General features: G+C 37.6%; 119 protein-coding genes, 3 pseudogenes and 1 riboswitch (2 of these 123 cut by a window edge). Of the genes and pseudogenes, 48 read left to right on the top strand and 74 right to left on the bottom strand.

Annotated features, from left to right (window positions below; all coding sequences use genetic code 11):
- Positions 1-435 carry the 3' portion of a HAMP domain-containing sensor histidine kinase gene (locus ACHZEU_RS00895; protein WP_279495202.1) on the top strand. It extends 825 nt beyond the left edge of the window, so the window shows 435 of its 1,260 coding nt (coding positions 826-1,260); its start codon lies beyond the left edge, outside the window; it ends in the stop codon at positions 433-435.
- A 115-nt stretch (positions 436-550) separates the two neighbouring features.
- Here ACHZEU_RS00895 and ACHZEU_RS00890 read toward each other — a convergent pair whose 3' ends face one another.
- The 11 genes from ACHZEU_RS00890 to ACHZEU_RS00840 all read right to left on the bottom strand — a co-directional run bounded on the left by ACHZEU_RS00890 (position 551) and on the right by ACHZEU_RS00840 (position 9,928).
- Positions 551-1,105 carry a ferric reductase-like transmembrane domain-containing protein gene (locus ACHZEU_RS00890; protein ID WP_103118258.1) on the bottom strand — a complete coding sequence of 185 codons (555 nt, stop codon included), beginning with the start codon at positions 1,103-1,105 and terminating at the stop codon, positions 551-553.
- Positions 1,095-1,976, bottom strand: a complete 882-nt coding sequence (locus ACHZEU_RS00885; protein ID WP_279495203.1) for an FAD:protein FMN transferase — start codon at positions 1,974-1,976, stop codon at positions 1,095-1,097. Before ACHZEU_RS00885 ends, ACHZEU_RS00890 begins: the two co-directional genes overlap by 11 nt.
- Before the next feature lie 52 nt (positions 1,977-2,028).
- Positions 2,029-2,286, bottom strand: coding sequence for a hypothetical protein (locus ACHZEU_RS00880; RefSeq protein ID WP_279495204.1), 258 nt, complete (start codon positions 2,284-2,286; stop codon positions 2,029-2,031).
- Between the two features lie 17 nt (positions 2,287-2,303).
- On the bottom strand, positions 2,304-2,948 hold the full coding sequence (locus ACHZEU_RS00875; RefSeq protein WP_279495205.1) for a copper amine oxidase N-terminal domain-containing protein: 645 nt from the start codon (positions 2,946-2,948) through the stop codon (positions 2,304-2,306).
- A gap of 324 nt (positions 2,949-3,272) precedes the next feature.
- Complete coding sequence (locus ACHZEU_RS00870) at positions 3,273-4,478, bottom strand: EAL-associated domain-containing protein (RefSeq protein ID WP_036076413.1); 1,206 nt, start codon at positions 4,476-4,478, stop codon at positions 3,273-3,275.
- Positions 4,479-4,921: 443 nt separating this feature from the next.
- Positions 4,922-6,025 (bottom strand): hypothetical protein, encoded by a 1,104-nt coding sequence (locus tag ACHZEU_RS00865; RefSeq protein WP_404803906.1) that lies wholly within the window; start codon positions 6,023-6,025, stop codon positions 4,922-4,924.
- Between the two features lie 14 nt (positions 6,026-6,039).
- Positions 6,040-7,371, bottom strand: a complete 1,332-nt coding sequence (locus ACHZEU_RS00860) for an SPFH domain-containing protein (protein WP_404803905.1) — start codon at positions 7,369-7,371, stop codon at positions 6,040-6,042.
- Positions 7,372-7,533: 162 nt separating this feature from the next.
- Complete coding sequence (locus ACHZEU_RS00855; RefSeq protein WP_048392583.1) at positions 7,534-7,908, bottom strand: DUF423 domain-containing protein; 375 nt, start codon at positions 7,906-7,908, stop codon at positions 7,534-7,536.
- Positions 7,909-7,919: 11 nt separating this feature from the next.
- Positions 7,920-8,345 (bottom strand): thioesterase family protein, encoded by a 426-nt coding sequence (locus ACHZEU_RS00850; RefSeq protein WP_004225136.1) that lies wholly within the window; start codon positions 8,343-8,345, stop codon positions 7,920-7,922.
- Between the two features lie 721 nt (positions 8,346-9,066).
- On the bottom strand, positions 9,067-9,570 hold the full coding sequence (locus ACHZEU_RS00845) for a hypothetical protein (protein ID WP_053075697.1): 504 nt from the start codon (positions 9,568-9,570) through the stop codon (positions 9,067-9,069).
- 172 nt (positions 9,571-9,742) lie between these two features.
- Positions 9,743-9,928 (bottom strand): hypothetical protein, encoded by a 186-nt coding sequence (locus tag ACHZEU_RS00840; RefSeq protein WP_404803904.1) that lies wholly within the window; start codon positions 9,926-9,928, stop codon positions 9,743-9,745.
- A gap of 472 nt (positions 9,929-10,400) precedes the next feature.
- On the opposite strand from ACHZEU_RS00840, the gene catA reads away from it, so the two are divergent.
- Positions 10,401-11,051: a type A chloramphenicol O-acetyltransferase gene (catA, locus tag ACHZEU_RS00835; protein ID WP_054550359.1), complete on the top strand. Its 651-nt coding sequence runs from the start codon at positions 10,401-10,403 to the stop codon at positions 11,049-11,051.
- Positions 11,052-11,567: 516 nt separating this feature from the next.
- Here catA and ACHZEU_RS00830 read toward each other — a convergent pair.
- The 3 genes from ACHZEU_RS00830 to ACHZEU_RS00820 all read right to left on the bottom strand — a co-directional run bounded on the left by ACHZEU_RS00830 (position 11,568) and on the right by ACHZEU_RS00820 (position 14,647).
- Positions 11,568-11,756: a hypothetical protein gene (locus tag ACHZEU_RS00830; RefSeq protein ID WP_054550360.1), complete on the bottom strand. Its 189-nt coding sequence runs from the start codon at positions 11,754-11,756 to the stop codon at positions 11,568-11,570.
- A 210-nt stretch (positions 11,757-11,966) separates the two neighbouring features.
- Positions 11,967-13,325 (bottom strand): aspartate aminotransferase family protein, encoded by a 1,359-nt coding sequence (locus tag ACHZEU_RS00825; protein WP_054550361.1) that lies wholly within the window; start codon positions 13,323-13,325, stop codon positions 11,967-11,969.
- A gap of 641 nt (positions 13,326-13,966) precedes the next feature.
- Positions 13,967-14,647: a TraR/DksA C4-type zinc finger protein gene (locus tag ACHZEU_RS00820; RefSeq protein WP_103119087.1), complete on the bottom strand. Its 681-nt coding sequence runs from the start codon at positions 14,645-14,647 to the stop codon at positions 13,967-13,969.
- Between the two features lie 235 nt (positions 14,648-14,882).
- Here ACHZEU_RS00820 and ACHZEU_RS00815 point away from each other — a divergent pair, with 235 nt between their 5' ends.
- Both ACHZEU_RS00815 and ACHZEU_RS00810 read left to right on the top strand, forming a co-directional pair.
- Complete coding sequence (locus ACHZEU_RS00815) at positions 14,883-15,512, top strand: LysE family translocator (protein WP_048392575.1); 630 nt, start codon at positions 14,883-14,885, stop codon at positions 15,510-15,512.
- Between the two features lie 73 nt (positions 15,513-15,585).
- The gene (locus tag ACHZEU_RS00810) at positions 15,586-16,818 is read left to right on the top strand and encodes an MFS transporter (protein WP_279495210.1); all 1,233 of its coding nucleotides are present in this window, start codon (positions 15,586-15,588) and stop codon (positions 16,816-16,818) included.
- Positions 16,819-17,227: 409 nt separating this feature from the next.
- On the opposite strand, the gene ACHZEU_RS00805 is transcribed toward ACHZEU_RS00810, so the two are convergent.
- Positions 17,228-17,356, bottom strand: a complete 129-nt coding sequence (locus tag ACHZEU_RS00805) for a hypothetical protein (protein WP_279495212.1) — start codon at positions 17,354-17,356, stop codon at positions 17,228-17,230.
- A 377-nt stretch (positions 17,357-17,733) separates the two neighbouring features.
- On the opposite strand from ACHZEU_RS00805, the gene ACHZEU_RS00800 reads away from it, so the two are divergent.
- From ACHZEU_RS00800 to ACHZEU_RS00780, 5 genes are all read left to right on the top strand, one after another.
- Entirely contained in the window at positions 17,734-18,072 is a 339-nt protein-coding gene (locus ACHZEU_RS00800; RefSeq protein ID WP_048392571.1) for a hypothetical protein, read from the top strand.
- A gap of 285 nt (positions 18,073-18,357) precedes the next feature.
- Positions 18,358-18,747 (top strand): hypothetical protein, encoded by a 390-nt coding sequence (locus ACHZEU_RS00795; RefSeq protein ID WP_048392570.1) that lies wholly within the window; start codon positions 18,358-18,360, stop codon positions 18,745-18,747.
- Positions 18,748-19,034: 287 nt separating this feature from the next.
- Positions 19,035-20,159 carry a site-specific integrase gene (locus ACHZEU_RS00790; protein WP_259950421.1) on the top strand — a complete coding sequence of 375 codons (1,125 nt, stop codon included), beginning with the start codon at positions 19,035-19,037 and terminating at the stop codon, positions 20,157-20,159.
- Between the two features lie 14 nt (positions 20,160-20,173).
- Entirely contained in the window at positions 20,174-20,773 is a 600-nt protein-coding gene (locus tag ACHZEU_RS00785) for a hypothetical protein (RefSeq protein WP_279495213.1), read from the top strand.
- A gap of 826 nt (positions 20,774-21,599) precedes the next feature.
- Positions 21,600-21,782 carry a hypothetical protein gene (locus ACHZEU_RS00780; RefSeq protein ID WP_269898312.1) on the top strand — a complete coding sequence of 61 codons (183 nt, stop codon included), beginning with the start codon at positions 21,600-21,602 and terminating at the stop codon, positions 21,780-21,782.
- 125 nt (positions 21,783-21,907) lie between these two features.
- On the opposite strand, the gene ACHZEU_RS00775 is transcribed toward ACHZEU_RS00780, so the two are convergent.
- Together ACHZEU_RS00775 and ACHZEU_RS00770 are read right to left on the bottom strand one after the other, a co-directional pair.
- A complete protein-coding gene (locus ACHZEU_RS00775; protein WP_279495214.1) occupies positions 21,908-26,035 on the bottom strand; it encodes a chitobiase/beta-hexosaminidase C-terminal domain-containing protein in 4,128 nt (1,375 codons plus the stop codon).
- Between the two features lie 749 nt (positions 26,036-26,784).
- A complete protein-coding gene (locus tag ACHZEU_RS00770) occupies positions 26,785-27,294 on the bottom strand; it encodes a ClbS/DfsB family four-helix bundle protein (RefSeq protein ID WP_115673276.1) in 510 nt (169 codons plus the stop codon).
- A 247-nt stretch (positions 27,295-27,541) separates the two neighbouring features.
- On the opposite strand from ACHZEU_RS00770, the gene ACHZEU_RS00765 reads away from it, so the two are divergent.
- Together ACHZEU_RS00765 and ACHZEU_RS00760 are read left to right on the top strand one after the other, a co-directional pair.
- A complete protein-coding gene (locus ACHZEU_RS00765; RefSeq protein ID WP_048392560.1) occupies positions 27,542-27,745 on the top strand; it encodes a hypothetical protein in 204 nt (67 codons plus the stop codon).
- Positions 27,746-27,919: 174 nt separating this feature from the next.
- A complete protein-coding gene (locus ACHZEU_RS00760) occupies positions 27,920-28,381 on the top strand; it encodes a DinB family protein (RefSeq protein ID WP_048392558.1) in 462 nt (153 codons plus the stop codon).
- A gap of 463 nt (positions 28,382-28,844) precedes the next feature.
- Here ACHZEU_RS00760 and ACHZEU_RS00755 read toward each other — a convergent pair whose 3' ends face one another.
- A complete protein-coding gene (locus tag ACHZEU_RS00755; protein ID WP_279495215.1) occupies positions 28,845-29,006 on the bottom strand; it encodes a hypothetical protein in 162 nt (53 codons plus the stop codon).
- A 398-nt stretch (positions 29,007-29,404) separates the two neighbouring features.
- Between ACHZEU_RS00755 and ACHZEU_RS00750 the strand changes: the two genes are divergently transcribed.
- The 3 genes from ACHZEU_RS00750 (at position 29,405) to ACHZEU_RS00740 (ending at position 32,626) form a co-directional block, all read left to right on the top strand.
- Positions 29,405-30,829, top strand: coding sequence for a VanZ family protein (locus ACHZEU_RS00750; RefSeq protein ID WP_404803903.1), 1,425 nt, complete (start codon positions 29,405-29,407; stop codon positions 30,827-30,829).
- Positions 30,830-31,072: 243 nt separating this feature from the next.
- Positions 31,073-31,597 (top strand): hypothetical protein, encoded by a 525-nt coding sequence (locus ACHZEU_RS00745; RefSeq protein ID WP_404803902.1) that lies wholly within the window; start codon positions 31,073-31,075, stop codon positions 31,595-31,597.
- Positions 31,598-31,891: 294 nt separating this feature from the next.
- Positions 31,892-32,626, top strand: a complete 735-nt coding sequence (locus ACHZEU_RS00740; RefSeq protein WP_048392554.1) for a bifunctional 2-polyprenyl-6-hydroxyphenol methylase/3-demethylubiquinol 3-O-methyltransferase UbiG — start codon at positions 31,892-31,894, stop codon at positions 32,624-32,626.
- A gap of 1,382 nt (positions 32,627-34,008) precedes the next feature.
- Here ACHZEU_RS00740 and ACHZEU_RS00735 read toward each other — a convergent pair.
- Positions 34,009-34,443 carry a hypothetical protein gene (locus tag ACHZEU_RS00735; protein ID WP_404803901.1) on the bottom strand — a complete coding sequence of 145 codons (435 nt, stop codon included), beginning with the start codon at positions 34,441-34,443 and terminating at the stop codon, positions 34,009-34,011.
- 134 nt (positions 34,444-34,577) lie between these two features.
- Between ACHZEU_RS00735 and ACHZEU_RS00730 the strand changes: the two genes are divergently transcribed.
- On the top strand, positions 34,578-35,492 hold the full coding sequence (locus tag ACHZEU_RS00730) for a class I SAM-dependent methyltransferase (RefSeq protein ID WP_404803900.1): 915 nt from the start codon (positions 34,578-34,580) through the stop codon (positions 35,490-35,492).
- A 161-nt stretch (positions 35,493-35,653) separates the two neighbouring features.
- Here ACHZEU_RS00730 and ACHZEU_RS00725 read toward each other — a convergent pair whose 3' ends face one another.
- On the bottom strand, positions 35,654-36,037 hold the full coding sequence (locus ACHZEU_RS00725; RefSeq protein ID WP_054550489.1) for a VOC family protein: 384 nt from the start codon (positions 36,035-36,037) through the stop codon (positions 35,654-35,656).
- Positions 36,038-36,215: 178 nt separating this feature from the next.
- On the opposite strand from ACHZEU_RS00725, the gene ACHZEU_RS00720 reads away from it, so the two are divergent.
- Complete coding sequence (locus ACHZEU_RS00720; RefSeq protein ID WP_404803899.1) at positions 36,216-37,373, top strand: Ger(x)C family spore germination protein; 1,158 nt, start codon at positions 36,216-36,218, stop codon at positions 37,371-37,373.
- Between the two features lie 47 nt (positions 37,374-37,420).
- On the opposite strand, the gene ACHZEU_RS00715 is transcribed toward ACHZEU_RS00720, so the two are convergent.
- Positions 37,421-38,176, bottom strand: a complete 756-nt coding sequence (locus ACHZEU_RS00715) for a bifunctional 2-polyprenyl-6-hydroxyphenol methylase/3-demethylubiquinol 3-O-methyltransferase UbiG (RefSeq protein WP_279495218.1) — start codon at positions 38,174-38,176, stop codon at positions 37,421-37,423.
- 267 nt (positions 38,177-38,443) lie between these two features.
- On the opposite strand from ACHZEU_RS00715, the gene ACHZEU_RS00710 reads away from it, so the two are divergent.
- Together ACHZEU_RS00710 and ACHZEU_RS00705 are read left to right on the top strand one after the other, a co-directional pair.
- Entirely contained in the window at positions 38,444-39,310 is an 867-nt protein-coding gene (locus ACHZEU_RS00710; protein ID WP_404804558.1) for an effector binding domain-containing protein, read from the top strand.
- A 16-nt stretch (positions 39,311-39,326) separates the two neighbouring features.
- Positions 39,327-39,902, top strand: a complete 576-nt coding sequence (locus ACHZEU_RS00705; RefSeq protein WP_048392543.1) for a GNAT family N-acetyltransferase — start codon at positions 39,327-39,329, stop codon at positions 39,900-39,902.
- A gap of 647 nt (positions 39,903-40,549) precedes the next feature.
- On the opposite strand, the gene ACHZEU_RS00700 is transcribed toward ACHZEU_RS00705, so the two are convergent.
- Entirely contained in the window at positions 40,550-41,392 is an 843-nt protein-coding gene (locus ACHZEU_RS00700; protein WP_404803898.1) for an alpha/beta fold hydrolase, read from the bottom strand.
- A 185-nt stretch (positions 41,393-41,577) separates the two neighbouring features.
- Here ACHZEU_RS00700 and ACHZEU_RS00695 point away from each other — a divergent pair, with 185 nt between their 5' ends.
- Both ACHZEU_RS00695 and ACHZEU_RS00690 read left to right on the top strand, forming a co-directional pair.
- Positions 41,578-42,021, top strand: a complete 444-nt coding sequence (locus ACHZEU_RS00695) for an SMI1/KNR4 family protein (RefSeq protein WP_404803897.1) — start codon at positions 41,578-41,580, stop codon at positions 42,019-42,021.
- A 30-nt stretch (positions 42,022-42,051) separates the two neighbouring features.
- On the top strand, positions 42,052-42,537 hold the full coding sequence (locus tag ACHZEU_RS00690; RefSeq protein WP_319839267.1) for a tetratricopeptide repeat protein: 486 nt from the start codon (positions 42,052-42,054) through the stop codon (positions 42,535-42,537).
- 36 nt (positions 42,538-42,573) lie between these two features.
- Here the strand turns inward: ACHZEU_RS00690 and ACHZEU_RS00685 are convergent, their stop codons facing one another.
- From ACHZEU_RS00685 to ACHZEU_RS00665, 5 genes are all read right to left on the bottom strand, one after another.
- Positions 42,574-42,753, bottom strand: coding sequence for a DUF3955 domain-containing protein (locus tag ACHZEU_RS00685; protein ID WP_404804557.1), 180 nt, complete (start codon positions 42,751-42,753; stop codon positions 42,574-42,576).
- Between the two features lie 326 nt (positions 42,754-43,079).
- Positions 43,080-44,123, bottom strand: a complete 1,044-nt coding sequence (locus ACHZEU_RS00680; RefSeq protein WP_404803896.1) for a phosphotransferase family protein — start codon at positions 44,121-44,123, stop codon at positions 43,080-43,082.
- Positions 44,124-44,136: 13 nt separating this feature from the next.
- On the bottom strand, positions 44,137-44,913 hold the full coding sequence (locus tag ACHZEU_RS00675) for an SDR family oxidoreductase (protein WP_048392531.1): 777 nt from the start codon (positions 44,911-44,913) through the stop codon (positions 44,137-44,139).
- A complete protein-coding gene (locus ACHZEU_RS00670; protein ID WP_404803895.1) occupies positions 44,910-46,145 on the bottom strand; it encodes an acyl-CoA dehydrogenase family protein in 1,236 nt (411 codons plus the stop codon). Before ACHZEU_RS00670 ends, ACHZEU_RS00675 begins: the two co-directional genes overlap by 4 nt.
- Positions 46,146-46,295: 150 nt before the next feature.
- Complete coding sequence (locus tag ACHZEU_RS00665; RefSeq protein WP_404803894.1) at positions 46,296-47,183, bottom strand: LysR family transcriptional regulator; 888 nt, start codon at positions 47,181-47,183, stop codon at positions 46,296-46,298.
- A gap of 140 nt (positions 47,184-47,323) precedes the next feature.
- On the opposite strand from ACHZEU_RS00665, the gene hutG reads away from it, so the two are divergent.
- Both hutG and gltS read left to right on the top strand, forming a co-directional pair.
- Positions 47,324-48,289, top strand: coding sequence for a formimidoylglutamase (gene hutG, locus ACHZEU_RS00660; RefSeq protein ID WP_054550383.1), 966 nt, complete (start codon positions 47,324-47,326; stop codon positions 48,287-48,289).
- Positions 48,286-49,470 carry a sodium/glutamate symporter gene (gene gltS, locus ACHZEU_RS00655; protein WP_016993292.1) on the top strand — a complete coding sequence of 395 codons (1,185 nt, stop codon included), beginning with the start codon at positions 48,286-48,288 and terminating at the stop codon, positions 49,468-49,470. The genes hutG and gltS overlap by 4 nt, the downstream gene beginning before the upstream one ends.
- A gap of 48 nt (positions 49,471-49,518) precedes the next feature.
- Here the strand turns inward: gltS and ACHZEU_RS00650 are convergent, their stop codons facing one another.
- The 6 genes and pseudogenes from ACHZEU_RS00650 to ACHZEU_RS00625 all read right to left on the bottom strand — a co-directional run bounded on the left by ACHZEU_RS00650 (position 49,519) and on the right by ACHZEU_RS00625 (position 55,752).
- Positions 49,519-50,781 carry a polysaccharide deacetylase family protein gene (locus tag ACHZEU_RS00650; protein ID WP_404803893.1) on the bottom strand — a complete coding sequence of 421 codons (1,263 nt, stop codon included), beginning with the start codon at positions 50,779-50,781 and terminating at the stop codon, positions 49,519-49,521.
- A gap of 487 nt (positions 50,782-51,268) precedes the next feature.
- Positions 51,269-52,105: pseudogene (locus ACHZEU_RS00645) on the bottom strand (D-alanyl-D-alanine carboxypeptidase family protein).
- A 78-nt stretch (positions 52,106-52,183) separates the two neighbouring features.
- A complete protein-coding gene (locus ACHZEU_RS00640) occupies positions 52,184-52,801 on the bottom strand; it encodes a histidine phosphatase family protein (protein ID WP_016993289.1) in 618 nt (205 codons plus the stop codon).
- 44 nt (positions 52,802-52,845) lie between these two features.
- Positions 52,846-53,265 carry a DUF3995 domain-containing protein gene (locus ACHZEU_RS00635; protein ID WP_404803892.1) on the bottom strand — a complete coding sequence of 140 codons (420 nt, stop codon included), beginning with the start codon at positions 53,263-53,265 and terminating at the stop codon, positions 52,846-52,848.
- A 90-nt stretch (positions 53,266-53,355) separates the two neighbouring features.
- Positions 53,356-53,865 carry a TetR/AcrR family transcriptional regulator gene (locus tag ACHZEU_RS00630; protein ID WP_404803891.1) on the bottom strand — a complete coding sequence of 170 codons (510 nt, stop codon included), beginning with the start codon at positions 53,863-53,865 and terminating at the stop codon, positions 53,356-53,358.
- A gap of 198 nt (positions 53,866-54,063) precedes the next feature.
- The gene (locus ACHZEU_RS00625) at positions 54,064-55,752 is read right to left on the bottom strand and encodes an AAA family ATPase (protein ID WP_066037260.1); all 1,689 of its coding nucleotides are present in this window, start codon (positions 55,750-55,752) and stop codon (positions 54,064-54,066) included.
- Positions 55,753-55,845: 93 nt separating this feature from the next.
- Between ACHZEU_RS00625 and ACHZEU_RS00620 the strand changes: the two genes are divergently transcribed.
- A complete protein-coding gene (locus ACHZEU_RS00620) occupies positions 55,846-56,277 on the top strand; it encodes a hypothetical protein (protein ID WP_048392515.1) in 432 nt (143 codons plus the stop codon).
- Between the two features lie 32 nt (positions 56,278-56,309).
- Here the strand turns inward: ACHZEU_RS00620 and ACHZEU_RS00615 are convergent, their stop codons facing one another.
- The 4 genes from ACHZEU_RS00615 to ACHZEU_RS00600 form a co-directional block, all read right to left on the bottom strand.
- Positions 56,310-57,254: a helix-turn-helix transcriptional regulator gene (locus ACHZEU_RS00615; RefSeq protein ID WP_404803890.1), complete on the bottom strand. Its 945-nt coding sequence runs from the start codon at positions 57,252-57,254 to the stop codon at positions 56,310-56,312.
- 373 nt (positions 57,255-57,627) lie between these two features.
- Entirely contained in the window at positions 57,628-57,942 is a 315-nt protein-coding gene (locus tag ACHZEU_RS00610) for a YbjQ family protein (RefSeq protein WP_004225046.1), read from the bottom strand.
- Complete coding sequence (locus ACHZEU_RS00605) at positions 57,942-58,433, bottom strand: nucleoside 2-deoxyribosyltransferase (RefSeq protein ID WP_404803889.1); 492 nt, start codon at positions 58,431-58,433, stop codon at positions 57,942-57,944. The genes ACHZEU_RS00610 and ACHZEU_RS00605 overlap by 1 nt, the downstream gene beginning before the upstream one ends.
- 12 nt (positions 58,434-58,445) lie before the next feature.
- Complete coding sequence (locus ACHZEU_RS00600; protein ID WP_257960815.1) at positions 58,446-58,880, bottom strand: GNAT family N-acetyltransferase; 435 nt, start codon at positions 58,878-58,880, stop codon at positions 58,446-58,448.
- A 183-nt stretch (positions 58,881-59,063) separates the two neighbouring features.
- Between ACHZEU_RS00600 and ACHZEU_RS00595 the strand changes: the two genes are divergently transcribed.
- Together ACHZEU_RS00595 and ACHZEU_RS00590 are read left to right on the top strand one after the other, a co-directional pair.
- Entirely contained in the window at positions 59,064-60,230 is a 1,167-nt protein-coding gene (locus tag ACHZEU_RS00595) for an immunity 26/phosphotriesterase HocA family protein (RefSeq protein WP_404803888.1), read from the top strand.
- A gap of 116 nt (positions 60,231-60,346) precedes the next feature.
- A complete protein-coding gene (locus tag ACHZEU_RS00590; protein ID WP_048392508.1) occupies positions 60,347-61,381 on the top strand; it encodes a YdcF family protein in 1,035 nt (344 codons plus the stop codon).
- Between the two features lie 61 nt (positions 61,382-61,442).
- Here ACHZEU_RS00590 and ACHZEU_RS00585 read toward each other — a convergent pair whose 3' ends face one another.
- The 9 genes from ACHZEU_RS00585 to ACHZEU_RS00545 all read right to left on the bottom strand — a co-directional run bounded on the left by ACHZEU_RS00585 (position 61,443) and on the right by ACHZEU_RS00545 (position 70,078).
- The gene (locus tag ACHZEU_RS00585) at positions 61,443-61,910 is read right to left on the bottom strand and encodes a hypothetical protein (RefSeq protein WP_103118297.1); all 468 of its coding nucleotides are present in this window, start codon (positions 61,908-61,910) and stop codon (positions 61,443-61,445) included.
- Between the two features lie 21 nt (positions 61,911-61,931).
- A complete protein-coding gene (locus ACHZEU_RS00580) occupies positions 61,932-62,375 on the bottom strand; it encodes a DUF4259 domain-containing protein (protein WP_404803887.1) in 444 nt (147 codons plus the stop codon).
- A gap of 153 nt (positions 62,376-62,528) precedes the next feature.
- Complete coding sequence (locus ACHZEU_RS00575) at positions 62,529-63,329, bottom strand: hypothetical protein (protein ID WP_404803886.1); 801 nt, start codon at positions 63,327-63,329, stop codon at positions 62,529-62,531.
- Between the two features lie 13 nt (positions 63,330-63,342).
- The gene (locus tag ACHZEU_RS00570) at positions 63,343-64,038 is read right to left on the bottom strand and encodes a DUF4274 domain-containing protein (RefSeq protein ID WP_404803885.1); all 696 of its coding nucleotides are present in this window, start codon (positions 64,036-64,038) and stop codon (positions 63,343-63,345) included.
- Between the two features lie 13 nt (positions 64,039-64,051).
- On the bottom strand, positions 64,052-65,713 hold the full coding sequence (locus tag ACHZEU_RS00565; RefSeq protein ID WP_404803884.1) for a DUF6138 family protein: 1,662 nt from the start codon (positions 65,711-65,713) through the stop codon (positions 64,052-64,054).
- 66 nt (positions 65,714-65,779) lie between these two features.
- Positions 65,780-66,841 (bottom strand): suppressor of fused domain protein, encoded by a 1,062-nt coding sequence (locus ACHZEU_RS00560; protein ID WP_404803883.1) that lies wholly within the window; start codon positions 66,839-66,841, stop codon positions 65,780-65,782.
- Positions 66,842-67,212: 371 nt separating this feature from the next.
- A complete protein-coding gene (locus ACHZEU_RS00555) occupies positions 67,213-67,761 on the bottom strand; it encodes a hypothetical protein (RefSeq protein ID WP_404803882.1) in 549 nt (182 codons plus the stop codon).
- 876 nt (positions 67,762-68,637) lie between these two features.
- Positions 68,638-69,360: an SDR family oxidoreductase gene (locus ACHZEU_RS00550; RefSeq protein WP_066037249.1), complete on the bottom strand. Its 723-nt coding sequence runs from the start codon at positions 69,358-69,360 to the stop codon at positions 68,638-68,640.
- A 547-nt stretch (positions 69,361-69,907) separates the two neighbouring features.
- Positions 69,908-70,078, bottom strand: coding sequence for a hypothetical protein (locus ACHZEU_RS00545; protein WP_167444824.1), 171 nt, complete (start codon positions 70,076-70,078; stop codon positions 69,908-69,910).
- A gap of 92 nt (positions 70,079-70,170) precedes the next feature.
- Here ACHZEU_RS00545 and ACHZEU_RS00540 point away from each other — a divergent pair, with 92 nt between their 5' ends.
- Complete coding sequence (locus tag ACHZEU_RS00540; RefSeq protein ID WP_036076497.1) at positions 70,171-71,157, top strand: SDR family oxidoreductase; 987 nt, start codon at positions 70,171-70,173, stop codon at positions 71,155-71,157.
- 532 nt (positions 71,158-71,689) lie between these two features.
- Here the strand turns inward: ACHZEU_RS00540 and ACHZEU_RS00535 are convergent.
- Positions 71,690-72,670: a DUF2268 domain-containing putative Zn-dependent protease gene (locus ACHZEU_RS00535; RefSeq protein ID WP_404803881.1), complete on the bottom strand. Its 981-nt coding sequence runs from the start codon at positions 72,668-72,670 to the stop codon at positions 71,690-71,692.
- Positions 72,671-72,869: 199 nt separating this feature from the next.
- Here ACHZEU_RS00535 and ACHZEU_RS00530 point away from each other — a divergent pair, with 199 nt between their 5' ends.
- From ACHZEU_RS00530 to ACHZEU_RS00505, 6 genes are all read left to right on the top strand, one after another.
- On the top strand, positions 72,870-73,094 hold the full coding sequence (locus ACHZEU_RS00530; protein WP_404803880.1) for a hypothetical protein: 225 nt from the start codon (positions 72,870-72,872) through the stop codon (positions 73,092-73,094).
- A gap of 251 nt (positions 73,095-73,345) precedes the next feature.
- A complete protein-coding gene (locus ACHZEU_RS00525) occupies positions 73,346-73,471 on the top strand; it encodes a YjcZ family sporulation protein (RefSeq protein WP_103118307.1) in 126 nt (41 codons plus the stop codon).
- Between the two features lie 361 nt (positions 73,472-73,832).
- Positions 73,833-74,117, top strand: coding sequence for a hypothetical protein (locus tag ACHZEU_RS00520; RefSeq protein WP_036076476.1), 285 nt, complete (start codon positions 73,833-73,835; stop codon positions 74,115-74,117).
- Positions 74,118-74,204: 87 nt separating this feature from the next.
- Positions 74,205-74,681 carry a GNAT family N-acetyltransferase gene (locus tag ACHZEU_RS00515; protein ID WP_048392488.1) on the top strand — a complete coding sequence of 159 codons (477 nt, stop codon included), beginning with the start codon at positions 74,205-74,207 and terminating at the stop codon, positions 74,679-74,681.
- A 206-nt stretch (positions 74,682-74,887) separates the two neighbouring features.
- Positions 74,888-75,367: a hypothetical protein gene (locus ACHZEU_RS00510; protein WP_404803879.1), complete on the top strand. Its 480-nt coding sequence runs from the start codon at positions 74,888-74,890 to the stop codon at positions 75,365-75,367.
- Positions 75,368-75,375: 8 nt separating this feature from the next.
- Positions 75,376-75,627: a hypothetical protein gene (locus ACHZEU_RS00505; RefSeq protein WP_404803878.1), complete on the top strand. Its 252-nt coding sequence runs from the start codon at positions 75,376-75,378 to the stop codon at positions 75,625-75,627.
- Positions 75,628-75,688: 61 nt separating this feature from the next.
- Here the strand turns inward: ACHZEU_RS00505 and ACHZEU_RS00500 are convergent, their stop codons facing one another.
- The 4 genes from ACHZEU_RS00500 to ACHZEU_RS00485 are packed head-to-tail and all read right to left on the bottom strand — an operon-like array spanning position 75,689 to position 77,851.
- Positions 75,689-76,042 carry a hypothetical protein gene (locus ACHZEU_RS00500; protein WP_009370358.1) on the bottom strand — a complete coding sequence of 118 codons (354 nt, stop codon included), beginning with the start codon at positions 76,040-76,042 and terminating at the stop codon, positions 75,689-75,691.
- On the bottom strand, positions 76,026-76,361 hold the full coding sequence (locus tag ACHZEU_RS00495; protein ID WP_009370357.1) for a YolD-like family protein: 336 nt from the start codon (positions 76,359-76,361) through the stop codon (positions 76,026-76,028). Before ACHZEU_RS00495 ends, ACHZEU_RS00500 begins: the two co-directional genes overlap by 17 nt.
- Positions 76,362-76,373: 12 nt before the next feature.
- Positions 76,374-77,633, bottom strand: coding sequence for a DNA polymerase thumb domain-containing protein (locus tag ACHZEU_RS00490; protein WP_404803877.1), 1,260 nt, complete (start codon positions 77,631-77,633; stop codon positions 76,374-76,376).
- Positions 77,630-77,851: a transcriptional regulator gene (locus tag ACHZEU_RS00485; protein ID WP_048392481.1), complete on the bottom strand. Its 222-nt coding sequence runs from the start codon at positions 77,849-77,851 to the stop codon at positions 77,630-77,632. The genes ACHZEU_RS00490 and ACHZEU_RS00485 overlap by 4 nt, the downstream gene beginning before the upstream one ends.
- Positions 77,852-78,055: 204 nt before the next feature.
- Between ACHZEU_RS00485 and ACHZEU_RS00480 the strand changes: the two genes are divergently transcribed.
- Both ACHZEU_RS00480 and ACHZEU_RS00475 read left to right on the top strand, forming a co-directional pair.
- Positions 78,056-78,715: a cupin domain-containing protein gene (locus ACHZEU_RS00480; protein ID WP_404803876.1), complete on the top strand. Its 660-nt coding sequence runs from the start codon at positions 78,056-78,058 to the stop codon at positions 78,713-78,715.
- 97 nt (positions 78,716-78,812) lie between these two features.
- On the top strand, positions 78,813-79,295 hold the full coding sequence (locus ACHZEU_RS00475; RefSeq protein WP_048392480.1) for a DUF3231 family protein: 483 nt from the start codon (positions 78,813-78,815) through the stop codon (positions 79,293-79,295).
- Positions 79,296-79,343: 48 nt separating this feature from the next.
- Here the strand turns inward: ACHZEU_RS00475 and ACHZEU_RS00470 are convergent, their stop codons facing one another.
- The 5 genes from ACHZEU_RS00470 to ACHZEU_RS00450 all read right to left on the bottom strand — a co-directional run bounded on the left by ACHZEU_RS00470 (position 79,344) and on the right by ACHZEU_RS00450 (position 86,074).
- Positions 79,344-81,950, bottom strand: a complete 2,607-nt coding sequence (locus tag ACHZEU_RS00470) for a cation-translocating P-type ATPase (RefSeq protein ID WP_404803875.1) — start codon at positions 81,948-81,950, stop codon at positions 79,344-79,346.
- Between the two features lie 252 nt (positions 81,951-82,202).
- Complete coding sequence (locus ACHZEU_RS00465; RefSeq protein ID WP_404803874.1) at positions 82,203-83,393, bottom strand: MFS transporter; 1,191 nt, start codon at positions 83,391-83,393, stop codon at positions 82,203-82,205.
- A 73-nt stretch (positions 83,394-83,466) separates the two neighbouring features.
- Positions 83,467-83,566: riboswitch (purine riboswitch) on the bottom strand.
- Between the two features lie 399 nt (positions 83,567-83,965).
- Complete coding sequence (gene lepB, locus ACHZEU_RS00460) at positions 83,966-84,526, bottom strand: signal peptidase I (protein ID WP_048392477.1); 561 nt, start codon at positions 84,524-84,526, stop codon at positions 83,966-83,968.
- A 150-nt stretch (positions 84,527-84,676) separates the two neighbouring features.
- Complete coding sequence (locus ACHZEU_RS00455) at positions 84,677-84,787, bottom strand: hypothetical protein (protein ID WP_004230560.1); 111 nt, start codon at positions 84,785-84,787, stop codon at positions 84,677-84,679.
- A 351-nt stretch (positions 84,788-85,138) separates the two neighbouring features.
- The gene (locus ACHZEU_RS00450; protein ID WP_048392475.1) at positions 85,139-86,074 is read right to left on the bottom strand and encodes an LCP family protein; all 936 of its coding nucleotides are present in this window, start codon (positions 86,072-86,074) and stop codon (positions 85,139-85,141) included.
- A 292-nt stretch (positions 86,075-86,366) separates the two neighbouring features.
- On the opposite strand from ACHZEU_RS00450, the gene ACHZEU_RS00445 reads away from it, so the two are divergent.
- Both ACHZEU_RS00445 and ACHZEU_RS00440 read left to right on the top strand, forming a co-directional pair.
- A complete protein-coding gene (locus tag ACHZEU_RS00445; RefSeq protein WP_404803873.1) occupies positions 86,367-87,455 on the top strand; it encodes a M24 family metallopeptidase in 1,089 nt (362 codons plus the stop codon).
- Positions 87,456-87,468: 13 nt separating this feature from the next.
- Entirely contained in the window at positions 87,469-88,668 is a 1,200-nt protein-coding gene (locus tag ACHZEU_RS00440; protein WP_115673304.1) for an aminotransferase class V-fold PLP-dependent enzyme, read from the top strand.
- 27 nt (positions 88,669-88,695) lie between these two features.
- On the opposite strand, the gene ACHZEU_RS00435 is transcribed toward ACHZEU_RS00440, so the two are convergent.
- The 5 genes from ACHZEU_RS00435 to ACHZEU_RS00415 form a co-directional block, all read right to left on the bottom strand.
- Positions 88,696-89,469: an IclR family transcriptional regulator gene (locus ACHZEU_RS00435; RefSeq protein WP_404803872.1), complete on the bottom strand. Its 774-nt coding sequence runs from the start codon at positions 89,467-89,469 to the stop codon at positions 88,696-88,698.
- Between the two features lie 396 nt (positions 89,470-89,865).
- Entirely contained in the window at positions 89,866-90,294 is a 429-nt protein-coding gene (locus tag ACHZEU_RS00430; protein ID WP_004230567.1) for a MarR family winged helix-turn-helix transcriptional regulator, read from the bottom strand.
- Positions 90,295-90,319: 25 nt separating this feature from the next.
- Positions 90,320-91,075, bottom strand: coding sequence for an SDR family NAD(P)-dependent oxidoreductase (locus ACHZEU_RS00425; RefSeq protein ID WP_036077242.1), 756 nt, complete (start codon positions 91,073-91,075; stop codon positions 90,320-90,322).
- Positions 91,076-91,249: 174 nt separating this feature from the next.
- Positions 91,250-92,251, bottom strand: a complete 1,002-nt coding sequence (locus tag ACHZEU_RS00420; RefSeq protein ID WP_404803871.1) for an anti sigma factor C-terminal domain-containing protein — start codon at positions 92,249-92,251, stop codon at positions 91,250-91,252.
- Positions 92,244-92,747, bottom strand: coding sequence for an RNA polymerase sigma factor (locus ACHZEU_RS00415; protein ID WP_115673306.1), 504 nt, complete (start codon positions 92,745-92,747; stop codon positions 92,244-92,246). Before ACHZEU_RS00415 ends, ACHZEU_RS00420 begins: the two co-directional genes overlap by 8 nt.
- 195 nt (positions 92,748-92,942) lie before the next feature.
- On the opposite strand from ACHZEU_RS00415, the gene ACHZEU_RS00410 reads away from it, so the two are divergent.
- Positions 92,943-93,311, top strand: coding sequence for a hypothetical protein (locus ACHZEU_RS00410; RefSeq protein ID WP_048392470.1), 369 nt, complete (start codon positions 92,943-92,945; stop codon positions 93,309-93,311).
- 44 nt (positions 93,312-93,355) lie between these two features.
- On the opposite strand, the gene ACHZEU_RS00405 is transcribed toward ACHZEU_RS00410, so the two are convergent.
- On the bottom strand, positions 93,356-95,089 hold the full coding sequence (locus ACHZEU_RS00405; RefSeq protein ID WP_404803870.1) for an ABC transporter ATP-binding protein: 1,734 nt from the start codon (positions 95,087-95,089) through the stop codon (positions 93,356-93,358).
- Complete coding sequence (locus ACHZEU_RS00400; protein WP_404803869.1) at positions 95,086-96,828, bottom strand: ABC transporter ATP-binding protein; 1,743 nt, start codon at positions 96,826-96,828, stop codon at positions 95,086-95,088. The genes ACHZEU_RS00405 and ACHZEU_RS00400 overlap by 4 nt, the downstream gene beginning before the upstream one ends.
- A 917-nt stretch (positions 96,829-97,745) precedes the next feature.
- Here ACHZEU_RS00400 and crcB (ACHZEU_RS00395) point away from each other — a divergent pair.
- Genes crcB (ACHZEU_RS00395) through ACHZEU_RS00385 form a run of 3 tightly spaced genes read left to right on the top strand, consistent with a single transcriptional unit; the run spans position 97,746 to position 98,796 of the window.
- Positions 97,746-98,108, top strand: a complete 363-nt coding sequence (gene crcB / locus ACHZEU_RS00395; RefSeq protein WP_404803868.1) for a fluoride efflux transporter CrcB — start codon at positions 97,746-97,748, stop codon at positions 98,106-98,108.
- Positions 98,105-98,434: a fluoride efflux transporter CrcB gene (gene crcB, locus ACHZEU_RS00390; RefSeq protein WP_054550415.1), complete on the top strand. Its 330-nt coding sequence runs from the start codon at positions 98,105-98,107 to the stop codon at positions 98,432-98,434. The genes crcB (ACHZEU_RS00395) and crcB (ACHZEU_RS00390) overlap by 4 nt, the downstream gene beginning before the upstream one ends.
- A gap of 14 nt (positions 98,435-98,448) precedes the next feature.
- Positions 98,449-98,796: a hypothetical protein gene (locus ACHZEU_RS00385; protein WP_048392463.1), complete on the top strand. Its 348-nt coding sequence runs from the start codon at positions 98,449-98,451 to the stop codon at positions 98,794-98,796.
- A 30-nt stretch (positions 98,797-98,826) separates the two neighbouring features.
- Here the strand turns inward: ACHZEU_RS00385 and ACHZEU_RS00380 are convergent, their stop codons facing one another.
- The 3 genes from ACHZEU_RS00380 to ACHZEU_RS00370 all read right to left on the bottom strand — a co-directional run bounded on the left by ACHZEU_RS00380 (position 98,827) and on the right by ACHZEU_RS00370 (position 101,365).
- Positions 98,827-99,528: an NAD-dependent deacylase gene (locus ACHZEU_RS00380; RefSeq protein ID WP_259951143.1), complete on the bottom strand. Its 702-nt coding sequence runs from the start codon at positions 99,526-99,528 to the stop codon at positions 98,827-98,829.
- Between the two features lie 54 nt (positions 99,529-99,582).
- Positions 99,583-100,209, bottom strand: coding sequence for a trimeric intracellular cation channel family protein (locus ACHZEU_RS00375; protein WP_259951155.1), 627 nt, complete (start codon positions 100,207-100,209; stop codon positions 99,583-99,585).
- A gap of 229 nt (positions 100,210-100,438) precedes the next feature.
- Complete coding sequence (locus ACHZEU_RS00370; RefSeq protein ID WP_004230582.1) at positions 100,439-101,365, bottom strand: helix-turn-helix transcriptional regulator; 927 nt, start codon at positions 101,363-101,365, stop codon at positions 100,439-100,441.
- A 162-nt stretch (positions 101,366-101,527) separates the two neighbouring features.
- On the opposite strand from ACHZEU_RS00370, the gene modA reads away from it, so the two are divergent.
- On the top strand, positions 101,528-102,307 hold the full coding sequence (modA, locus tag ACHZEU_RS00365; RefSeq protein WP_048392458.1) for a molybdate ABC transporter substrate-binding protein: 780 nt from the start codon (positions 101,528-101,530) through the stop codon (positions 102,305-102,307).
- Positions 102,308-102,310: 3 nt separating this feature from the next.
- Positions 102,311-102,967, top strand: coding sequence for a molybdate ABC transporter permease subunit (modB, locus tag ACHZEU_RS00360; RefSeq protein ID WP_279495265.1), 657 nt, complete (start codon positions 102,311-102,313; stop codon positions 102,965-102,967).
- Positions 102,968-103,004: 37 nt separating this feature from the next.
- Here the strand turns inward: modB and moaD are convergent, their stop codons facing one another.
- The 5 genes and pseudogenes from moaD to ACHZEU_RS00335 form a co-directional block, all read right to left on the bottom strand.
- Positions 103,005-103,238, bottom strand: a complete 234-nt coding sequence (gene moaD, locus ACHZEU_RS00355) for a molybdopterin converting factor subunit 1 (protein WP_004230585.1) — start codon at positions 103,236-103,238, stop codon at positions 103,005-103,007.
- A pseudogene (locus tag ACHZEU_RS00350) lies at positions 103,235-103,711 on the bottom strand (molybdenum cofactor biosynthesis protein MoaE). Before ACHZEU_RS00350 ends, moaD begins: the two are co-directional and overlap by 4 nt.
- Positions 103,708-104,226 carry a molybdopterin-guanine dinucleotide biosynthesis protein B gene (mobB, locus tag ACHZEU_RS00345; protein WP_112118438.1) on the bottom strand — a complete coding sequence of 173 codons (519 nt, stop codon included), beginning with the start codon at positions 104,224-104,226 and terminating at the stop codon, positions 103,708-103,710. The pseudogene ACHZEU_RS00350 and the gene mobB overlap by 4 nt, the downstream one beginning before the upstream one ends.
- A complete protein-coding gene (gene glp / locus ACHZEU_RS00340) occupies positions 104,196-105,485 on the bottom strand; it encodes a gephyrin-like molybdotransferase Glp (protein ID WP_288584816.1) in 1,290 nt (429 codons plus the stop codon). The genes mobB and glp overlap by 31 nt, the downstream gene beginning before the upstream one ends.
- Before the next feature lie 12 nt (positions 105,486-105,497).
- On the bottom strand, positions 105,498-106,514 hold the full coding sequence (locus ACHZEU_RS00335) for a thiazole biosynthesis adenylyltransferase ThiF (protein WP_288584813.1): 1,017 nt from the start codon (positions 106,512-106,514) through the stop codon (positions 105,498-105,500).
- Positions 106,515-106,621: 107 nt separating this feature from the next.
- On the opposite strand from ACHZEU_RS00335, the gene ACHZEU_RS00330 reads away from it, so the two are divergent.
- Genes ACHZEU_RS00330 through moaC form a run of 3 tightly spaced genes read left to right on the top strand, consistent with a single transcriptional unit; the run spans position 106,622 to position 108,178 of the window.
- Positions 106,622-107,116, top strand: coding sequence for a molybdenum cofactor biosynthesis protein B (locus tag ACHZEU_RS00330; protein ID WP_404803867.1), 495 nt, complete (start codon positions 106,622-106,624; stop codon positions 107,114-107,116).
- Positions 107,113-107,703 (top strand): molybdenum cofactor guanylyltransferase, encoded by a 591-nt coding sequence (locus tag ACHZEU_RS00325; RefSeq protein WP_054550426.1) that lies wholly within the window; start codon positions 107,113-107,115, stop codon positions 107,701-107,703. The genes ACHZEU_RS00330 and ACHZEU_RS00325 overlap by 4 nt, the downstream gene beginning before the upstream one ends.
- The gene (gene moaC / locus ACHZEU_RS00320; protein WP_404803866.1) at positions 107,696-108,178 is read left to right on the top strand and encodes a cyclic pyranopterin monophosphate synthase MoaC; all 483 of its coding nucleotides are present in this window, start codon (positions 107,696-107,698) and stop codon (positions 108,176-108,178) included. The genes ACHZEU_RS00325 and moaC overlap by 8 nt, the downstream gene beginning before the upstream one ends.
- Positions 108,179-108,228: 50 nt before the next feature.
- Here moaC and moaA read toward each other — a convergent pair whose 3' ends face one another.
- The 3 genes from moaA to ACHZEU_RS00305 are packed head-to-tail and all read right to left on the bottom strand — an operon-like array spanning position 108,229 to position 110,421.
- On the bottom strand, positions 108,229-109,245 hold the full coding sequence (moaA, locus tag ACHZEU_RS00315) for a GTP 3',8-cyclase MoaA (protein WP_054550427.1): 1,017 nt from the start codon (positions 109,243-109,245) through the stop codon (positions 108,229-108,231).
- Positions 109,246-110,061, bottom strand: coding sequence for a formate dehydrogenase accessory sulfurtransferase FdhD (gene fdhD, locus ACHZEU_RS00310; RefSeq protein ID WP_004230594.1), 816 nt, complete (start codon positions 110,059-110,061; stop codon positions 109,246-109,248).
- Positions 110,062-110,073: 12 nt separating this feature from the next.
- Positions 110,074-110,421: a DUF2294 domain-containing protein gene (locus ACHZEU_RS00305; protein WP_004230595.1), complete on the bottom strand. Its 348-nt coding sequence runs from the start codon at positions 110,419-110,421 to the stop codon at positions 110,074-110,076.
- 574 nt (positions 110,422-110,995) lie between these two features.
- Between ACHZEU_RS00305 and fdhF the strand changes: the two genes are divergently transcribed.
- The 3 genes and pseudogenes from fdhF to ACHZEU_RS00290 form a co-directional block, all read left to right on the top strand.
- On the top strand, positions 110,996-113,932 hold the full coding sequence (gene fdhF, locus ACHZEU_RS00300) for a formate dehydrogenase subunit alpha (RefSeq protein ID WP_404803865.1): 2,937 nt from the start codon (positions 110,996-110,998) through the stop codon (positions 113,930-113,932).
- 4 nt (positions 113,933-113,936) lie between these two features.
- Positions 113,937-114,416 (top strand): DUF1641 domain-containing protein, encoded by a 480-nt coding sequence (locus tag ACHZEU_RS00295; protein WP_404803864.1) that lies wholly within the window; start codon positions 113,937-113,939, stop codon positions 114,414-114,416.
- A 12-nt stretch (positions 114,417-114,428) separates the two neighbouring features.
- Positions 114,429-115,343: pseudogene (locus ACHZEU_RS00290) on the top strand (Mrp/NBP35 family ATP-binding protein); it runs 132 nt beyond the window's last position.

Raw genomic sequence — 115,343 nt, 5'->3', positions numbered from 1 at the left:
CTAACGATTAGTAGGAAGTTTAAAAGAGCGTTACCGAAATCAATCGTTTTCGAAACAGAAATCCAACCTGATGTTGAATTTATTGGAAATTCAAATAATATAACTGAATTAATTTATATATTATTAGATAATGCCGCTCAGTACACACAAAGAGGATCAATCTATCTAAAGCTTTTACAAACTGATAAAATGATATATATCTACATTGAAGATACAGGCATTGGGATTTCTAAGGAAGACCTCCCTTTTATTTTTGATAGATTTTTCCGGAGTGATGCTGTGAGAAACAGAAACGGAACAGGACTAGGACTTGCTATAGCTGATTCTATTGTTCAAGATCACGGAGGAACACTCACAGTTCAAAGCGAATTGGAAAAAGGTACAACATTTTGTATTCAATTTCCTCTTTATACTAAATCGTTACATGATGGATAAACCATAGAATGGCATTACATGTATCAGTAGTGCCATTCAACTAGTTTATTTTTTTGAGCTACTTTGGCAGTCTAGCTAACATGGAGAAACTGCCTTTCATCCATTCATGCACCGCTTACTTGCTAACCCCTTGCTTTTGATCTTTCTTCTTAAATCCATCACTCATCAATCTTACAAGTAGTGCGGTAATTATAACCATTACCGTACTGCTATAAAATAAAATTACCAACATTTGATTAGAGTCAGTACCAATGAATAGCCCATGAATAAGTGATAATATCCAAGCAGGTAAAACAAGAAAATGTATCTTCTTCCAAAGTGAAAAGTTCATTTTATTTATCCATATATCTGATGTTAAAAGAACTATTAAAAATAAATAAAAAGCTATGGTTCCTAGCCCAGACAACAATGCCTGATAGTTAGCGCTAAAAGGTAATACGATTTCAGAAATAGTATAGGGTTCGTATTGATCAATCATTAGTAAAAGTAAATGTACAATAACAGTTATAAATCCCATCCATCCACTCATTTGATGTAATTGAAAGTATAAGTTTTTATTGGACTTGAGAGTAGAAGATTTCCTTAGTAAACCAAAAAAAATTGACATACTGAAGTAAAAATAACTTAAAAGCCCTAATAATCGAATCCATTCCCAAGTACTAAATAACATCTAATTTTTCTCCTCCTTTCAGCCAATATATACTTCCATCATCTTTTGCTATTAAGCAAGCACAAGGCATCTGTAGTTTGTCAAACCATACTTGTAATTCTTGTTCATTTAATAAAAAAGCCAGTTTTGTTGCCACTTCTGCTTGACATAATGAGTTTGTTATTATCGTTGTTTGAAGGATTGGGCTAATGATTACCTCTCCGGTTCTTCCATCTAATAAGTGATGCTTTTCTTTCCCCTGCTGTTTCCAACTTCTGAATATACGATTCGATGTGGCAATTGCTCCGTTTTGAATTCTAATTGAACTGATCTCTTCGTGTATATGAAATGGATGAGCAATCCCAATGGTCCATGTCTTTTTGCCTGGCGACCACATTTTCATATCTCCACCACCATCTACAATTCCAAACTCTGGAGAAACCTGTCTAAGCCAATCAGCTATTTTTTCAACTACGTATCCTTTGGCAAATCCACCTAAATCAATTAATTGATTATCCGTTTTTAAAACTTCATTGTGATCCAAAAAAAGAAATGGCTTATTTGTTTTTTTTTCTATTTGTATTGGCTTATACGTTGATTCTTGAAAAGGAAAGGATCGATCATACCCATGTTGTTCTAAATGTAATTTTAAATACGGAGAAAATATATTATTAGTTAATGTATAATAGTTGTCTGCTGCTTTTAAACAATCATATAATGCAGGAGAAATTCTACCTATTTCTCCTACCTTTAGTTGATTAATTTGATTTAACTCATTATTTGGCTCAAATCTCGACCACTCTCTTGCAACGTGTTGCAACCATTTCACCACTTTGTCTTTCCAATCCATTTTTTGCGTTCCAGCAATTTCAATATAAAAGTTTGTATTCATCGTGTTTAATGAAAGGGTATCCAAGCAACTTCAACTCCACTTCAAACTAAGTTTAGGATCGTTTGGTAGTTCGATCGGTACGAATTTTATTTTGTTGTAGTTGATTCACTCCAACAATTTCAAAATTTGTCCAATCTAATTGAACAAGTTCCTTTTCTCGGTCTGACATTTTTTTTGATTGTTCATTTGTCAAATTTAGATCAGCTATGTTTATATCTGATGGAAAATTATTAAATTGCGTTAATAGTAAAGAAGATAATATTACTCCAGAAGTGCCTAATATCCATTTAGCTTTCTTTTGATCTTTCATTCAATCATCTCCCTTTTTTATTTTAATAACTTCAATACAACAGCGTTATTCATTTCTTGCCATTCAGCCACATAGCCCAAACCATTTGAAATTACACTAATTGGAACATATATATTATCATTCAAGTAAAATGTAACAGCTGGTATCGGTGTTTTTATCTCGTTATAGTACACTACATTTGTCCCCGCACGAAAAATTAGTTCTGTACCAGCTTTATTAATTTCTAATATTTTACTATCATCATAATTAACTACTTTTGCACCTAAAAGTTCAGCAACAATTTTACCTGGCACATATATTTCACCATCTAAAGGAATCAAGTAAAGTGACACTGTATTATTATTATTTTCTAGTTTTAATTGAATTTCTTTTGCTTCTTTTAGGGGTAACTCTCCTTTATTTACATAAGTCGATCTTGTCCAAATATTCCATGTATTACTATTTGTTTCAGGGTCTCTTTGGTCATAATATTCATATTCATCCTCTTCTTTATAATAATCATAATCATCATCTTCCTCGTCATCATCATAATCATCATTGTGCTTTTTATGAACATCACCCTCGTATTTTTTATAATCTTCTTCATCATCCGCATTTGCTATGTTGGCATCAAGAAATGGCCAAATTAAACTAATAATTAGCAGTATTTTGATAATCCTCATTTTTTCAGCTCCTTTATGATATTTCCATCTTAATTAAGCTAAATGAAAAAATACTGAAAAAACAAAATCATTCATTACAAATTTAACAAATGTATAGACTGCCATTTTTGTTTCGATAGAGAAAGTTAATTTTCTATGAGAACTTAAATAGCATTCTTGATTGAAATCAAAAAAAATTGCCTTCTGCAAATATAGAAGGCAACTTCAGTATTTTACTAGGCTTTTAGGATTCTCCCCCATAATACCTAATACATTTAATTAAAATAAATAGATCGAATTGCAATTTGTACCCATGAAATGTTGTCACTAAAGAAATTACTAATATTATCTAAAGATTTTATGCTCATAAAGATAGTCATAGGAAAGGTCAACAAACAAATATTCATGCTCGTTGATGGCAATGGAGAATGTTCTTGTAATTTCTCCTGTTTCAATATCCCGATACAATTCAGAGATTTCCCCACTTTGATCGTTGCGCATTTTGATAATCGTTTGAAGGAAATAAGGGCGCCAGCTCCAATTTTTATTGATGGCACGTGGCTGTAGCTCCCAGTTCCCATCAATTCGCATAACGTTAGGCGTTAACTGGAACCCATCCTCATTACAAATATAGAGACGGAAGGAGTAGTTATCCAATAATTCAGCTAAATACTCTAAATGGGAGACATTGTCGCTTGTTGGTTTCACACGGTGAACAATCGCCTCTAATTCCTCCCTTAATTTTTTCAACTGCAAATATTGCGCCTCCAGCATTTTCTTTTCGGAAGTAATAAATTGCTGGCATTCTTTTTTAAAACGTTCCTTTAATATATCCTTATCGACAAAAGTCATAGCTGGATTTGCTAGGTATGGCCCTTGATAAAATCTACCGCCATTTTTCCAAGCAAATTGTAGCTGATAAACCGTTTCAATATCTTCAAATAATAGATTCGCTCCAATTTTATAAGCTAGGCTACCAATGGCAGAAATCATGTCCGATTGAGCGGACCAAGAATCGTAATTTAAATCACGTGTATTGACCTTTAAGATATGTGGTGCCAATAGCGCAATATGCTCTAAATGACTTTCGGCTCCTACTTCCTGAACGGCAATTTTTACCCCAAACGTCGTAAAATAGCGTAGGGCGTGATGTAATTTGTTAATATCCCCTATAAAACGATGCTCTGATACCACAAGTACGATACGCTGTAAATCTTTTTCCTCTATATATTGTTGGATAATATTAAAATGACTTTCACCAAAATCTTGCATCAATAAATTTGGATTGCTTGGGATATAAATATCAATTTCTGGTGCAATTTCATCAATTTTGGCTAATGCCGCATGTAAAATTTTATGTTCCATATCAATTCGATATTCTTCTGGAATATCTTCATTGTTGACAAAATCCTTTAAATTAATTTGCTGACCTTGAATTTGTAGATATCCGGAAATTTCGTAGGCAATCACCGTATGCGCATCTGCGCTAAATATCGGTTGATAATACCCATGTATTTGATCTAAATTTGTTAACACTTCAATTGCGTCCATCATCGAAACCTCCAATATGAATAACGTTTTCATTGTTATTCAAAAATAACATTACATTTATCATGACTAGCTTAAAAAATGCTCTCTGACTGTATAATAAGTTGTTTAAAGTAAAATCGCAACTTCACTTCTCATCATTAATGGAAATCCGTCCTAATTTTTAACCACCATAATTGCATTATTTCTAACGACTTTCCTACATAGTAGGTTGCTTGTTACACCATCTTGCAACGTTATGCTTTTGTCCAACCAAGGCTGTTCTGATATTTTACTCTCCCTTTAATCTATGCAACTTGACGCAATGACAGCCGTGATAATGGATGATGATTATCCTATACCAGTCAATTAATTCAGTCATTTACCCAGTATTTAAGGACAATTTTATGAAAAAAACAGTATCCCAAAAGGACAATAAGAGGCTCCTACTGGCATACTGTTTATTATTATTCAGACATAAAGAAATACCAAATCAGAGCGATTACTGCTAATGATAAAATAACTGCAATTGTCACCCGAAGCGGTGAAATAGGGGCATTACCACCAACTCGACCCGTTTGTCCATTCACCATAAAGCGGTAAATCTTCTCCTTATAGCGGAAAGAAGATAACCAAATCGGTAACATTAAATATTTGTATGTAATATCATCATGGTTTGTGGAAAAGCGTAGATTGGATACTACATCCGCCCTATTTTCCCAACGGATKTTGGATGTAATCTGCGCATGGAGGTGATCATGGATTTCACTTTTTGCTTGGCTCCAGYCATCCTKCAAACCAACACTGTAACGCTCTGATAAAAATCCAGCTACATATTGAGGTTTATAGGCCTTATTATTAAGAAGATTAAATNGTTCAATTTTTCGCATCATATCTCGATCATAGCGTGTTGTGGCACTCACTAAATGATCGTCTATAAATTCCTGATAAAACCCWCTTGTTGAATACCAATCCGTTTCAGTATGCGTTTTACCATCTTTATCCGTAACCGTTCGATGTCGTCCATATCTTGCGGAGTATCTGGAGCTTGTTTTTGAATCAAACGTCCAATACGGGAGGTATACCCCTTTAAAGGCATCAKGCTTTGCACTTATTTTGGCAGCCTTTGGTGTAAACCATCGACCTTTGATCCATTTCTGAAAATGTTCTCCTGCCTGCTTATCCGTTACTTCAAAAGCACATACGCCATTGGGAGCAAGCGTATTTTCAGCGCTCGCTTCCATGACCTGATTTGAGCCGCAGTAAGGACAACTGTCAGCGACCTGCAGAGCATCATAAATTGTCTCGGCCGCGCAAGCTTTACAAATAACTGTTTTCTTCTCCACGCCCCAATTGAAATTCCCACGTTCCTCTGCTTTTAAGAAGTCCATTTCCTGTGCAACCTTTTCCTCTTCTTGCTCAGGGGTTGCAATTTCAGATTCAAATCCACAATACGGACAAGTCAGCTTACCTGTAGCAGGATTAAACTCAATTGATKCACTACAGGATGGACATTCCGCATCMAAGTCAAGCTTTACTTGTTTGACATGTTCAACTTCTTGCGTTGACATAGGTCATCATCTCCTTACTTGACATCCTTTTCATCAAAAACATCGCCGCATTCTGGACAGAATTTAGGCGGATTGGCAGGGTCCTCTGGTGCCCACCCACATTTATCGCATGCATAGAGTAAAGCACCAGCTGGTTTTTTAGAGCCACACTCGCTACAAAACTTTCCTTTATTCACCGCTCCACATGTACATGTCCAGCCCTCTTCCGCTGGTTTTGCTGCGCCGCAATTTGAACAGAATTTCCCTGTGTTGTCATGACCACATGCACATGTCCATGTACCAGATGCTTTGGCTGATTGATTTTGCATGGCAGCCTGAGCCATTTGCGCTTGCTTATTTTGCTCATTCATTTGATAAAGCTGACCAGCATTGACCCCACCTGCTTGTGCAGCCATATTCATCCCCATAAAGCCTGCCATAGCGCCACCATCATTGTTAGCAGCTGCAATCATCGCTTCTGCCTGAGCGCCTGTTAAATGGGCAGCAGCCATACCTGGATCACGCATAACCGCATTGCGTTGTAGTTSTTTTATCATKGCTTCGTCTTCCTCAKAMBCCTTTAGGKTACTAATCCCAAATGACACAACAGCTAAACCACGTGTAGCAAGCCACTTTTCTGATAATACCTTATTGAGTGCGTCTGCTAACGCAACCGTATGCGCAGGTATTTCACTATAACGAACGCCACTTGCTGAAATTTGTGCAAAGGCTGGCTGTAACGCTGTCATTAATTCTGATTTTAACTGGCTATCAATGGCCTCTCGCGTATATTCACGCTCTACATTTCCACATACATTTGTATAGAATAATAATGGATCAATGATTCTATAAGAATACTCACCATGACAACGAATGGCAATGTCGATATCTAATCCGATATTACGATCAATAACACGGAATGGAATTGGTGCGGGAGTACCATATTTATTGCCAACAATCTCCTTTTTATTAAAATAATAAACTCGCTGATCTTTAGCAGGTTCTCCACCAAATGTAAAACGCTTGCCTATCTGTTTAAATGTTTCCATAATGCCATGAGATAAATCTGAGCCATACATAATCGAAGGCTCTGTAGATGTATCATAGACATATTCCCCAGCTTCTGAAGAAAACTCTACAACCTTCCCCTGTTCAACAATCATCATACATTGCCCTTCATTGATGGCAATAATCGAGCCATTGCTAATAATGTTGTCATTTCCTTTATTTGAACCTCGTTTAGAAGTGCGTTTAATACCCTTAGTTACTAGAACATCTGAGGATAATGCCTCACAATAAAAATATTCACGCCATTGATCCTCTAAAACACCTGTTAATGCCCCTACGCCTGCTTTCAATAAACCCATAAATATTCCCACCTTCACATTGATGTTTAGCTTATTTTAACATCTCTTCATACTATGTAATACGCAAAATCAGACAAATTGTTTCATTTTCTTCCTATCAACAAAAAAACGAGAAGCGCCAATGATATAAATCATCAAAACGTTCTCGTTACTTTTTCTGTATTAGGATAAGGCAGCTATTATAACAAGCACCCACGCAATAATAAATAACATGCCACCAATTGGCGTAATCGCACCTAGCTTTTTCACACCTGTCACAGCTAGCACATATAGACTACCAGAGAAGAATACAATCCCTGTAAACATTAAGTAACCTGCCCAAGAAAGCAAACTAGAGCTTCCTAAAAATGCCTCATTGGATAGTATTCCAAGGGCTAGAATCCCTAAAGCATGATACATCTGATATTGCACAGCCGTTTCCCAAATGGCTGCATAGTGCGGTGAGGCAAACTTATCCTTGAGTGCATGTGCACCAAAAGCACCTAAAACAACACCAAGAGCTGCCAAAATAGCGCCTAAAGCTATAAACATTTCCATCTATTGTTCTCCTATTTTGCCTCGACGGCAATTTCTTTATATTTGGCATCCCAAGCTGGGTCAATCTTACTTAATGATACCGGTCGCAATGTATCCTTATGCGCAAGAATATGTACGGATTGAGCTGTGGCTGCTACCGTGCCATCCTCATGTAAAATTTCATAGCCATACGTCGTTCGTAAACGATCATGCTTTTCTACCCAAGTGCGCACCGTCGCCACTTGTCCATAATGCATGGCTGCTTTATACGAAATCGATAAATCCATCACTGGCGATACATAGCCATCTTTTTCTAAGGCAGCATACTCAAAGCCTGCATCACTTACAAGCTGGGTACGCCCAATTTCCATCCAAATAATATAGTTCGCATGGTACACCACGCCCATCTGGTCTGTCTCTGCGTACCGTATTTCAATCTGTTTCTCACTCACAAACATTTTCTTCACCTCGTCCTACATTATAGCGCAAAAGTGTTGATTTGGTGGGGTTTTTGCTCTACTGATTATAAAAAGTTAATAAATTGTAATTTGAAAAAATTTGAAATTAGATTCAGAAAAATATTTAGTAAAAAATGTTGGTTTCCGTTTTTACCCGTTGTGCCCCATTTATTTGGGGTACACTGGGATACAAAAATTTAAAAATAAAAGATACTGGGCAGGTACTGGAAATCAAAAATGTAATTTTTTTTAACAATGGAATTCGAAGCAAAAAAAGTTTTAGTTTATAAGTTTTCGATAAATATGATTGAGAAAAACCACTCACCACTTTATTAGAACTGCCCCGTAATAATTAAACATCAATCTAACTTTACGGGGCAGTTCACACACAGAGTTGTCTTTTATTCATTTATTATTTTATTGACTATCCAAAAATTGTAAAAAAGGCAATAAAAAACATCATTGCGAAAGAACCTATAGCAATTACTACATTTCCATATGACAGCAATTCACTCGCACTTTTCCATCCTTCTAAATAGACCCATGACAAAAGTAAACATACCTATATTAGCAAACACACTTGTTAACAGCTTTCCTACCCAATCTTCCTTCTTTGCAAAGGTTGAATGTGCAATGCGAGATGATATAATTACAATAGTTATTAGACTAACATAGAAAAAAATCCATAAATCTCCAATATATCATTTGGGTGCACAATCCATTAGATACATCCTTCACTTTGCATGAAATCTTCAATCTTTTTCCGTACTACTGCTGGGGAAATTAGTTGAATATGTTCCCCTTTATCGTCACATGTAAAAATTCCTTTGAAAACTTCAGGCATAACGTCGTACTGTTTTTTTAACTGTTCATTAAATTTTTTGAAACAGTCATATTGATATTTTTCCAATAAATAAGGTATTAGAAAAGATGAACGCAAGATTTCGTATTCCTGATAATTATATGGTGTACTTTCTGGTTGCCTTTTTAAGATTTCCAACATCTTTTTCATTAAAATCGCAACTTCTTCTTCGCTTGCATAGGCAGCATATCCTCTAATCGCAGTTAGCCGCATATCCAAATATCTCTCTTTTTTATATACTTTGAGAAAAAAGTCCTTTCCGTTCTCAGGCAAGTCAAATACTATTTGTTTTAATAATACATTACGTTTAGCTATATCCTTTGTATTAAAATATATTTCCATTATTGAATTTCTTTTGTCCATATTTCACACATCCATTCCTAAGCTACGAAGTTACATTTTGTTTTTTAACAATACGGTACGAAATAGTTACTATATTTCTGTTATGTCAAGCGTACCATTTCCAACATGTCTTTACGATTTTAAGCGTTAATTTTCAATATCGTTTTTAACATAAATATCTAAAAACTTATTCCTAGGAATAACTACTTCCTATCCTAAATTGTTGACTCCATTCCTCGTAACTTACGAATGGTACTACAACACGTGGAGGCTTCACCTCTTTGTACGCCTTATTAAAAGCTTGTTTGTAAGTTAACCCTAAATCAGACATATAAGCATCAATACGAACAGCCAATTGCTTTTGGTAGGTATCGTCCATGTAGTCTCTGCCTCATCGATACTCTGGTAACTTGCCATTCCATATATATTTTGTGCCATCGACACTGACTATCCATCGATKCAATGCCCCATACCTTGGTGTTTGTTTCCTTTACCATAATGTTAGTAGCCATCTAGCTTTCTATGTGACTTACGAACCCTTGTATCAAGTGATGACATCCAGACTTTAGTGAGCCGTTTTAATTGTACTAATACTATTATCTATTGTGTTTTTCGGCGAAGAAATATTAGAATTTTTCAAAGATGCCCTTCCTGAAGACGATTTCTCATATTGTGCAGTAGTTTTTTGATTAGCAGTTTAAGCTCGCTATGCTAATCTAAATTAATAATCGAAACCGTAATAATATGTTAAGATTAACTTATATAAAATTAAAGGAATGATCTTATGAAAAAAGCAGTCAAATTAGCTTCCTAAAATTATCTAGATTTTAAATTTTAGGAGGCTTTATAAGATGAAATTCAATAAAATTGATATTAATAATTGGGAACGAAAAGAAATTTTCAATCATTTCTTAAATCAACAAACGAGCTTTAGCATCACCAGAAATATTGATATTACTGAACTTTATAAAATTACAAAAGATAAGGGATATAAATTCTATCCTGTATTCATCTTTTTAATTACTCACGTGGCAAATTCAAATAAACATTTTAGAATGAACTTTAATTCTGCTGGAGAGTTTGGCTACTGGGATAAGGTAGTCCCAATGTATACTATCTTTGATAAGACATCAGAGTTATTTTCAGCCATTTATACAAATACAGATGAAGGTTTTAAAAAGTTTTATGAGAACTATATTTCCGATACAGAGAAGTACAATGGTACAGGAAAACTGTTTCCTAAAACACCGATACCTGAAAATGTCGTCAATATTTCTATGATTCCATGGACTTCTTTTACTGGTTTTAACTTAAACGTGAATAATAGCCCAAATTATTGTTTGCCGATAATCACTGCAGGTAGGTTTATCAATAAAACTAGTAATATTTATTTACCTTTATCCTTGCAGGTTCATCATTCTGTCTGCGATGGTTACCATGCAGCTCTATTTATGGATAGATTTCAGACTCTTGTAGAAAATAAACTAGAGTTTCTTATATAAAGAAAACACGAAACACTGACTAATCTCTTTTAGTTGGTGTTTTTTACTAACCTGTAGGAAAACAGGGTAGTATTATGTGCCTTATTTTGTGTTCCTTGTATCTGATTATTGTCTTTCTGCTTTCCTTCTATATCCACTCAAGTTACTGAACAATATCTTTCTAGTAATCGATTAACCAATTGAGTTCAATGCTCCTTGCATCTGCGTTTTCGCATAGCCAATCATTGTTTTAAGGTTTTCCAATTCCCTTTCAACTTTCAGGCGGTTACCCTTTTCATTTTCATACATTTCAAGTATTTATTCTTTTGTATTTTCCTGCTTGCCCAATTTAGTGATCTGTAAGAATCCCTAAACTGTTCAAACGTGTATTTCCTATCGTTCTTTATAGCGTCTGCCAGTAAAAAAACAGAATAAAAAGCCACTCAAAATGAATGGCTCAATCACAAACTTAGTATTAAATTCTCGGACTAAAAATTATTACTTATCTTGCCAACAATTTTGTTAGTGGCACTACATTTATTGTAATCGCTCTAAATCCTGATATTCTTTCATATAAGGACCATCTTCTGCAACAAATGAATGATACAATGCCTTTACTGCGAAATTTTTCTCTAAACCCATTTCAGATTTTAGCTTTTTTAATTCATCATGCAATGTTCGATGTTCATTTATAAGCTTTAGCATAACTGTCTTATTATATTTCATTACATCCGTCCTTTTTATTTACAACATGAAAGCTATAATACACTATTTTCACTTATAATCGCAAGAACAGCCTTGAACACCCCCACCTCCATCGTCATTTGTTTGTTTTGGAATGTTTACATCAAGTTTCTTTATATAATAAAAACACCTCATATGAGATGTTTAGTTGCTTCAATCTAGTAAATTGTATAAATTCTTCATAAATCTATATTACTGTCCTAAAATCTCCTGGATAGATTGTTCTAAAATATCCATAGCCAGTTCTAATTCATGTTCCTTAATGATAAGTGGTGGAGTGAGAGTAAGCACATTTCCTTGGGATACTTTAAAGCTTAATCCCTTTTCCATACATTTATACATTACTTGCTCTGCTTCAGATATAGCTTTTTCTTTCGAATTTCGGTTTAATACTAATTCTACTCCGTATAAAAGACCGATTCCTCGAACATCACCTATAATTTCATACTGTTCTTGCATCTTTTCAAGACGTATCCTCATATAATTTCCTAATTGATTAGCCTTATCAATTAATTTAAACTCCTCGATATAATTAAGAGTAGCCAATGCTGCTGCACAACCTAATGAACTTTTTTCATGAGTGTAATGACCAAGTGCAATATCTTGGGCAACATCAAGTTCTCCTTTTACCAGCATCGCTGCCATTGGAAAAACGCCTCCACCCAATCCTTTTCCCAATAATACAATATCTGGAATAACTCCAAAGTTTTCAAAAGTGAACATTTTACCTGTTCGCCCTAAAGCTGTTGGAATTTCATCAAAAATCAATAATATATTGTTCCTATCACAAATATTACGTAAACGTTGATAGTACTCTTTTGGTGGGATATGCACGTCTGTACAACGAACAGGCTCTAAAATAATTGCACCGATTTCATTTTCTCTTTCAAGTATATACTCAAGATAGTCAAGAGATTTAAATCTACCATTGTCATCATCAAACAAACCACGATATGAATTGTAAGGAGCTATATGCAGACTCCCTGGCATTAAAGGACCCATACCGTTACGGAAAAGTGCTTCTCCTCCAACTGAAATAGCGTCTAAAGAAGCACCGTGAAATGAATCCCACATAGAAATAGTTTTAAATTTGCCTGTTACCTTTCTAACAAGTTTTAAAGCCATTCCAACAGCTGAAGTTCCCCCAGGAGTCAACAGTACTTTATTTAAACTTTCTGGTGCAATATCAACTAATTTTTTTGCTAGCTGGATCGCAACTTTATTTGTATAACGTCTTGGTGAGAATGGAAGGATATCTAACTGCTCTTTTACTGCTTGAATAACATATTCATTACCATAACCTATTTGATGAACATTATTTCCATGAAAATCCATATACTTTCTTCCATCTATATCCTCTATGTAAATTCCATAGCTTTTTTCAATAATATTTAAACAAGGAGTAGAAAGAGATTGATGTAAATAATACTTGGAATCATCGTTTAAAAGCTCAAATGATTCTTTGCTCAAGTGTTTTCCTTGCCATAAAGTACGAGTTTTTGTTAAATTAATGTCCCCTTCTGTTCTTAAAACTTCAATGTTTTTTTCCATTATTTCTTCTCCTCTCATTATAGGTAATTAATTTTTTTACTTAAACAAAATAACATTTGTTTTTTAATTAGATATTAATATCTTGTAAATCTTTTCACCTAATAACATTTAGACGTAGTTGTTGTGAATCAATAATAATAATCTATGCTCAAAGAACACCGTTGAATCAAAGGGGGGGAAAATTTGGTCGAATTTCCAAATAAGAAAGTAAAGTTCCCTGAGCACTAGCTTCAACTTTAAGCATTGGTAATAATTTGCTCTCAAAACCACACCAAACACTGACCTCTCGACTCGAAGTGTTTTGGCTGTATGACGCAGTTTTCAAAGCAAAAGAAAAAGCCTCCATCATAAGATGAAAGCTTAAATATTATAGTAATCCTCTTGGCAAGAGCTCACTTGTAACTCGTGATAGAGCGACACCACGTTATATGCCATACTCCAAACAGAATTATGGAGTGCAGGTCGATCGTTGGTCTGTCTTTCCCTAATATTGAGGTTATTGAAAATACCACATGACCTACCTCCGAGTTTACATCCTATTTTTCTTATTACAAAACATGCTGCAAGTTTTGCATTTGTTCAAAACATTTTATTAAAGCATTCATTTATAACAATTGCGCCTATCTTTTTGAATCCCACATTTAATCCTCTAAATAATCAAACTTTCTCGCGTGTTCTACTTCCTGAATGGAAACTTGACGTGTTAATTCATCTGTTTCAGAGATATGGTATGAATCCCATTCGTCATTAACGGCAATTTCTTCAGGATCTTCATATAATTCATCATAATCTTCAAAATCTCCTTCAAAATCGGAAGGTGTTTCAGAAGTTCCATATTTTGCTACAACTTGAAACATATCTTCATAATCATGAATATCATCCTTGTCATCACGGCCAGCAAAAGAATTGTCAACTGGAGGAAGCATCACTTGCTCTTCAACCGGTCGATCTGTTGGAACGTCTTTTGCAGTATGTTCAATACAAAAAGAGGTATAAGGCAGTGCCACCAATCGATCATATGGGATATCTTGTTGACAAACTTCACATACGCCATAGGTACCATCCTCAATCTTTTGTAAGGCCGTATTTACTTTTGCTAACTCATCATTGTCATGGACTTTTAACGCCATATCTTTTTCACGCTCGTATAATTCGGTACCCAGATCTGCTGGATGATTATCGATTGTGGACAACTCATCAACAGAATCCCGTAAACTACCTCGTTCTAAATATTCATCATCTGTATCCATTCTTCGTTGGAGCGAGTGTTTTTGCTCAATTAACATATTTTTTAGCTTTGATATCTTCTTCTCATTTAGAATAGTCATCACGTCCTTTTCATTATTATGAACGAATTTGATTGAATTATTTGTTTTAAAGGATAAATTTAAAGACAAAAACGAAACTATATTCTTTGATAAATATGCTATATATAATTAGTTTAGCGTGCGATAAGGACATATTAAATCCGCATGTTTTTTATGCCCTTTTAGATTGTCCTAAAAGTTATTGCCTTCGAATAAAATGCAATTACATTTGATTATTGGAGGCTATTTTATGGATTCTATATTTACTTTTATCTTTTTAGGCATATCAATGGCTGCAACAATTGGACCTGTTAAGACTGTCCTATTGAATACAGGTTTAAAAAATGGCTTTTTTCATGCATGGTTTTTTAGTCTTGGTGCCATAGCGACTGACATTATCTATATGTTTATCGTATATTTTGGAATTGGCCAATTTATCAATTCCATCTGGTTAAAAACAATCCTTTGGTCCTTCGGCTGTTTTGTTCTTTTGTACACCGGTATCGAAAATTTACTGTCGCTACATAAAATTGAGATGGATTCGAAAACAGGGAAAAGGACACGACTGAGACAATCCCTCATGACTGGATTTTTCATGTCTTTTTTGAATCCGCTAACCATCCTTTTCTGGCTGGGAATATACGGCTCCATACTCGCAAAAACGGCTGGTATCTCAACAGGGTATGAAATCATTTTGGTGAGTATTGCCATTTTAATGGGCATTATTTTTGTAGATTTTATTTATGCCTTTTTATCCAGTGTCGCTCGAAAATTATTATCTATACAGCTTTTGAAAACGGTCTCTTTTATCTCAGCCTTATTAATGATTGGCTTCGGGATCTACTTTGGGATGCAGGCTTACCAAGTGTTATTCCAATAAACTCACCGACAGCGCATAAAATAAACACGAAAGGAAACCATACCTTTAAAAGAATATTAGTCGAGGTGTGGTAATGGACCAAGAGAAGGTTAATGTAAGTGTCTGGTGTATTGTAAGTTTGACTTCTATTCCGCTCATCATGACACTTGGAAATTCAATGCTTATTCCCGTGCTCCCTATACTGGAGGATAAGGTCGGGATCACATCATTTCAGTCGAGCATGATCATAACAAGCTATTCAGTCGCAGCTATTTTTCTGATCCCCGTAGCTGGCTATTTATCGGACCGCTTCGGCAGAAGAATGGTCATATTACCAAGCTTAATATTAGCTTTAATCGGTGGTCTGATTGCTGGATTTGCTTCATGGAAAATGGATGACCCCTACGCAATGATTATCGCTGGAAGAATTATTCAGGGAATTGGGGCCGCTGGTGCAATGCCAATCGTATTGCCTCTTGTAGGTGACCTTTACCAGGATGATGACGAAAAAATAAGTTCTACATTAGGGATAATTGAAACGTCTAATACGTTTGGGAAAGTGTTAAGTCCCATTTTAGGATCAATATTTGCTGCGTTTTTATGGTTCCTTCCCTTCTTTTCCATTTCAGCGCTTAGTTTGATTTCGATTGTACTTATTTTTTTCTTCGTTAAAGCTCCTAAAGATGATGATGAACCATTGAAGCTCAAAGAGTTTTTACGGAATACAAAAAAAGTTTTCAAGGAGGAAGGTAAATGGTTATATACCGTATTCCTTAACGGGGTCCTTGTGATGCTCATATTATTTAGTATGCTATTTTTCTTGTCAGAAAATCTGGAAAAAGTTCATGATATAAAAGGGATTAAAAAAGGGTTTGTCCTGGCCATCCCACTTTTATTACTTTGTATAGCTTCATTTATATCTGGTCGAAAAATTAAAGGAAACATAGGAAGGATTAAAAAAATAATCATTGCCTCCTTGATTGCAATGTCTGTCAGTATTGTCTTTGTTGGGTTTACAAGTAAAAAACTGATTCTTTTATTAGTAGTTACGAGTATAGTGGGGATTGCTATTGGTGCACTATTGCCCGCACTTGACACAATTATTACTGACAATATTAGAAAAGAGTTAAGAGGAACCGTATCCTCTTTTTACAGCTCAGCACGATTTATAGGCGTTGCAGCAGGCCCTCCTATTATGTCTCTCGTCATGAAAAATTATCTCAATGCCAGCTATATTACGGCAGGTGTATTAGGATTTATTCTCCTGTTTGTTGTCTTAAAGTTTATCAAAGTAGAGGATATTGAAAAAAACAATGAAATGGCATAAAAATAAAGAGCTTTAGACTGAATGACCTTATTTGAAAGCACATTGTTTATCCAGATCTCATACTAAAATAATTCCGCTTAAAAATACTTTTAGAAATAACTTATAAGAAGTAGTCTCTCGGCTACTTCATCATTTGTTGTCGTACTGGATAATTTCATGAGCTTCCAATAGCGCGTATGCTATCCCATCAAGCAATCTCTGAAGTACTTCAACCTCTCAATCCCCATGCACTATCGAAATTTGCTTTTGCACCTTTTCCTTAATTCGATAATTTAATGAATATATACGACATTGTAATTCCTGTATACAACGGTTGTGCCCACATGCCTTTGGTAATGTTGATTCAATCACTCCAATTTAGCTATTGTTATCAGCTTTCGTTATTGGCTACCTTGCTTCCTCGATTGTTTCAGCCATCTTTAGTAACTGTAACTGTTGTTTGCCCTGTTACATAGTTTCGTCCTCCTAAGTTACGATATACTACGTTTACTAGATTGACTTTAAAGGCATCAACCAATTCGAGCTGTAGCGTCTGCAAACACTACGGCTTTTTTATGTATCTTTAATTGCAAATTAATAATTGAGTGTATCTCACACCCTTATTCGTTTGTGGTGCTAGTTGACCGTCACGGCCTCTCTCATGTTAGAGTCACTACCAATCCAGTGACACTAGTTCACTAGTTTCTTTCCTCAGATTGTTCAATAGCTCCACTATTCAATGTTCTACTAAGGTGCTATGTCATGAGATATAGGTTAACCTTCACTTACATACTTCGCATTACTTACTAAACCAATCCACACTTTTCTTAAATTTATAGATATGATTAATAAGACTAGAGAGTATACAGAATACTTCATACTATGAAAATATAATCTGCAGATTATACAAATTTTGTTTATTTGGAGGTGAAATAAATGAGTTTAACTACTGGCCCAATTGAAAATACAGGAAATCAACCAGCTAATGCAGCTAGTGTTCGTGTCAAAATTCTTAACCTTACGGGAGGTTTATTAACTGGCGTAGTAAGAGTTTTTCGACTAGATGGGTCAAGACAATTATTATCAACAACTCCTTTTGCCGCTATTGCGAATGGTTCTACCTTTGTAACGCCTGGTGTAGTTGGAGCTCAATATGAAGTTGAAATTATTCCAAATCAAAATGGTGGAATATATAGTGTTTATGGACGAACAGCTTCAGGTGTAATTATTGCTGCCCAACGGTTTGTGAACTCAGAATTAACACAGATTCTTTAGAATTTAATGTTAAGATTATAAAAGCCCTATACCAGTGTATAGGGCTTTCCATATTCATTCATTTACCTCCAGCTTATCACTCCTTACAGCACATTTTCTTTCTGACATGAACTTCAAATTGTCCAGCTAATCCCCATTCATATCCGAAATTGTAAATCTATCTCACCCTACTATTAGCTTCTAATGACTTCAGACCAGAAACTATTCTTCACTCCCCCTCCTTAATGTCCAAACAACTGTATTTGATATGAATAAGATATTTAGAGAATAGGAGGTGAATATAAAATGGCATCATTTGAAATAGGGGCGAGAGGTCTTTTCAATTTTCGAAACGAACGCTTTTTCGTATTAGTTGAAGATGAAATTACAATTCCAGAAAAAGGTGTGGAGATTGATCCAGTTAATATCTATGAGATTGACCAACAAACTTTCGATTTTATCAGAGATGAAGGAGATACACCTCTAGTTGTACCACGTTTTAATCTTCCTCCTGTACCACCTGGATTTGAATTAGAACGAAAATGTATTTTTACAGTCGATAATTCATACTTTGTGATCTATGAATTAGAAAATGGCACTGATAACTTTGTTATTTTAAGAATCAGTGCAGCTTTATTTAACTCATTGAGAAATTCTGGTGTTCGTGAATGTATTCCTCAAAATTTTATTAATTAATAAAAAAATTATTATATTTATAGTAATGTTCAGCAAGAATCCTCTTCCTTGCTGAACATTTTATTCATTAAATAGACTAAACTAATAAGAGGATAATATGTTCAATATATGAGCATATATCCTCTTTTTCAATACATATTAGATTTATTAACTCGATTTAAAAATATTAGTCTAATATGTATATAATATAAGTGAACATACATTTGTTTTTGTGGTTATTATATTCCATATCGAAATATAATCTGTTAGAAAATGAGCGTTACTATTACTTTTTAGGGGGAAGTGCTATGAGAGTTCAGGAGGTTATTTTAGAAAATAACATTAAGCGATATATATTACTCGACCAAGAAGGAATTCCCGTACTAGTAGCCATGAAATACATAAAGTATTTAGATAAGACGGGGAAAAGCTCTAATACGCAGAAATCGTATTGTTATTCCTTAAAGCATTTTTTTACCTATTTGAAAGAAGTGAACAAAGATTATAAACATATTCGATTAGAGGATTTGGTGGACTTTGTGGGGTGGTTAAGAAGTCCTTACGGAAATTCCAAAGTCGCTCCGATTAAACAAGAAATAGCAATACGAGCAGAAACAACTGTTAACCATACCATCACAGTTATAGCAAACTTTTATGACTATTTATTTCGAAATGAAGAAGTACAAAATGACATGATGGAAAAGTTAATGAAACAAGTGTTCACTGGAGGTAACACACGTTACAAAAGCTTCTTACACCATATTACTAAAGATAAGCCCTCCGCAAGAAACGTACTTAAATTAAATGAACCACGTAAAAAAGTAAATACACTAACGAAGGAACAAGTACAACAAGTATTGCAAGCAACTACGAATATCCGAGATAAGTTCCTGATTCAATTGTTATATGAAACGGGATTTCGTATTGGTGAAGCTATAGGTCTCTTTATGGAGGATTTTAAATTTGACTTTCAAAAAGGACATCGAATTCGCCTTGTTGAGCGAGGGGAATTGGAGAATGGCGCTAAGTTAAAAACCGGAGAAAGAGAGATATACGTGTCACAATCCTTAATGGATTTATACGATGATTATTTGTACGAAGTGTTGGATGAATTAGATTTAGATTCAAACTTTGTTTTTGTGAAAATACGAGGTGGAAATGTCGGGAAACCAATGGATTATTTGGATGTAGAATCTCTATTTAAGCGTTTAAAAAAGAAAACAGGAATAAAAAAGCTACACCCTCACCTATTTCGGCATACACACGCTACAATTTACTATCAGCAAACAAAGGATATCAAACAAGTGCAAGAACGATTAGGACACGCTCATATCCAAACAACAATGAACTTATATTTACATCCTTCTGACGAAGATATTCGAGAAGATTGGAATAAGGCACAATCTGCATTTAACCTAAAGAAAAATGACTAAAAGGAGTTACTTAGATGAAACAAATGAAGATTATTGGATCAGAAGAAATAGGATTTCATGAAGGCTTAGAAAGTGAACTTTCAACTTATTTTGATAAAGTAATACACGAGGATGGCTCGGTTTTGGTTGAACAAATAAGTAATCCCTATTTCCTCGTCAATGACAAATGGAAAATCAACGATATAGGTAAAATTAAACAATTTAAAGAAGAGGTAGAGAACTATAAGCATTCAAACCAAAATGTTCATTTTCGATTCAATAATCCTTTGGTTAACTTAGAAGTGAAATATGTCTATTACCAACATTTATTTAACGATTATTGGTCAATCACGTATGCCTTTGTAAATCAACCGCCATTAAGACGAGTGACGGAGTTCATAAACGAAAAGTACCCCAAACTATCATCAATGTTGGAATTGGATATTGAAAAAGCAGAACGAGAGTATATATTTTGGTTGAATGAAAAAGGAATCCAAACTCAACAAATAAGAAGAAGAAAGCTCCAGAAAGACGATATAGGTAAATCTCCCGTTGCACGTTTTCTGAGAACTATTTATACAGCCCTTTTGTTGAATAAAATGACTAACATTTATAAAGGTCTTTATTATTTTTGAAAAGACTTTATTAAAGTACATTAAGATTCGATATTTTAAATAGATAAAGACCAAACATATTAGTCATATAAAATATGTTTGGTCCATTAATTTATTTAATTTTTTTCGATTTTAGTCTTGATAATACTCAAAGTGTACAGTAAAGTTTCTTTGTTTTTATGACACTCACCAATAAACATAGAATAGGTTAACTAAAAATACATTTTGTGTTAACCTATATACATACCATTATTTGGAGGTGTGTGTGTTGACTGACAAAAATAAAATATTACTTAGTTCGGTTGGCAGTTTGGCTTTATTTACTTTAGGAGGATACAGGATATTCACTAACAACTTAGAAGTTATGTCCATACTAGTAGCCTATATTTTCTTTATTTGTGGAGTTATAGGCTTTGTTTTTAATGTAGTAAGGTTGTCAAAAACTCCACGTACTTAGCATTGCTTCGTTGCAATGCTTTTTTCGTTTCCCATAGTCATTCATTCTTTCATCTGCACAAAATATTGATTTGGTCGAGTTTTGATCTAAGGAAATTGGAACGTTGAAAAAAAGAGGGATCCTTTTCTTGATGGTTAAGATAAATAGTGATTTTTCTAATATATTCACTACCATCTAAACTTCTATAAATCCTTTTAAGTGGGGTATACTTATAAATAGTTTTATGCATTAAGCATGAGTAGTTACTCTTATAGATACAATGCGTCCCTCATTTACCTCCAACTGAAATAATTGTATTGAAAGAAAGGTTGGATGCTAATCTTTGATAAAAAGAAACTGCTTTGGGAGTGGAGTAAAAATTAGTGCTTATTTAAATAAGGGGATGATAGATTGAAATATATTTCTGCTTTGATTGGATTTATTTTTATTTCCTTTGGCAGTTTACTAATGAATATCACTGAAAATGGAGAGACATTTACAAATGTAACATTAAGGATTTCAGGGTTCTTTGCTTTAATTATCGGTTTAAAATTTATTTTTCCTAATATGGGCTTTATAAAAAGTAAAAAATAACCAAGTAATCATATGGACACTTGGTTATTTTTTGATTAATGAACAACTTTTCAGTGTTATAGGTTAATTAGCAAACAACCCAGCACCAAATCAATATAGACTAGTGCTGGATTGTTTTTTAGATACTACTTAAATTCAATTTCCTCTGCCGAAGCCCCTTTAGTATACGTAATGGTCGCTCCATCAGGTAAATTTCGTATTTCTTTTACATTTTTTCCTTCGATAATAATTTCACCAATTTTCGTACCTTTAAAGTCAATAATCGCATTTCCTTTTTTTGGACTAATCGTTACTGTTTTATCCGCAAATCCTTCCCCATGGAATTCAGCATATTCACTAAATACCGCAATTCCATTTTTAATATTCGTATTTTTCCCTAACGATAGCGAAATGCTTGGGCGATTCATGATCAGTTTACCTGTTTTGTAGTTATCAAAATTGTATACATTTTCAGGTGTTATTGGTGTTGGTATTTCCTCATTGTCTGCTTTCAAATCAATTTGAACTAATACTGGGTCATGATCTGATGCACGGCCTTGTGCTTCTGTAAAGTTCGCATTTATATGAATCAAGTCAATTTCTGTAACGTCAGCAAGCTTATTCGAAACTAAAATATGATCCAACACTTGATTGTTTCCTTGGAAGAAGTACGTAAAACGATCTTGCTCCGGGGCTTTATCTATCATATTCGTTAAAACATCACCCTTTAACGTTTGAAGAGCTGGTGTGAATTCAAAGTCATTCATGTCCCCTGCTACAATGATATTTAAATCTGGATTAATGGCAAGTCCTTCATCGATAAAATCATTGATGGCTTGAGCAAGCTGAATACGTTTCTTTACTGATTCTAGCACTGGTGGCTGAGTTGGTCCCCAAAGTGAACCATCTCCACCTTTAGAGTTTAGGTGAGCTCCGATAATCACTACACGTTCTTTCTGGAATTCAAATTCGGCTGCAATTGGTTTTCGTGTATCTACAAATTTTGATGGATCAACAAAGCCAGGATTTAAAGCGAGACTTCCATCTGCTGTCCACGTATTGGTTTGGTCACCCATCCCTTTTATACCTGACACTAATGAAACACGTTCTGGATTATATAGGTAACCTACACGAATATTACCGCCAGGTGCACCACCTACTGTATTGTTAATTGGCATGACATCAATCCAATCATACGCAGGACCACCCGCAGCTTTAATTGCATGAATTAATCGCATATAGCTTTCCGATGCATCCGCATTTCCTGAATCAGTTTGTCCATCATTATCTTGAACTTCGACTAATGTAATAATATCTGGTGATTTCATATTATTCACAAATGTCCCTGCAATTCTGGCTACTTTTTCGTTTGTTGTATTGGCAGGATTATTTGAAAAGTTTTCGATATTATAGGAAGCGATATTTAACTTGTCCGCTACTGGTTCAAGATGCGTCACTTCTTGCTGAAGATTCGCTTTTGTCACTTCTGGGAAGACTTTATTTGTGTTCAGTCGATAGCCATCTGTAAAATTCTCTACAAATCCGATAAGGGCATCATTAAAACGATCACCTGAATCATAATTTTTACCAGCTACCCCTTCAAGCATAATTTTTTCTGGGTTATAATCATCGGCCGCTATATTTAAACCACCATTCACATTGAATGTATTATTAGTTGTGCTCGGTACAACAATTGGAGAATCATTATTATAAATCGGTCCTATTACTCTCGCATCCGGGAATGATACCAGCATATACTCGATAGATTCCCAAAAATCGATGCCATCTTCTTGTGGGTCAAAAATTGCAAAACTATCATTATCGATAATTTTATTTGGTGGCAACAGATCCTCCCCTATCACAAGGGCTTCTGGAGTTCCTGCTATACCTGTTTTTGTAATATTTGTTGCTGCAATTTGTGTATCTGTCAATCGAGAGTTGCCACCCGCCTCAACTACATTTCCTGAAACGTTAATAACGTCCCCTACTGCTACATTATGTCCTGTCTTATTTACTTTGATAGCAGTTGATTTTACGCCATCAAATGACGACTCGTTTTCTTGCATAATAAAGCTAGTTGAATTTAAAACGAATGTTACAATTCCCGCCACATCATTTACTGTTAAATCGACATATGGTGATTTATGGCTTGCCCCTTGAATATCGCTAATCTTGGCATTTTTAGTATCAATAATTTCATAAACAAATGTAGCAATTGCACTGTTCGTTAATCCTTCTTTCACTGCAATCGCTTTAAGCGTCATTGGTTTATTAACAAGGATTTCCTCTGTATACTTTGCACTAGCTGTTGTTGGCGTTGAGCCATCCACTGTGTAATAAATCGTTGCTCCTTCCGTCATTGTAGAAAGGGAGACTTTCGTGCCAGCTGTTACGCCCCCGACGTGAGAAGCTTTGATATCCTGCACCTTTGTTACATCTTCAATAACGCGAAGAGGGAGCAATTGATGGTTTGTATATTGACCAACAATCCCTGTAATTTCCCCATAAGTTTTTCCACTCACTAAACCAGAATCTCTTGTTTTATCGTAAATAGCAAATGGGCCTACTTCGTCAGTACCTGTAAAGTTTTGACCCGAACCAGTAATAGTAACATTTTTAATTGTAACTAGTTTCGATTCATTGTCTTCCGCAACCTCATTACTTTTAATAAGATGTGGCTCTGGTATTGTCGAAGGAACAGGCATACCAACAAGTGAAATATTCGTTAATTGCTTTAGACCGCTATATTCATCTACTCGTCCTTGCACCGTCACTCGATCACCGACATTTGCGGCAAGACTATCCACAGGATAAATGGCTATCGCCGCCCCATCTTCATCTTGAATGTGCGCTGTAGCCGTTTCTAATTTTGCTGTCACGATCCCTGATACGATAACAGTTTGCCCGATTTCTTTATTACGAGCTTCCGTAATAGATATAACAGTTGGCTCTTCTTTAACCGTATAATCAAAGGATGCAATGTCACTATCGTCTAGGCCTGTTGCAGTAGCAAATGCTTTTATAGTCATGGCTTCATTTATAACAATCCCCGCTGCTGCATCATAAACCTCACTAGCTACTGACGGTTCAGAACCATCGATTGTGTAATAGATGGTTGCATTTGGGGTATTTGTAGATAATGTTACTTTCGTTCCTGCATAAACTTCGCCTGTTGCTGGTAAAGCCTTAATATTCTCTACTTGTGTTGGCTCATAGTTTGATACTAATTGGAAGCTTTCCGCGCTTAACGTTTTTAATTGATAGGTCCCGTTAAAAATTGACGCAATCCCTGTCACTGTGATGACATCATTGTTATTGAAACCATCTGCTTCAAACTGAGAGAACTGATAGCCTGTACGGTTATCATGGCGAATTAACAGCTCGTTATTTGCTGCATCGACTGCTTTAAATTCAAATGTACCATACGTACCAGATGGCGCTAAATCTTTAATCTTCACATTTTCAAGTGTGATTAATCTTCCTTGTGTGCTATCATCCGCAATCGGTAAATTTACTGTCTGCGGTGTAGGTGCCGTCCCTGTAGAAATCCGTTCAATTGTCGGTGAATTAAATTGAACTTCTCCACTATATAAACTAGTTTTCCCTGTGATGCCGACAATATCTCCAACAGCTAAGCTCCCTGCTTCTGCAGAACTAGAGAAGACATATACCCCTGCTGTCTCATCCTGTACATAGAAGGCCTTGCCTCCCCAGCTACCAGGTAATGTCGTAACCGTCCCTTGAATTTGAACTGTGCGGTCTGTTCCAACAGCTGCACGAGCTTCGGCAATTGTTGCTGTCTCGGGAGGATTTGGTTCAGTAGTATCGTCCCCAACAAACTCCATTGAAGTTGGTGATTTTAGCCCTGCATGGTTGCCAAAATATTTTTCCAGTGAACCTGTTATTCTAACTTTTTTCCCAAGATTACTTGGGTTAGTAAATAATCCAAAATTGGCTCTATAGGAGCTTGGTAATTGAATATACAGCATTTTCGTGACATCTGTTTCATCTGGTGTATCAGCAATCGCAATATTTGTGTCACTATCTGCTATCACAGAATAAGAAGTTTCACTTTTGGCGAACCCTACTATATATCCCTCTACAGTAACATTACTCTTTACTGCGGTTGGATCAAATTGATTGACCGCTTCCCCCACTCCAATTGCTTCTGTCGTTTCGGCCTTTACAACTGTGAAGTAAGGTGAAATCATAGAGATTACAAGTAAAAATGATAACGCTATTTTGGTAACGACATTACATTCATATTTCTTCATTCGCTTAGCTCCTTATGATTTTAGTCTAAAATAATCTTTTCCTTAGGTTTTACATGGAAGTTATTATTCAATTACTGTGTTCCCTACAACGGTTAACCCATCTAAAGAGAGGGTTACATTCGGTGCATAAATGATTAAATCTCCCGAAATAGTACCTGTACTACCAGTGCAATCGGTGTTACTACAACCGCTGAAGCTGTTAATGCGTTCAAATACTTGGATTTCCCCACCTACTCATACTTTGCGTAATCCCTCCCTATTCCTGTTTAGTAAAGATAAGTTTTAAATCCTCTTAACAAAATTATCGGTAATTATCAAACAATACCAAAATATTGTTTAACATAATAATTTTAACAGAAAAATAATAAATACTTTGTTATTTAATATGAATATTCTAAATTCTATGTAAAATAGTACATATTTATCTTTTACAATAGTCATTCGAATAGTAGTTTTATATTATGTAATTACATTTTCGTATGAGCTAATGTACCAGCTCAGTTCCGGCGGCATAAAAAAACTTCACTACTTTTGTAGAGAAGGACTGACATGACACCATAATAGCAGCTCGCTGAAAGATTGTTGCTTGATTGATTCCCTTCCACCTCCTTCATATGAAGCATCGAGATACAGTAAAACGTACCATAACCCATCGCACTTGTTGTCATAGTGGATAATAAAAAGCCCTCCATTTGTGGAAGGCTAAAGTCAATTCGTTTGGTTTGTTATAGTAAGGAACATCTAATCTTTTAAAGGTTCATCTTCTTCCATTTTCGAATTTTGGTTCTGAAATTTGTAAATGGAGCAACTGAGTTAATATGAACCCACTTCCAAACGGGCCAATTAGCTTGTGTTTTTGCCCATCGTCTTTGATCAACTTCAAATAATTCCTTTTCTGAAAGGGTATTTAACCACTCACATAAATGATTGACAGCTTCATTAAGCATTGCTTGTTGTTCCTTCAAAGAGTACTCTCCGTATTGTTTATAAAAAGAGTTATACAATCCACTTAGATTATTCCATTTATAGCCTTCTGCAGGTGTATGTACTTCTTCGCACTTTTGTTCTTTTTGCTCCCAGTGAAGCAAAAGATTTATCCAACCAAGTTGATAAGAAAGATTTTCAGATGGCGTTTTATCAACTTCTTTAATCCGTTTGTTTTTCAAGATTTCTGGTATATCATGAAATTCGGCAATATATTTTTTATACTTTTCGTTAATCGTACTAATCAATTCTTCTTTGTTGGCATACTGTCTCACTCTATTTCCGTCCCTTCCACCTATTTCTTAAGTTCAGTCTAACATAACGCGAATACGCTAATTTTGAAATTTTTTTTAAAAAAGTTGTTATATGGTAAGTGTTACCTTCTATTTTTTCGGTGGATGTATAAGTAACCAAAATTTACACACACTAACCTTGAGTGTATTACCCATAACGAGTGAAACAGAGGGTTTTATTACGTTCTTCTTTTCTTATGTGTGATGATTAATAATAGAGGTGCTTGAAGTGACTACATTCGGAAAATGCTTATATATCGCATTCTTCATCATTATTTTTTTATTTACAACCATTTGGAATTATATTAAAAATGGTCATTGGGCTTTGCTAGAAAATTTATTCTTTGCCTTTTGGGTGGCCAGTTTCTTATTCATGGCATTACTACTTAGAAGTAAAAAAGAAGAATCGGAAAAAGCTGAAAATAGAAGCTGATTTGCCTGATTTAACTAGTGTTAAAATCCGCATCTATATTTGCTGTAGCTCTAATAAGCTGCAGCTTTTTTATTGTTGCATTCATAAAAGCTAGTCAGAACTACTATTTTATCGGTATATTAAAACTTAAAATGTTATACTATTCAATAAATTACTTTGAAGAAAGGAACGTGAATGATGGAGGCTAAGACCATTTTGTTAGATCAACTTTTAGCTAATGCAAATGACCCAAGTTGGTATATCTCATTTTCTGAAGTCGTAGAAGGGTTATCTGAAGCAGAAGCCTTTTGGAAACCCGATTCTTCTAGCCATAGTATGGCTGAAATTGTCCAGCATCTAATCTACTGGAATGAAATTTGGCAAATACGGTATCGAGAAAATCAAGTGAAGGCTCCTTCGCAAACAAATAATGCGAATACGTTTCTAGTTAAAGAGGAGGTAACTTTCTATGAATTAAAAGAAAAGTTATTACATATCCTACTTACGTGGCAAGAATTAATTGAGGAAGAGCAACTTTTATCTATCGTAAATGGGTTCCCTGTGAAAGCGCAATGGTGGGCCATCATATCTAATGCCGCTACCCATAATGCCTATCATATTGGACAGCTCGCCTATTTACGTAAAATGGAAAAATAGACATTTATATGCTATACTCTTAAAATAGGACTACTGTTAATAGTCCTATTTTTATTTGTTGCCGCTTATTTAACTCAAATAACACCAAAGGGAGATGCATGTGAGCCTAGAAGAAATTACACAGATCTATTCATTTTTCTTAACAACGCCACTTATAGTAAGGCTAGTTGTATTTAATTTTATTTTTAAAGCCTACAAACATACTATGGTTATTTTATTGGATGCGATTGTTTTAGTATCAACCACTATTTGGTTAATATTGATTAGAGAGGTCATTTTCCCTCTGCCTTCGTTAATTTTAAATGTATTTAGTGTACTCTACATCCTATTGATTATTGACATTTCTCTCAATTATTATCGCTTAAAAAGGCAGAGTTCCTTGCAGTGAAAAGCCCAATTTATACATATAAACAAGCTCCAAATAAAAGAAAAAAGCATCTTTTTTCAAGATGCTTTGCTCTTACTATTGGGGCAATTCTTCTGGTGTTTTCTCAAATTCAAGTATATGTCCATCAATTTTTGCTCTTTCTAGTTCCTCAATAAATTCTTCCTTACGTTCATCAAGTCTGGAGTCAAGTGTGTTTTGATAACCCGGAAATAGATTGTAATCTACTGGTTTCCCCATAAGTTCACCTCTTATTCTCAGCTTTTTTATTTATTATAGGGTATATTGATATTTTCTGACAATTGTTTATGTCAATTTTGATTACAAGGACTGACAAGACAATACAACGGAAGTCTTATAAAAAATGCCTACCTATACTTTATTGCCCATAAAATTATGCTGATAAATCGAAACAGCAAGGTTTATCTTTGCCTCTAAACGTGCAATTTTCACAAACTTTGTTGATAATCCCTAGACTGTTCCTCCCCTTTTTCACGGAAAATAAAAGCATTTTCCCTCAATTAGGTATGCTACAAAATCTTAAGAAATCTTCATAATTTTTCTCAATAATTATTAATAATTACCATTTACAATAAGAAAAGTCGACAATAGATTAMCATAGTTAGGAGCATCTTGTCTTGGGCGTTACAGATATTATGAATAACATTCGAATTTTAATGTTGCCAGTCATCCTTATAGTTGGTGCTGAGTTCTTACTTATTGGACTTTATTATTTCCTCTATCATAAAAAACAACAGTCAAATCGAAAAAAAATAAACTTTAAGCAACTGATACTTGTAGCACTCTTTATCGGCTATATTGTATTTGTGTGTGAACTAACGATTTTTGGACGTGGTTCTTCCCATTTCATGCAAATGAATCTCCAACCATTTAGTGGCTATATAGATGCATGGAAGAAATACTCGTTACGTGATCTTCAAAATTGTATTTTTAACATTTTAATGTTTGTGCCACTAGGCATTTTCTTACCTTTACTTTTCTCTAAATTTAAATTGTTTAAATGGATTCTTCCTGTAGTGGTGATGGCAACCTTATCCATTGAAACGTATCAAACACTTACTGGAGCAGGGATTTTCGAGCTTGATGACTTAATCAACAACTCGCTTGGTGGGATTATTGGATACCAGTTATATAGACTAGGATCTTCTATTGTTCAGCATAAAAAAATAAAAATGAAAAGTTTGATCGGAAACCTAGCCATTCCTCTCATGATGGGTTTGATTTTTATTGGCATGATGATTGTCTACGCTCAACAGGAATTTGGTCATTTAGCAATTAATGCCTACACAAAATCAAATATGTCGGATGTTGATGTAATAACCTCATTAGATTTACATACAGCATCTACCGTTGCCCCCGTGTATAAAAAAATAATTCATACAGATGAAGTTGAGACTTTGTTGCAAAAGAAATTGGATTTATCTGAGTTAAGTCGGCAGGATATTAGTGGTGATCGTGAGCTCTTATTGAAAGATAAAGCCGAGAACTCGTATACGCTATTTATTAATTCAGAGGGTAATTGGTCGCTAACAGAAGATCTTTATACGCCCGTACAACCTTCTTTAGCTGTGCAAGAGACACTTGTGAAGAAGGCAAAGAGTATGATGCATGAGCTTTCTCTCCTTCCTAAAGATGGGGAGTTTACAGCTTTGGATAATGGCGTATTTGAATGGACGCTTCCTGACCAAGCTGAATTGAACCAAGATTATTGGCTTGGTGAGGTAGAGCTCGGTTTGAAGCCAGATGGTAGTTTGTATTCATTATCGTATAATATTCATGAGCATCAATTGATCCGTGAAGTAAATATTTTGTCACCTGCAGAGGTGTATGAGCGAATTAAAAATGGCAAATTTCCACAGATAAAATATAATGCACTCGTAACAGAAGAAGAACTGTTGATAAAAAAAGGCGATCAGCTTACTGTCGATTTAATAGAGCTCTCGTATATGTATGATACAAAAGATTTCTATCAACCCATATACAGAGTTTCTGGTACATTCAATGGAAAAAGTTGGTTCACCTTGATTCAGGCGAGAAAGTAGCTTTTTTGATACCGCTAACTAAGGAAAGCCCAGACTTGATACTGGGCTTTCTTTTTATATGAGTTGAAATAACATCTCAAACTTTGGAATACTTCTAACAAAATGGACACCAWCAACAAATAACTACTTAAAAATACTAGTGTTTTTAGATTTTATCTAATCTGTAGCCTAGGTGTCCGTTCAATTAAAGATAAGAGAGTTGAATATAATATTTATATTGAGAGCATAAAGGAGGGTTAGAGAATGTTCGGTAAACATACATGTCAGAACTGTTGTCCAAATGAAATGAAATATTTTCCAAAAATTGTTGCGCTTCCTGGTCCTGTTGTTCCTGTYCCTTCACCAGATCGAAGTGTTTTAGCGTACGGATCCCTTAGAGGAGATACATTGGGCCCTTTATCACCTGATCCAACACCCGTCACTTTCCAAGTGGTTGGTCCGCTATCAAATGTTACGGTTAGCCCATCTGGGAATGAATTGGTCGTTCAAAATGACGGTGTCTATCAAATCACCATTTCGATTAATTCGCAAGCAACAGCAGCCCCTGATCCTGATCAACCATTTTTCACAGTTAGCATTACCGTCAATGGTCAACCGATTTTTCTAAACGGCATTGCAGTCTTTAATGTTGTCAATAGAAGTAGCTCGGCCTATGTGGTCCAAGCTACATTAGCCGCAGGGGATTTGGTGGGAGCCAGTGCAGCTTCAGATTCCTTCGTCGCTAGTTATGCTAACCGCTCCTTAACGATTGTTCAATTGAGTAGTTAGATTAAAAGTATATAAAGGACAGTAGCTCTCATCTCTAAATTTTAGAGATGGGATCTTTTTGATTTGACGAGGAGTGTATTCGGCTTCCTCTAATACTTATTATTTATTTCTTACTCATAATCAAGTGACGCCAAGTCTGTTCTTCTCCTATTTTTTAGGTACGCCTGMATGATCATGTGTTATAGTAAAAAAAATAGTTACATGAGGTGGAACAATGGTTAGAAGAAGATAGCTAGCCTCCTAGGTTGTCAGTAGATTTAGGGGGCGAACTTAATTGATAGGAGTGTTCTATACATGAAACAAAATAAATATGATGAAATCAATTTCTTTTCCGAATATGAAAAAATGCCACGTTCTGTTCAAGGACTAGACGCGGCAGGTGAATGGCACGTATTAAAAGCACTTCTTCCAGATTTCCAGGATAAGACCGTACTTGATCTAGGCTGTGGCTTCGGCTGGCATTGTCGCTATGCCCGTGAACAACAGGCAAAATCAGTAATTGGTGTGGATTTATCAGAAAAAATGCTGCAAAAAGCGCAGGAAAAAACGAATGATCCTTTTATTACCTATTTAAAGATGCCGATCGAAGATATCCATTTCTCCGCTTCTCAATTTGATGTAGTAATTAGTTCATTAGCGATTCACTATGTACAATCCTTCGAAGCACTTTGTAAGAAGGTTTATGCTTATCTAAAACCTAATGGTTCATTTGTCTTCTCTGTAGAGCATCCTATATACACATCACGCAATGAACAAGATTGGGTATACGATGAGAATGGCAACCGCCTGCATTGGGCAGTTGATCATTATCAGACAGAAGGCATTCGAGAAACGACCTTCCTTACCGAAAATGTTATTAAATACCATCGCACACTGTCTACTTATATGAATGTCTTAATACAAGCTGGATTTACGATAAGTGCGGTGAAGGAACCTATGCCTTCAGAGGAAATGCTAAAAAATATTCCGGACATGCAGGATGAACTACGGAGACCTATGTTTTTAATCATTGCAGCTGAGAAAAAATAATCACTGTGTGCTTAGGCAATATGGATCGGGTATCGCTAAGTATACAGCTATATCGTATATAAACAAAAAACCAGATGCTCTCTTTTGGGGAGCACCTGGTTTTATTGTGAAAGTGAATCTTACTAACTTACTTAGTTTTGATTCGTTATAATACTACGACAACTTGAGGCGCTGAACAAGTTAAAATATTTTCCAATAGGATTTTAGGGGGAATTAATGCTTTTTCGAGAAAATAAATCATTCTATCAAATTTTAAGTCTTTCTTAGTTTCATTAAAATAAGAAATAATGAAATCTCATGACTGACTAACGATAGCTCATGACACAGGGTCATTTACCAATGACAGCCCCACTGTATAGGTGGGTGACTATTTGCTATTTTCACATAATTTAAAGTATGTTTCTACAAACTGAAATTGATAACAATGCTCCCCCAGCTCTAACTGAAAAATTTCTGCTAAAAGCATGAAATCCACTTCATCATTCTCGCATAGTGATTGAAAAGCAGTACAAGCAAGACATGCGCTGTTACAACCTTACAGGTCTCTATGGTTTTAACTATGATAGGTGAAGTTACTAATTTTTCGTGCTATTCATAAAATATGCTGAAGAATCAAGTCTGTAAAGGAACATTAAACAAAAAGACCAGTCACTCTTTTAAAGAGAACTGGCCATTTTGCGTTTAGGTTGAAGACTATGAAATATCTTCATTCATAGATTAACATATTATACTGAACAATATCTGAACAACCATACAAAAAAGACTAGACTCTCACATGATGATGTAAGCTCTAGTCTTTTAAGTGAAAGTGAATCTTACTAAATCTTGTCTAGCTTTAGATTCAAATTACAATACGAATGAACAGGCTAAAGGTTTCATAAATTCTTTATTTTTTCGTTAAATTATAGGACTACCACCACAAAAAGACCAGGAAACACGAAAAAATGTGGATCCTGGCCCTTTTGTGAAAAGTGAATGTTACTAGTTTGCTTTAGTTCTTTGTATTCTACCGATGAGTTAGACGGCTGATGTTTTAAAAAGTTACACATTCTTAAAAATTTTTTACTCTACTAATTAAATGGCAAATCAAACACGCCGTCATCTCCATCTATAGCACACGCTCCTCTGACTTATGTAGGTCTTTTTCCAGTAAAGATATTTGTTACTCTACCTTTACCCTATCTTTCCCCCGAAGCCGTGACACTCCAGTTAAATTGTTGTGTGCCTTTATTTTTCACCGCATATCAGATACCGAGTTCTTCATCAGAATGGTCACTATAAAAGGAGGTGTGAAATTCACCATTTCCAGTTGGTTCATCTACATAATTCATAGGGAATATCTATGCTGTATCCCTACTTATTTAGCTTGTATTGGATACTAACTAATTCTGTGAATCTTCCGTTGCTTTTTCTAAAAGACTAAAAAAAGCGTGATCTTTTATCAGTTCAAAGCTTTCATTTGTGTTAAGGAGAACCAATATTTTATTTTTAGAATCAATGAACATCGGGTAGCTTGTATTGAGTGAAATTGTCATTCGGTAATCGTAATCACTAGTTTTTATGGCTGTTTTTTTGAATGTTGCCTGTTGAAAAGACTGTATCAATTCTTGCTGTGTTTCTTTTGATATTTTCATTTCAGAAAAGATATCTTCTGTATCTGTATCTATACGATGTAGCATAACAGTGGAATTTTCCACATGAAAATTAGCATTTTCTAATAGATCAATAGCAGAATAGCTTTGATCTTTCCATGTAATGAGCATAACACTAACAATTACTGCTAAGAGTAAAGATAAGCCTATTTTAAATTTTTTCATATTACTCCTCTTTCTCAGTATCTAAAACTTGACAAAAAAATGTTTTTATGATAAAATTTACATTTAAATAAATATTATATATAATAGGATTCTCCTGGCCAGGGGAATCCTATTTTTTGTTAAGGAGTGTTGGTATGAATCAACAGGAATCTAGTATCACTTCATTAGTGGCTGCCTTTAGTAGAGCCTACCATAGCCAATTTGATACACCGAAAATTTTTGATGATTATATAGCCAAGGAATTGATTTCACAAGAAGAATATCAAAATATCCAAGCTAATTTGATACAAGGCATTGCATTTTTTAATAAAGATATCGCTACAAAGTTTAAAGACAATTCAAAGKAATTAATAAAATGGATTACACAAGTTCAACTCTCACCGACTCCTTTGGCACGTGCTGCTTATTGTGAAAGGGTCTTGCATAGCGAAATACAGCTTGGTGTCGAGCAATATGTCATCTTAGGTGCTGGCTTTGATACTTTTCCGTATCGTCAGCAGCAAGGGCAAACCATGCTAGAAATTTTTGAGGTGGATTATCCCGCAACACAGGCATCCAAAATGAAAAGATTACAGGAAGCTTCTCTCCCCCTCTTGAATCATCTGCATTTTGTACCGATGGATTTTACAAAGCAATTTCAATCTCAATTATTTTCAGAGCAAGGCTTTCAATCTAAAAAAACATTTTTTAGTCTGTTAGGTGTGTCCTATTATTTAACAAAAGATGAATTAGCAAGTTTACTCAATCATCTATTTGCCTTAGTTCCATCAGGTAGTTCCATTGTTTTGGATTATGCTGATGAAACACTCTTCACGGAAAAAGGACTCTCCAATAGAGTAGAAAACATGGTCAAAATGGCCGCAGTTGGTGGTGAACCAATGAAATCATGCTATGCTTATGAGGACATGGAGAGGATGCTAGATCGATTAGGTTTGCTTATATATGAACATCTATCTCCTACAGCGATTCAAGAGCTGTATTTTCAAAATCGAACAGATTATTTATGTGCTTTTGAAACTATACATTATATGCATATTGTTAAAAAATAGGTCCATCCCATTTAATTTTATAAAATTCTAAATTTTCTTTTTATTACCCAGGCAATTAACTATTTCAATATAGAGAATTAGTATACTATAGTAGTGTAAAGCTAATTAGCCTTACACCTCCTAGATTTGTTACTAGGGTCACTGTTAACGCAGTGACCCGCTTATAATGATTGACAAACACCTAAAGGATTCCCATCAGGGTCATAGAAGGTAAAAAATTTGGTGTCCCCTTCTCCTTCTAAAGCCTCGACTTGAACATGATGATCTACTAGAAATAAATAGGTCTCTTCAATATTTTGAGAGAGGAAGTTTACATATTTCCCCACACCAAAGTGATTGTCTGGAAAATGACATGGCTGATGCTCCTTAGCTTTTACTAAGCAAATGACCGTGGGGGATTGTTCAGTGATTTTCATAACTGCTGCGCCCTCTTCTATATATTGAAGCTTAAATCCGAGTATTTCCTCATACCATTTAGACGATAATTTAGGATCTTTTATTGGAATAAAAATGGCCTCTACACCTTTAAATAAGGATTGTTTCATTTTTCTTACCTCCATTTCACAGTTTGTTTTCTTCATTTTATTCTCCTTCAAAAAAATTCATTGAGATTTTCATTATTGATTATTTTACCTGTCTTTTGCTTATCCTTAATAGTATCGGAAATGTCTTCTTTTCCTAGAGGAGGTGTCCACCATTAAACACAAGGTATCATTCATCCTATTGCTGTCAGTACTTCTTTTACTAGGTGGATGCTGGAATAAGCGGGAGTTAAACGAACTAGCTATTGTTACGGCTGTTGGTGTGGATAAATCGGACGAGCAATTCGAAATTTCTGTTCAGATTGTTAATCCAAGTCAAGTGGCTTCGAACAAAGCATCTGGCATTCAGGTCCCTGTTTTTACCTACCATGCAAAAGGTAAATCATTATTTGATGCCATTCGAAAATTAACAGCGCTAACACCTAGAAAGCCTTATTATGCGCATGCCCAAATTATTATTATTGGTGAAGAAATGGCTGAGGAAGGTATGAATAGCATTTTAGATTTATTTCAAAGAGACCCAGAAGGACGAAGTGATTTTAACTTTATTGTTTCTCATGATTCGACTGCACAAGAAATATTAAGTGTTTTAACCCCTTTAGAGGATGTGCCTGCTAGCAAAATGTTTAAATCATTAAAGGTTTCTGAAGCAGTATGGGGGACAACAGAATCTGTTATTCTTGATGATTTAATCCAATCTTTAGGCAGTATTGATCATAGTGCCGTCTTACCCTCTATTCATATACACGGTGATGCGGATGCTGGAGATTTTAGCTCAAATATAGAAAAAATTGATAGCCCTGCACAATTAAAATATGGTGGACTGGCTATTTTTAAAAATTATAAGCTCATCGGCTATTTAACAGAACAAGAAAGCAGAGACTATAATTTTTTAACTAATAATATAAAAAGTACATTTGAAATTATTGCTTGTCCTGAAGAAGGGAAAATCTCAACAGAAATTATTAATTCTTCTACTAAAGTGACAGGTCATTTTCAAAATGATATACCTTCGATTTCCATCAAACTTGATATTGAGCAAAACGTTGCAGAGGTAAGTTGTTCTTTAGATTTAACAAAATCAAAAACCATCGATGCTTTAAATAAAGAAACGAGCAGACAAATCAAGGAACGATTAGAACGTACACTTCAAACAATTCAACAAACCTATCAAGCCGATTTATTAAAATTTAGTAATGTACTACATCGAGAGGACTATCGAGCATGGAATCGAATTAAAAAGAACTGGCAAACCCTCTACCCTAATCTTGAAGTTCAAATTGAAGTCGATGTGCATACAAAAGGAGTAGGAACTGCAACAAAATTAAAGCTTGACTAATTCGTAAAAATGACCAGTACTCTTTTAAGGAGTACTGGTCATTTTAATTAACGTACCGCTTCAAACGTTATGAGTGACGTTTCTTCAGTTGGTTGTTGAAGGAACTTATAATTCGCAGAACAAGTTATTGCAGAAAAGCCAATACTTTGTAATAGAAGCTTAAATTCTTCAATCCCATACCAGCGTAATAAAAACTTTTGTAGTTCCGTATCACTTAATGTGCCTTGTTGCCACTTCTCATATTTTAAAACCATCAGCGTATATTGCTCCACCCAATTCATGGCAATCGATTTTCTTTCAAGGGCAATTCCTTCATCTTGTGAAATTTGATGGTAAGATGTCGTAATTTCTCCTGTTTTCCAGTCTGTAGGAAGTAATAAATCTACTAGGAGTCTCCCACCAGGGACAAGGTGCTGATACATAGAGGTTAAAGCTGATAGTGCTTCTTGATGATTTTCAATTAAACAAAATGAGCCTGTAGGCATAACAATGGCTTCGTATTGTTGCCCTAAGGTGAATTGGCAAACATTCCCTTCATACAGCACTGGCGTCAATCCTCGTTCTTGGCATCTTTTTCGACAGGATGCTAGCATTTCAGGGGAATGATCAATTCCCTCTATATCAAAGCCTTTTTCCATAAAAGGAATATAGAAACGTCCAGAACCAACCCCTGCTTCTAGAATCTTCCCCTTTACACCTTGCAGTCGTTCTAGATAATATTCAATATCTCCATCAAGCGAGTATCCAACTGGTTTCGTAAAATCATAAAGTGCTGTGCTTAACGGTCCGTAATTTTTGTACATATATTCTCCTCCGATTGTTTGCGGAAGAAATCAACCAATCTATTTATTCTCCCGCACCTTTATTATATTCAATGGGAAAACAGAGCTGACTATCATCATCTATCACTCACTTTCTTGTAAATTTAGTTAAATTATACATTTATTTGTTGTTTTAATCAATGTTTCTATTGATTTCCTATACATTACAATTTAATGYACAAATTAGCACAAATTATCAAAAAACCCTTCCCATTAAACGGTACCATTGAGTTAAGAAAGGATGATGGTATGGATTATTTTGAAAGAATTCAAAACGCCATAGAGTTTATTGAGAAAAACCTACATGAAAAGTTAACGATTACAGATATTTCTTCTCAGTCTTACTTTTCAGCATTTCATTTCCAACGACTTTTCCAAGCCATTACAGGTTTTTCTGTGCAGCAGTATATTCGCAACAGGAGACTTTCTGAAGCAGCTTCCTTATTAGCAACAACAACGCAGAATATACTTGAGATTGCAATCAACTTTCAATATGGTTCTCAGGAGGCATTTACACGGGCATTTGTTCAGTATTTTGGTGTCACACCTGCTAAATACCGAAAAGGAGCCAGCTCCATACCATTTCAAACCAAAATAAACTTTTTGGATTATAAACTGGAAGGAGAACTCCCTATGCAGCGACCGGAAATACTTCACTTATCTAAAAAACGTATTACAGGCTATGAATACAAAACGTCCTTACAAGACGAACAATACTATGCAGAAATCCCTGGCTTTTATTTGGATTTTGGTCAGCAGCAATATTATGAACGAATCTCCCATAAGGTAGCCCCTAATATGGCGTATGGCATTTCTACAAACTTTCAGGAGGATGGCCGGTTTTCTTTTATTGTAGGAGAGGAAGTCGAAATCTTTGAGGAGCAATTAGAGAAAGGCTTCACCCACCTTGAAATTCCTGCTGGTAAATATGCAGAATTTACATTGAATTGTACTGCGGAAGGAATTCAAAATACAAGACGTTTCATTTACGGAGTATGGTTGCCGAATTCTAATTATGAGCGCGATACAGGTCCTGATTTTGAAATAACGGATGTCATGCAATCGATCTACCCTCATGAGATGAAAATGAAAATCTACATTCCCATTAAAGAATAATAAAGGAGCAAGGTCGATGATTATTGAGAAAGTATTTAAGCAGTTCCCTACCCTACATTCAGCTAATTTACAATTTAAAAAAATTGAAGACTCACATATACAAGAGCTATTTGCTATTTATGATAATGACAAGGTATTTGAGTATTGTGGCATCATCCCAAAACATAACCTTCAAACTGTTCAAAAAATGATTGGCCATTTTGAACGTGATTATACGAAGAAAAGCAGGATTAAATGGGGGATCTTCGAAATATCACAGCGTGAAAAACTAGTAGGGATTATCGAAGCGATGGACTTTAATCAGAAAGTAGATATGGTAACAATCGGTTACTATTTAGCTGAAGCATCCTGGGGAAAAGGCATTGCATCAGAGGCAGTTGCAACAATCGTAAAATTTTTATTGGAAGAGGTAAATGTTAATCGAATACAGGCAGAAGTCATGCCTTTAAATGAACCCTCGAAAAAGGTTCTGTTAAAAAATGGATTTTTAAAGGAAGGTCTTCTGAGACAAGCTTCATTATGGTCTGGTAAGGGTGTTGTTGATTTAGAGATATATGGCTTATTGAAAGGCGATTACAACTTGAAAGACTAAACTCTACTAATGAGTTTAGTCTTTTTCTTATATTGCACAGATAAATGGACATTTTACCATCTCCTAAAGGGCTCTTTAACATAGACTAGAAATAGATGACTCATGCTAGCATGACATTGTAATCATAAAGGAGCGTTTTAGAAATGGATGGAAACAGATATTTAACACGAATGAATTGGGAATTTAACAATTATCATAAATTTTCTAAATGCTATTGTGAATCAAAGAATGTTTACCTTRGTCACTCTCCCAGCGTAGATCATCCWATTATTGAGGAAGATTCTTATAAAATAAAATATTATAATAGTCCCCAATTTGAAAAAAAATATCAGAAACAAAATCAAATTGAAAAGCATTGTCAAAGCTGTATTTGTAGTCACTTAGAATGTTTTGAACCAGGGACTTTAGTAGATGTATACCTTTCAGATGGCAGCCAATTTCTAGGAATATACTTTATTTATCTTATTCCGCAAAGCTGCTGCGGGTACTTCCTTCAAATCGATGATATGGCACGGCCTGTCATTATGGMCTGTCAAAAMATKGATGCGATACGTAAAACTTGTTGAGGTAGTTGATGCTTTGGCTTTTTTCTTTTTATTATTAAAAAGGGCTGGTTAATTGCTATACAAGCATAACCAGCCATTCGACTACCCCTCGTTTATCCATTGAATTAGTTGTTCTTTAAAAAATACAGGCTCTTCAAACATAGGATTATGACCACTTTTTTCAAAAATGACTTTCTTTACATGGGGAATATGATCTACTGCATCCCATAATGAAATAGGGGCTACTAAATAATCATACCTGCCTAGACCTAAAAAAATTGGCTTGTTAACTTGTAGCATTTGTTGTAAAAGGTTCTGCTCCGCAAAAGCTACTCCCCATAGATAATCAATAATTTCCATATTCGGATGAACGTTATCCCACATAGAGGTAGCATTGAACATAAAATCATAAAAACTATGCGCCCCCATACGAATACACATATGAACAAAGCGTCGTTCAGGCTCCTTCTTTAGATCCTGCTCCAATAAGGCTATTTCGTGCGCAAATTGATGTTTACGCTCCATACTTGCATGTGCCTCAAAATAAGACAAGCTTTGTTGCTGTCTTTCTTGACTATTCGATGTTGCTGAATTTAAGAGTACGAGTTTTTGAACATGCTGAGGATAGGCTTTGGCATACGCCATTGCCATAAATGCATGTCCTGAATGTCCTAACACTATTAAATTATCTAGCTGTAGGATTTGTCTCGCATACTCCATATCCTTCACTATTTTGTTTAATGTGTAATCTTCTTGCGTAAATGCTTGAGCTGGCTTACCAAAACCTCGATGATCTAAAAAAATCACCTGGAAATGTTGATAAAAGTCTTCTGAGAACAGACGTGGATAATAAACACTACTCCCCACCCCTAAAATTGGTTGGCCTTGCCCCTTTATACAATAGTTTAATTCAAATCCATCACACATAAGTTTTTGATATGTCATTATCTTCATCCTCTTTTCTATTTTTATATCATYRCTCCCTTCCCKCTTGGTTTTCCMGTGTTTTTTCCATTGAAMGCTCTAGCATTCTATCACCCCAGTAGATGTTATTATTTACATTAACAATATCATTCCCACAGATTCCTAGCAATGAAGGATCGTGTATACTGAATAAAAGGAGAATGTCTATGAAGGAAGATCTACTAAAGCGTTTGCGGTTATTTTTATTTAATGAGAAGCATCAAACGTTAGTGGGTAAACCTGCAAGTCAAAGAGAAATAATAGAGGCACAGCAACAACTTCATGTACAATTTCACAGCGATTACGTAGCGTTCATTGAAACGTTTGGTGGGGCATATGCAGGTATAGCAATCCATGCTTTTTCTAAYGGCTCAAGTCTAGGAAACGAAACCGTTGTCGATTTAACACTGGATTTCCGTCAMCAATATAAAGAGTTCCTATCWCCAAATGTTTTAGAAAMGAGCTATGTTATTTCAATGGWTGGTGTGGGTAATCCCATTTTCATCGATCCATCAGGCCATGTTTTTATTTGCGATCATGATTGTGGAGAAATTAAGCGAATAGCTGATTCATTTGAGTTGCTGATAGAAGATTGTTTTTATGAATGGTAAGTTACTTAAGTAAAGAAGAGGTTAAATATAATGGACAAACAATTAGAACACATACTTACATTAAGAAAAAACGGACAGCTTGAGGAAGCAAATCAATGTATGGTGGCACTGGTCAAGGAACAGCCTCAAAATGCTTATTATCAATTTCAATGTGCTTGGACATTTGATTCTTTAGGGCAGGAAAAAGAGGCTGTTCCGCACTATGAAGAAGCGATAAAGTTGGGGCTAGAACCAGAAGTTTTAGTGGATGCCTATCTTGGTTTAGGGAGCACCTATCGGACTATAGGACAATACGAGCAAGCAAAACGGATCTTTGAACAAGCCATTCAAGAGTTCCCCAAGGCTGAGCATATCAAGGTCTTCTATGCCATGACACTCTATAATCTTGGCGAACATGCAAAATCAATGGAAACATTATTGAACACGATATTACGCACAGCCAATCATCAAGGCATTCAAGATTATAAAAAAGCTATTCACTACTATAGTGATAAACTAGATCAAACATGGTTATAAAAAACAGGCCCTATTCAGGGCCTGTTTTTAGCATTATTATACGGAACTATGTTTTTTGAATGAAGAAGATAACGCCACAATCAAGAATGTAAGTATACCGCTAAAGAAAAATAAATAGCTCAATGGAATTAAAAAGAAGTTTTTCTCCACTATCGTACCATCTGYTAGTATCTCATCTCCTATAAGGCCTKTTATAAATAAACATACGATCCCCATGATCATCGGAATTGTGGCAAGTAAATATTTCCCCATTATTTCTTCCTCCATTTATTAAATCCTTGTTGTTATTGATGATAGCGTTATTTTTATTGCAAGCCAATTATTTTTTATCGAAAAACAATAAATTATTATTGATTAACAATCCTAGACAAAAGAACAAACGTTCCCTCCTCTTTTAATTTCTTGTACGTGATTTATTATGTTTTTTGAGTAAATTTTGTGCGAGTTAGTATAAATAATTATATAAATTAATGTCGGATAATCTGTTATAATGGGCTATAAAAAACAGCTACTTTATTAAAAGTAACCGTTTTTCCATAAAATCATATTGATTGAGAAGCTTGTTGTATGAGGGCAGCGACCATTTTATCCATCTGAGCAAAGCGATCATCCTGCGTTTGTCCTTGAACATAGCGATAATAGATTTGCTGACAAATAACGGCTAATTTAAAATAAGCAAATGTACAGTAATAATGAATAGCTGACACATCTCGCCCACTTTTCTCTGCATAACGATCAATAAATTGCTGTCGGGTATAAAAGCCTGGTAATACAGTTACTGGTGGTTCACCAAGTGCATATAATAGCATTTTCGGGTCATCCGCTTGCATCCAATAACTCATTGCTACACCAACATCAGCAAGTGGGTCCCCTACTGTTGCCATCTCCCAATCAAAAAGGCCAATCATTTCGGTATAGTCCTCGGAGAACATTGCATTATTCAATTTATAATCGTAATGAATAATGGTTGCCTCATGATTGGACGGAAGATTGTTTTTTAACCAATCTGTTAACATCGCTACTTCTGCATGTTCTGCTGTTTTCGCATTTTCATAACGCTCAATCCAGCCATACACTTGTCTTTCAAGAAATCCGTCAGGCTTCACGATATCCTTTAACGGAGTGTCCTGATAAGGAATAGCATGTAATGCAACTAAAGAATCAACCATCAGTTCGGACAATTGACGTGCTAGCTCCTCTGTTGGTTCTGTGCCTTTTGGAAAATGTKTHTHMAGGACGATTCCTTTTTTGCGMTCCATTAAAAAGAAATCACTACCGATAATGTCTCGATCCTCTACATAGACATATGGTTTTGGAACCGATGGTAAAAATGGATGCAGTGCCGATAAAATCGTAAATTCCCGCTTCATATCATGCGCTTTTTTGGCAACTGGTCCAAGCGGAGGACGACGTAGAACAGCTTCAAAATCAGCTATTTTTAAACAATACGTCAAATTGGAATGCCCTGCACTAAATTGTGCTATTTCAAGCTTCCCCTGTGGAAGCTCAGTGAAATAACTCTCTAAAAAGGCATGTAGTTTATCAACATCCAAACGTTCACTTGACCTTACTTGCATCGTATCCATTCTATTTCCCTCCTTAAATAATGGAGCTCATGCCCCCATCTACTACAATGACATCCCCTGTTACATAGTCCGAAGCTGGTGCTGCTAAAAATAAAGCTACGCCCTTCAAATCATTTTCGGAGCCTAAGCGTTTCAACGGTGTAACACCCATCAAATAGTCTTGTCCACGTTCGATTAAGACATTGGACATTTTCGTAGGGAAAAAACCTGGTGCAATAGCGTTGACATTGACTCCATGTGGCCCCCATTTGACGGCTAAATCCTTCGTTAAAGTAATGACAGCCCCTTTACTCGCGTTATAGGCAATCGTATCCATAAAGGCTGGTAGCGTCCCACCTAGTCCAGCAATAGAAGCAATATTAATGATTTTGCCGCTTTTCTGCTCTAGCATAATTTTGCCAACGGCTTGGCTGAATAAAAATGTCCCGTTGACATTGACATCAAATACTTTTTGCCAGGCTTCGTAGGGCATATCAATGGCAGGTGTTCCCCATGATGCGCCACTGTTATTGACTAAAATATCAATTCTACCAAATGTTGTAATCGTTTGGGCTACCACATTGGCAATATCCTCAGGCTTTGTGACATCACAGGCTAGAGCTAATGCTTGAACACCAAGCTTTTCGAGTCCTGCGGCAACCTCCTCACATGCCTCCACCTTTCGTGAGCATAAGACCACATTGGCTCCAGCCTCTGCAAATCCTTGAGCAATTTGCGCACCGAGTCCACGTCCTCCACCTGTCACAATCGCTGTTTTACCTTTTAAGCTAAATAACTCTAGGACCGTCATTTCACCAGCTCCTCTTGTTTGTTGGCATGCTTTTTCAATTCTAGTTTAGCAATGGTATTACGATGCACCTCATCTGGTCCATCCGCTAAACGTAATGTACGAGAATTCGCCCATTGTGCAGCAAGCGTAGTATCGGGACCTACCCCAGCAGCACCAAATGCTTGGATAGCTCGATCAATGACTCTGAGTGCCATATTTGGAGCAACTACCTTAATCATAGCAATTTCAGCTTTTGCCTCTTTGTTGCCTACTGTGTCCATCATATAAGCAGCCTTCAATGTTAAAAGTCTTGCTTGCTCAATATCCATCCGAGATTCTGCAATGCGCTCCCGCATTACCCCTTGATCTGCTAGTGGTCGATGAAATGCCTGTCGCGCTTGTACACGTACACACATTTCCTCTAATGCACGCTCTGCGGCACCAATAAGACGCATACAATGATGAATTCTACCTGGTCCTAGTCTGCCTTGCGCAATGGCAAAGCCTTTACCTTCACCCCATAAAATATTTTCCACCGGTACACGCACATTGGTAAATGTAACCTCACCATGTCCTTCTGGCGCATGGTCGTAGCCAAAAGCCGTTAGCATACGCTCCACTTTTACTCCTGGTGTATCCATCGGTACAAGAATCATAGACTGCTGCTCATGGATAGGAGCCGTTGTATCTTTATGCTTGCCCATAAAAATAGCCACCCTACAGCGAGGATCCCCAGCACCAGTTGTCCACCATTTATGGCCATTTAAAATGTATTCATCTCCATCGCGTTCAATGCTTGCCTCAATATTTGTAGCATCACTGGATGCAACGGCTGGCTCCGTCATCGCAAAGCAGGACCGTATTTCACCTCGTAATAATGGATCTAGCCACTGTTTTTTTTGCTGTGCCGTTCCATAGCGTACAAGTACTTCCATATTGCCTGTSTCAGGTGCATTACAGTTAAACACCTCGGGGGCCAGAAGTGAACGGCCCATGATTTCACATAAAGGTGCATATTCTAAGTTGGTTAAACCTGCCCCATATTCACTATCTGGTAAAAATAAATTCCACAAACCTGCCTGTTGCGCCTTCTGTTTCAGCTCCTCCATAATCGGTGGAATCGCTCCCCAACGATCCTCCATTGCCTCAACCTGTGCAGCATAAACGGCCTCATTTGGATAAATGTATTGCTCCATAAAATTCTTCAGCTTGTCCTGTAACTTCTCAACTTTTTCACTATAGGAAAAATTCATTAGAAGATACCCCCTTTGCTTGAACTTCGCAAAATGAATGAATGTTCATTTTCATTCTTACAATAAATGTTACCGCTATTTTTCTAGTAAAGCAATGTTCTATTTTTGAATTTTCTAATAAAAGAGAAAATTCATTACTATGGACTTACATCATTTATTTTCAAAAAACTGTACTATATCCTTCAGTAATTGTCGGATGGCTAATGGTAAATGACGGTTTTTTAAGTACACTAGATAGACATTGCGACTTAAATTCAGACCCTCTATTTCTTTTTTTACAATCGTTTTAGCAGTCGGTCCTTGCAAGTAATTTTCAGGTAATATGGTCACTCCTAAATGTTCTCGTACAAGCGATACAGCGGTTTCAAAACGCTCAATTTCAAATTGAATATTGATGTTTTTACCAGCCTGTTCAAATGACGTTAAGATATCTCGTCTTGTTTGAAAGCCCTCGGTACTAATAATAAATGGTTCTTCACAAATATCTGAGATGGTTAAAGTATCCTTTTGGGCTAACGGATGATGTAAAGGTAATACTGCGACCAACCGTTCTTCATATAAAGTTTGAACTTCCAACTCTGGATCATCCATTAGCTGATTGGTGATGATTAAATGTGTTTTATAGCTTTTCAAGGATTTTTTCACCCGCTTACTACCTAAAATATCGACTAAGTGAATTTTCATGTGAGGATAGTCTTTTTTATAGTTGGCGATTACCTTTGGCAGCCAATGCTTAATAGAGTCCATGACACCAATGGTGATGTCTCTCGTGCCATGAACAATTACTTCATCCATTTCGATTTTTAGCACTTCCATATTTTTTACAATAACTTTTGCTCGTTCAAAAAGTAACTCTCCAGCTTCTGTTAATTGCAGATTTCTAGTATTTCTCTCTAATAAAGGGGAGCCAATCTCTTGTTCTAATTTTTTGATCGCATTACTTAAGGAAGGCTGCGAAATATGCAGTCTTTCTGCGGCTTTTGAGAAATTCATCTGTTCTGAAACAGCGATAAAATAGTGTAATTGTTTAATGTCCACCTATAGATACCTCCCAGATTTATAGTTAAAAGCTATAGATTAATATTAATTATATATTAGTAATTATAATTATGTGAATATATAATGAATTACAACAATACTTTTTCTACAATAATATTMACAATGGGGTTGATAAGTTTATGTACACAATGACAGATCAAAAACAATGGAAAGGCCGAATAGATTCAACGACAAATACAAGCAGCTTTCGTTTACATCAACAAGTAAAAAGAGTTGCGATTAATGATGTAAGCGCTTCAGATAAGAAAAGTGCTGCTCTCGTTGGCTTTATCTGCGATGAAGGGGTACGTCGAAATCAAGGCCGTGTAGGGGCAGCAAATGGTCCAAACGCCCTACGAGAAGGCTTAGCCAGTTTACCGTGGACATTTGAGGACGATCAGCAAATWATTGATGTTGGCAATATCGTTTGTCTAAACCATGCTTTAGAGGAGGCGCAACGTGAGCTTGGTGAAGTCGTAGCAACAGTACTACAAAAAAACATATCATGTGTGGTGCTAGGTGGCGGGCATGAAACGCTGTATGGCCATTATTTAGGCGTTCGTTCTGCTCTACCAAAGGAAGCTAAAATCGGCATCATCAATATAGATGCTCACTTTGATTTACGACCATATGATGAACAACCTTCGTCAGGTACGATGTTCCGTCAAATTTTAGAGCAGGATCCACACGCTGACTATTTTGTTGTTGGTATTCAACGCTACGGCAATACAAGAGAACTTTTCGAAAAAGCTGATGAATTAAACGTGAAGTATGTTTATGAGGATCAAATGACGGTAGCCTACCAACAACAATTAACGGATGCATTACAACATTTTATGGATAAGCATGATTATATTCTTTTAACATTATGTATGGATGTATTGAATGCAGCATTTGCTCCAGGTGTAAGTGCTCCATCACCGTTTGGGCTTGACCCATCGACTGTGCGCTCCATTTTGCAACAAGTCACTTCACACCCTCACACCCATTCATTTGATATTTGTGAGGTCAATCCGTTATTAGATGAAAATGGACGTACAGTGAAATTAGGTGCCTATTTTGTATATGAGGCACTGAACAACTTACTTAGGGGGCAAGGTTCATGATCGAAATTAATCAAATTACAACGGTATTCCTAGCTGTTGCACTCTTTGCATTAGGAAGCTTTCTTATCAATAAAATAGGCTTTTTAAAGCGTTTCTGTATCCCAGCACCAGTGGTTGGTGGTTTATTGTTCGCTGCTCTTGCCACTATCTTAAAAACAACGGGTATTTTAGAAATATCACTTGATACTTCTTTACAAAGCTTATTTATGATTACTTTCTTTACGACAATTGGCTTAGGTGCAAGCTTTAAACTTGTAAAGCTCGGTGGTAAATTACTGATTATCTACTGGCTAGCATGTGGCTTCCTAGCGTTAATGCAAAATGTCATTGGGGTATCTCTGGCCTCACTTATGGGGATCCATCCTTTAATCGGTATGATGGCGGGTGCCGTTTCTATGGAGGGTGGTCATGGCGCTGCAGCTGCATTTGGCCAAACCTTAGAAGATTTAGGGATTTCTTCAGCTATGACAATTGGTGCTGCTGCCGCAACATGTGGTCTAGTTGCTGGTGGCTTAATTGGTGGTCCAATTGTCAAATATTTAGTAGGTAAATATAATTTAACACCAGATGAACAAGAATCGGAAGAAGTCCAATATGAAAATAAACATGAGCAAATTACATCGGATTCGTTCTTTACACAAGTCTTATTAATTACTTTCTGTATGGCTGTTGGTACGTACGTCGGCACACTATTCTCAGAAGCAACAGGTTTCGTTCTACCTGGCTATGTAGGAGCAATGTTTGTGGCTGTATTAGTGCGCAATATTATGGATAAATTCAAACCTGAAGCCATTAATATGAAAAGCATCTCATTAATTGGAGATGTCACATTAGGTGTATTCCTTTCCATGGCTCTCATGAGTATTAAATTATGGGAAATTGCTGATTTGGCACTACCATTATTCATCATTGTTTTTGCGCAAGTATTCTTTATTGTTGTATTTAGTATTTTTGTGTTATTTAAATTACTTGGCAAAAACTACGATGCTGCTGTTATGGTAGCAGGTTTTGCAGGACATGGTCTAGGCGCAACACCAAATGCCATGGCCAATATGTCAGCCGTTGTGCAACGCTTCGGTCCTTCTAAAAAAGCCTTTCTTGTCGTACCGATTGTCGGCGCATTTTTAATTGACGTATTTGGGATTCCTATTATTATTACGACTATCAATTTATTTAAATAAAAAAGAGCTTTGCATTCGTTCTGAGTAGACGATTGCAAAGCTTTTCTATTATTGTAATATCTCACTTACTGTAACAAATTCATAGCCTTGTTTTTGTAAATAAAGAATAACATTTTCTAAACCATTGGCTGTCGTTTGATGGATATCGTGCATTAGAATAATACTCCCATCTTTTACAGAGGCTTTGACATACGCTAAAATTTTATCTGGATTGTGATGTTTCCAATCCAGTGTATCAATCGACCACAAAATCGAGGGTATTGTCATGACAGAACGTACTTGGTCATTGGTCGCCCCATAGGGTGGGCGGAAAACAGTTGGATACTGCCCGATGGCTGCATAAATAGCATTACTTGTGCCATTGACTTCTTGTTTAACGCCTGCTATTGATAAGGTCGTTAATTTTTTATGGCTCAAGGTATGGTTKCCGATTTCATGTCCTGCTTCATAGACTTGTTTAACGATTGCAGCATTTCTTGACACATTTTTACCTACCATAAAGAATGTAGCCTTGGCATCGTATTTCTTTAACGTTGCCAAAATTTGTGGTGTCACCTTAGCATCTGGCCCATCATCAAATGTTAAGGCTACCCGTTTTTTTGCGCCTTTCGCTACTGGCACACCTTTATTATAAACTTTATTATCTATTAACTGAATATCAGCTAGCTCAGAAGCTTTGACATACCCTTTTTGGTCGCCTGCKTCTACATAAGCCCAAYCAGCAAGTGTTATGTAATACTGGACAGTTGTTTTATTGGGAAGTGTACCAAGAACTTCTCCGTTTGGACTAGCTGTTAATCGTAATTCAGCACCAGCAACAGCATTAATTTTTTTCTTCGTTGGAGCTGGTTTTTTTAATGCGTTTGTCGCTACATATCCTATCTCCTCGCCATATTGAACGAAAGACCAACCACCAGGTGCTGTGCCATATACATAAATTATTCGTCCTTCATAGAGCTGTCCTACATGCTGGGCATGTTGACTTGGGGCTGTAAATAATGTTGTACTGCCCTTTTGAATCACTAGGTATCCCTCAGACTTCAACTTGACTAAAGCATCAGATGTGACATAGCCCTCGTGCTCTGGCGTTTGAATATGTGTCCAACCTTTACTTACTTTTGTTACTGAAACAAAGCTACCTTTCGAAAGTTCCCCGATCTCCGCACTATTCGTAGAAGCTTCTTCAAAAATAACCGTATCTTTGACTACCTTGTGAATCACCACTGACCCTTCAGCATTTACTGAAAGTTGCCCTGCCAAGATGCACATCATAAACGTAAAAACGATGGCAAAGGGTAAAAATTTTTTCATTGTTCTACACCGCCCTTAGATGTCTTCCATGTCTGTTTGCTAAAAAATTGCTAAGATTTAACTTTTATTATAGAGTAAACAACCCTGCCATAAAATAGTAATAATCAACTAGATTCCCTTTTACGATGCTGCTAAAATTCATATTTTAGTAAATACTTATACATCCCTCCTTCCCTTTTTACTGAGAAACTATGCATAGGTTATGATAATTAAATGATGGTGGCTTATTTTGTAGATTTTGTGTTAGCTCCTTTATCTCATGCTGCTAAACGGCCTACGGACTTAAGTGAGTGACTTTCTCCTTACTGGGAGATGGCTCCGCTCTCTTTTTGAACTGCTCCCTCACTTTGAGAAGCAGCTCTCCCCGTATTTGATGGTTCCTATAAAAAGCTGGTTATCCACCACCAAACCTCAGCTATATAATTCCCCTTTCTATTAAGACGTTAAAAACCATGAAAAAGTTGAGGTTTTTTCATTATTTTTCCTGCTATAAAGCTTCGAAGGCCGTTAGGGCATCTTCAATATGTGGGGGTGGGTTCCATATATAGCTAGGAGCATTGGTTGTAATGAATAAAAAAGATTTCCCTTCTTTCTCGATTATGGTCGCCAGACACAGTCCTGCTTCTGGGGTATAGCCTGTTTTTCCACCTATTATCGGACTGTCTAGACCAGGTAATTTTGTAAATAATGAGTTTGTGATGATTAATTGATTGGGAACATAGGTTGTGTAGTTTTTTGAGGTAAATATTTGATAAAAGGTATGATTTTCTAATGCATATCGCAGAAGCTTGCTGATATCCCGCACGCTGGATACATGTGCCTCATCATGTAGGCCACTGGTATTAACAAAATGTGTGTCATGCATGCCTAATTCTTGCGCCTTGTTATTCATCAACGTGACAAATTTGTCCTCACTGCCAGCGACAGCATCTGCAAGTGTTCCTGTTGCATCGGCACCTGAGGCAAGGAGTGTACCATACAATAAATCCTCCATCGTGACAAAATCTCCTGCTTGAAAGCCTGCCATCGAAGCATTTTGTGCCGTATAGTTCGCAATCGTTTGGGGCTCTACAATGGTTTGTGTTTGTAAMTTATCYSKMATCYCTAWGRCWACKRTGSCTSTCATRWKCYKTSTTMWASWTGCARRATAAATAATAGCATCCGCATTTTTTTCGTATAATACATCGCCCTGTTCATTGAGTAACAAAGCATTTTGACTATGTAATGATGGCAGTTCTAGATGCGTGAATTCATATGTTTTGCTTGTATAATAAAATAAGAAAACCATGATACAAATACAGCCTACTAACATCCATTTTTTCATAAAAAACGCCTCCTACACATTATAAGAGGCGGCATTTCTGAATATTCCTTGAGAAAAATGGGATGCGCTCAAATATTTTCACAGGTAAAAATCATCATCGAAATTTGAACTAATTCTTGTAATCTCTTTATTTTTCAATTTGAACATTACATCTTGAGAAACCTCTAACTTGAGCGTCTCTTCTTTGCTTAGACTTGCATAGACGCCGCGTAAAATACGACCAGTTAAGCCATGCGAGACAATAATCACTTTTGAAAGTGGTTGAATCGTTTCAAGCAAAGCAGTTAATCTGCTTACAACAGCTTCATAGGTTTCCCCATCTGGTGCACGAAAATACCAATTGAAGGCATCTGTGTTCGTTAACAAGGCAGGCCATTGTTGCTGTATTTCCGCCATGGTTAATCCAGCCCATTGTCCCACAGCAACCTCTGTTAAACGTGGATCCTGCCTCACCTTGTTGCTGTCATAGCCCAGTGTTTCACAAAGTATGGCTGTGCTTTGCATGGCTCTTCCCATTGGACTTGATAGGATGGTCCATTCATCTGCATCGCCAATGAGTGATTTCAGCATGCGCGCATTTTGCTGAACCTGCTCCCGACCACGCTCAGTGAGTGGTGAATCAAGCTGTCCTTGATATCTCCCTTGTGTATTATAATTTGTCTCACCATGGCGAAGTAAGTAGATCATTTGCTCCATTTTATATCCCCCATTCTGCTCCCCTTATTAAAGTAAAATTGCTGTTAAACTAACACCAGCACATAAACAAAGCTAAGAAACAAGCATAAAGGACTATACCATTTTGAATCATTTTGAGCAAATGTGGAATGCTTAATCGTACTAAAAATAMCAACATACTTAAAATCACCAATTGCTCGTAGCAAAAATACTAGCGCACAAACGATACTTCCTACTTTTGAAAAAATAGAGGCTTGAAAAAATGGCATGAAGCCTCCTTGAACAAGGATGATACCACTTGCTAGCATCAACAGCATTGCAACAAAGAGCGTTCCCCATTTTCTAGGCGTAAAAACGGCTTGTTGGCTGCCTTCTTTCATAGGAATAACAGCTTCTGTACCCCATCGACCACCAAAGGCCCAATAAATATGTAGGATACTAATGAGCCCTAATAGTCCCACTGCGACAATTGATAAAATAAACATGTTCTACCTCCTCTTCATTTACATACGCTACCGTATGTTCTGGCGTTAAATATAGTCCCTCAAAGCCCATGTTAGCTCTGAGAGACCTTCTTACTGTATTAACAGCTTAATCATTTTTTCGAGATCGAAATGAGGATTGGCTTCAAATCGTGTCATCCAGCCTATATAGGTTAAATATGCTAATCTTGCACGATCAGTGGATTCGTCTATGCTSATACCACTTTTTTGATAGAGTGTCGCCACACAGGCTATTCGCTGCTCCTCTATTTGAACGATACGCTTTGCGACATCTGAATCATATTTGGCCCAAGCATAAATGCCTATCTCCATCTTTTTATTTTTGTGAAAACTTATCCGTAAAAGCTGCTCTAGATTAGCATCAACTTGCTCCATATTTTGAATAATGGCCTTTGTTGCGTGGNTTTCCCAATAGTCTAGCATGGCATCTAATAGTTGTTGACGATCACGAAAATAATGATAAAAGCTACCTTTACTAATGTTTAATGATCGAGCAAGTGCTTCAATACGTACTTTATGAATCCCCGCTTCTGCTAATTGCTCTAGACCCGCTCTAATCCAATCCTCTTTCGTTACTTGCATAATTGCCCTCCAAAAAATACGTTAGCGTATGTTTTGTCTTATATTACCACTTTATACATCACTCATCAACTTTTATCGTTTTTATGGCGTACATTAATATGATTATTCACTGTAACATGAACTGTTACTAGTCGTGGTAAAATACVTGCACMCHCTWAAATHAVCACTAATAGCTTTTTCATGCGTCTACTCCTTGTCTTAAAAAGTATTGTCAAACAACTTTTCTGCAATGCCCTGTAAAATATCCTGCTCCTCAAATGTCATGAGTTCTTCTCTCGAGATTGTTGCCTGTTGAATCAATCGGTTTGATTGGATTGTCACTAGTTTCTCAAACAAGTTTCGAATATAACGACCATTCGAGAAATTAGGGATGGTTTCAATCGGCATATGACGTAGCTGTGTTTTCATATGTTGGGCAAATGCTTCGCCAAATTGATAATCGTTCGTTTGACAAAGCATCGCAAAAATATCATAGAGTTCATCCGTGCTAAAATTATCAAATTGTACAAAATGATTAAAGCGAGATTTAAAGCCTGGATTAGATTGTAAAAAATCTTCTATTAGCTCTGTATAGCCCGCAACAATAATTACCAAGTCATCACGTAGATCCTCCATTGCCTTTAATAAACTATCAATAGCTTCCTTCCCAAATGCATCCTGTTTATCATTTATTAATGAATAGGCTTCATCAATAAAAAGTACCCCGCCCTTTGCTTTGTTAACGACTTCCTGAACCTTTAACGCTGTTTGTCCAACATAGCCAGCGACTAAACCTGCACGATCTGTTTCCACAAAATGCCCACTTGAAAGGACGCCAAGATGCTTGTAGATTTGGCCAATAATGCGTGCCACTGTTGTTTTACCTGTGCCTGGATTGCCCGAGAAGACAAGATGATACGTAATAGGAAAGCTTGTTAAACCATGATCCACACGCAGACTTTGAATTTTAATAAAGTTTATTAAATTATGTAATTCCTTCTTTGCATTCGGAAGACCTACAAGACTATCTAATTGTTTTTGTAGCTTGGCAATCTCTTGCTCGACTTCAGGTGTAATGCGTAACCGCTCATCGTTAATAAATTCACCACTATAGATAATTTTGCCTTCTTCATTATAATAATCGCCTCGTCCATGTTTTTTGCCTTGAACGAGGTCACCAATATAGGAAGCTTGCCCATTGGCATAATAGAGCGTTCCTTGCCCTGTCATCATATCCTCTTTAAATTGCCCTTCCGCTTCTAAAATTCCATCCCTAGAATATACTTTGCCTTTACCATGCTTTAGGTCCTCAAAGAAATGACCTTCATAGTGGAGATTAGTTACACCACGTGCAAGCTCCTCAGCTGTTGGTGATTCCGTAGGGTAATATAGCTTCCCTGCCCCTTGCATATGATGCCAAATAAAATCACCCTCATATTGTAAAAATCCATTTGGATAGTATTGCTTGCCTTTTCCCTTTTTCATGCCATGGACAAAGTCACCCTCATACTGCGGTTGATTTAAATGTGGATACTGTGCTCGTAGTGTTTGATAAGGGCTAATTACTTCTTCTTCATAATATAAAACACCATAGCCATCCATTAAATCATTGCGAAAATGACCTTCATAATGGATATGACCATCCTTATATAAAATGCCATGACCCTGTTTTTTATTTTGTATGAATTCACCCTGATAAATGAGTTGTCCTTTCAAATACATAATGCCATTGCCTTGCTTCATATGATTGACGAATTCACCCTCGAATAATAATTGTCCCTCTTGATCAAATAGCGAGCCTTTGCCGTCATATATATCGTGACCGAAATCATTCTTCTTGACGCCACCTCGATACATGATGATTCCACTTGGGTAAAATAGTTCTTTTTCTTCATGATTATGTGTCATTTAATTGCCTTCCTTCATCATTTCAGTATATGCTCAATTATAGCGTGGAAAAGAATACATATGTGTGAATTTTTAGAATTTAAGGAGACAAGCATGAAAAAAAGATACAAACTACTTCTAGGCATTTTACTACCACTACTTATTCTGTATATCTCGACAATGCTGTTAACACGAGACACTGATTTTACAACAGAGGTAACAGAACGTCTCGAAATGGAGGAAATTCATGAGATTGAAATTATTCGTTCCTCAGATGAAAAAACAGTAACGATTACTGACGCAGCAGAAATCAATCAAATTATGCAGCCATTCAAGGACCTACCTTTAAAAAAGGTGTGGTTTTCGAATTCTGATTCTCATGAAGCATACTGGCTAACACTCTCAATTAATGACAACAGGGAAATTGGCTTGCGTTTAGATGATGACCAGCATTTATTCGTGTATTTATATGAGGAAAATTACATGAAAGATTATAAGCTCACTAAGGATATCGATACGACATTTATCAAACAATTGTTTCAGTAAGCGTAAAAACCCGTGCATGTACGCACGGGTTTTTATATGTAACGATAATTTTGCTGCATAGCTTGTAAGATCTCAATGATCTCTTCTCTCAGTTCAATTGGCTCTAATACCTCCATATCGGCTCCTTGGCTTAACAACCACTCTTTCACGCCATATTCTAACACTTCTGCCTCAAAAACATATTCATGATTGTTTTGTGAAACTAGGTGGGCTGTTGGGAAACGACTGTAGACTATTTGAGGAGAACGGCCTTTATAGAGAAGACGGATATGAGTAAGGTCATTAGTGTCCTCTACTTGTAATGGATGGACAGATGGAAATTCAAAATGGATAGTCATTTCACGAAAATGCTGAATACGATCCATTCTGTAAACAGTTGGGGTGTCTTGATTATCTCCTATTAAATAAAAATAATGTGTTGAAAAGATAACAGCGAGCGGCTTTAAAATTTTTGCAGTTGGAATCGCTTCACCCTCCTGTAAATAATCAATTGTAATGACCTTTCTCTTTTGAATAGCTGTTGAAATTCCCCATATCAAGGACAATAATGACTTGTTTTGATGGATATCTTCATATACAATTTTTTCATTTAATAACAGTTGATCGTCTGCTACACGTGAGAGAAGTTGATTAACGATCTCACCKATATCCGATTTTACGAGAGCTTTTGAGGCAATCAGTATTTTAACGATGACTAGTACCTGTTCTTTAGATAAACGATTGTTTTTTGTATGCATTAATTTATACACTTTTTCTGTACGTACATATTGTAAATGGTAATCTAGCTTAGCCTTTTCCAGATACGTACGAATTTCATCGATATCCCGTTGTATGGTTTTTTCACCAACCTGATGTGTCAATGCTTCTTGCTTCTTGTTGATTCCTTGGCCATCCATCAATCGATCAAACATCGATAGTACGCGGTAGCCTTTGCCTTGTTGTGAATCTACCATATATCCCACTCTTTCTTCTATCATGCCCAGCTTGCAGTATATTGGCCATAAATAGCCCTTCTACTGATTGCGTCCAGATTTTTTTGCGAGTTGCTCAAAAAGCTTTCTCTTCAAAATCTGTGACCTCCGCTTGGGCTTTTATCTTGATTCAGTTGGTGTTTTGACACCTACTCCATTTGTGCATTCATCTCATTATCTATAAACAGAATCAAGATAAAACTTCTACTTTATTGGTATAATTTGTACTATACGCATCCTATAATAAATCACCATTCAAGCAGCACAATAGACTGTATTTTTDACATAATTAACTAAAATTTTACAGCATTTTAGATGAATGCGTCACTTTTTAACCATTGAAAAAGGACTTCCATTGAATGAAAGTCCTTGTACTCTTTTATTTGAATTTTACAGCTGTTCCATATACCAATACTTCGGATGTACCATCCATGACAGATGAAGTAGCATAACGAACGCCTACAACTGCATCTGCACCTAATTGTTTGGCTTCCTCTACCATTGCCTCTGTGGCAATTTCACGAGAGCGCACAAGCATCTCCGCATACTCCTTCATTTCTCCACCTACAATATTGCGAAGACCTGCTATCATGTCACGACCAATATTTCTAGATTGAACAGAATTCCCTTTCACTAGCCCTAATGTTTCCATGATATCTTTTCCTGCCACCATGTCTGATGTAGCTAATAGCATCATGATGCCTCCCCGTTCTGTAGTTTTTGTATGGCTTTCACAGCCTCTTCAATAGAAGATGTAATCACGCCATTGCGTTTAATTAACCCCACAACAAATAAATTACGATAAACAAACTGATTCTCTAGCCCATCTCGGATCAGTGCCTCTATTTTTTGCATATTGTCCCGCCCTTGCTGACGAACATCTGTTAGCACACCAATAATGGGACGATTCAGCATCGAAAACGCACCTATCTCTGCGKCAACGCCTGAATCAATTTCCACCCCATCTAATWCAGCTATCAGAACATCGCTATCTTGTAGCATCTCTAAATCTGCTTGGGCAATCNCTAAKCTATCTKCATAGGCAGATTTATCATTGATGGCCTCATTCTCCTGAGGTACATATAATGCGATGCCTGGTACTGCCTCGCGAATAGCTGCTGCCAATTGTTCATTTACAAAACGATCGCCTAACGAAAATAACCCATTTGCTAAATATGCTTTCATGTATAAAACTCCTTAATCAATTGTTTTTTCAAATATAATTTTATGTCTGCCTTTTTCATCAATAAATGTTGATCGTATATCGAAACCATGCTTGAGGTTGGTAATGAGCATGGCTTTGAATGTATTTCTTCCATATGTACGAACTTTGTGAAAGCCTAAAGTCTTGATATATTCATGCTGTTGTTTCATTAATTGACTTGCAATTCCCTGACCTCGATGTGCTGCATGAACGCCACCCAACCAACTATAAAATATATCATCTGGATGTGGGTAGCCTAGTTTAAAGCCGATCAATGTGTCAGCTTCCACTGCCAATATGCAAAGAAGGCCTTCTTTCTTTTCTAGCTTTTCGAGTGGCAAATTAGCTCCATCAAAAACGTGAGCGTGGATTTCCTGTAATTGTTCAAGCCAAGCATAGGGTATGCCTTCAATCGTCACAATATGCATATTCATCACCTCTGTCTGTCATTATAGCAGTTCTATAGCCTGAAGAAAAAGGTAGGCATCTGCTCCAAAAGCAATTATTATCACTGCATAAAAGTAACTATTTTCCATCTAAGCTATTTTCGACACCCACCAAATTCAGTATACTTGACCAAAATACAAAACAATAGCTAGGAGGAAATTCGATTGACACCATTTACTAGTTGGTTAACGAATTCATTGCGCCCCTATTTCGGCCTACATACTTTAGAAGCACATTGGGAAACGATTCCGATTCGAGAGGATTATTTTATTTGCCTTGAAGGCGATCTCATTAAAAAAAGAATTTTCGTGAATGAGCATAGCTACCAAGAAGCGGATGTCGACATTTTAACACGTAATCGTGAACTCATTGTCCCTCAAACCGCGCGTGGAAAAGAAAAGAAATTGAATTATACCAATATCTCCGCTGTGAAAGCTGCAGGCGTTGTTTTTTCTGTTGGTCTAGGTAATGAAAACCATCCATCTAGCTATATCACAGCTCGTAACACTAAAACATATTACCAGCTACCATTAACAGGCTTTGAGCATTTAACGACTAAGTCGGCTCTCTTGAATTGGTTAGAGCAATTTCCCTCCCAGCTTCCTGCTGATTACTCAGACAAGCTAGAAAAGCTAACCAAGATGAAAAGTCTACGCTATAAGACTGTGCCAGGTGATATTTTTCGTGTAGAAATCGATTTATTTGTAGATGGCTATGTGCTTGTCATTGGCGATTTACGTCAAATGCAAAAGGATCATCTTTTTGGAGAAGATAGTATTTGGCATAATGTAATGACAATGCCATTGTTTGTACGGCCCTATTTGTTGACAACGACAGAGCGCCTGCCTTCTCTTGAGGAAATCATATCTGCTCCATTGGCCCCTCAAACCCATATTGTGATGGATGACCATTTTATGCGAGGATGCTATGAAAAGATAGGCCATAAAATGTTAACAGAATCCGATATTGTATTTCCAATGGGCTATGGCGTGACACTAAACTATGGGAAAGAGCCTCGATATCGTCTATCCTGGGGGACAGGAACAATTAGTAAACCTGCACCTTCCACCTCCTATCAAACAGCTAGCCGTTTTACCAATCATGGTGTCTATGCAGGCGTTGCCAGTGATTGGTTGAAGCAAGAGGAAGGAATTGTAACAGAGTCGCTAGATCATCCACACTTCCGCGAAGATCGTCAGCGGGCACTCGCTGAATTTAGTTTTCCAGAAGATATCTCCTACGATGACTTTAATCGCCAAACGGGTGGATTGACCCGCACCCAATATATTCATTACCTCAATAAAACCTATCATCGTACACACAAAAAATAGAGGGAGCTTCTAGATGCTCCCCCTCCACTTTTTCATCSATGSTTRATTTMATCCAATAATTACTTATAATATAGAGATATCATTAACCAACTTCCATCACTAGAGGTGCATTTTGTATGTATTTTGGCATTATTCCACTGATTCTTTTCATCGTTTTTCTTATTTCTTACTTTAAAGACCCAAGAAAAATGATCAACGGACTATTATTTAATCTATTTGTCTGTTCATTTCTGCTATTCTGCGTCATTCTATCTTTAGCATCTGACCATTACTTTTTAAGGCTTATTGTCATTATTCCACTGATTGCTCTTTTCATTTTAATTCCTTTTGGTATTGTTGCTTTAATGTTTGGTTTATTTTTAAATGCGAGAGTATTAATGAAGCGAGAAGGTAGACGTTTAGCCAATTCCTTAACATTACTTGTGGCGATTGGCATTTTACTTTTTATCCTATTACCGATTATCAATCCAGCGAGTTTGTTTTCAGTCCACCTCCAGCCCATTTTTGGTGGAATTTCACTCATTACGTTTTATTTTTTTATCCATTTATCCAATTTTTTATCTGCTTATTTTCTCTACCAATTCAATCGCCCTCGATTGAATCAAGACTTTATTATTGTACTAGGCAGTGGATTAATTAATGATAAGGTGCCTCCACTTTTAGCTAGTAGAATTCAAAAGGCAATTGACTTCTATCATAAGCAAGCAGCAGTGACTACTCCACCTACCATTATTTTCTCTGGTGGACAAGGTCCTGATGAAAATCTACCCGAAGCTGAAGCGATGCAACGATATGCAATAGAAAAAGGCATTCCCATTGAGCATACACTTCAGGAGAACCGCTCTGTGAATACCTATCAAAATATGTTATTTTCTAAGCAGCTCATGGATGATCGGAAACAGGGTGAGGCCTATAACAGTATTTTCACCACGAATAATTTCCATCTTTTTCGTGCGGGTATTTATGCAAGACTTGCGGGCTTAGATAGTCAGGGCATTGGCTCTAAGACAGCCTTTTATTATTGGCCAAATGCGATGATTCGTGAATATGTAGCGATTGTTGTAATGGCACGAAAACGACATATGAAAATGATTGGACCTATTGTAATCATTTCGATTGCGCTATCTCTATTCAGCTTTTTCTTTGTATAGGTTCTAGGAAATGGATTCGTACACTTTTTATAAAAAGTGTTACGAATCCTTTTTGATGCTATCATACCCAAAATTTCTTCAGCTGTTGTTCATATAATGTCTCATAGTAAAGTTTTCGAGGATAGCGTTGTTCTTGTAATACCTGATAGAGAATGGATTGACCTTCCTCATAGCGAATCCCCTCATCACAATTATCAAATAGTTTTCGTGTCAGCTGTCTTACTAGGTGAACATCTTTTGTGTTCACTCTCCAGCCAAATTGAATTAAATCCAGCTGATCGAGCGGATCTCGATAAGTATCAAGTACCACACAGACATGTGGTTGCTGCTTATTCGCAAATACTAAAACATGTCCTGTATGAATGGATTGACCAAAATAACGTTCGTAAATCTCTGCTATCGGTACTTGGATTTCAAGCACATCCATGATCGTCTGTAAAGTTGGATGTGCTATATAGTCATCACTTGTCTCATCTGGATATTCAACCAACTCCATGATGGAAGCCATCATCCAAAAATCATAGGTCATTTCCAATCACTCCATTTATTTTTATTGTGGCAAACGGTTAATCGCTTGTTCCACCGTCTGAATAAGATAGGCTAAGTTGGACTGCCATTCTGGCCAACTCTTGGACTCTTGCCATAATTCTACAATCTCTCTACTACCATGTTGATCAGGTACTTCATCTCTAATGTCCTGTAAATACCGCAATATAAAGGTCAAAGAGCTTTCATCTACTACCCATTGTATTTGTTCATCCTTACTTTCTTGACCATAAATGGTTCCTTTATCCAGATATTGACTATAAAGCTCTGCCAAAGCCAGGGCACTTATATCGTAGAAAAAATCTATATCCTCCAATGTTTTACCAAAAAAGCCTTGCTGTTTCATAGCCTGTACAATATCCGATAATGTTAGCTGATTGGATTCCTTATGCTGTTCCATAAACTCCCGCAAAAACGCCACTACATCTAAACCTTCATCACTTTCCAATGCTTTGTATCCCCAAGCCCCCATCTCACTGCACCTCTCTTATTTATTCTAGTAAAGCTCTGGTAAAAGTAAAATCTGCACGCATGACCATGACAGCTGTTCATTATAGTAGCCGCTCTTAAAATTCCTTTGCTATATCAATAATCCTCAGCTTTATAGGTAGGAGCCAAAGTAAAACTTCATCTTTTCCTGTGAATAGCCATCCTGTCCTCTCCAAGTCGCCATTGACATAAAATCAGTTCCACGTCCACGCTCCTTGCGATAATCATCCTTTGATACGAGTAGTCCCGCATAACCCCAGATTTCCATGACCACATCTCGTTCATGTTGATTGGACTTGAAAACATCTTTCCAGCGCTTTTCAAGCTGTCTAGCTGCATCTGTGTCGTTACAGGATTCTATTGCTGCTACCATCTGTTGTAAGATGGCTACGTCATCCTCACTTACATTCAATGCTTCTTGTTCTTTCACTAGGCATTCTAAGTCTAGTAAACAATAGATGAGCCAATTGAGGCGAACTCCTCCCCACTTGATGCGTTCAAAATTAAGCACATTTAAATCTTCATTGGCATACGTAGCATTGGACATGATTTTCCGCTCATTACAGTAGCCACAGCCACTATAGGAGACCAATGCCACAGGTTGTTCATCATACGTATGCATTGGTAAATCATGCGTAAGAGCCCAGCTCGATAAGGCACTGCGTAAATGTACTTTGCGCGTCGATAAGCTATGCAAAAATGCCTTTACCACAAGCTCCTTTGTTAAGAATTTCTCATGAAGCTGTTGCAATCTTTGTACACATTCATCATGGGAAATCGTTAATCGATCAAACATCAAGCCCTTACTTTTAGCATATTGAAAATCTTCTTCTGTATAGGTATAACCACCTGAACGCCATCCACCAGATTGCCAATAGGTTTGCATTAATATTTTCCTTGCTTTTTGGTCCATTATTCTCTCCTAGCTAGCACTTTAATTTTTCTTGTAAGGCTAGTGCCATCTCTTTCCATGGTCGCTTCCAATCGGAACTCGCTATCTCTTCCTCTGTTAGTGCTAGCCAATATTCTCCTTCCATTAGCTCAAACATGTCTATCATGGTAATAGGGGCACAAACTGGATTAGCTAATGCTGCGAGCATAGGCTCGGGGCCATCATCCCAGTTATAGCTATTGACAATGGCATGTAAAATAACAGCTGATGATACCTTGCTTATGCGCTGGCACATTGTATTGAGAGAATCCTCGTATAAAATGGCATCAKCTTGCTGTTGTTCTTGTGCATTCAAAGTTAGACGGATTGCACCTGGTGTATCTACCAATATATCAGCGATTCTTGCATGCTCCCTKGCCGCAAACCAAGCTGKAGCGGTAATCCCCTCTGGCTCAGATAAATTTACACCCTTTGCAAGTAGTAAAGAAATCACTTCTTTCTGCTTAAACTTTACCGCTTTTTTCAGTGCTGTATCACCAAGCTTATYTCRTRCCTCCAAGTCTATWTGCTGTGCCAAAAGAAGCTTGATTCCTTCATGTGGCATTCGATTTGTTATAAAAAGCATCAATGGTGTTCTCCCACGTGCATCTCGCTCATTTACATCTAATTTAGTAAGGGCCTCCCGAACGACCTCTAAATCCTTGGATTTACTCACTTCCGTCCATTCCATTCGTCTACCCCCTTCAGGAATCCATCCATTGCAGTAATTTCTCAAGTTCATCCCTTATTGGTGCTGATTCTTGCTTTAGTCGCTGAGCAAGCTTCTTGGAACTACCGAATATTCGATATAAAACAAATGGACGCTGATAATCTGCTTTCTTTTCAAGTTCTTGTCCGAGTGCCACGAGCAAATCTAAATCCATGATGTCAATGTTCTTTATTGGCTTAGCTGAGTCACTTGCACCAAGTAAAATAGCTACAAACACAGGCATCATCTCTACTGATAAGCCATGTGCTTCAAGAAAGGCGTCCGCATAAGCATCTTGCACGGATTGATGCTCTGTATCAACGAGTAACATATATCGTTGAACAAGTGGAAAATAATCCTTGCTATAAAGCCCTAATCCAAAAACCGCATAGGTGCTGGGCATAGCTGATTTTTCACTCGGCTCAACATCCTGATACCAAGCAAATTCCTCCATAGCAAGCTGGGCATAGTCCGCTAATAAAGGGAAAAGATTTGGATATTGTAGGCAATTGGCGAAAAATTGATGAAGCTTTGATTTAGCTAACTTTTTAATAGGCAGATAATTTTTCGCTTTACTCTTTAAAATCAGCTTATAGCCCTTTGTACAACCTTCTTGTAGCAGTTGAATGATATAGTAAAGGGCTTCACGATAAGCGTTTTCCTCTTCTACCATCACTCGTATATCAATCGTTTGTAAAATATCATTTGCCTGTCCTTCGAATACATCCCGCTTTCTTATACTTTCAAAACGACCGCTTCCTTTTTCCAAATAATTAGCTGCCTGCAGCGAGCCAAGCTGCTTCGCAAGTTCCAAGTATTCTAATCGAGTGGCTGGCTCTTTTTGACCAATCTTCAACGCGACATAAAGAAAGAAATCTAGTTTTTCCTGCTCTAGTTGTTGTACCGAGTCCTCTGTTTTCAATACCCACTCTTTCCTATAATCGCCTGCTTGTTCAAAATAGTGCGTTAAAAAATGCTCCTCTGCCCACTGCTTAAAGGCCATTGTATAATAATAAATCCATTTGTCTAAACGTTCTTTATTCGCCCGATGCTTTTCTTGAAGCCGATGAATAAATGGTTCGACTTCCTCAGCTGTTTGATGGAAAAAATGTGGATTGACCAAATGCTTCGCAAGGAAAAATTCATCATTGTCACTTGGTCTTACTGGTAGCTCTGCCATCACCTTTGTTTCTATAAAGCTTGCCAGCACTTGTTTCGTTGACGCTAGTTTACGATTATTCAACAGCTCCTTTTGATAATGAAGCACCGTTTTATCATGTTCAAATTCCAGCACAACCTCAAAGCAGTAATCAAAAAATCGGGGACCGTATTGCTCAGATTGAAATACTTCCTCTGTTTTAGTACATAAAGCACTAAAAAGCTCTTCAATATGCTGGACATCTGTAAATTCTTGTATGTATGAACCCGCTTCCACCTTATAGGAGCTATCACTCCAACTAAATGGCTCATAAACATCTATAAAGATTGTGCCATTAGGACTTTTTCCTTTTTTCCAGGCAACTTTCAAATATTGAAGGATGCCTGCTTGTAACCTACTTTGCTCTTTCAGCCCTGTTATTCGTTTACTCTCTTGTTGATAAACAGCCGTGATTTGCTCCCACACAGCCGCTAGAAAATGCTCTACACACTGCTTCACTTTACATCCTCCCTTTCTATGGATTAGAGAAAAATCTCCCGCTAAAGCCTTAGCGAGAGATCCATCTTATCCGATTGTTTTCACAACCGCTCCTTCTTGATTTTTAATATGTGTCTTCAAAATTTGAAAACTTACACCAACTAAAGAAGAAATAGTGAATTGACTTTCTTGCGGTATCAGCCTCTGACTTAATTCTTCTACCGCTGCCTTGTTCAATGTGATCGTAATCTCTTGACCATTCTCTGAATAGCCTATTTGAGGGCCTGCTTTAAATATTATCGTTATTTGTTGACCGACTAAGGTAAGATCTTTATCTWTCAGAATACGTCCACGTAATAATTTACTAATGACAGCTGCTTGCTTTGCTCCAAGTTGAACAACATTAGACGGTTTGTTAAACCAGCTCTTTTTTTCTACTTCCCAAGCAAGTTGATCTACGAAAAGAAACCCCGTATTAGAGCCATCTTCCTCCATTCCTCGCACAACTGCCTCGGCAACTTCAGGATTTTGTAGGAGAGAAGTTCTTGTTAAATCCGTAGTATAGCTTGGTATTTGCTTCATGCCAGCCTGTAGTACACCAAGTGTATTCCATGTCTGCATCGCTTCTAACTCATCCTCTGAAATACCGACCATTTGGATAAACTCCATCTTGCCATTTGGTGTATCGATTTCAGCAAGCTCTGGATCATGTGTAAAGGCTAGTGCCGTTAATTGTGTGTCGGCATCGAGGCAAATCGGACCATTTGCATCCAAATAATCTCCCGCTCTAAATACATTACCACTATTAAACACATATCTGCCCATATTCTGTAGTAAATTCAATGCCCAAGCAGGTGGCTCGTCCTCATCTAGTTGACGTACTAGTCGAAATGTTAATTCAAATCCATATCCACTATAGTCCTTGTTTTCAAATTCCTTTTCATATAGTTCCGAGAAGCCATATGTAACAAAATGCCAATGCGGAATGGATGTTTCGCTTTTATAAACACTAATTCCATCTAAAGGATCTTGTCCTCCCAGTGAATAGGGAATCAAAGTTCCATAATGCTTTGGCTCCTGCTCACCATATACCTGTGCTAATGCCTGATCAATCGCATCCCAGCCAACTGCTGCTATTTCATCACTCATTTCCATATCCTCCTTGCTGATATCACTCGTAGAACGTACGTATCTATTATTTATGATAGCAATTTTATGGTGACTCTTTTAACAGGAATAGGACTCATTTTCCAGTTTCCAGCAACTAGGTTTATTGACATTCTATATGGGGTAAATATGACTAATATTGATGACGCCTTAGCGTAATTGCGTTCATTTTTTTCGAGCTTGCTCGAAAAGTATCGGGACACCATTGAATCAAAAAATACAATTTGTACATTTATCGCACCACTGATAAAGAAGGGTGTTTTTCGCTGAAAGATAAAAAGACAATCCTCTTACAAAATAGAAGATTGTCGCATGAGTGTCTATTTTACTATTTAAACGTCAGGTAGTGCATCTTAACCATATAGCATAGCTGGCTCACGAACCKTTTGTAAATAATCTGCCAATTTCCCTGCAAATACTTTCTCTAAATACGGTAATTGCGATAGGCAATGAGGCGTCATTAATGCTGGGTTTTGATATATATTTAGCCCTCCCACCTTTAGTAGCGTCGCTACAAACTTGGAACAAAAATAAGCACGCTCTCGTCTCACTTCCTTTTGCATCACCACACCAAAAAGTCCGATAAAATTATATTTATAGCGATCTCGATTCCAGTACATATAACGGACAATTTTCATCATGTCTAAATATTGATAATGTGATATACGACAGCGATAAATAACACAATCCGCACACTCAAATAGCCCTCTTTCTGCATCCTCTCGTAAAAAGCCCCCACTTAACGGATTGTTCAATTGCCTTCGACCAAAGCTATACATTTCAAATAGCCCCTCATCAAAGGCTATGGATGCATGATTCATCTCCTTGCCCGTATACATGCCGATCGCTTTTGATAATAACGTCCCTGTTTTGGTTAATACTATGTAAATCGTATGTGCCATATCTTCACCTACTTAATATTCTCTCTCCTACTACCAATACGTTTTAAATCTTCAAATGGTTTCGTGAATTTCCTTTTTTTATAATTATACACAGCGAATCTTAAATATTTCCTAGTAGAACCTGAAGATTTTCTTAAGATTTAATAGGCTGGAAGTATTTTTAGAATTTGGTTATGACGATGAAAGGATGTTGATTTTTTTACTACCTTTATTTATATGAGCTTAATTGTAGTGTTATGTGTGAAGGGGTCGTGAAAATTTTTTCTACTGCACGTAATCTATTTGTCCTTTTTATTAAAAGACGCTACTCACGTCCTGTTGTTGAAAAAAGGTGATGTCAACGGCAGAAAAAGTAATTTTGAAAGGCAAGGGGTTGATTTCCGTTCCGCCAGCGTCCTTTCCAGGGGGCGTCCCATGAGCCGCTTCACTCACTTTCGTTCGCTCCAGGGTCTCATCTGTGACGCTAAAAACCCTAGGAGTGACGCTGGCTCCACTCCAATCAACCCTTCTGCAAAAGTGTCTTTACTTTTTTCATCCTTGCATAGCAATCAAATAGTCCAATATCTGTATTCTTAGGAGGATAGGATTTTTATTTTCAATGTGGAGAAGTGATGAGTGACAACACCCCTCCATAAAGAGGAATGAAAACCTTTGCTAAAAAAAACATTTTTGTGGGTTGGGGTGAAAGGCTACTTGACTACCATGGGATAACGAGACAGGCAAGCCACTAAACAGAGGAAGCTGCTCTACGCTCGCCCACAGGAAAGCAAGTAGCCTGCAATGGAAACCACTTTCACTTTTCACAAAAATGCTATGGATGGTTTTGTTTTTCAACACTATGACGCTACTCAATATTGAGTAGTGTTCACTGAGTAATCATGCATTTAAATCCGTTATGGCTGGGACATTAATTTCTTTTACACAGGAGACTGCTGATAGATTAATTACACATTGCACAAGAGAGACAATATCTTGTACGGGGATTCGTGTACCTTCATATAAATGAATGGCTTTTTCCGCTCCTTCTTCATAGGGTACTTCTGCTGCCAGTTCACCAGGATTAATGCATGTGACAGAAATTTTATCTTTCCTTAAATGTTCACGTAGTGCATTTGTAATGCCCCTTACGCCGAATTTAGATGTGACAAATGAAACTTGTGCATTGTTTGTGTGATCTAAGCCTGCTGTAGATCCAATTAAAATAACCTTTCCCTGCTTCGCTTGTCTTAAGTTGGGTAAAAGTGCCTGAATATATGTAATAGTAGAAGTTAGATTGATATTGATTAATTTCGAAATATCCTCTACTTCATCCTTATCAAATGTATAATCATCTTCAAAACCACGCTTTTCCCATACACCCACATTATAAATTAATACATCGAGCGGAATGCCTTGTAACACTTCTTTTAAAGTGGAAATTTGTTGTTGACTAGACAGATCGATGGATAACCAGTGACGATTTACTCCATCATTTAGCTCTAAACTATTGGGTCTCGTTCGTGCTACCATCCATACTGTATCTCCTTTGACAGGTAACCCCTTAACAAATGCATCTCCCAATCCTTGGCTAGCTCCAAAGATAATAAAATTCCTACTCATATTACCATCCTTTCTCATGACAAAATGTAATGAAAATGTTGTTGATCAATATATCCTTAAGTGAAAGGAATTTCTGCCTTTCAAAATTATCGCTACTAACTGAAAAGAATGAATAACTTTCACCTTATTTGATCTTAACCTATTTAATGCTATTAATCTCTTTTTATCACTTGAACTTGCCGCTGCCTCTTTTACGATTGTTGTATGAAAATTATTGTGAAGAGAACCTACAGCAGTGACAGTTACACAGCATATTTTTAGAAAAATTAACCTTATTTTACTTTTCATCAATCTCTACTTTACATTTGTTAGTCATTACCAATAAAATTTATTGATTAAACATGCTCTCATTTTGTGGGTAGTGGTTAAAGCAGGTGAATGCTGAAAAGAAAGCTTTTATACAATTACGTTCGTTTCATTTTTTAGTGAATCACCTACCTGTCTTTGCGAATAGTTTTGAGAATAAAAAAACTCCCGAATTAACTGCAACAAGAAGCCATCGGATGTTGAAAAAATAACAACACCAGATGGCTTCTTCGTTTACAGTTTATTCATTGTCCCAAATCGGATAATATGACTCGTAGATTGGGTAGCTATAATAAGGTGGTCTTACGCCAATGGTTGGTGTTAACCAGGTGTCATTCAAATAATGGATCTCAAGTGTAGACGCTTCATTTTCTAATAATCGCGTAACTTCTGGGAAAAATTCAACCTCCATTTTCAGTCCTCCTGTTTCCTTCACGGCTTGTTTGGATGTTTAACACAAAAAGCTAAGCTTTCATAGTATATGTTGAAAAGGAGGGATTGGTTATTACTAATCCGAATGACAAGGACTATCGTGAATTATTAGCACAAATCCACTTTTATCAAAAGTGGTTTGAGGACAATAAAAAGGAAGATCCATACCCGCAATATCCTGTCTATGGAAAGATTACGCAATATAAAGAAGTGCCACTGACTCAACCTGAACAAAGACAATTACGCCAACCGGGATTGGAAAGCTTAATGGTTCCTAAGCCCATCATAGAAAATCCTCATTATAAAGGGAGTGGTAAATTAAAGGGAAAAGTTGCGCTTATTACTGGGGGTGATAGCGGGATGGGTGCAGCTGCTGCCATTGCCTTTGCGAAAGAAGAGGCCGATGTGGCCATTGCTTATTTAGATGAGCATGAAGATGCGCTAAGAACGAAAAAAAGAGTTGAAGAATTAGGACAAAAATGTCTGCTGCTTCCTGGAGATCTTCGCTTTAAAAAACAATGTGTAGACATTGTTTCCGAAACGATGAACACTTTTGGTCAGTTGGATATTTTATGTAACCATGTTGGGATTCAATTTCAGCAAAATGAGCTGACAGACATCACGGATGAACAGTTTGATGAAACCTTTAAATTAAATGTATATGCTCACTTCTATACGACAAAAGCCGCTCTCCCTTATTTACGAGCAGGAAGCTCCATTATTGGCACTGCCTCCGTTGTGGCTTATGCTGGAGAACCTTTACTCATCGATTATTCTGCTACAAAGGCGGCTATCGTAGGCTGGACTCGTTCCCTAGCTAAAAGCGTTGCCAAAAAACAGATTCGTGTCAACGCGATAGCCCCTGGCCGTATTTGGACACCACTTATTCCTTCTAGCTTTTCCTCTGATGAAAACGCCTTACATGGAACTAATTTATTTAACCGAATGGCTCAGCCCTTTGAAGTCGCCCCTACTTTTGTCTATTTAGCATCAGATGATTCGAGGCATGTTACAGGGCAAGTCTTGCATGTAGATGGTGGCGAATCAACCAATTCATAATCGACATTATATTTAAAATATGTACTAAAAATTTTCTATTAAATGAAAATATAAATTCATTCATAGCAGACAAGGAAAAACCACCTTTTTTATCCATGATGCCTAGGATTATACCTATAATAAAAGCTTTACACCCTTATTTCAATTACTTTTCAATTTACTTACAGTGGTAATGTTCTTAAGTTCTTTCACATACATTAATGTCGGGATAGCACCTTTAACATCGCCCCCAAGATGTTTTTGTACAATGCTATCCCTTTTTACATACTCTGTTTAGTTGGAGATTTCCCCAAGTTTTAATTCATTAAAAGCCGTTGCATTGTTCTTGGGAAGGTTCTCCTCATTCCAATCATCCTAATAGGACTGTGCGGCATTACATAAGCCACTGCGATTTAAAACCGTTGTGACTTTTTGTTTGTATTTTCGATTGAGAAAGTCCTATCATTATGCTGCATGTTTTACTAGTTCATGTTGTAATCAGTAAAAGTGCTCTTTAATTTTTAATTTTCACAAATAAGTGTCATCAAAATAGTTATTGATAGTGTTCCAGGTWTTTTCCTTCTTCGAAAATTTCTTGTGCACTTAAGGCTGTCCAATCCTCTGGTGTTTGATCAGGATGCAAGTCAAGATAGGATTTAACCATCTTATAGCCTTCACTGTAACCATAATTTTTCGGTAACCCTTTTCCACCATATAAGATGTCTGAGGTACGATTACTGTCGTACTTATGTAAATCAGGTTCTACTTTAGACCATAATTCCTTGTTGTAAGTTACATTCTTCGCTGTATAGCCGTAGTCGGGATAAACGGTTTTTTCAAACATGACCGCTTTTCCTTCAAAGACGATATTATCCAATACCGAAGCTCCGACATCTTTATTGAAATATTTTTCCGCCCAAACGCTGTGATGGTATTCGTGGGCAACAGTTGACTTTATACCATCATCCAAAACATTTAGATTAAGCGGGAGGATTATTTTGCCCGCTCCAACTGCGAAGGGTATTCTATTATTGGCTGCTGAAGGGAATACACAAACAGCTACATCGCTTTGAGAGGGTAAGAGGTCTGCGGATTTCAATAGCGATTCTTGAATGAGTTGATTGATTTCTGCTTTATGCGTCTCCATTTTTTCACTCACCATTTGTATTTCTGTTAGCCTGCTAGGAACCGTATTAAGCAGAGTTTCTGCCATATGATAATATTCCCCATTTTCAAAACAATCCTGGTAGATCGGTTGAATAACTTCCTTTTTATACAGATCCAGAGTTTCCGAGCTTGAAAGATTCGGATTCTCTTTGACCTTTTCCATATACGGATAAAACAGTTGATTGGCATGAATGATTTTGTATTTTTGTTTGGTTTGAGGGTGCTCAAATGAGAGCACCATCTCTTCATCATCTGTTATTTGCTTTTTCTCATGAAGTTGGCTCTCACTTTTTTCTGTTGGTGTACAGGCAGCAAGCATAAGTAGTAAGAGACCTAGAATAAAGGTGATTCCCTTTTTAAATTTCATCCATTCTCCTCCCAATCGTTAATAACTAAAAATTCTTTATAACCCCATATATAACTTATATTACCATAAAAATAGTAATGAAAGAATGATTGATTTGTCAGTATTTAGTTAGCATCTCCACAAACGGAGTGTACGATTTTGTGAAGGTAAGAACCTCTAGCTACGCCTTTCATATATTATAGTGAAAGGAGTGGCTATTGTGCCTTGGCAACATAAAATTCCGTATTTAATCGGTCAGCCTGTTGGTGTTTCTTTTACAAATGGTCAAGGAACTTCTGGTGTCCTCWGTGGCGTATCAGGAGGAAAACTGCTTGTTCTTGAATATTTGTATCAAAGTCAATTTGCCTTAAAGCAATACGACCTTCATATGATTCATGATGTGAACGGCTTCCCCCCTTGTCATACGCAGCAGCCGTTATACTAAAAAAACATCCTAGAACGGATGTTTTTTTACATCGTGTTGAATACCAAAACAATTAGTAGTATTTGTTTCATTATTCTTGATGCTATACAGGCTAACAACTAACTCAAGCTACTATTCCATCATAATAATAAAGTAAAGCTTGCACCGCTTTATTCCCGAATGAAGGGACAACTCATTTTTTCTCTACTCGCTAATACCCCCCTTTTGTCCAATACATACTTTAAAAGAAAGAAAGAAAGGAGGTGTGTTTCATGAGTTACTGTAATTTCAATAATTACTGTGGCGGGGACAATGGAAGCGGCAATAGCTCTACATTCGTGCTTATTGTTGTACTATTCATCCTTCTTATTATCGTTGGTGCTAGCTTCATGTGTTAATTGATCGTCTTAGGCTTTAGCCTCTGTTCCATTACAGAAGCTAAAGCCTTTTTACCATGAATCGCTACCACAGCTATTCAAATCTCCTCCCCTTTTCGTTTTTTTCTAGCTCATTTATTTTTACTCACAATTAAAAGTTAGTAATTTAGATAGATAACTATCTTAAACCGCTAGCTTCACATAATAATAGTAGTGTAAAGTTCTTGTAACTTTACTTTACACTCCTTTTTGGTACTTGGGGTCACTTTCGTCCGAGTGACCCTGTTCTAGCAGCACACATTTAGTTTCTCCTTTTCCCTATCAAGCGGAATCATCGGAACATTCCTACAACAAATTCGTTTTTATAGGAAGGAGGAAAACAATGGGAATTAATTTAAATCTCTGGTCATTTATCTTATCTTTGGGCTGTATTCTATTATTTTTTCTATCAGGTTCAATGAAAGACTTCTTTGACACCTATCTTCATTTCCATCCATTACTGTTGACACTACTCTTGTCTATTGCCTGTTTCTACCTAAGCCTGGTCGGTATGAAAAATGTTAAAAATTTAACGACCTTGCTTCGAGGAATTTTAACAATGGTCATTACACTTATTGTGATGATTAGTATTTCTTTTATTTTACTTTTTGGTACCCTTTTAAGTTAAAATGACCTACCCCCACATTATTTTAATACAAGCCTCCTTGACGAACGTTTGTTCTATGGTTAAACTATTAGAAAAGGAGGCTTTTTTATGCAAGAAACAACGAATATTGAGTTAGTACATTTCTCTGAAAGCTATGTAGAGCAGTTAAATCGTTTTGAATTACCTGAAGAACAACACCAATTTACGGCACTTCCTCAAGAGATTTCAATCGAGAAGGTCGGACAGTATCCAATTGTGATTTTAAGTGGTGGCGTACCTGTCGGCTTTTTTGTGCTTCATGCAACGGACAGAGTCCAACAATATTCTAGTAATCCTCAGGCAATGTTACTAACTGCCCTGTCCATCGACCATCAGCAGCAAGGTAGGGGCTATGCTAAAAAGGCTATGTCTGCACTTGCTGATTTTGTGAAGCAGGAGTTTAAAGAATGTAATGAAGTAGTGTTAGTCGTCAATCATAAAAATATAGCTGCACAGAATTTATATGTCAAAGTGGGCTTTATGGATCATGGAGAAAGAAGAATGGGACCTATTGGTGAGCAAATCGTTATGAATTTGCCATTGTAAAGAAATCGTCACTCATTTGCTTTTCAAAATGCGAGACGTACCTTACAAACAACGAAATTCTATTTTCCCCTACCATCTCTAAGAATTTCATTGTTACACCTCCACTCCCTGGCATATAAGCTTTTCCTTCACGAATTCAACTGCTATGGGGCATGTTTGTACAGTATAATAAAGTCAATTAGCTATAGAAAAGGTGGAACTAGACATTGAAAAAAGAGATGTGGCTATGGTTATTAGGAATTTCTCTACTAGCTGGATGTAGTGTTACTGTTCCAAACGAGACAGTAAACACCCCTGCTGAACAGGTCTCATCACAGCTGGAGATACAGCATGAGGCTCCATTGATCGCCGTTTCCGATGATGAGAAGGTGAGATTATTTGCACGAAATGAAGCACAAAATGAAATTACAGAGGTAACTTTAGATATTGATGGTAAGCGGAAAAATTTTGACTGGACAATCCCTGATACAGGAACTAAACCTCAGTTATTCTATACAGATCTGACAAATGATCATAAGGAAGAGGCTGCTATTATTATCCAAACTGGACGAGGGACAGGCCTCAATCACTATGAGATTCATGTGGTAAATGGAGAGGATTTATCGGAGATGAATGTCCAACATTATGAAGACATCGTTGCACATACTATTGAATCAACGATTACGAAAAAGATGATGGCACATTAGCGATTACGATGAAAGCACAGGGAAAAGAATCTACATTTGATTATGACTTTGATCCAGCACCAGATATCAAGCAAGCGCAACTTGCTTTCGGTGGTGTGGTTATTTATACAGTAGAAAATCAAAAAATAATGTTAAACATCCCTGGATCGATTGGCATCTCACCTATTTATGTAGCCGATGTTCGTATTACCTATCAATTTAATCGTACTAACAATGAGTTTCTTGTTGAGCAAATTGATGTGAAACCTATCGAGAAATAAAGCCGCCAAAAGCTGACCACTCCTGTCATCAGCTTTTGGCTTTTTCGTCGTAGACGTAAGCCTAGGCATTGTGTAAATGTTTATTCATTAGCTCTTCGACTTGTGTTTTTAACGCTTGATTGGCATAGCGTAGTACCTCATCATTGCCTGCGGTAGCCACCTGCACATCACTAAAATAATCATCAATTCGATGCCAGCCAACTAATCGTATTTTTTGTTGGGCGAGCTGACGTTTTAATTGAAAATAATCTTTGTGTAGCTGCTTTAATAAAGCATCCATAGCAGGTAAAAATACACGCTTCATCTTAAAATGCTCCGCCACTGTTAGATCGTGCTGTAAGGATTTCACAGCTAAATCAAGCAGCAAATATTGATGTAATAATCGTCGTTGCTCTCCATTAATCACATCCATCATCTTCTATACGAGCAGCATAAATGTATCTTAACGGGATGTGCTTCGTTGTGGTAATGGTTTCTAGTAGCAGCTGGTCCTCGTTCATCGCTTGAATGGTACCTCCCCATTGCACATAGTTACCATGTTCCCATATAGTTAACATAATATAGTTATGCTGTGTGAATGCTTGTGTGATTATTTGCTGTAATTCTTCAAGCTCCCATTCAGCATGTTCCCGAGGCAACTCTGTCAACACCTCTTGTTTCCATGCCTTCAAAAGCATTAAATGCTCTGGTAGCATCATCGCTGTCCATTTCATCGTTCCTCTATCTCTTATCATTTTTTCCACTCCTTATGCTAAATGCCCGCCCACTAAGCGATTCCGTGAAATAGCTGTACCAGCKCTGGTATAGGAGGCTGCGCGTAATAAGGCCACCACTCCATATTTTCTACGAATCGCATCCATGACATGACCAATGACCTGTCGCTGGTCCTTACGCTCATCAAATAAATCAAGCTGAATACTACGCTCTGCCTCTAAATTTGTCAGTCTAACAGATAATTGACGCGCTGGCTCACCCGCAAAATGCTCATCTAGTAAGTCCAGACAAGTCTGATACATAACAAGGGTCTCATTGGTTGGACTTTCGATGGTTCTTGAGCGATGGAACCCCTTCGTCATCGCATTGCGACTGTAAGAGAGCCCCAAGCTAACAGTCCGCCCGACATAGCCTGCTTCCCGTGTACGTCGCATCACATCCTCACACATTTCTAGGAGTACAACTGCAATATCCTTTCGTGTGTGATAATCCTTCATGAGCATTTGGCCCTTCCCAAAGCTTAATGCCGCATTGTTCACCAATGGCTCACCTAATGTGGAGAGATCAATGCCCCATGCATGGTAATAGTATTGATTACCCATAATACCAAAGCGCTTTTCTAATTCGGCTAAATCGGCATGGGCTAATCCACCGACTGTTTGAATGCCCATCGCATTTAAATTGGCTGCCATCTGTTTCCCAATCCCCCACATATCAGATAAAGGACGCACTGGCCAAAGCTTTGTTGGGACATCGGCATAGGTCCATTTGGCAAAGCCTGTTTTTTTTGCCTCTAAATCTAATGCTAATTTAGCCATCAACATGTTTGGTCCCATGCCAATGGCGGACGGAATGCGAAACTTTTCATAGATGTCTTCCTGAATCAATTTGGCTACCTGCTCAGGCGAACCCCAAAGTTGCTCCGTGCCTGTTAGATCTATAAAGCTTTCATCCACACTATAAACATGGATCGCCTCTGGAGGGACATATTGTGCAATCAGACGCGTAATGGCCATGGACATCTCTAGAAAAAAGGACATTTTTGGTTCAAACAACTTAATATCTGGATGTTTGGGAATTTCATAACGCCGATTCCCTGTTTTAATGTTAAATTTTTCTTTCATCACTGGTGATGCAGCCAGCACAATACTACCAGGTTGTTCAAAATTACCGATGATAGCAATTGGATCTGTCAGCACATCTAGCCCTTCTAGCATGGCAATACAGCTTGCATAAAAGCACTTCATATCAATACAAAAAATATCTTTCTGTGGGAAGTCGTTGTAATTCATATCACCTCAGACTCCCGTTGGAGAATGGGCAGAAGTGCTAGAACATTGTTAATATGAAACGTACGCTTCGCTAGCCTTGTAAAACAAAAGGCGGTAAAGGAATCACCTTTAATGTGGATGATTTTCACGCGCCTTTTCGTAATGGCACCTGATTTCGCTATATACATCATGTGAACGATTTGGTGACGATGCATGGCTTTTATCAACTGTTCTTTCATGTTGAATGCTCCTTTACTGACTCTGTTTGCGTTCATGTTGAACAGAGTTTTTGATAACTAAGAACAAACGTTTGTGTTTTTATTATACGCACGTATGTTCTGAAATAGAAGTGGTAATTTTAGCTAATTTTTTATCCAGACAGAGGCTGACTGTAGCTAGGCATTTGTGTAAGTCTAGAAGTACCTAAAACATAATCTATGATGATGAATAGCTCAAATATCGATTATAACTCCCCTTCTGCAGCGTTCACTTTTGATGTCAATAAAAGTACGCTTTTTAAAAAAGACTCCCGAAATTACATTAATATTCTCGGTGTGGAACAATTAAATACATTAGAAAATACATCTTTGCTTGATATTTTTTTAAGTAAAGACAATGTCATCGAGCCACATTACCATCAAAATGCTGCAGAGCTTGTCTATTGTATTGCAGGAGCAGCAACGGTTTCTATATTGAATCCCTTTACCAAGAAAATTCAAAACTATCCTATCAAGCCTGGGCAGGTTGCGAATGTACCACAGGGCTGGTGGCATTATGAAGTAGCCACAGAAGATGACACGCATCTACTTGCTATTTTTGATGCGCCAACGCCAGAGGTCATTTTAGGCTCTGATATCTTAAAATTCACACCAGCCAATATTATGGCCCATACGTATTGTTTAGATGAAGAACAATGGAAGAAAACGATTGCACCGATTGTTCCTACGACTTATATCGGACCAGCAAAAGGCTGCAATCGTGTCCAATCAGCAACCGATCAAGCCCCTTATAAACCAACCATGCCACAGCAATATATGAAACCATGTCCATATCCTTATCCCTATCGTTACCCTCCTATGTACCCTTATGGCACCTACTATTAGCGACCTCTTATACATTTTTTATTGTAAAAGATGAATAGAATGTCATTTACTGCTACATCCTAATCTTAAATCAACCTAAGAGTTAGGAAGTGTCAGGATGACAATGATAAATGAAAATCTAGCATCGCTACGATTTAAGGAGGTTTTCAAGCTTTGGTCACAGCTTGGGATCAATCAAGGCTATATTGCTTCCAGTCATGCTTTTTTTAAGCATACGCGTGATAAAAACTTAAAAATCCTTACATTGGAATTTATTCAATGTTTAAAAGAGGAAAATAAACAGCTAACACTGCTATTAAAGGAAAACGGTGTGCTGGCACCAACAGCATCAATAGAATACAGTAAAATGAAAATAACGGATATTCGTGGGAAATCTTTCATTAATGATGGCGAAATAAGTGCTATTTTATCGATGAATATTGCCTCTTCTTTGATTGCCGTAAGCCAAGCTTTAGAGCTGGCAGTAAAGAAAACACATCTAACCAAATATAGTGAACTCCATATGCGTTATGCGCTACTTGGAGCGAGATTGATTGACCTAAGTAAGAGTAAAGGCTGGTTATTAGCCTCTACACACTAAAAAGAAGCCTCCGTTTTAATAACTAACGGAAGCTTCTTTTTTTAATCTTTATCGATTTCTCACGAACAGTAGCTTATACCATTGATTGACTAGGAATGGTAACACCGATAGGCTATAAATAAAGCCTAGCTGTGCTGGTGTTAATGGAGCTACCTCAAAGACCGTTGTAAGCATCGGCATAAATAAGACCATGTGTAAACTTAGCACACCAATGATAAAGGCGAACCACGTATATTTATTCGAAAATACACCAATCGCAAAGATGGATTGTTTGGATCGAGAATTAAAGCCATGCACTAACCTTGACAGGCATAGTGTTGTAAAGGCCATCGTGCTTGCTGTTAACGTATCGCCTGTCGATAAACCGATTTGAAACGCAATAATGGTGGAGATGGCGATTAATATCCCTTCAAGCACAACTTGTGTGGTAAATTTTTTATTTAATAAAGGAGTATGAATGTTTCTAGGCTTGTCCTTCATTGTTTTCTTATTATTTGGCTCTAAACCGATGGCAATAGCAGGCAGACTATCTGTTAATAAGTTGATGAATAGAAGATGGACAGGTGCAAAAGGAACAGGTAAGCCCAGAACCGTTGCATATAACACGACAAAAATAGCGCCTGCATTTCCAGATAATAAGAACAGAATGGCATTTTTAATATTTGTATAGATGCTACGGCCATTGGCGATTGCTTTAACAATTGTTGAAAAATTGTCATCCGTTAAAATCATGGATGAGGCATCTTTTGCAACCTCTGTGCCTGTTACGCCCATAGCCACCCCAATATCTGCTTGCTTCAAAGCAGGTCCATCATTGACACCGTCTCCTGTCATGGCAACCACATGTCCTTTATCCTGCCATGCTTTAACAATTCGAATTTTTTGGGCTGGTGTAACACGGGCATAAACAGAATAATCCTGTACTTTCTCTTGCAGCTCTTGATCAGTTAAGCCTTCGAGCGCATGTCCCTCTATAGCTTCAGCTGGATTTTGCAAAATACCAATTTGTTCGGCAATCGCGGTTGCTGTTATTTTATGGTCTCCTGTAATCATGACGGGTTTAATACATGCCTTTATACAGCTTTCCACAGCCTCTTTCGACTCTTTTCTTGGAGGGTCCATCATCGCTACTAAGCCGACAAAGATTAAATCTCGTTCCGCTCGTGGATCGACTTTTTGTAGAGGCAATACCTCCTTATAAGCAATGGCTAACACCCTTAAACCATTCATAGAAAAATCACGATTCACCGCCTCGATTTTCTGGCGATGCTGCGGGGTTATCTCAAAAATACCTGTTGATGTTTTGATTCGTGTCACTTTTGGTAAGAGTACATCCAGAGCCCCTTTGGTAATCATGATGGGCTGCTTGTCCATCTGATTGACAGTGCTCATAAGCTTCCTCGTCGAATCAAATGGAATTTCAGCCAATCGTGGATATTGCTCACGTATCTTCAATTCATCTAACCCATACTGTTTCCCCAATTTCACGAGCGCAATTTCTGTAGGATCACCAATTTCTTTGTGGTCACGCTCGACAGCGTCACTACATAAAAGAGCTTTTACCATTAGTTCTTTTTCCACTGGATTTACTGGATTGAGCCAATCATGAGGAATTTTCTTCTGGTCCACAAAAACTTCCTGTACCACCATTTTATTTTCTGTTAAAGTACCTGTTTTATCAGAACAGATGACCGATACACTCCCCAAGCTTTCCACAGCATAAAGCTTGCGGATGATCGCATTTTCCTTTGCCATCTTTTGGGTGCCAAAAGCTAATACGATGGTCACGATAGAACTTAAAGCCTCAGGGATAGCCGCCACAGCAAGAGATACAGCAAACATAAAGGATTCTACTAAGGCTCGTCCTCGGATAAGATCAATCGTAAAGATTGCTAAACAAATCAGCGTAATCCCTAAGGCTAATTTTTCACCGAATTGATCGAGACTAATTTGTAATGGCGTTTTCTTTTCCTTGGCTGTATCGAGTAAATTCGCAATTTTTCCGATTTCCGTCTGCATCCCAATTGCCGTAACCATCACGATGCCACGTCCATTGGTCACAAAGCTTCCTGAGTACACCATATTTTTCTTATCCGCAATGGTGATATTCTGCTTCCGAATGGGGTCTGTACTTTTTGCCACAGCAATTGATTCGCCTGTAAGAGAGCTTTCGTTGATGTGTAAATTATGGCTTTCTAGTAGTCTTCCATCCGCATTAATATAATCTCCCGCCTCCAACATCAGAAGGTCCCCTACTACAATTTCTTCAGAAGGAATTTCTACTAGTTGATTATGACGCATGACCTTGGCAATGGGAGAGGTCAATGCTTTTAGATTATCTAATGATTGTTCGGCCTTCACATGCTGCACTGTACCTAAAATGGCATTTAAAATAACCACGATCATGATCACAATGGTGCTTTCTACTTCTCCTAGTAGAAAAGAAACGAAGGCAGCAACGAGTAAAATGATGACCAATAAATCTTTGAATTGGCCCATAAAAACAGCCAACGTACTTGTCTTTTTCCCTTCCTCTAATACATTATAGCCATAGACTTGTTGCCTCTTTTGGACGTCATCATCAGTCAAACCTTGCGTGGTGACGTTCAATATCTTCATGACTTCAGCAGTTGATTGTTGATGATATTCAGTCATTGAGTTCTCCTTCCATTTACAAGATTTGAAAGTCTCCTACTATTTTTCTTAAAAATAATATTCGCTCTTAAAATCTCAAACTCCTCAAATCTGTAAATTCATTAACTACAACAATCTATTCCATAGGTAATTAGAGTATGCTAAGAAACCATAGAGAATTTAATTTTGGGAAGTGTACGAAAATAGATTCATCAAACCAATTAAAAAGGTATTGGGATGGCTTTCCCAATACCTTTCAGGGCTATCGTTCGATTATGAATGATGATGTGCTGACTGATAATCTACGTGCTGCTCCTGTCCAAGAGGTGCCCTTTTAATAGAAAAGATCGCGCAGCCTAATGCACAAAGAACTAGAATCGTACCAAAGCTAGCTAGGTGCATAACGGACCCTGTCCAAGCAAACATTGCGCCACCAACTGCTGATCCGATAGAAATACCAATTTGCAGGGCAGCTGTATTTAAGCTTTGCTGAATATCCGATGATTGAGGATCCGCCTGAATTAAGTAATTTTGTAATGGCGGTGTCAGTGCCCAGCTCAACGCACCCCATAAAACCGTAAATACTAAAAACAGTGGAAGGGCAATAATTGTATAAGGAATACTAAATAAGACAATGGCAAAGGCTGAGACAATTAAAATTATGGCTTTACTTGTGCCAATTTTATCACTCACCCATCCACCTACAGCATTCCCACTAACAGAGGCAATACCAAAGATTAAGTAACAGATACTAATCCATGAAGCATTCATATCAAATGCCTCTACTAAAAATGGTGTTAAATAGGCATAGAGCATGTAATGGCCCGCTAGCATAAATAGGGTAGTTAACTGTGCTGTCAGGATTTTTAAATTCGCCAGCGATTTAATTTGCGCCTTGAGTGKCACTACTTCTCCAATTGGCATTTTTTCAAGTAATAAAGCAATTAATATCATTGAAATCGTTGATAGGATACTAATACCTAAAAATACAGCTCGCCAGCCAAACGCTTCTGTAATAAAAATACCCATTGGCACACCGATCACCAGCGCAGAACTTACCCCCATAAAAACAAGCCCCAGTGCTTTAGCACGATGGCGAGGCTCTACGATTTTAGTTGTAATCGTTAATGATAAAACAATCACTAACGCTGTACTCATAGCTGTGAAAATACGTGCGATTAGCACAATGATAAACGTTGTACTAAAGAAGGTCATTAAATTTCCTAACGTAAAAATAAATAAAGAAATAAGGAATAAGCGCTTGCGTTCCACCTTGGCTGTCAAGGATAGTAGGACAGGCGCAGAAATCGCATAAACAAGTGCAAAAATAGTAATTAATTGTCCTGCTGTCGCTAAAGACACATCTAAATCCTCTGCAATATTTGGCAGGATTCCACCAACAATTAATTCAACTAACCCTACTGCAAAGGTAGTCACAGCAAGAATATAAACTCTCCAATTCATCGTAATCTCCCCTTCGATACCGTTCATTTTTGTAGGAGATTGTTTTAAAACAAACTAAAAAAATCCTGACTACAAAAATGAAGCAAAGTTTTGTAGTCAGGATTTTATGGTTCCTGGTAGAGACCCTCAATCCATATTATTGAGGTTATACAGATCAAATATTTACTTTAGCTATAGTAGCACATCAAAATTTCATTGACAATAGCTTTTTTCATAGAATTCATTGCCTCTAAAAATCTTTTTGGCAAGAGAAAATTTCGATTTTCTGCTTATATTTCGACGAATTTGAWCATATATATAAACATACAATAACTATTTTACGAGGTGATTGTTTGCGTATAGTAGGATTTGTCTGCTATTTTTTAATACTATTTTATGGCGTAGAATTAGTAGAAGAAGCGTTCACAAATGAAGAACCAGCAATGCAATCTCCCATGAAAAGTAAGCCATCGCCCATCAAGGAAACCGTTGAAAATTCAAGGATTTGTGTCTATTATCCCACTTATAAAAGCTGTACCGATTTACCCCAACAATAAAAAAGAGGCTACTCAATGGAGTGACCTCTTTTTTCATCATTTTGAGCCAATATGAAAATGACTAAATGGATATAGTATTAATTTCGATTCACCATATACAGCATCCTCTGAAATTAAACCATAATGGCGACTGTCACTACTTTTTAGGCGATTGTCACCAAGCACAAAATACATGCCCTCTGGCACTTCTTTTTCATTCACTAATTGTTCCAATGTAAAGTTTTCCGTAATGCGTAATTGATTAGGATCATCCGTTTGACGGTTCACATAATCTTCTTTATATGCTTTGCCATTGACGTACAATACATCATCTTTCATTTCCACTTTATCCCCTGGAAGCCCAATGACACGTTTAATATATAACTCATCTTCGACAGGAGATTGGAAAACAATTTGATCAAAACGCTCAATTTTACTTGTTTTGCTTACAATAATAATATCCTTATCGTGATAAGTTGGATACATAGATGCTCCCTGTACTTTAATCGGCGCAAATAAGAATTGCTTACAGCCAAAAACAACAACAGCTGTAATGACAATAATTTTGATGTAGGATAATATTTCTTTTTTAAGATTGGATGTTTTTTCCGCTTGCATGCTCATTCCCCGATACTGTTTTTTTAATAGTATAACATTTTCTCACTATATATTGACGAATGAATCACACAAATTGTTTCCTATTCATAGAAAAATAGACAAGGCTACAAAGTAACATTGTCTAGAAATTGATATTTTACTGTTTCAACGTTATGAATGGTTAGTTTGTGTAGCAGAGTGATGCTGCTCGTTTAATAAATCTACTGCTAATACGATACCCACTGGTAATGCAAATGCTAATAAAATTGTGCCTACAATCATCACAATCACTCCTTTAACCATTTCTAATGTCAGTATACACTTAATTTTCTGATATTTCAAGAAATATCGAAAAATGATGAATAACAGCAAAAAAATCATTCAACTAGGCATGCACCCTACCTGAATGATTTTTTATCCCTTACATAAATAATTTTAAACATAATACTTGTAGGCCTCTAATTGCTGATTGGACTGGATTTTTTCGCACTTTACGTTTAGGTACATAGCTTTGCATGCAATGATTCAGCGCTGTATACCTCAGCACCTGGGTCCTCCCATTCATTCATCTCCCTCCCTTCGTGGCCAAAAAGTTTACAACTAGTATGCGACATTTGTAAGCAACTTGCTTACTTACTTTTTTAAATGGTTTTGTAAATCTGTTTGTATTTTTTGAAGCTCTGCCTCATTCGGAATATAGTACCAAATGCGGTTAATCCTTTCACCGTCTCCCTGTTCGAACGATAACTGCTCTATATCCTTATCCATTTTTTTATAAATACTTTGCAGCTGAATAAGATCCTTCACCGAAAAGTTCATGCGAACATTGTCGCCTAGTACATTCAACATATCAGTTGCTTTTAATAATGTTGATGGTGTGGAGGCTTTTTTCATCACCGCTTCAATGATTTGACGTTGTCGAATTTGGCGTCCAAAATCACCTCGAGGATCTTCATAACGAATACGAGAAAAAATAAGGGCCTCATTACCATCTAATGTGATTTCTCCCTTTGGATAATGGTATTCGTCAAAGGTTAAATCCATATCATTATCGATTGTTACGCCACCCAGCGTGTCAATAATTTGTAAAAAGCCCTCCATATTAATAAATACATAATAATCGATGGGTATATCTAAAAAATTTTCGACCGTATCCACAGCCATAGGGACGCCTCCAAAGGCATAGGCATGATTAATCTTATCTACCGTATCATGACCAACGATTTCTGTTCGAGTATCACGGGGTATACTAAGCATTTTCATCGTCTGCTTTTCAGGATTTACAGTGATTACAATCATGGTATCGGAACGTCCACTATCATCTTTACGTTCATCGACCCCAAGCATTAGAACCGAAAAGGGATCTTTTTTAATCACTGTTTTTTCTTCTGGTTGTGCTGCATCTGTTGTTTGAATAAGTGGTGTATTTATTTTATTCATAGTTTTTTGGATGGTAAAGTAGGCAGTACCTATAAAAATTAAAAAAATTGCTAATAGGCTACCAACAATCCACAGCCATAATTTTTTCTTGCTCTTTTTCTCTTTTGAGCGTTTCATGTTTTTTTCCATACATAAGTCCTTTCTTGCTTAACAATTTTGCCCCTCTTTTTGACGTATTAAGTTGGAAAAAAGTTTATCTAGTCTACTTATATGCATAATGAACGAAAAAAAGACGTACACTAGTATTTACTAAATTTACAACATACTATTCCCTCATTTGTCAATTATCTTCCTTTTACATTCATTCCCCTCTATCAAAATGGTGCTATCTTAATTTATTGAAAATTCATTATTGTTGATATATACTATTTTTCAGATACAACGTCTCTATAATAGAAACGTTTTTAGGAGGAATCACTCAATGTTTCAAAAAAGAAGAGAGCAGCTCGTTTCCCGTATGCAGCAACAGTCAATTGATGTAGCAGTGCTAGTGCCAGGGTCAAACATGTATTATTTTACAGGTCTTCAGTTAAAGCAAAGTGAACGCCTAACAGTAGTCGCTATTACTGCTCATCATCAATTATACTTTCTCGTTCCACAAGTAGAATTAACAAAAGTTGACTTGGGTAATGGAGGGACAATCCTATCCTATTCGGATGAGGAAGGACCGTCACAGGCCATCCAGCAACTAAAAAAAGAACTAGAAACAGCGCAGACACTTGCCGTTGAGTTTGACACCATGCGCGTGAAGGAACAGAAAGCTATCGAAAACCTTACATATGACACTTTATGTGATATCGGTGAAACCATTCGTGATATACGTATGGAAAAAGATGAACACGAAATAGCCCTCATGCGTCAGGCTGTACAGATTGTCGAAGAAAGTCTTGCAGCCACATTACCGATTATTCAAGCTGGTATTTCAGAGATGGAAGTCGCAGCCCAATTAGAATATGAAATGAGACGACGTGGATCAGAGGGAACACCTTTTGGAACCATTGTTGCTTCTGGTTATCGAGGTGCACTTCCTCATGGTAGAGCGAGCACAAAGAAAATAGAGACAGGTGAATTAATCGTCATAGATTTTGGCGCGATTTATAAGGGCTATGTGGCGGATAGGACTAGAGCAGTTGCTTTAGGAGAAGTTTCTCCAACGCTCAAAACAATTTATAGCATTGTGAAGCAAGCAAATGAAACAGCCATAGCAGCCATAAAACCAGGTATGACAGCTCATGCCATTGATGATCTAGCCAGAGACATTATTCGCGATGCCGTCTATGGCAATTCTTTCACACACCGACTTGGCCATGGCATTGGTTTAAGTGCACATGAAGAGCCTTATATGATGCAGCGTAATCAGCTAGTGTTAAAGCCAGGCATGGCCTTTACCGTGGAGCCAGGTATCTATGTGCAGGATGTTGGTGGTGTTCGTATCGAGGATAATTTAATCGTCACAGAAAATGGTTACGAAAATTTAATGACCTATTCGAAAGAATTAATCATTTTATAAGGTTGGTGTGTACATGATCGATATGAGGAAAATACAACAGGATATGCCGCTACTTGAACACTATATTTATCTAAACACAGCTGCTGCATCTGCCATGCCACAGCCAGTAGTGGATGAAATGACTAGCTATCTCCAAAAACAAGCAAGTATTGGTCCCTACTTGCCCTCTTTTCGTCAAGAAACGTATGCGCAAGTAGAGCGTATTCGAGAAAAAGCAGCATTGTTCATCGGCGCAACAAAAGAGGAGATTGCCTTTGTGCCAAACGGTTCAGTGGCGATTAATTATGTCGCAGGTGGCTTGCAATGGAAACAGGGAGATGAGGTCATAGTGCTCGACACAGAAATGTTGAGTAACTATGTGCCTTGGCTTGCCCTTCAGCAACAAGGGGTTCAGCTGAAAGTGTTAAAAACCAATGATGAATATATGGTAGATTTATATGCACTTGAACAACTCATCACACCACAAACAAAATTAATTGCCTTTGCCCATATGTCTAACGCTGCTGGGGCACTCCAGCCTGCCAAAGAAATATGTCAGCTAGCCCAGCAACACCATGTACTAACATTGATGAATGCCAATCAAACACTTGGTTTAACACCCATTAATGTTGCCGAACTTGGCTGTGACTTTCTAGTTGCTAGTGGGCGGAAATGGCTACGCGGCCCTGAAGGATCAGGTATTTTATATGTACGAGAAGCACTCATTCCAACATTGACGCCTATTATGATTGGCTGGGGCAGCACCCAGTGGGATTATCAGAACAATGCCTATTCTTTTTTAGAAACAGCTAAACGTTTTGAGCCAGGTTGTCCGATCATTCCAAGTATTTTCGGCTTAGGGGCAGCTATTGATTATGCGAACAATATCGGTATCCATCACATATATGATCGTGTAAAGCAGCTAACAAACTATTTAATTGAACAGCTTGCAACCATTCCAGGCATTGTCTTATATGGTCCTCAAAATAGTGCTCATCGATTATCGATTACGCCGTTTAACATTGAAGGGCTGTCACCAGATGAGCTAACCAATGCTTTAGCAGAACATGGGGTCATCATTGAAGCTGGCACATTTATGGCGAATACCATTATGGAACGCAATCAAATTTCTAAAATGGCCCGTTTTTCACCACACTATTTTAATACGTTTGAAGAAATTGACAAGGCCGTATCCATCATGAAAAAAATCCAAGCAAAGGCTCAAGATAGTTAATGTCTATCTTGAGCCTCTTTTTCATGCTTATTCATGATATAATTTAAAGCTGTATTGATCGAAATACCGTTGAATATTCATCGCTCCATATTGAAGAACATTGACCATATCAGGTAATTTCTCCTCTGTTGGCTTACGATAAATAGGGCCAGCAATTGTTAAAGAGGCAATGACTTCTTTTTTACTATTAAAAAGAGGTACACCTAGCCCAAATACTGAATGAGAGTACTCTCCTGTTGAAAAGCHCCAGCCTTKCTGTTGTATTTTTTCTAAATCGGCTAACATTTCATCAGGGTCAGTAATGGTTTCAGGAGTTAATCTTTTCATCCCATGCTCCATGATCTCCTTTTGTCTCTCTTCATGTAGATACGCCATGATGACTTTACAAGATGCCCCGATATGTAGTGGTGTCCGCGTGCCAATCGACACTGAAAACTTAATGGTTTGAGAGCTCTCAGCTATTTCTACTGTGACACCATCTGTTCCATCCAGCCATGTTAAAAATACGGATTCTTTGATGGTATCTGCAAGGTTGATCATAATTGGTAAAACAAAGTCAGAAAGATTTAATTTATCTTTAACCATCTGGCCATATTCTAGAAAGCGAAGCCCTAATTCATATTTTTTTGTCTCAGGATTTTGAATAAGAAAGCCTTGTTTTTCGAAGGTTGCTAAAATCCGATAAATAATGGAGTGACTAATATCCATCTCTTTTGCTAGCTCACGAACACCCCATGTAGGATTTTCCTTATTAAAATATTTCAGTACCTCCAATGAGTTATCTAATGTTTTTAATGTCATTTCACACCTCAAATGTCTCTATAATAGAACCGTATTTTGATTATAAAATGAAGACGGACAATTTTCAATAAATTCAACTATTTTACAATTAGATTTTAAATGAACTATTTCATTTCAAGCAGTTCATATGGACATTCGGATTGTGCTGAGCATGGCTATCACCTAAAAAAGGAAAGCTATCCGCTGGAATCCTCTTTTTATCCGTCACATTTTGAGTTTTATCCGCCAGTTTGGACATTCTATCCACTTAGAGCCATTCTATCATGCAAAAAAAGAAGGCTATCCGCCAGAATCCTCTTTTTATCCGTCACATTTYGAATTTTATCCGCCAGTTATCCGCCTAAACAACGAAAMATCAACCCACCTCTTAAAAGGTAGGTTGATCTTTTTACATGGTTATTTCTGCTGGATACCCTGTACTAATTTTTCTTGAATCCGCAAGTATTGGGCAATTTCCTCATCATCTAATACTTCAAAAAGCTGTACAAAGACCTCTTTTCCGATAGATTGAGCCTTTGCTAAAGCACTTTGACCCTCATCTGTAATTTGTAAGCGAATGGTGCGGCGGTCGGATGGATCATATAGTCTTTCTGCTAATCCAAGCTTGACCAGCTTTTCAGCAATGCTCGTCATAGCACCTTTTGTATAGCCGATTGTCTCAGCTAATTCGGCTTGTTTTTGAGGGCCTTTGACATGTAGCTCATTTAAAACTAAAATTGGTGAAATTCCTAAAGGATATGGGAACGCTTTTGTAAAACGTATAATATTCGCATTGTTCACCTGTTCAATCATATGAATCAGTTTAAAAATATTTGTCTGTTTCAAAAAAATCCTCCTCAAACGCTGAGAATTAATGAAGCATTAGTGAGCCTCCATCCACCATAATCGTTTGACCTGTAATGTATTGAGAATCGTCAGAAGCTAAGAAAACAGCTACTCGACCAATATCTTGCTCAATATCACCAAAACGGCCTAACGGGATTTTACTTCTCACCGCTTCATAATACTCTGGCTGTGCTTTTGCCCATGCTTGTACACCTGGTGAATCAGCAAGCGGACTAATGATATTGACATTAATACCAAAACGTCCCCATTCATTTGCGGCAACACGGGAAATACCACGAATGGCTTCCTTGGCAGCGGCATAAGCAGCCTGTGTTTCATGACCTTGAATGCCTGCTCCAGATGCAAAGTTAATAATATTACCCTTAGTTTCTTTTAAATGCGGTAGGGCTGCTTGCATTAAATAAAAGGTTGGATAAAAACCTGTTCCAAATGACAAATCAAGATCTGCTTGTGTAGTTTCTTCTATTGTAACTTGTTTAGCAGCATGAGCGTTATTAACTAGCACATCTAGTTTACCGTATTTTTCTACGACTGTATCAATAATTTTTGGTAATTGGTCGCGTTCCATTAGATTAGCCTGTAAAAACATAGACTTCGGAGACATTTCTTGTAATTCTTTTGCCATTGCCTCGCCTGCTTCTGCATTTAAGTCAACAATTGTAACAATCGCCCCTTCCTTTACCATAGCTTTTGCCATTCCACTACCAATACCACCTGCACCACCAGTAATGATGACCACTTTGTTTTGTAGTTTACCCATTGCAACAACATCTCCTTCTTGTTTATCTGTTAATAGTTTAACATTAAACTATTTAATTTTAAACTAAATTGTTTCAGATAAAAAAGCCTATTCTGGAGAAGGGTTCATCCAAAATAAGCTTTTTCTAAAATTGATCTTTCCTACATGATTGTGCCGATTCTCTTTTCCAGCGCTCTATTTCTGATTTGATATTACCCCAAATATAGACCCTTTAATGTAGGTTTGTCCTTGTAAAGACTGCAATTGCTCTGGAGTACCAGTTACTACAGCCCCACTTATTTTCACATCACTTTTCTCCAGGGTGCCATTTCCCCCTACTAAAGCTTGATAAACCTGGTTTGTTTCCCACTCAAAGTTCTTGCTTTTACGCAGAAGCTCAATGTTTCGAATAAAGGTCGCAACCTCATCGATTGAAGAGCGTCGAGGTTTTGGTTTGGATTGCTCTGATTGAAAGCCATAAATGTATGGATCATTGGCTGAAATAGTATTCTGTCCTTGCTTAAAAAAATCTAGTGTATCATCTGTATAGGCATCCACCCACCACCAATCTACTTGTACTTCAGAAGGTAGCTTGCTTTTAATTTCACCAAAATCATAGGCATCATCAAAAGAAATAGCTATTTCTACTAAAGTATTTTTCTCCAATTGATGCAGTTCACTAATATTATCTTGATAATGGTCGTAGGAAATCCTTGGATGATAAAAAAACATTTCTCGGTCACCTGTGTAGTCATTAAACCGTTCGAATTGAGATGTTTCCGCCAGTGATTCTGAACCTTCTATTTGGATGGGGCTAGAAATGGCCGTTCGTGTAAGCGTTCCAAATAAATTATAATCGCTTTTGATAGGCTGCCAAATATATGGCCGATGCTGATTTCCAAGCACCTTATAGGTTGTTGTTGTTATTTTCCCTCCCAGCAAATGATCGTCATAAACCTGATTACTAATTTGGACATTGGGCGCACTTATTTCGTTAAATAAATGAATATCATCCATTACTTTTTGCGCACTATTTAACGATAAAGCCCTCAGCCCATACCATAATGCTATTAGCACAATTGGGGTAACGACCAATGTAATCCCAATCATTTTGACTGTTGACCAAAACCTTGCCTTTCTCATTATTTTTTTCGTATGTCTATCATCAAACAAAAATTCATTTTCTTCTTTATTCATCATGAGCATCCTCCTTAAATCGTTCAGTAAATTCTTCCCTAGCACGTCTGACATGCGTTTTTAGTGTGTTTTCATTCTTATTCATCAAGGCTGAAATTTCCTTATACGATAATCCCAGCTCATATTTCAGGATTAATAATTCCTGATGCAAAATGGATAGCGTTTCGAGTGTGTTCTGTATGTCCTTTAATTTTTCTTTCTTTAGCATCTGGATCTCAGGAATATGAATGAATGAAGTCAATTGAACTTCCTCTAATTCTGTTGTTGGATGACGTGTTTCTTTTCTCTTGAGATCATAAAATTGATTGGTTGCTACACGATATAACCAACTCATTACTTTGTCTGACTGAATTCCATTTTTATGTAATAAAAATTTATAACATGTATCTTGGACGATATCTTCTGCATCCTCATGGGCTAATCCACGTTTTCTCAAATAACGATATAGCAGCGTTCCTGCTTGCTGTAGAAACGCATTCATTGATTGCTTTACCATGTCCACCCCCCTTCTGCCTATACAACGCAGAACTCCATGAAAAGTTTACATATTACAAAAAGTTCTCATTAAATATTTTAGTTTAGTGAAAACCAACAACATTTATTTTCAAATACATACAAGCATCTTTTTAATTTGACAAGAATATACTGTAGCAGCTAGCTAAAATCACTTTCAAGAAAGGAGTTGTGGATAATGGGTGCTAAATGGATAAAGGTTTCAGTCTTTTATTTATTAATTGTTTTTGCTTTTGGCCTGTTTATGCATTATACGGTTCAACTTCAATGGAAAGCGACACATGCTCATATTGGTGTGGTAGGTTGGCTGACTACTGGATTCATTGGTTTAATTTATTCGACTTATAAAAATGCTGCGGAGACAGGTCTCGCCAAAGCACAGTTCTGGCTTTACAATCTCGGTTTACCCTTCCTTTTTGTTGGCATGATGATGGTGTATTGGGATGTACCACGCTGGTTATTTGAGCTTTTCGTGTCTGGTGGTGGAATTGCTGTAGCGCTGTCTGTCCTGTTATTCTTTATCAATGTCTTCAAATATGTAAGATAAATAGAAAAGCCCCGCTTCACAGTTGAAGTGGGGCTTTTAAGCTATTATTGTAAGGAGTTCGCCTGCATTTGATACATCTTGTCATAAATTCCGCCAAGCGCTAGCAGTTCATCATGTGTGCCGTTTTCTACAATTTTTCCTCGATCAAGTACAAGAATACGATCTGCATTTTTAATGGTAGAAAGTCGATGGGCAATAATAAACGTTGTTCGTCCTTTTTTCAGGACATCCATCGCATGCTGAATAATTTCTTCCGTTTCCGTATCAATATTCGATGTCGCTTCATCCAATATTAAAATGGCTGGATCAAACGCCAGGGCGCGTGCAAACGAAATCAACTGACGTTGTCCTGAAGATAATGTGCTGCCCTTCTCAATAACTGGCTCCTCATAGCCATTTGGTAAATTAGCTAAAACACGTTCTCCCCCGACAGCATTTAAGGAAGCTACTATTTTCTCGTGAGAGATGCGCGGGTTGTTTAAGCTAACATTGGATGCAATCGTACCCGTAAATAAGTAAGGGTCCTGTAGCACAATACCCATATGTTCACGCATCGTTTGACGTGGAACAGAAGTAATATCAATGCCATCAATGGTTATTTTGCCTTTTGATGGGTCGTAGAAGCGGAACAACAAGTTCATAATGGAACTTTTCCCTGAACCTGTATGACCAACTAAGGCAATTGTTTCACCTTGATGTGCTTCAAATGACAGGTTTTTCAGCACATATTCATTATCTTTATAGGCAAAGGAAACATCTTCGAAAACCACATTTCCTTTATATCGTGGGATGCTCTTTTCAGAAACAGGCTCACCATTCGTATCTAACACCTCAAAGACACGTTTACCTGCAATGAGTGAACGCTCAAGCTGTGAAAACTGGTTCACAATATTCGTGATCGGATTAAATAGCTTTGTTAAGTAATCAACAAATGCATACAATGTCCCTGCTGTAATCACTTCAGTTGATGTGAATGAGCGTGTACCAAAGTAGAAAATAAAGACCGTAAACATGATAAGTCTTAGCGTATTCACAAGGTTAAAGGATGTAGCTGAATCAAGCACCAGCAGCTTACGTTCATACGCATAATGCTCATTATTCATGTCATCAAATTCCTTCGTCATTTGCTGCTCACGACGGAACGCCTGAATAATTGTCATGCCCTGAATGGATTCATTAATCATGGCATTAATATCTGCAATTTTTGTACGAATGACATCGTTGTATTTAGAGGCAAATTTTCGATATAAAATCATCCATACATAAACAATTGGAATCATGGTTAAAGCAAGCATTGCCATTTTCCAATTTAAAATAAAGAGCGCTATATACACCCCAAAAATAGAAATGAAGCTCGTTACAAAATTCGATAGTACCTGTACATATAAATTCCGAACTGCCTCTGTATCGTTTGTTACACGCGCAACAATTTTACCCGCTGGTAAATTGTCGAAGTATTGGATCGGTAAAGTTTGAATATGTTCAAAGACATCTTTACGTAATTTTTGGATGACACGGTTTGCCSCAATTTGCAAATAAATATACATAAAATAACGTAATATGGCTGTTGCAATGGCTAAAAGTAAATACACAATGAGCAACCATGTAATCGGTTTGATTTCTATATGACCGATTGTCATGTAATTATCAATAATATGTTTCGCAATAAACGGTCCAACAAGCTCCGTGAATACGGCAATTGTTAGGAAGAATAAGCCTAATAGTATCGGCTTTTTAAAATACATCGCATAGCGCATTAAACGTTGACTCGTACTCATGAGGCACCTCCTTCTAGCTGCTGACGGTCAAATTGCTCTTTATACCATCCTTGTTGCGCAAGAAGTTCCTCATGTGTTCCCTGCTCTACAATTTGCCCATCATCCAGTACGATGATGACATCGGCATGCTGAATACCAGACAAGCGATGTGTCGTAATAATCGTCGTTTTACCTTGACGTTCACGCTGAATATTTTCAATAATTCTTGCCTCTGTCTTCGCGTCGACAGCGGAGAGTGAATCATCCAGCATTAAAATTTCAGGATCTTTAATTAAAGCACGAGCAATAGATACACGTTGTTTTTGACCGCCTGAAAGAGAGACACCCTTTTCTCCAACAAGTGTTTCAAGGCCCATTGGTAGATTGTCTAAATCCTTTTCAAAATACGCGGCACGTATCGCCTGCTGCAACTCTGCTTGTGTTGCATCTTCTTTCCCAAATAATATATTTTCACGAATAGTTCGTGAGAATAACACATGATCTTGTGGCACATAACCAATCCAATCGAGGATCTGCTCCTTCGTTTGAGCGGTAATATCGATACCGTCAATGGAAAGCTGTCCCTGACCGATTGGGTATTCTCGCAATAATTGGCGTAGGAAGGTTGTTTTACCTGCTCCCGTTTTACCAACAATGCCAAGCGTTTGGCCTTTTTTCAAGGAAAGTGAAATCTGCTGTAGGTTTTTCACCTGACTCATCGTATATTGGAATGTTAAGGCATCAAAGCCAATCGCATTTGGTGTCGCAATCATTTGTGGATTCGGAATATTTTGAACATYCGCCTCGTAGTTCAAGGTTTCCTGCACGCGATCTAGTGAGGCATTCCCCTGCTGCATAACATTGATGAGCTCACCAATCGCAAATATCGGCCAAACAGCCAAACCTAAATAAACATTAAACGTGACCAGTTGCCCAACCGTCATCGCCTCAGTTGCCACTAAATGAGCCCCGTAACCAAGTGCTACAACATAGCTAATGCCCGTTCCGACTTTTGTAATTGGACCAAATAAAGCATTGATTTTCGCTGTATGAATATTTTTCGCATACACAACTTCACTCATATCTGCAAAATTAGCCTCATCCTTTTTTTCCTGCACATAGGCACGCACCACTCGCACTCCTGCTACAGATTCTAGCACACTATCATTTAGTTCCCCAAAAGCATCTTGTGCCTTCATATATCGCTCATGAACAATTTTCWCTAAWTAKTGAATGAGGATCGCCATAATAGGAACTGGTAACATAGCAAAAAATGTAAGCTTCCACGAAATCATATAGCCCATCGCAAAAATGATAAAACCCATATAAATCGTTGAATCAATCAACGTCATAATGCCAAAACCTGCTGTCGTGGATACGGCATTCAAGTCATTTGTTGCACGCGCCATCAGGTCACCGGTACGGTTTTTTTCATAAAATGTTGGGGTCATACGTAAAAAATGCTGCATTAAATTACGACGTAAAATTTTCTCAAGGTTGATAGCTCCTTCAAATAGTCGGAATTGCCACACAAAATTTAATAAATAGCCCCCAATAATAATCCCAATAAAAATCAAGACATATTTTGTTAAAATAGCTGGGGTCATTTCTCCGGCTGTCAATAGATCTATAATAGAACCGAGTAAATAGGGAGGGACAACCTCTAATCCACTGGCAACCATTAGTAGAACAATGGCCACCGTATATTGCTTCCAGTATTTTTTAAAGAACCAGCCTAATTTACTTAACACATCAAACATACATCATAACCTTCTTTCCTCCGTGCTGTTGTGGATGACTACCCACTTTCTAGAAATTCCTTTTTGAAAATCATTCTTCTAACTGTTTTTGTCATATACATACACTCCTTTWTTGYTTGCACTACWWMCTTTTTTGCACAAAAAAAGACACATACCCTAAAAGAGTAAGTGTCTCTTATAAAAGGCAGGATAATTCCATACCTAGTTCTGCAATAGTAAATAAAGCGTTAGGCACGGACAATGTATGTAACTGTGATTGAATTTGATACTGATAAAATTAACATTGTCATGCCCTCCTTTAGTTTATTTGTTATAGTGTTCTTGAAGATTATCACACTATAGAAATATTTGTCAACTATCACCCTGTTATTTTTTATCATTTTCAGGAAATAGTTAGCGCTTTAAAGCATTGAAATGCTCTAAGGAATCAAAGGGAGAACATGCTTAAAATTACAGTGTTGTCTATAACCTTACAATAATTCTACGGCACAAACATTAACCTAAAGACTGAAATACACGACTAGTGATTTTGATACCCAGTAGTAGACACTAGAATATTCTTTTTGCGTCTGTTGCACTCCTTCCATATGCTTATCTCATCATCTTTATTTAGTTAATTATTATTTAGTTATTTATTATTTAGTAGTGTCTGGATTTCCGTTTATGGATTAGCCGTCACCGGGTTTTCCGTCAACGGCTTCACATAAGAGGGACAAAGAATTGTCCTTATAATAAAAGATATTTCATTTTCCACATATAATATTTCGAAATATTATTTCATGCGCATCTATAACTTTCTATACACTATATACATTTCAACAATCGATTTTGGGACATAACTCGAATTGAAATATTTCTAAAATTTTTGTCTCATGATACACTTTCATTATAGTCATTTTCAGTAAGGGGTTTTTATGTTGAGGTCATTTCTAGCCGTGGGAATTGGTGGAATTCTTGGTGCCATCTGTCGATATAGTCTGAGTCTCGCCGTTCCCAATACAGAAATATTTCCATTCACAACACTGTTTATTAATTTACTGGGCTGCTTTTGCTTAGCATGGTTTTTTACTTCATTTATAAAACGCACACCTATTGTACTAGKAGTAGGTACAGGGTTTTGTGGAGCTTTTACTACCTTTTCGACATTTTCCTTAGAGACACTATTACTCCTAGAAAATAGCGAGTGGCTACAGGCTGTACTCTATGTTACAGTAAGTGTTTTAGGTGGATTAGCTTGCACATGGCTGGGAATACGACTTGCTAGGGGGCGTATTGCATGATTTTAGTCGGAATTGGTGGATTTTTTGGCGCTCTTTCTAGATTTTATTTAGGAAAATTACTTGTACATCCCTATCCATGGGCGACTTTTATTATTAATTGTACAGGCTCCTTTGCGCTTGGTTTCTTATTTGCCCTACATCTTAGTGATTGGTTATGGCAATTAATGGGCATAGGTTTTTTAGGAGCCTACACAACTTTTTCTACTTTTGGATTTGAATGTCTACAGCTTATAGAACAACAAAAATGGAGACAAGCCATAAGCTATATTGCCAGTACCTTGCTAATTGGCGTACTTTGTGCAGCTATTGGTTATCTAGTCGTATAAAAGAGGGTGAACTAGTGACACAGCCGTCAAAAGAGTTATTGGAGGAATTAGAAGTTGAAATAGAGCAAACGCTCTATGCATTGATTGACCTAGAATTAGAGGAAAATTACGCTACCATGAATACACAATTTGCGCAATTACTTGCCAAGGTTCAGACAGCCCAGTTAATTAATTACAAGCTGGATGTTCTCGTTGAACCTCAAGCTTTTGCAACTGAAACTTGTATTCTTTTACAGAGCCTCATAGAAGCAAAGGCGAGACCAAATAAAAGGCATAAACTGTTAACACATCGCATGATTTTGAAGATATGGTTAAGAAAAAATCAACGATTCATGAGGGAATTTCTACCTCAAATGTTTTAGGCGCCACTTGAAATTGCAAGGGCGCCTTTTTTAAATTTGAAGTTTTTGCAACACTTCTTTTATTTTTCCCCTCACTGTCAGATCAAATGGGGTTGTCTGCTGTGACATATCCATATTAATATACACGGTTTTTCCTGTTGTCATCATAGGTAGTTGGTTGACGGGATATACCTCAAGACTCGTTCCAATGACAAGGACAAGTTCAGCTGTTTTAATTGCCTCCATTGAACAGTGCCAGCTTGCTTGTGGTAGGCTTTCTCCGAAGAGCACAACATTTGGACGAAGTTTCCCACCACAATGGGCGCAACTAGCCTTATTCAAGAAGCTTGCCATGACAGCCGCCTGCTGGCAACGATGACAACGAATAGACCGGATCGAACCATGTAACTCCTCGACGGATTGACTTCCTGCCAATTGGTGAAAACCATCCACATTTTGAGTAGCGATTAGAGACACTAAACCTCTTCGTTCCCAATCAGCTAATATATGATGTCCCTCATGGGGAGCCACCTTTTCTAGGTTTTCGATACGTGTTTTATAAAATTCATGAAATAATGAGTAATGATCTGTTAATGCTTCCGTTGTCGCGACAGTTCTTGGATCCATTTGTTTCCACCAACCAGATGCTGAACGGAAATCAGGAACTCCACTTTCCGTTGACATGCCMGCTCCTGTTAGAATCACTGTATTATTTGAGGATAGTAACCACTCACGTAAATGTTCTATTGCCATTTTCCCCCTCCTTTTTTCGAATTAAAACTACCTTCACCTATTTCGACAATCAACCTATTTTTCCTCTGCATTCTTATAGGAATGTTTAAAAGGAGGCTTCCATTTTAATTTATTATTCACAGATAACATGCGAATCACTACTATAAAAATAACAATGACTGACAATTCAAGCGGGCTGTCCCACCCTAACCATATACAAAGGGCACATACAAATGTTAGGACAGCATGGATTTCTTTTCTTAATGCAAGCGGTGTTCTACCAGCTAACAAATCTCGAACCATCCCTCCACCAACACCAGTAAACATCGACGCTATAATAATGATACCTAGGTCGTGATGTAAGCTTTTTGCTAACAATCCGCCTTGTATTGCGAAAGAAGCTAGGCCAATTGAATCAAAGAAATAGCCCCAGCGGTTCCAATGATGAATCCAGTTCCTTTTGACAAATAAAATGGTCGTCAGCGTGACTAAAACGACTAATAAGGATTGCCGTTCCCATATATCTGACACAGGGATATCCAGTACAACATTGCGGATAATGGAACCACCATAAGACGTTGTCAGACCAAGCACAAATATGCCAATAAAAGAATAGTTGGCCTGTAACGCAACAAATGCTCCACTAATGGCGTAGGCAATAATGCCAATGATATGTAATACTGACCATGTCACATCATCCATCTCCTTTTTACTATACAAAAAAGCCCACCATAAAATAGTTGCGCATTGAGTACGCAAGCTATTTTATGGTGGGCTAATATCCTAGCAGTAGTACCTACTAATTTATCCATCTCACCATGTATCATAAAAGAATATAGCTGCTGTGCCATACTAATTGACACAACGACCATAAAATTTCCTAGTTAGAATTGTAATTGATTTTTTTATTAAACTCAATATGAATTTTTGATTATAGCGTTTCATACATGACTTGGCCCATTAAAGAGATGTCATAATCTCCTAATGCAGCTACTTCAGATTGGAAATCAGGTGTATTTAAAATCTCCTTCACCATATCGATGAGCGGTTGATTTTCTGGTGTTTTTAATAACACAATATCGTAACGTTCAGTGACCATTGGTATAAAATCGACCTGAATAAGCTTGGCAATTTTTTCAATGCCAATCCCAACATCTGCACGTCCATTGGCAACTGCAGAGGCGACATCGAGGTGGCTCATTTCTTCATGGGTATAGCCTGCAATCGTGGATGGAGCGATACCGTGAATGCGCAATTGCTCATCTAACAGAGTACGAGCACCTGAGCCTTTCTCACGGTTGATGAATGTGAATGTCTTTGTTTGGAAATCTTCAAATGTGCGTATCTCCAGCGGATTCCCCTTTTGAACATAGAAACCTGCTTTACGTGATACAACATTGATGAGAACAAAGGCATGGCTGACAAAGATTTTTTTTACATAAGGAGTATTATAATCTCCTGTATCCCCATCAAACATATGTAAACTCGCAATATCACAGTCTCCGTGATACAACGCCATTACACCATTAAAACTACCTTCATGTGAGCGTAATACTTTCGTAGATCGTCGTTTCTCGATATATTTTGCTAAAATATCTAATACTAAATCTTGCCCACTCACTATAATTTTCGCATGATTTTTAGTCGGAGTGGCTATGGAAGCCTGTGCCACAGCTGGCATACTACCTGTTTTTCGTTTTTGTATATAGGTTTGCAAGTCAGCACGATCTACCCGCATTTGCCGTCCTACGCGGAAAACTGGCAAATCACCCTTTTTCACTAAATCATAAATTGTTAATTTTGAAACCTTTAATAATTGTGCAACCTCTTCAATCGTATAGGATTGTTCTTGTGACATGTAAAAGTTCTCCTCCTATAAGCCTCTATTTTACATGGTAACGTATTTATAGCCTTATGAACATCTTGACATTTTCCCCCTTACTAACTTTCTTTTTTATTTATATCTGATTATAATTAGTTATGTCTTGTTATAACGAGTTATAAAAGGAGTATACTCATCGTGAAAAAATATTATCGTTTATTTGCGACAATGTTAGTACTAGTCGGACTATTAGCAGCCTGTGGTAACCAAGAGGCGGCAACAAACGAACCAGTTGAACTAACAATTTCTGCGGCAGCTAGTCTACAGGATGCCTTAGAAGAACTGAAAACAACTTATGAACAACAACACGATACAATCAAAATCCTCTATAACTTTGGAGGTTCAGGTGCTTTACAGCAACAAATTTTACAAGGGGCTCCTGCAGACCTTTTCTTTTCAGCAGCAAAGGATAAATTTGATGCGCTTGTAGAGAAAGAAATGATCGATCAAAAGCTAGGAACGGATCTTTTAGCCAATGATTTAGTATTAATCGTGCCTAAAAGCAATGAAAAGCAAATTCAATCCTTTGAAGATTTACAACAAGCAGGAAAAATTGCACTCGGTACGCCCGAAACGGTTCCTGCTGGGCAGTATGGTGTGGACACATTAAAAAATATGCAACTGTGGGATTCACTCGAATCAAAAGTAGTGTATACAAAAGATGTACGTCAAGTACTTACTTATACAGAAACAGAAAATGTGGATGCGGGTATGGTCTATAAAACAGATGCCCTTGTCTCTGATAAGGTCAATGTCGTGGCAACTGCCGATGATGCTATGCACGCACCGATTATTTATCCTGTAGGTGTTCTAAAAGCTAGTAAGCATGGGCAAGAGGCGGAGGATTTTTATCACTTCTTACAAAGTGATGAAGCTATGGATGTCTTTGAAAAGTATGGATTTAAAGGGGCTCAATAAAAGATGAGTACCGATTTTTGGTCTCCACTTATGCTTTCGATCGAAATTGCTTTTGTTGCAGGGATCATCGCTATTATAGCAGGTATTTTAATGGGTAAATGGATGGCAACCCATGATTTCAAAGGCAAACTAGTGCTAGAAACGGTATTGCTATTACCATTAGTATTACCTCCTACAGTAGTCGGTTTCCTGCTTATCGTCATTTTCGGGAAAAATAGTATGTTAGGAGATATCATTATCTGGCTATTCGATCAACCTATCATGTTCACATGGTGGGCGGCCGTCATCGCTTCTACAATCGTTGCCTTTCCATTAATGTATCAATCAGCTAAAACTGGCTTTGCCTCTGTTGATCGAGATATTGAAAATGCAGCACGTGTGGATGGAGCGAATGAATGGCAGGTCTTTCTTTACGTGTCCATTCCCCTTGCATTAAAGGCACTTGTTTCTGGTGGGATTCTAAGCTTCACACGAGCTTTGGGTGAGTTTGGAGCGACACTTATGTTTGCGGGAAATATTCCAGGGAAAACACAAACAACACCACTAGCAATATATATGGCCATCGATTCTGGAAACATGCCCCTTGCCTGGACATGGGTTCTGTGTATGATCGCCATTTCCTTCCTTTTACTTCTTAGTATCCATATCCTGAAAGTATAAAAGAGGTAGTTGGCTCAAGCCAACTACCTCTTTTTGCTCATCCCCCACTGATCGGTGGAATAAAGGCGATTGTGTCGCCAGATTTGACAATCGTCGTATCCGTTGCAAATTCCTCATTAACCGCTGTCATGATCTGTTGTAATGATAGCTGAGGGTAGCGCTTTTCCATCCACTCTTTTAACTGCGCAACTGTCACATCTGACAGCTCTACTGATAGCTTTGATTCACCTAGTGCTTCCTGTAGGTGAGCAAATAATAAAATGTTAATCACAGGTTTTCCTCCTCCTGAATGGCTGGTTTCCCTTGCGGATAGGGAACATTTTCTAATTGATCACCAATCCACTCTGTCCCGTCCTCCCAATGTTCTTTTTTCCATATGGGCACGATTTGTTTTATGCGATCAATTGCATATTCATTCGCCATGTAAGCTATTTTACGATGCGGTGATGACACAGCAATCACTACGGCAATATCGGAAACAGCTAAATGACCGACACGATGGGTGATGGCCACTTTTGCTTCTGGCCACTCTTCTTGTAATTACTTTGCAATCTGTTCATACATTTTAATCGCCATCGCTGGATAGGCTTGATATTCCAAATGCATCGTTTTTTTACCAKTTGTCATTTCACGCACTRTACCGATGAATAATGTGATGGCTCCAGCATTTCGACTAAGGACTTTTTGTCTTACTTCCTCCACATCTATTGGTTGATCGATAACTTCAAATAACGCTGTCGTCATAGTTTTCCCCTCATTTCTGTCAACAAAAATTCCATATATTGTGATTCTTCATAAATCGAAAAAGCAGGGATTGCAAGGGATAGATCAAGCGGACAGCTTGGCCAATAAATCACACAGAGGATATTGGTTACTTGCTGTAGTAGTACTTGATCCTGTGCAGTGCGCAGCAGCACAACCTTCGGATAATGTTCATTTTTATACCCTTCAATTAGCATGATATCCAGTGGAAGGGACTCATAAATCGCTAGTATATCAGCCAATTGCCAGCTATTTTGGTGGATACTCATACGTAAAGTACCCGCCCCCTCCACTGCTGTAACAACCGCACCTGCTTGCTCATGCCGACTACTATCTTTGGAAGTTTCGATCGTCGGTACTCCACCATGTCCATGATGCTTAATGGTTCCTACCCTTAGCCCTTCCATTGTAGCCTGCCTGATCAATTGCTCCATCAATGTTGTTTTCCCACTATTTTGATAGCCAACTATCTGTAAGATTTTTCGATATTGTCCCAAGGCCACTCACTTCCTTGTAGATCTTCTAGCAAAAGGACATCCACTTGCATACCCTTTTCATAGCCTCTAGAGCCACCTGGTAAAACAATGAATGCATTGGCTGTCGCTAAAGATGAAACTGCACTCGATTTATCGAACCCAGATGGGACAGTTACGAGCTTCCCTTCTTCATATTCGATACGAGCTCGTACAAAGCGTGTAAAGGGATTTGGCTTTGTAAAATCAGCCCCTAAAATAGCTTGCTCTCTGCGTAAATGTGGTTGAGTATGCCCATATGCAGAACGTATAATCGGACGTACAAATAGCTCAAAGCCAACATAGCAGGCTGAAGGATTACCAGAAAGGCCAAATAATAATTTGTCGTTGCGAGCAGCAACCGTTGTCACACTACCTGGACGCATCGCTATTTTATTAAACAATACCTTTGCATCAATCGCTTCGTAAATGGCTGGTAAATAATCATAATCACCTACGGAAACGCCACCCGTTGTAATTAAAATATCAACCTCCTGTAGGGCCTTTTCAACACGATCAATACATAATGTAAGATCATCACTCAACTTGCCGAAATATTTCACTTCTGCCCCAGCACGCTCAATTTGCGCCATCATCATATAGGCATTACTATTGCGAATCTTACCTGGCTGTAAAGCTTCACCTGGCTCTAGTAATTCGCTACCAGTGGCAAGCACACCAATAACTGTTTTACGATAAACAGGTACTTGCTCATAGCCAAAAGTAGCAAGTAAGGCCATCACACCCGGGTTAATATATTGGCCTTGTTCAATGAGAACTGCGCCTTGCTGCACATCTTCCCCTTTATAGGAAATATTAGTACCTGCTTCAAAAGGTCGTTTAATCGACATATACTTTTGATGATTTTCTTCGAATGTTTGGGTTAATTCTAGCATGACCACTGCATCACAACCTTGCGGTATCGGCGCCCCTGTCATAATGCGGACTGCTTGATGATCGCCAACTACGTCTTCATAGACATAGCCTGCGCCAATTTCTCCAACGACTTGAAAGCGGACTGGATGCTGTGAAGATGCCTCTTGGCTATCGACGGAGCGAATGGCATAGCCATCATACGGTGAACGATCAAAAGCAGGTACATCATGATCGGCTCTAATAGCTTGTGCTATAAAGCGTCCATGTGCTTGCGTTAATGACACATGCTCCTTTTTTGCTTGAAAGGCATAGTCCATTACACGATGAACGGCTTCTGCCACAGGAATTGGTTGTCTTTTTTCTACCATTTGGTACACTCCCTAACCTAATAAACGATAATAAATGCTTTTGGCTTTCTGTATATCTTGTATACCATGTATCACAACTCGCCCATCTTGGAAAATAACGATTCGGTAATCGTCCGCTTGGCAAGATAGCAAATAAGGATTAACCTGGACTTCTCCGTGGGAACGGAGCTGATTTGCCAGCTGATCAAGCGAATAGTAAATGGGCTTTGGTGGTCGAATTTGTACCGCGTCTCGGCCACAAAGGATCTGTAATTTCGTTTGATTTTCATAGGATAGGTAAGGATAGGTCGGCTTGTCGCCACAAGATGGACAATCACCTTGCCTTATTTTCTCCACATTGATTTCATAGTGTTGATTGTGCCAAACATCAAACGTTAAGTAGCTTTTTCGTAAGGCTTTGTCATCTCCAACAAGCAGCTTGAAAACCTCTGCCACCTGATAAGCAGCAACAATTTGAACTGCTGGACTAATAATGCCAACGGTATCACAAGTCATCCCTGTATGGGGCATCACCTTTAATAAACAATGCAAACAAGGCGTTTTACCTGGTACAACCGTGTAAGTCGCACCATAACTACCAACACAAGAGCCATATACCCAAGGAATACGATATTTTTGCGCAAGGTCATTCATGACAAAACGAACATCAAAATTATCGGTCGCATCGACCATCACATCAACATCTTCTAGTAATGGTAGCAAGGTCTCTGTACAAGCATCCATAATGCCGACATGAATTTCTACCTCTGTGTTTATTTGTTGGAGACGCTTTTTAGCTGCGATAACTTTGGGCATTTTTTCTTGTGCATCTAGCTCTGTATATAATTGCTGTCTTTGTAAATTACTCCACTCTACATAATCACGATCAATGAGTGTCAGCCTGCCAATACCTGCTCGCACAAGCGCTTCTGCACTAGCACTCCCCAATGCCCCCGCACCTATAATAAGGACGTGTTTTTGCTGAAGGGATTGTTGCCCAGTTTGTCCGATAGGGTGAAATAATTGTTGTCTAGAATATCTATTTTGCATACGTATGTGGCCTTTCTTTCTATGAATTTTCGTTTGACCTTTTCATTTATAGCATTATAATAAAAGCAATGTTTTTTAGCAAAAACGCATTTGAAGGAGGTCTTACTGTGCATCCCACACATCAGCAGCAACCAATTCAAGTTGCCATTTTAACGGTCAGTGATACACGCACAAAGGCAGATGATCATGCTGGTCAGCGTATTCAGTCCTTACTACAGGAAGCTGCATTTGAAGTTCTAGACTACCAACTAACAAAGGATGAACCGCTCGATATCGCTCATTATGTTAAAAATTGGTGCAGCGATCCAACAATTAATACCATTATCGTTACGGGTGGAACAGGATTTACACCAAGAGACCAAACCTATGACACCATTCTGCCTCTGTTTGAAAAAGAAATGATGGGGTTTGGTGAATTATTTCGAATGCTCAGCTATGAAGAAATTGGCCCAAAGGCGATGTTTAGTCGTGCCACCGCTGGAAGTCTTCAGCAAACAGCCATTTATGTTTTACCAGGCTCTACAAATGCGGTGACTTTAGCTATGACGAAGCTCATAGTACCTACAGTCCAACATTTTGTCGGTGAGTTGAAGCGCGTATGAAAATTGCAGGTATAGTGTTAGCTGGCGGTCAATCCTCTCGCTATGGACAGCCAAAAATGTTTGAGATGTTTGCTGGACAGCCATTATATAAACATAGTCTCATAGCCCTGCAAAAAAATCAGCTGGATCCTCTTATTATCGCTACAAATGCGCACTTACAACATCAGTTTGGACAGGAAAATGTCCACTGGGTTATTGAAAAGCAGCCACATCAAGGCCCTCTTTTTGCTTTGCATCATATCATGACAGCCTATCCTGATGTGGAATGGTTTTTTGTCGTAGCAAGCGATATGCCTTATATGAATGCAGAATTTATCCAAAAAATGGTAGGTTTGATTGATGACACTTATGATGCCATTGTTCCGACGCAAGCACTACGCGATCAGCCATTAGCTGCATTATATCGACGTACTGCTTTACCAAAGGCGACACAATTAACGGCACAAAATAAACGGAGTATGAAAGTGCTTTTAGAGCAACTTCGTGTTTGTTATGTCCCTTTTGATGACAATAGCTCAACATTTATCAATATCAACGCACAACAAGACTGGTCACAAACAAGTAAAAAGGAGTTTAATAATGAATAATTTTACACACTGGAACGAAGGAGGTCGTCCTAAAATGGTCGATATCTCCGCAAAAGAAATCACAACACGTACAGCCATTGCGCGCAGTACGATTCTTTTATCCGATGCGGTCTATGAAGCCATCCAACAAGGTGGCATTAAAAAAGGTGATCCGACGCAAGTTGCGCAAATTGCAGGGATTATGGGAGCTAAAAAAACAGCTGATATTATTCCCATGTGCCATCCCATCATGCTACAGGGTACGGATTTCCAGTTTGACTATGAAAAAGCAGAGAATGGCTATGAGCTCCATATTCAAGCCACTGTTAAATGCAGTGGAAAAACGGGTGTTGAAATGGAAGCTCTCACTGCTGTGTCTGTCGCAGCACTAACTTTTTATGATATGTGCAAAGCCGTTGATAAGACGATGGTCATCAAAGAAACTTACCTTGTTGAAAAAACAGGTGGGAAAAGTGGCACTTTTGTGCATAAATAAACAGAAAAAATTCGGCATTATTGTGCCGATTTTTTTCTGTTTTTTACACGCTACCCCCCAATATGAGACATTTCAATTTTTGACGTTTTCCTTTTTGCCATCGTTTGTTCATTGCGTTCATCTGAATAACGATCATTTCTTGTTTCCCAAACGTTCGTTATGCACTTGATGATGGCAGCATCATCTTGCCCTGAACGTAACAATTCCCTTAAATCCGTGCCTTCTGTTGCAAATAAACAAGTGTATAATGACCCTTCTGCAGAGAGCCGAGCACGTGAGCAATTGGAGCAAAATGAATCCGTTACAGATGAAATTACACCAATCTCACCTTGAGCATCTTGATACTGATAACGCGTTGCCACCTCTCCTTTATAATTGGGCGCTACTGGTTGTAACGGCGTAAACCGATGGATTTGCTCAATAATCTCTTTTTTGGACACCACATCATCCAAACGCCAGCCGTTCGAATTCCCTACATCCATATATTCAATAAAGCGTAGAATATGCTGTTTTTCTTTAAAAAACTGCGCCATGGTAACAATATCTTGTTCGTTTTTCCCTTTTTGAACAACCATATTAATTTTTACTTGTAAGCCCGCTTCTGCAGCCTTTTCAATTCCCTCTAACACTGGCAATACCTTGCCTCTATGACCATTCATCTCGAAAAAACGCTCATCATCAAGCGAGTCTAAACTAACAGAAACTCGGGCTAAGCCTGCCTGTGCCAATGAATGTGCGTATTTTTTTAATAACGAGCCATTGGTTGTTAAAGCAATATCTTCTACACCTTTTATGCGGTGAATACGGGCAATTAATTCGGGCAAATCACGACGTAGTAAGGGTTCCCCACCTGTAATCCGTATTTTTTTCACGCCCAATGAAACAAAGATTTTTACTAATCGTTCAATTTCATCAAAACTTAATATTTTATCAGACGGTAAAAATGCGTAATCTGGACCAAATACTTCTGCTGGCATACAATAGCGACAGCGAAAATTACAACGATCTGTCACGGATATTCTTAAATCTCTTAACGGTCTGTGTAATTGGTCTTGTAGATTCGTCATCTAATCTCCTTCTTTCAATTCATTAGCTGGTAATAGGATGCGTTGTGGGTGTGTATAAATATTCAATGTCTGTTGCCGAATAAAGCCAACCGTCGTAATACCAAGCTGCTCTGCTAATTGCAATGCTAATTCTGTGGGTGCTGATTTAGACAGCACGATGGCACAGCCTATTTTGGAAACCTTTAGTAAAATCTCCGATGATATTCGTCCGCTAAAGACGATAATTTTATCTTCCATACGGATGTTGTTGCGTAGGCAATAGCCGTAAATTTTATCCAAAGCATTATGACGTCCAATATCCATGCGACTTAGGACGATGCCATTTACATCACATAGTGCAGCATTATGCACACCACCCGTTTTCTTAAAAATATCGGCACTATCCTGCATCGCATGCATTAAACGGAAGCAATCTTCGGTCGTTATTTGCACATGGACTTGATCCATTTTTTTCGCTACTAATGCATCGTTCGTAAACACAAACCCTTGTCGACTCATCCCACAGCAAGACGTAATATAGCGCTTGTTTTGCGTCTGTTGGTAATAAGGATTAATATGCTTTGTTTTAATATGCACAAAACCCTCTTTCTCTTGGTGCCAAATTTCCTCAATATCCTCAAAACTACGAATCACTCGTTCAGAAGCTAAGTAGCCAATAACCATATCTTCTACATACTCTGGTGTACAGACCATCGTGACAAATTCCTGCTGATTAATTTTTACGGTAACAGCGTATTCTGAAACAATTAAATCAACCATTTCTGTCACTCGTTGTCCTTCAACACGCACAATTTTTCTTGTCATTGCTCGATCCATAAGGCATCCCCTTTATTCACTGATATGCTTTTCAAAAACAAAGACGGAAATCGCAAAATCCTCTTCAATTTTAATATCTGAAAATAAGTGAAGTAATTTGCTGCCCATCAATTCTTCCATACCCTCTGGTGGCGATTGTCTATATAAATCTTGAATCATACTCGTCCTTGCAGCATGCACCATTTTCAGCCCTTCTGGTGTACTGGCAATAAATTTTTCTGTCGGAGTGATATTTCCGTATAAGGTAGATACAGCCATATTCTCGACAAAAACGGTATGAATACGTTCAGGACCTTTACCAAATACTTCCTTTCTTAACTTTCGAATCATGTCATTAAATTCGTGGATTTTTTTAGACATAGCAACGATTCTCCCATCATAATTAAACTTTTTTAGGCAAATGGTTATGTAGGCCACCCTTACAGTTTGTTAATGATATAGCAACTTTTAAAAAAATAAAAGAGAAAATACTTTTTGATAATAATTCTCATTTAATAAATTTTATGATAAATATTGTTCATTTTGAAGGAAAGGGCTATAATATTCATATCACAAATGGAATTAATTTATTTTGAACCCTATGTTACGATGTTGCATAGTGTTTTTAATAGTTGAATTCTATTGTAATTAAAAAATAAAAGTAGATTGAGTTTTTAGCAAGACCTGCTAAGAATTWTATCCACCATGAATTATTAGCATGTCTCGGACATGTAATTTCATGGTGGATTTTTTTATTTTTTCAAAACCGAGACATGGATAACATGTTATGATCTAGCAATTTACCTATTTTGAGGTAGCTTCAAGAACCATTGGGAATTACAATGATAACAAGACAATCTTTTCAACAATCACCAACTCGATTTGTTATTCCCTTTTGTCTTAAGCTGTACCATGTTATCCGATTCGTCTCAAAGTGCAAAAGGAGGAAGTTACCTTGACTCAAATTAATATTAATGGCGTACCGTATGAAGTAAAAGAAGGAGCTACAATCCTTGATACCATTAATCAACATGACATTCCGCATCCACAGATTTGTCATGTGCCCGCTGTTGACCCCATTGAAACATGTGATACATGTATCGTGGAAGTGAATGGCCAATTAGTTCGTTCCTGCTCTACAAAGGCAGTAGACGGCATGAATGTACTCCTAACTTCTGACAAAGCAAAAGCGGCACAAACAGAAGCGATGGACCGTCTACTCGAAAATCATTTACTGTATTGTACAGTTTGTGATAACAACAATGGCAATTGTGCTTTACACAACACTGCCGAAATGATGGAAATCGAGCATCAAAAATATCCCTACCAGCCAAAAGTGGAACCTCATGAAGTGGACATGTCACATCCGTTTTATCGATACGATCCTAACCAATGTATCGCTTGTGGTCAGTGCGTAGAGGTTTGTCAGAATCTACAGGTAAATGAAACATTGTCCCTTGATTGGGAAGCAGAAAGACCACGTGTCATTTGGGATACGGGCGTTGCTATCCATGATTCTTCCTGTGTAAGTTGTGGTCAATGCGTAACCGTATGTCCATGTAATGCCTTAATGGAAAAATCCATGCTTGGAGAGGCTGGATTTATGACTGGCCTCAAACAGGATATGTTAGATCCGATGATCAGTTTGATTAAGGAAGTTGAACCAGGCTATAGCGGTATTTTTGCCGTTTCTGAAGTGGAAGCAGCCATGCGTAGTAAGCGCACCAAAAAAACAAAAACAGTATGTACTTTCTGTGGTGTAGGCTGCTCGTTCGAAGTTTGGACAAAGGGTCGTAAAATTTTAAAAGTACAGCCTTCCGATGGTCCAGTAAATGCGATTTCTACATGTGTCAAAGGGAAATTCGGCTGGGATTTTATCAATTCTGAGGAACGTATTACAAAACCACTCATTCGTAAAAATAATGAGTTTGTGGAATCATCGTGGGATGAAGCACTTGATTTAATTGCAACAAAACTAGGTGGCATTCAACAACAATATGGTCCAGGATCTGTTGGCTTTATCTCCTCTTCTAAAATTACAAATGAAGAGAATTACTTAATTCAAAAAATGGCCCGTCAATTATTTGGAACAAACGATGTCGATAATTGTTCTCGTTATTGCCAATCTCCTRCAACTGATGGTTTATTACGTACAGTTGGCATGGGAGGAGATGCTGGTACGATAAAAGATATTGCTAAGGCTGGACTTGTCATTATTGTTGGGTCTAATCCAGCTGAGGGCCATCCTGTTTTAGCAACACGTGTGAAACGTGCACATAAATTACATGGTCAGAAATTAATTGTTGCTGATATTCGTAAGCATGAAATGGCAGAGCGTTCCGACATCTTTATGCGTCCAAAGCAAGGTACTGACCAAGTTTGGTTAATGGCTGTTACCAAATATATCATTGATCAAGGTTGGCATGATGAAGCGTTTATTCAAGAAAACGTCCTTCATTATGATGATTTTAAACAAGTACTTGCAACCTATACACTTGATTATGCACAAGAAATGACTGGTATTAGTAAGGAAACATTGATGGAAGTAGCTGAAATGATTCGTGATGCAGATGGTACATGTGTTCTTTGGGGCATGGGTGTAACACAAAATACTGGTGGCTCATATACATCCGCAGCGATTTCAAATTTACTTTTAGCAACTGSGAACTATCGTCGTCCAGGTGCTGGTGCCTACCCACTTCGCGGCCATAACAATGTGCAAGGTGCCTGCGATATGGGGACACTTCCAAATCTATTGCCAGGCTATCAAAGAGTCACAGATGACGAGGCACGTGCAAAATTCGAAAAAGCCTATGGTGTCCCTATTCAACCACAGCCTGGTCGAAATAATATGCAAATGTTAGATGCGATCATGGAAGGAAAAATGAAAGCGATGTATTTAGTGGGCGAAGATATGGCACTTGTTGACTGTAATGCCAACCATGTAGATGAGGTGCTTTCACAGCTTGACTTTTTCGTTGTCCAAGATTGTTTCCTATCACGCACAGCACAATATGCAGATGTGATTTTACCTGCTGCGCCTTCGCTTGAAAAAGAAGGTACATTTACGAATACAGAACGTCGCGTTCAACGCCTGTATCAAGTATTACCAACACTTGGTGAGTCGAAAGCAGATTGGGAAATATTGCAAGCTGTTGCTCATCGTTTAGGGGCAGATTGGCATTATGATCACCCAAGCGACATTTTTGATGAAATGGCGAGCCTGTCTCCCCTCTTCTCACAAGCCAACTATGATGTTCTTGAAGGCTGGGGAAGCTTCTGTTGGGGTAGCCATGATGGTAAAGATACACCATTATTATATGAAGATGGCTTTAACTTCCCTGATAAGAAAGCTCGTTTTGCTTTAAATGATTGGGTGCAGCCTGTTGAGTTTGAAGCACAATACGATTGTCATATTAATAATGGCCGTATGCTTGAACACTTCCATGAAGGAAATCTAACAAATAAATCGAAAGGTATTCAATCGAAAGTACCTGAAATTTTCGTTGAAGTATCACCAGAATTGGCGAAAGAACGAGGCATTGCAGATGGAGCCCTACTTCGTTTAGTGTCTCYATATGGTGCCTTGAAGCTAAATGCTCTTGTTACAGATCGCGTACAAGGAAACGAATTATTCTTACCAATGAACTCTGTTAGCAAAGATTCAGCCATCAACTTCCTAACTGGCCCTGCAGCAGATGTGAATACGTCAACACCAGCTTATAAACAAACAAAAGTACGAGTAGAAGTGCTAAAAGCAAAAGGTAAATCACCACTTCCTCGCACAAACCCACGCTATAAAAAGCGTCATCCTCAAAATGGTGTTGAGGTACAACGAAAATGGAATCGTCCTGGCTACGTTCACTTAACAACCATAAACGAAAGAGAGTGAGAGCATGGCTGTACCCATTACAGGCATTAAAAAACAACAATTAACAGAAGAACAACTAAAAGAACAAAAATTAGATAATCTAAAAGAACTGCTTTCTGAAAATGAAGAAGMCGTCAATCAGGTGTTTAGTATTATGGCCGAATTAAATGATATCGGTGCACTAGAAGCAGCAATGAAGCTACTTGAAGCCAAAGAGGAAGTGGCACATATTGCACTTGGACAATTAACACGTAAGCCTGTAACCAATATCATTAACAATTTAATGGGTGTTGCGGGAGCATTGACGGAGCTCAATCCTGAAACAACGACTAAGCTGATTGAAGGCTTAAATACAGGCGTAGATGAAGCAAGCAAAGCACTTGAATCTAATGAAAAGGTCAGTGCCTTTAAGCTCATGAAAATGATAAACGATCCAGATGTCAATCGTGCGCTCAATTTTGGGGTTCATTTCTTAAAGGGACTCGGCAAAGGCTTAAAAGAATAAGGTGGTTCCTAAATGTTAACAAAAGAAAATGTTGTAAACGCATTGAAACAGGTAAATGATCCTGAGCTACATCAGAGTATTGTAGATTTKAATATGGTGCGAAACATTCATATACATGACAACCATATAGCGCTAGATATTATTTTGACCATACCAGGATGTCCGTTAAAGGCGAAAATACAGCAAGATGTGGAGGAGGCCTTACAAGCGCTTGGTGCCTCCACTGTTACCATTAGCTTTGGCTCTATGACAGATCAGGAGCGCCGCACTTTAACCGCCTCTCTACAGGCAAAGAATGTGACTGATCAAGGAATGCCAAACATGCTACTGCCTAATTCTGGTGTTCAATTCATTGCCATTACAAGTGGTAAAGGCGGTGTTGGAAAGTCTACGGTGACCATTAATTTAGCGGTTGCACTTGCTCGTCTTGGCAAACGTGTAGGTATTTTAGATGCTGATATTTATGGTTTCAGTATCCCTGCCATGATGAAGATTGATCAAAAGCCTACCATGCTTGATCAAACGGCGATTCCAGTAGAACGTAACGGCGTAAAAATAATGTCGATGGGCTTTTTTACAAATGACAACTAGCCGGTTATGTGGCGTGGTCCTATGCTCAATAAGTGGATTCGCAATTTCCTTGTCAACACGCTATGGGGAGATTTAGATTACCTCCTCATCGATTTACCACCTGGTACAGGAGATGTTGCAATTGATATGGCTGCGATGATTCCACAAGCCCAAGAAATCATCGTGACAACACCGCATCTTGCTGCTTCTCATGTTGCATCTCGTGCAGGCTTGATGGCGCAACATACGAAACACAGGATTCTTGGTGTTGTTGAAAACATGGCCTATTTTGAAGGTGCTGACGGTCAAAAAAACTATCTATTTGGACAAGGCGGAGCCGAACAATTAGCAGATTTA

The organism is Lysinibacillus sp. S1 (assembly GCF_044986265.1).
Lineage (GTDB): Bacteria > Bacillota > Bacilli > Bacillales_A > Planococcaceae > Lysinibacillus > Lysinibacillus capsici.
This window is presented reverse-complemented; position numbering and strand designations above follow the sequence as displayed.

Coding starts and splice junctions, on each gene's coding strand:
- ACHZEU_RS00575 (WP_404803886.1), bottom strand. CDS start 63,329: ATGGACCAAAAAGCAAGGAAAATATTAATGCAAACCTATTGGCAATCT.
- ACHZEU_RS00815 (WP_048392575.1), top strand. CDS start 14,883: ATGGATTCTATATTTACTTTTATCTTTTTAGGCATATCAATGGCTGCA.
- ACHZEU_RS00705 (WP_048392543.1), top strand. CDS start 39,327: ATGATTATTGAGAAAGTATTTAAGCAGTTCCCTACCCTACATTCAGCT.
- ACHZEU_RS00735 (WP_404803901.1), bottom strand. CDS start 34,443: ATGAAAAAATTTAAAATAGGCTTATCTTTACTCTTAGCAGTAATTGTT.
- ACHZEU_RS00470 (WP_404803875.1), bottom strand. CDS start 81,950: ATGACTGAATATCATCAACAATCAACTGCTGAAGTCATGAAGATATTG.
- ACHZEU_RS00755 (WP_279495215.1), bottom strand. CDS start 29,006: ATGGGGAAACCAGTAGATTACAATCTATTTCCGGGTTATCAAAACACA.
- ACHZEU_RS00375 (WP_259951155.1), bottom strand. CDS start 100,209: ATGGATGATGTGACATGGTCAGTATTACATATCATTGGCATTATTGCC.
- ACHZEU_RS00450 (WP_048392475.1), bottom strand. CDS start 86,074: ATGGAAAAAAACATGAAACGCTCAAAAGAGAAAAAGAGCAAGAAAAAA.
- ACHZEU_RS00480 (WP_404803876.1), top strand. CDS start 78,056: ATGAATAGCTCAAATATCGATTATAACTCCCCTTCTGCAGCGTTCACT.
- ACHZEU_RS00455 (WP_004230560.1), bottom strand. CDS start 84,787: ATGATTGTAGGCACAATTTTATTAGCATTTGCATTACCAGTGGGTATC.
- ACHZEU_RS00785 (WP_279495213.1), top strand. CDS start 20,174: ATGAAACAAATGAAGATTATTGGATCAGAAGAAATAGGATTTCATGAA.
- ACHZEU_RS00500 (WP_009370358.1), bottom strand. CDS start 76,042: ATGATGGATGTGATTAATGGAGAGCAACGACGATTATTACATCAATAT.
- ACHZEU_RS00840 (WP_404803904.1), bottom strand. CDS start 9,928: ATGGACGATACCTACCAAAAGCAATTGGCTGTTCGTATTGATGCTTAT.
- ACHZEU_RS00420 (WP_404803871.1), bottom strand. CDS start 92,251: ATGAATAAAGAAGAAAATGAATTTTTGTTTGATGATAGACATACGAAA.
- ACHZEU_RS00305 (WP_004230595.1), bottom strand. CDS start 110,421: ATGTCTAAAAAAATCCACGAATTTAATGACATGATTCGAAAGTTAAGA.
- ACHZEU_RS00640 (WP_016993289.1), bottom strand. CDS start 52,801: ATGGAGCAAATGATCTACTTACTTCGCCATGGTGAGACAAATTATAAT.
- ACHZEU_RS00410 (WP_048392470.1), top strand. CDS start 92,943: ATGGGTGCTAAATGGATAAAGGTTTCAGTCTTTTATTTATTAATTGTT.
- moaA (WP_054550427.1), bottom strand. CDS start 109,245: ATGACGAATCTACAAGACCAATTACACAGACCGTTAAGAGATTTAAGA.
- ACHZEU_RS00810 (WP_279495210.1), top strand. CDS start 15,586: ATGGACCAAGAGAAGGTTAATGTAAGTGTCTGGTGTATTGTAAGTTTG.
- ACHZEU_RS00675 (WP_048392531.1), bottom strand. CDS start 44,913: ATGACGGTCCTAGAGTTATTTAGCTTAAAAGGTAAAACAGCGATTGTG.
- ACHZEU_RS00690 (WP_319839267.1), top strand. CDS start 42,052: ATGGACAAACAATTAGAACACATACTTACATTAAGAAAAAACGGACAG.
- ACHZEU_RS00415 (WP_115673306.1), bottom strand. CDS start 92,747: ATGGTAAAGCAATCAATGAATGCGTTTCTACAGCAAGCAGGAACGCTG.
- ACHZEU_RS00880 (WP_279495204.1), bottom strand. CDS start 2,286: ATGAAAGATCAAAAGAAAGCTAAATGGATATTAGGCACTTCTGGAGTA.
- ACHZEU_RS00440 (WP_115673304.1), top strand. CDS start 87,469: ATGATCGATATGAGGAAAATACAACAGGATATGCCGCTACTTGAACAC.
- ACHZEU_RS00475 (WP_048392480.1), top strand. CDS start 78,813: ATGACAATGATAAATGAAAATCTAGCATCGCTACGATTTAAGGAGGTT.
- ACHZEU_RS00585 (WP_103118297.1), bottom strand. CDS start 61,910: ATGACCTATGATTTTTGGATGATGGCTTCCATCATGGAGTTGGTTGAA.
- ACHZEU_RS00875 (WP_279495205.1), bottom strand. CDS start 2,948: ATGAGGATTATCAAAATACTGCTAATTATTAGTTTAATTTGGCCATTT.
- ACHZEU_RS00700 (WP_404803898.1), bottom strand. CDS start 41,392: ATGACATATCAAAAACTTATGTGTGATGGATTTGAATTAAACTATTGT.
- ACHZEU_RS00795 (WP_048392570.1), top strand. CDS start 18,358: ATGGCATCATTTGAAATAGGGGCGAGAGGTCTTTTCAATTTTCGAAAC.
- ACHZEU_RS00715 (WP_279495218.1), bottom strand. CDS start 38,176: ATGTACAAAAATTACGGACCGTTAAGCACAGCACTTTATGATTTTACG.
- ACHZEU_RS00760 (WP_048392558.1), top strand. CDS start 27,920: ATGATGGAGGCTAAGACCATTTTGTTAGATCAACTTTTAGCTAATGCA.
- ACHZEU_RS00890 (WP_103118258.1), bottom strand. CDS start 1,105: ATGTTATTTAGTACTTGGGAATGGATTCGATTATTAGGGCTTTTAAGT.
- modB (WP_279495265.1), top strand. CDS start 102,311: ATGAGTACCGATTTTTGGTCTCCACTTATGCTTTCGATCGAAATTGCT.
- glp (WP_288584816.1), bottom strand. CDS start 105,485: ATGGTAGAAAAAAGACAACCAATTCCTGTGGCAGAAGCCGTTCATCGT.
- ACHZEU_RS00520 (WP_036076476.1), top strand. CDS start 73,833: ATGGGAATTAATTTAAATCTCTGGTCATTTATCTTATCTTTGGGCTGT.
- catA (WP_054550359.1), top strand. CDS start 10,401: ATGAAATTCAATAAAATTGATATTAATAATTGGGAACGAAAAGAAATT.
- ACHZEU_RS00485 (WP_048392481.1), bottom strand. CDS start 77,851: ATGAAAGAACAGTTGATAAAAGCCATGCATCGTCACCAAATCGTTCAC.
- ACHZEU_RS00850 (WP_004225136.1), bottom strand. CDS start 8,345: ATGTTTGTGAGTGAGAAACAGATTGAAATACGGTACGCAGAGACAGAC.
- ACHZEU_RS00325 (WP_054550426.1), top strand. CDS start 107,113: ATGAAAATTGCAGGTATAGTGTTAGCTGGCGGTCAATCCTCTCGCTAT.
- ACHZEU_RS00525 (WP_103118307.1), top strand. CDS start 73,346: ATGAGTTACTGTAATTTCAATAATTACTGTGGCGGGGACAATGGAAGC.
- ACHZEU_RS00445 (WP_404803873.1), top strand. CDS start 86,367: ATGTTTCAAAAAAGAAGAGAGCAGCTCGTTTCCCGTATGCAGCAACAG.
- lepB (WP_048392477.1), bottom strand. CDS start 84,526: ATGCAAGCGGAAAAAACATCCAATCTTAAAAAAGAAATATTATCCTAC.
- ACHZEU_RS00545 (WP_167444824.1), bottom strand. CDS start 70,078: ATGGAGGTTGAATTTTTCCCAGAAGTTACGCGATTATTAGAAAATGAA.
- ACHZEU_RS00620 (WP_048392515.1), top strand. CDS start 55,846: ATGAAAAAAAGATACAAACTACTTCTAGGCATTTTACTACCACTACTT.
- ACHZEU_RS00625 (WP_066037260.1), bottom strand. CDS start 55,752: ATGACACATAATCATGAAGAAAAAGAACTATTTTACCCAAGTGGAATC.
- ACHZEU_RS00725 (WP_054550489.1), bottom strand. CDS start 36,037: ATGAAACAATCCTTATTTAAAGGTGTAGAGGCCATTTTTATTCCAATA.
- ACHZEU_RS00825 (WP_054550361.1), bottom strand. CDS start 13,325: ATGGAAAAAAACATTGAAGTTTTAAGAACAGAAGGGGACATTAATTTA.
- crcB (WP_054550415.1), top strand. CDS start 98,105: ATGATTTTAGTCGGAATTGGTGGATTTTTTGGCGCTCTTTCTAGATTT.
- ACHZEU_RS00600 (WP_257960815.1), bottom strand. CDS start 58,880: ATGCATATTGTGACGATTGAAGGCATACCCTATGCTTGGCTTGAACAA.
- ACHZEU_RS00855 (WP_048392583.1), bottom strand. CDS start 7,908: ATGGAAATGTTTATAGCTTTAGGCGCTATTTTGGCAGCTCTTGGTGTT.
- ACHZEU_RS00425 (WP_036077242.1), bottom strand. CDS start 91,075: ATGGGTAAACTACAAAACAAAGTGGTCATCATTACTGGTGGTGCAGGT.
- fdhD (WP_004230594.1), bottom strand. CDS start 110,061: ATGGATCGAGCAATGACAAGAAAAATTGTGCGTGTTGAAGGACAACGA.
- ACHZEU_RS00550 (WP_066037249.1), bottom strand. CDS start 69,360: ATGAGTAGGAATTTTATTATCTTTGGAGCTAGCCAAGGATTGGGAGAT.
- ACHZEU_RS00590 (WP_048392508.1), top strand. CDS start 60,347: ATGTATTTTGGCATTATTCCACTGATTCTTTTCATCGTTTTTCTTATT.
- ACHZEU_RS00775 (WP_279495214.1), bottom strand. CDS start 26,035: ATGAAGAAATATGAATGTAATGTCGTTACCAAAATAGCGTTATCATTT.
- ACHZEU_RS00800 (WP_048392571.1), top strand. CDS start 17,734: ATGAGTTTAACTACTGGCCCAATTGAAAATACAGGAAATCAACCAGCT.
- ACHZEU_RS00870 (WP_036076413.1), bottom strand. CDS start 4,478: ATGGACGCAATTGAAGTGTTAACAAATTTAGATCAAATACATGGGTAT.
- ACHZEU_RS00335 (WP_288584813.1), bottom strand. CDS start 106,514: ATGCAAAATAGATATTCTAGACAACAATTATTTCACCCTATCGGACAA.
- ACHZEU_RS00495 (WP_009370357.1), bottom strand. CDS start 76,361: ATGATAAGAGATAGAGGAACGATGAAATGGACAGCGATGATGCTACCA.
- ACHZEU_RS00610 (WP_004225046.1), bottom strand. CDS start 57,942: ATGCTATTAGCTACATCAGACATGGTGGCAGGAAAAGATATCATGGAA.
- ACHZEU_RS00370 (WP_004230582.1), bottom strand. CDS start 101,365: ATGTCACAAGAACAATCCTATACGATTGAAGAGGTTGCACAATTATTA.
- ACHZEU_RS00790 (WP_259950421.1), top strand. CDS start 19,035: ATGAGAGTTCAGGAGGTTATTTTAGAAAATAACATTAAGCGATATATA.
- moaC (WP_404803866.1), top strand. CDS start 107,696: ATGAATAATTTTACACACTGGAACGAAGGAGGTCGTCCTAAAATGGTC.
- ACHZEU_RS00505 (WP_404803878.1), top strand. CDS start 75,376: ATGAAAGCACAGGGAAAAGAATCTACATTTGATTATGACTTTGATCCA.
- ACHZEU_RS00845 (WP_053075697.1), bottom strand. CDS start 9,570: ATGGACAAAAGAAATTCAATAATGGAAATATATTTTAATACAAAGGAT.
- ACHZEU_RS00885 (WP_279495203.1), bottom strand. CDS start 1,976: ATGAATACAAACTTTTATATTGAAATTGCTGGAACGCAAAAAATGGAT.
- ACHZEU_RS00710 (WP_404804558.1), top strand. CDS start 38,444: ATGGATTATTTTGAAAGAATTCAAAACGCCATAGAGTTTATTGAGAAA.
- ACHZEU_RS00740 (WP_048392554.1), top strand. CDS start 31,892: ATGAAACAAAATAAATATGATGAAATCAATTTCTTTTCCGAATATGAA.
- gltS (WP_016993292.1), top strand. CDS start 48,286: ATGATCGAAATTAATCAAATTACAACGGTATTCCTAGCTGTTGCACTC.
- ACHZEU_RS00830 (WP_054550360.1), bottom strand. CDS start 11,756: ATGAAATATAATAAGACAGTTATGCTAAAGCTTATAAATGAACATCGA.
- ACHZEU_RS00515 (WP_048392488.1), top strand. CDS start 74,205: ATGCAAGAAACAACGAATATTGAGTTAGTACATTTCTCTGAAAGCTAT.